This window comes from Paenibacillus sp. FSL R5-0766 (assembly GCF_037971845.1).
Lineage (GTDB): Bacteria > Bacillota > Bacilli > Paenibacillales > Paenibacillaceae > Paenibacillus.
This window is the reverse complement of sequence record NZ_CP150227.1, coordinates 1,960,479-2,075,821: the sequence shown is the minus strand read 5'-3', so window position 1 is coordinate 2,075,821 and position 115,343 is coordinate 1,960,479. Positions and strand designations below refer to the sequence as shown.

The window sequence follows — 115,343 nt, the reverse complement described above, 5'->3', positions numbered from 1 at the left end:
CAAACGCCAGAATACATCTTTCCTACGAATTCCCTGATGATTCACCGCCTGATTAACGGCGCTTCTCACACGATCTGTATTGACAGCAACGCCAACTGCGCGGGTATGACTGCTGCTTTCGAACAAGTTAGCCGACAGATGCTGGGCAATCCTCGAATTCGCAGGGCATTAATCATCGGCTCCGATTACGTGGCTCCTCACGCCAGTCCCGATGATCCCGTTTACTTCGCCAATTTCGGTGATGCAGCAGCAGCGGTTATTGTAGAGCGGGATGAACATGCTGTCGGTTTCATTGATTCCATCTATCAGACGGATACCTGCGTGTATGGTAATTCTCTTTTTCCTGCAGAAGGCTTGGCGAAGCTGGGCAAAACGGGTGTAGATGCGGGTGCCTTTCATGTGAAATTCATCCCATTTGATGATTCCATCTGTGTGGATGCCGCTTCCGAGTCCATTCGTACCTTGCTGACACGTAACGAGATTAGACCAGACGAGATCAGAGCTGCCTGCTTCTCCCAACTATCCATTAGTAACATTCGGGCTGTATCCGAGAATGTCGGCATTGGTGACGATATTGCCGTCTATATCGGAGATGAGTTCGGATATACCTCAACCAGCAGTCCATTCATCGCATTACATCGAGCGGTTACAACCGGTCAGATTCAGCGTGGTGACAAAGTTCTGTTCTGGACCGTTGGAGCCGGGTGGCAAAATGTTGCCATGGTGGTTGAATATTAGGCCTTACTTCGCCAAAATATAATAAACAGGACGGTTCTCTTTCTTCCAAAGAGGATCGTCTTTTTATTTGAAAGCAATCCACATTTCAGCACATACACTTCTTCTAGCTTCTACATTTCTTCAAAGCAAAAAGCAGCCCTCACCGGACTGCCAGACTTCTGCTTCTATACCAAATGTTCAGAAAATCTTCTTTGTCTCCCGATCGTCTTTCAGGATCTCTACAGCCTCCCGAAAACGCAAGGAATGCACAATCTCGCGTTCCCTTAGAAACTTCAGACTATCCTGCAGATCCACGTCATCGGTCAGGTCGATCAACCATTGATATGTAGCCCGGGCTTTCTCTTCTGCTGCAATGTCCTCGTACAGATCCGCAATTGGATCACCCTTGGCTTGAATATACGTAGCGGTAAACGGTACACCTGCTGCATTACTGTAAAAGAGGGCCTTATCGTGATTAACGTAGTGAGCATCCAAGCCAGCTTGCTCCAGCTGCTCCACTGTAGCATCTTTGGTGAGCTTATAGATCATCGTGGCAATCATCTCTAAATGAGCAAATTCTTCTGTTCCAATGTCGTTTAACAGGCCGATAATTTTGTCTGGAATCGTATAACGCTGGTTCAGATACCGCAGGGCAGCTGCCAATTCCCCGTCTGCTCCACCATACTGCTCCATCAGTAATTTGGCCATATGAGGGTCACATTTACTCACTCGAACGGGATATTGTAGCTTTTTCTCGTATACCCACATTGCAAGACTCCTCCTTTAACGTTTATACCTGCCAAGGCCATGGTGTCTGGGACCACTCCCACGGATATTTCGAGAAGGCATGACCAAAATTCATCAGCGGTCCATACAACTGTTGAAACTCATGAGCTACCCGCATTCGCTCCTGGCTGAACTTGTTGTACTGCTCAATGCTTTGGAAATCACCTGGATGGGTATCCAGGTATAGATTCAGTTCCACTAACACGAAGTCCAGCGCCTGAAGTTCTTCCAGCAACTCGTAGTATTTTGCATCACAGGCTTTCGGTGCTTCAGGTTCCATCTGCCTCCACCTTCCTCTCCTTTGATTTCTTGGATGTGTAAGGGCTATATAATGCAGGCCATAATGTTCCCAGTCTTAACGCTTCTGCCGGACTGTATTGCGGCCAACCCATGGGCTGGAAAGGTATAAACAACTGCGGTGGAACTAGATACGTGCGGATTTCCATCGGTTTGCAAGGATCAAACGGCCCCACAAAAGGAGCATAGGCTCGAAGCTGTGGATCCTTCACTCGAAACGCCTCCTTCAACGATGTTTACGTGCATTCCCCATACCATTCAAACCATTGCTTCCCGTCTCTATTATGTATATGTTTCAGTTCTACAGGTTAATCCCCATTTATCCAAACTTCATAAAGGAATTTCTCATGCCAACTTCACTCTCAATCAAAAAAGACCTTTGGAAGTACCTCTTACGGCACTTCCAAAGGTCTGTATTTCGTAAAATGAGTAACATGTTCACACTTGCTCATCTCACTCATCATCAGATTATTACAAAATCTATTCTACTGGTTTTTCTTCCGAATTCATGTCTTGAGGAACAGATTGCTTGTACACTCGAACCCGGGTAATTCGCAAACGAGTGGACTCCTCCACTTCAAAGACGTATCCATTCAGATCCCGAGTTTTGCCCTTGGCTGGACTACCTCCAAGTTCTTTAAACAACCATCCGCCGATGGTATCCACTTCTTCATCCTCAATGATGGCTCCGGTCCACTTATGAACTTCTTCAATAAGAGAACGGCCGTCAATCGAAAATGAATCTCCACTGCGTTCCATATGCGGACGCTCATCCTCGAACTCGTCATACAAGTCTCCAACGATCTCTTCCAGAATTTCTTCCGCAGTCAGCAATCCAGCTGTGCCGCCATATTCATCCACAACCAGCGTCATCTGAGAATGTTTCTTCTGCATCAGACGTAGCACATGGCTGATTTCCATGGATTCAGGCACGTTCAAGATTGGACGAACAAGTGAAGCCAGATCATGTTGTTGCTCCGGTTTAGCCAGCAACAGATCGGTGATGTGTATGAATCCGATAATCTCATCCTTGTCTTCTCCTGCCACAGGATACCTGGAATGTTTGGTTGCATTAATAATCTCCAGGTTCTCTTCCAAAGACATATGGGTATACAGACAATCCATGTCTGTACGTGGCAACATCACTTCACGTGCCAGCATATCAGAGAAATCAAAGATGTTATCCATCAGTTTGATCTCATCTTTATCAATTACACCACTCTTCGCACTCTGCTTCATCAGAATACGAAGTTCATCTTCCGAGTGAGCCTCCCCTTCACTGGCAGGTTCGATACCAGCCAGACGTAGCAAAGCATTCGCCGAAACATTCAATACCCAGATGAATGGGAAGAAGATTTTGTAGAACAACAGCAAGGGTGCAGATAAGAACAAAGCCACTCCGTCTGTTTTTTGAATCGCCAACGATTTAGGCGCAAGCTCACCCAGCACAATATGCAGAAACGTAATGATACAGAAACCGATAATGACGGACAAGGTCGATATCAGCCCTGTATCTCCTACACCGAGCTTAAACATGAGAGGCTCAACGAGCAATTCAGAGATGGCTGGCTCTCCCAGCCACCCAAGTCCAAGTGATGTCAATGTAATCCCGAACTGAGTTGCCGATAGATAGGAATCCAGTTTACTATTCACCTTCAGTGCATAACCAGCCAAACGGTTTCCTTCACTCTGCAATTGAGTTAAGCGTGTCTGCCTTACTTTTACAAGGGAAAATTCCGCTGCAACAAATACGCCATTCAAAAATACGAGCAAAAAGACACAGACCAGATTAAATACCAGCTGTCCAAGATGAAATTCAGTATGAATATCCAAGTTGAAACTCCCCTTTTCTATCTATTTCAGGAATACACCTGGAATATCAACGTGTGATTGCCTTTCTCGATTTGAAATCCACACCCTTGTAATACATATCTGCCACTAGCAGGTTTGGTCCGCAACAGGATGCAATATCGCAATGGCAATTGACCGTTTGATTCAACGGATGTTCAGCTGACCATTCATGGAACACATCATCCAGTTTACGATCACGAATGTTACCAAACGCCGGGATATCCGCAAAATCCGTCACATACACATTACCCGTGAACATGTTGACGTTAACGCGGTTACGTCCGTCCGGATCGTTACGTACCGTCACATTTGGTTCGCTGTATAAACGGTTGATCAGTTCCCGATCCTGCTCTGCTGCACTGCACGCGAAGAATGGCAGGGTCCCGAATAACATCCACATATCTTTGTCACGCACATCAAGCAAACGATGAATCGCTGCTCTCATATGATCCAGTGATAACACGGGCAGTGACGAAGCAAAGTTCGAATTATACATCGGATGCACTTCATGACGGACACAGCCCATCTCACGAATCAATTGGTGAATACCATCCAGCTTGTCGTGCGTACGGAAGTTAATCATTGATTCCGCAGAGATAAACATGCCTGCTTCACTCAGTTTGCGGGAATTTTCAATCATTTTCTCATACATTTTCACCGCGACTTCACGTTTCACAGGTCTGCCGCTATTCGCAAATCCAACTTGATGGAAATCGTCAGCATTCAGATAGTTGAATGAGATATGCATAACGTCCAGATAAGGTAAAAGTTGCTCATACCGGCTGATATCCAGCGTTAAATTCGAATTGATCTGGGAACGAATTCCACGTTCCTTGGCATATTTGAGCAGCGGGATGATCATCTCATCCACTGTTTTCTGGCTAAAGCTTGGCTCGCCACCCGTCAGACTAATCGTCTGTAGATGCTCCACTTCATCCAATCGTTTCAGCATCAGAGGGAGCGGAAGAGCCGGTGCCTCACGCATCGTAAGCATATCTCCCACGGCACAATGCTCACACCTCATATTGCACAGATGTGTCACGGTCATTTCTACACTGGTCAGCACATGGCGTCCATATGTACGCAGAGAGCCGATCGGATCCCACGGATCATTCGTTGGCGATAAAGGCATCGGTTGTACCGATCCTGAGTTTAGCATGGTCATTGTTCTTCACCTTATTCCTTTTATTAACCTAAAAAGTTTTATTTACATCATACCTTGTGTTTCTCTTTTTGGAGTTATCTTTTATCATAGCACAATTTTGAATGCTCCGGCATACGTAGACCCTGTCCATTACATGACAAAAAACGCTCAGGCAACTCTGGACCGAATTACGAAACGGCCCGGATATTACGACATGAGCGCTAATCATCTTTCAAGTAGTTCAGCTTTCCACCTGTTCACTTTGAGCCGCTGAAGGTGTATCCTCCACACCCTCTACACCTGTGATCATCACAGACAGAGCTGTCAGCAGGTTAATTTCATAAGGCGAAGATAAAGTCTGGCCGTCCGCATCTTTTAGAACACGGATAAGCGGACGTTGAGGAACACGTGAATGAATTGATGCAACTACTCCAACCTCTCCCGTACTGAGCTTGACTGAAATACCTACCGGGTATATCGCGACACAATCCCTGAACTTTTCCAACATCCGTTGTTCATAGAGGGTTCCTGAACCTGTATACAGCACCTCTACGGCCTGATGTGGCAGCAAGGCTTGCTTGTAGACTCGATTCGTTGTCATGGCATCATACGAATCAGCAAGCGCAATCCATTTGGCATATTCATGAATTTCCTTGTCTTTCAAACCAAAGGGATATCCACTTCCATCAATTCGTTCATGGTGCTGCAATGCACAATGCGCAGATAGAAGTGGTATACCTGGTTCATCTTTGAGAATACGGTGTCCATATGTAGTGTGCTGCTGAATGATTTTGAATTCCTCGTCACTTAATCTGGAGGGTTTATGCAAAATTTCTGGTGCAATCTGTGTTTTGCCGATATCATGCAGCAAAGCGCCCAGACCAATCTCCATTAACTGCTGGCGTGTGTAACCCGAAGCGACACCAAGAACCAGCGTGTACACACATACATTCAAAGAGTGGTTATACAGGTCAAAATCGCTGGAGTTCATGTCCATCAGCATAATCATGGCTTCCTTCTGACTGCCGATGTCTTCCAGAATCGCATTCATCACACCACTAAGCGCTTTTCCGAAATGAGGAATCCGACTTTTGGTTTTCAGTCCTGACATACTCTGAAATTGCTGTTTGATCTCGACCAGTGCCTTCCTTCGGGTCTCTTCCTGCAACATTTCGGGAACGATGATGTCCTCTGTCGCAGCATCTTTAATATACACATAACCGACCCCGAGATCCTTAAGGCGTCCAATCAATCGACTGCTTAGTTCTACATCCTCACTAAGTAATACAAGGCCTTCTTCACTATAAATACGTTTCCCCAGCTTCATGCCAGGCTGCAATAAGTTTATATGTACTAAACGCACAGCCTATCCTCTCCCGCTCCGTAGATGTAATTACCACTAGCCGCCGCTTCAGCAGAAGGCAAGTACTTTAATTTAGCTTTTATGCCAGCGGGCTCGCAGGCTGTCGTCCAGAGCCCCTGGTCGTTTTATTTCCATTTCCAGCAAATCGCGTATGAATTCCGGAAGATGATAGAGCGTATGGGTTCCATGAGCAAGAGGAGGATACCCCACATTGAACGTAAACATGTCCAGTGTCCCAACGATATACTCACATTGTTCGTCCATAGGCTCTCCATTGATGGATATGGTCTGGATCTTCTCATAGGCTGGCGCATGTGGATTGTATTGAACTTCCATTCCGTCCATACATAACGTGCCTAGAATATGACCACGAAAACCAAATCCCACAATGGGCTTACCTGAAAACTCGTCCAACAAGGACTGCTCAAGTGCTTCACGAATATGACTTCCACTCAAGCATATTGTACAAGCATTTATAGGAGATGGACATAGGGAATGCAACATTCCTTTTGTAATATTACCTTGTGGAAGATCTCCCAGAAGCTGACCTGCATTCACCAGAGACAGCTGTGCCCCCGTGAAATGACGAACCGCTTGTGCAAGCAAGGTAGCAAACGGGGATTCCCGGTCATACGTGATGGGCAGCACCCGATCCGTTATCACTGCCGTCTGATTGAGTGTCCTTTCGGCTTCCGTACGATTCGTAGCGATTGCCAGCGCGACCTGATCATCCAGTAATATACTCTTGGCAGCCATACAACCGCTACTTACCAGTTGAAGAGGTTCTCCCACACTTGTTCGTTCCAGAACCACTTTCCCAAGCCATTGGCCAAATTTTCCAGCTGCACCCAGCACGGTCTGACCAATGACTAATGGCTCTTCGAGAACATGATGGGTATGCCCACCGAGAATAACATCAATTCCAGTAATCTGCTCCGCCAGTCTACGATCTGTCGAAAGCCCCAGATGTGAAAGAATAACCACCACATCCACTTCATCACGTAATGCTCCCACTTGAGCTCTTAATGACTCCACAGGGTCCAGAACATCCCACCCGAGCAGTTCGTAAAACGTGGTAAAAGGGGCCGTTGCCCCCAGCAGACCAACGCGAAATGGACCTTTCTCCACAATCAGAGAAGGTTTCATCCACACTGGCGGAAGGCCAGTATCTTGCTCCACAACATTGCTGCATACCACAGGACACAGAAGTCCAGCGTAGGACTGCGAGAGCTGATCTGGCGTAAAGGTTAGTCCTTCGTTGTTACCGATTGTAATGGCATCGTAGCCCGTCAGGTTAATAACATCAACATTAGCCGTCCCCAGTGTTCCCTCTGTTTCAACGGCCATCCGGTCCATATGATCGCCGATATCCAATACAAGGAAGTTGCCACCCTGGTCACGTTCCTCATTGATCATAGCGGCGATGGTGCTCATGGAGCCGAAGTGGCTATGAATGTCATTGGTGTGCAGAATCGTTAACGTTTGCTTCTCCCTGGTGCTCATCACACCGCCTCCCCTGCTCTTCAATAAACGTTCATTCTTCTAATGGATAAGCATAACATTTTCCGCGTCGTTATGATATATTTATAGGGTTTAGAGATCAAAAAGAGGTGAGTCATATCTATGAAATTGACAATTCAACTATTTGCAGGCATTGCAGAACGTTTAAATACATCCCTTCTGGAGTTTGAGTACATTGGAGACATTCCAACCGCTGCCGATTTAAAAGAAAAACTGAGTCTGGCCTACCCAGAGGCAGCTTCTCAGATAAAGACATCCTTTTTGGCAGTTAACCAGCAGTACGCTCCTGCCGATACTATACTTAGCTCAGAAGATGAACTTGCGTTGATCCCTCCCGTCTCTGGCGGCGATGGTACGGATATATCCGATGAAAAGCAACGCTCTACCGTACCGGAGCATCGGACTGAAGATGGCTTATTTCTGATCACAGAGTCCACCTTGTCCGTGGAAGCAACAACGGCGCTAGTGATTACCCCGAATCACGGGGCAGCTCTTACTTTTGTAGGTACGACTCGTGAAATGACCGGTGAACAACGCACCGTTCATCTTGAATACGAGGCCTATGTGCCGATGGCTCTTTCTCAGATGGCTGCCATTGGTGTGGAAATCTCCGATCGCTGGCCTGGTGTGTTATGTGCAATCAGTCACCGAATCGGCAAAGTGGATGTGGCAGAGATTAGTGTAGTCATTGCCGTCTCCTCGCCTCATCGCAACGACTGTTATGATGCAAGCCGTTACGCCATAGAGAGACTCAAACAGACCGTTCCGATCTGGAAAAAGGAAATTTGGGAAGATGGATCTGAATGGAAGGGACATCAATTAGGACCATGGAACCCCATGGAGAACTAAATAATGAGCCTTTACACCTTTTAGATTGAGTGGGTTAATAGTAAATAAGTCGTTGTCAACCCATTTTTTTCTTGTTATTATAATTATATGTGTCGATATTAGTCGAGAAAAGGTGGTTTATACGTGAGAGTGCATGTTACTGATCTTAAACCGGGTGACCTGTTAAAAAATGATGTATACAACAGTTCGGGTCTCCACATGCTGATGAAAGGTTCCACCCTCAGTGAAGATGACCTATCCAAACTGTTGCAACATGGAATTGAGTACGCAGATGTAGAACACACAACATCCGACCTACACTCTGATGCACAAACCTTACCTTCCGATCAGACCCGTCTGTTAACTAACTTGTTTAACGATACGATCAAAGGTACTGAATCTCTATTTCAACAAGCGATGGAGAAGGGTTTTATTGATGAGACACAGGTCGATGAGATTTTGTTTACCCTAACAGAACAGTTGGAAAAACAAAAAGATGTTGTCTCCTTGCTTCTTATGCTGGACGGGGATAGCGATTATACGTACAACCATTCATTGCAAGTCGGAATGCTCGCTTTTTATATCGCCGGCTGGATGGGTTACAACCCCGAGGAATGTCTAACGGTAGCCAAAGCAGGATATCTTCATGATATCGGCAAGTCCAAGATTCCTTCTGAGATTTTACATAAACCTGGTAAATTGACCACGGAAGAATTTGACGAAATGAAGAAACACACATTCTATGGGTACGATATCATTAAAGAATCCACGCAGGATGAAATTCTGGCAATGGTTGCACTTCAACATCATGAGCGCGAGGATGGAAGTGGTTATCCTCATGGACTGCGAGGGGACGAGATCCACCCATATGCCCGTATAACTGCTGTAGCAGACGTTTACAGCGCCATGACGACCAATCGGGTATACCAGACCAAACAGGAACTGATCTCTGTTCTGTGTGAACTGTACAGCCTCAGCTTTGGTCAGTTAAATGCTGAAGCAACGCAGGAACTGATCAAGCACATGCTGCCTAATTTTATCGGTAAAAGGGTTCTGCTCACCACGGGTCAGACGGGACTCATTGTCATGAATAATCCTGCGGATTATTTCCGACCACTCGTTCAGACCTCTACAGCCTTTATCGATTTAGCGAAAGAAAGAGATATTGCTATCGTTGAAATTTATGTACAGTAATGGTGTAACAAGCCTATCTGTTCATTGTACACAGCACACAGGATGGATACGAAGCAATAAACAGGAAGTAGCTTGAATTACCAACTCATAGGTTGGCATATGACAAAAGGGAAGCCGTAATCGGCTTCCCTTTTGTCTATTCCGATTCAATCATGTTGGATTACACGCAGAATGCTTTTGTGATGATAACCAACAGAATGAACAGTACCAAGATTGCACCAGTGTTTGTGAACATATTGTATCCGCCAACGCCGCCTACATTGCCACCACAGCCATATCCTACTTCGCTCATGTGATTGCCTCCTCTTCATCAGGTATACCCTAACATATGACGTTTCGGGTGGATTGAACCGGGCGAACAGGCAACATTCGATAAATGGTTGTCTGTCTGCATCAACCTGAGTGGATCAACCTTCTGCTACTCCATGTTCTTTGCAGGAATCTATGTGTCGGAATCCGAATGAACCTGGATGCCTTTTTCCTTGCGGTACATGATAACAAGCAATCTCCAAAATTCATAACTGCCTTTGTCGTTCATAATAAACGGTCGATAATAATCAAATGCTTGCTGTGCCCATGCGGGACAATCCATATTGGAAAGTTGCTCCTGTTGCTGAATCCATCCCCCTTGAATCTCCAGCGTTTTCTGCATGGCTTTAAACATTTTCTTCTGCTCAGTGGTCATCGGCGGAGCCTCCTGTTCCTGAGATGCAGTTCCGTATTCGGCCTGTAGATACGCACCCGGTTCCGTCACACCATCTTCGCTGGCTGTGTACCCGTAAGATGGTGCACTTGTTTTACGAATCTCATAATGTACATGCGGACCAGTACTCTGACCTGTGCTCCCCTGATTACCGACAAGCTGGCCTCGCTTCACCTGCTGTCCAACGCTTACAGCAATACGTGAAAGGTGCGCATAACAATGCAAGTAGCCACGATGATCTTGAAGGGCAACTGTAAGCCCGTAACCGCCGAATCCGGAGCCTGTAACTCCTTCGGAAGCAAAACGTACCCTACCTTCCATAAAGGCATAGACAGGGCCATTCCAGGGCTCTGTCACGAGATCAATTCCACGGTGAAATGTCTGTCCACCATGAATAGGATGAATTCGATAGCCGAATGAACTTGTAATCCGATAGCCCTCGAAGGGGTTTACGCTCATACACTCACATCCTTTTCTATCATTAAATGCTTAAATCTATGAAATGGCTTGTGCTATTGGTCTTATTTTATTCCACAAAAATACCGCTCAGAATATCATTAGGGAAACCTTATGGTCTCCAACGTATATTCCAAGCGGCGCGCTATGCTATTATGAACACTCTATCAGTTAAATATACTATGTTTTTATTTCAACCACTATACACTCCTAATTCAGAGGTCTGTATATGACCCCTAGCTGATCCAATTCCTGTCCTGCTCTTCCATAAAATCCGGCTATATACCACCCTGCTGGTGCCTCAAGTTTAATTTGATCCGATGTCTTTTGTCCGCCCTCAATTTTATTTCCAAGATTGGTCGACAGCTCCACATAAAAGATCCGTTTATCACCATTTCGTGTCCCCTGACCAATTGTGGCCTGGGTTAAGTACTCTCCGTCTGCCAGGTTCAGTGTGACAATGTTGGATTGACCACCATGTGCCAGGTTCGTTCCATCCCTGTACAGCGTTGAGATGCCGTCTACACGGTTGCCCGAGTTAAGCACCACTGAGCTGGGTCTGGCATCCGGAATATGATTTAGGTCATTAAATCCAGTTCCTCCGGATCCTCCGATTGTTGAACTTAATTGGTACTGAGAAGATGTGCTGTACACAAATTCCGCTGTAATCGGATAATGATCGGAGAGTTGCTTCCCACTCGGGTCAACAAATGTTTGATTTTCTAACCGATAGCTCTGTGCATTCAGGGACAATGCTTTACTTCCACGATACAAAATTTTGTCTACGATCTCATAGTTGGGTCCATTTAAATTGCTTGCATCCATAAGGGCTTCTCCATCAGCGGGAATACTCCCACCACGAATCAAATCGATCCACGGATCTCTTAAACCATTCTCAGACATGAGCAACTCTATATTGTCAGCCGCACGAGTGTACCGTGTATTGGTATCCCCAAATACGATAACCGCATTCCCGTCCGAGTGCTCCTTTATGTAATTGGAGAGTTGTCTGATATTATCTCGTCTGGCCTCAAGCGATTTATCATCGCTACCTGCGTCCGCATGCAAGTTGTACACGTCCACTTTCACCTGAGGTGTGATCTCATATGTAGCTGCTGTAAATCCTTTTGGAGTCAATTCATCACTTCCATTGTCAAAAAGACCAGATCGCTTATCCCAGGTAATACGCTTCAAGTCACGGAATGGATATTTGGACAGACTGTTCAACCCACTACCAAAACCCGCAATTCCGCTTGTAGTCGTCAAATACGGCAGGGTGACTTGGGATATCAGTTCATTATGATAATTAAAATCCTCTTGCACATTAATGATGTCATAGTCATTTAATTTGGGGGAAATCTGAACGGTGTACTCCTTGGGGTTGGAACTGGATACCAGATCCGGAAGACCACCTACATTGTAACTAAGTACCTTGAATGAACCCGATACAGATCCACCTTCTGCAGCACTCGCCGTTGATAAAAATAACGGAGAGCTCGTAAAGGCAACAACAGCAGACAATACCAGGGCTGCTCCTTTTTTAACTATACTTCTTCGCATTATATACCTCCTCATATTAGAATCTATTCAAATATATGTAATATTCATTAATGGAAGAATAACGCTGATCTATTCATTTGTAAATATACAAATTAAACTAAAGAATGTTTTCACTTGCCACTCCGATGACAAAACAACCTTCTGAATGCTGTTATCCCCAGATTTTTTGAATAAAAATACCCCCTAAAGAGACTTTTTAAAGAGTCTGCTCTAGAGGGTATTCGATCACATGAAACTATATCTACCGCTTAACATCAGCAACTAGCTTCAGCTTTACGGATTCGAAAGGTGCTGCATTGGATTAACCAATGGAGCCCTCCATTTCGAATTTGATCAATCTATTCATCTCAACGGCGTATTCCATTGGCAATTCCTTCGTGAATGGCTCAATGAAGCCCATGATAATCATCTGTGTTGCTTCTGCATCAGTCAGACCACGGCTCATCAGGTAGAAGAGTTGATCCTCAGACACTTTGGATACTGTAGCTTCATGCTCCAGCATGATGTTATCATTCATGATTTCATTGTAAGGAATTGTATCCGATGTGGACTCATTATCGAGAATGAGTGTATCACACTTGATGTTGGATTTCGCGCCCTCAGCTTGACGTCCAAAGGAAGCCAAACCACGGTACGTTACTTTACCACCATGTTTACTGATGGACTTGGATACAATCGTAGATGTTGTATCCGGAGCCAAGTGGATCATTTTCGCACCTGCATCCTGATGCTGGTTTTTACCAGCTACAGCGATGGAGAGTACGGAACCTTTAGCTCCACGGCCTTTCAGTACAACCGCTGGATATTTCATTGTCAGTTTGGAACCGATGTTACCATCGACCCATTCCATCGTTGCATTTTCTTCTGCAACCGCACGTTTCGTAACGAGGTTGTAGATGTTTGGTGCCCAGTTTTGAATCGTTGTGTAACGAACACGGGCATTTTTCTTACAGATGATCTCAACGACCGCACTATGCAGTGAGTTCGTGCTGTAGATTGGAGCTGTACAGCCCTCTACATAGTGAACGAAGCTATCTTCGTCGGCAATGATGAGTGTACGCTCGAATTGTCCCATATTCTCGGAGTTGATCCGGAAGTAGGCTTGCAGAGGCACTTCACATTTAACGCCCTTAGGCACGTAGATGAAGCTTCCTCCGGACCATACCGCACTATTCAATGCAGCAAATTTGTTATCTGCTGGTGGAATAACTGTTGCAAAATATTCACGCAGGATTTCCGGATGCTCTCTGAGAGCCGTGTCCGTATCCATGAAGATTACACCTTGGTCTTCCAATTCCTTTTGCATGTTGTGGTATACAACCTCGGACTCATACTGAGCCGATACACCTGCAAGGAACTTTTGCTCTGCTTCAGGGATACCCAATTTATCAAAGGTTTCCTTGATTTCGGAAGGAACTTCCTCCCATGTTTTACCTTGTTTTTCAGAAGCACGCACATAATACTGAATTTCATTGAAATCCAATCCGTCGAGATCTCCGCCCCATTTCGGCATTGGCATCTTTTCGAATTGTTTCAAGGATTTCAAACGGAATTCCAACATCCAATCCGGTTCATTCTTAATCTTGGAAATCTCGGTAACCACTTCTGCAGTCAGACCTTTACCGGTTTGAAAGATGGATTTGTGCTCGTCGCGAAAACCATATTTGTACTCTTCCATTTCTGGTGCTTTTTTAGCCATCTTGCTCTACCTCCCTATCGTTATTGTACTTTGTTCTCTTCGTCAATCCCTTTGCGTAATGCATTCCAGGCCAGAGTGGCACATTTGATGCGTGCAGGGAACTTGTTCACACCGGATAGGGCTTCGAGATCTTCATAATCGTCGAAATCGACTTCTTCACCTTTCATCAGTGAGGAAAAACGGTTAGCGATATCGAGTGCCTGCTCCATCGTTTTGCCTTTGACAGCCTCTGTCATCATCGATGCAGAGGACATGCTGATGGAGCAGCCTTCGCCCGTATATTTGGCTTCCTGAACGATTCCGTCTTTCAGCAAAATTTGCAGTGAAATCCGGTCGCCGCACGTTGGATTGTTCAAATTCACCGTGACAGCGTCATTATCAAATGTTCCGCGGTTACGCGGGTTTTTGTAGTGGTCCATTATAACACGTCTGTACAGATCATCAAGTTGCATCGCCAAAATACTCCTTTGTCTGGATTAAGGCGCTGACAAGCCGATCTACATCTTGTTCGTTATTGTATAGATAGAAGCTGGCACGAGCTGTTGAGCTAACTTCAAGCCAGCGCATTAGCGGTTGACAGCAATGATGTCCGGCACGAATGGCTACGCCACTCGCATCCAGCACAGTTGCCACATCATGTGGATGAACATCCCCCAGATTAAAGGTAACGACACCCACATGCCGCTTGGCTGGGCCATAGATGGTTAACCCATCGATCTCGGCCAGTCGTTCTGTTGCATAAGCTGCCAGCACACTCTCATGATGTGCAATCTCATCCATACCAATCTGCTCCAGAAAATCAATTGCAGCTCCCAACCCTACCGCGCCTGCGATAATCGGGGTTCCGCCTTCGAACTTCCAGGGAAGCTCTTTCCAGTTGGATTCGTACAGACCCACATCATCAATCATTTCACCACCGAACTCAATGGGTTCCATGGACTCCAGCAGCGCCTTTTTGCCGTAGAGTGCACCGATTCCGGTTGGTCCGCACATTTTATGACCGGATAATGCATAGAAATCACAGTCCAGATCCTGAACGTCCACCTTCATGTGAGGTGTGCTTTGTGCGCCATCAACAACGATGACAGCACCATTGCGGTGTGCAATTTCAGCAATTTGTTTCACAGGATGGATCAGACCCATAACATTGGATACATAAGCGATTGCTACAATTTTAGTATTGTTCGTAATCGTCTTCTCAACATCAGCCAATTCAATATGACCGTCAGGCTGAAGCGGAATGTATTTCAATGTTGCACCTGTCTCCTTGGCAACTTGCTGCCAAGGAATCAGATTACTATGGTGCTCCATTTGCGTGATAACAATTTCATCGCCTTCTTTGCAATTGGCGCGGGCGTACGATGAAGCCACCAGATTGAGGGCTGTCGTTGTCCCGCGAGTAAAGATAATCTCCTGTGTACGGCGGGCATTGATAAACTTGGCTACCTTCTCACGTGCGCCTTCGTAAGCGTCAGTTGCACGGCTTCCAAGGGTATGAACACCGCGGTGTACGTTGGAGTTCTCATACTCATAATAATGTTTGACTGCTTCGATCACAGCATGAGGCTTCTGTGAAGTTGCAGCACTATCTAAATATACGAGCGGGTGTCCGTTAATTTCCTGGTGGAGGATCGGGAACTGCTCGCGAATGGACGGGTTCATTGTCCCAGCTTCTTCTCAATCAGGGACTGCAATTGGGTGCGCAGTGCTTCCAGAGGAATATCCGCCACCACCGGAGCCAGGAAGCCATAGATGATCAGGCGTTCGGCGTCCGTACGGTTAATTCCGCGCGACATCAAGTAATGAATCTGCTCGGCATTGACTTGACCAACAGAAGCCGCGTGACCTGCTGTTACATCATCCTCGTCAATAAGAAGGATTGGGTTGGCGTCTCCACGTGCTTTAGGGCTCAGCATCAACACTTTCTCTGTCTGCTGTCCATCAGCTTTGGTAGCGCCTTTCTCAATCTTCGTGATGCCGTTGATGATTGCAGAAGCTTCTTCACGCATAACTGCACGTGTAATCATCTGGCTTGGCGTATTCTTACCGAAGTGACGAGCTTCTGTGGTGTAGTTGATTTTCTGCGAACCGGAACCTACAGCGATGACTTTGGAATCAGAACTTGATCCATTGCCTTTCAGCACGGTCATCGTGTTGCTCGCTGTGTCGCCATTGTTCATTTCCCCTACAATCCACTCGATGGAAGCATCATTCTCCAACACTGCACGACGGAATGAAACATCAGTTACATTCACACTCAGTTGATGAACCGATGCGAAACGTACTTTAGCACCGGATTTTGCGAATACTTCCACAACACCATTATGGAAAACAGGTGCGGACAATTCGCCAGATACATAGTTATCAACATAAGTTACTGAACTGTTTGCTTCTGCAACTACAAGCACGTGAGGTGCAAACGTTGCAGATGCGTCGTCCGTAAGCAACACTGCTTGCAGTGGTACTTCGATTTCGACATTTTTCGGAACATACAGGAAGACCCCGCCATTCCAAAGTGCCGCATGCAATGCAGCGAGGGAATGCTCATCCGCTTTCACTGCTGTGTTCAGATATTGTTTTACCAGATCGCCATGTTCGCGAACCGCTGTAGCCAGATCCGTGAAGATAACTCCTTTTGCTGCCAGATCAGCAGACACCTTGGAGTATACCGTACCGGAATTGCGCTGGATAACCAGACTACCTTCAGCTTGATCCTGAACCAGATCTTTGATAGAAGCAGGTACTTCTGTCAAAGAAGAAATGGCTTCACTTGTTTTATATGTTCCGTACTCGCTGACATTCCAGCGTTCGATTTTTTGTTTTTCCAGTTTAGGAAGCGCAAGCCCGCTCGCAAGCTTTAAAGCTTCGAGCCGCTGTTCGGTCAACCAGCCGGGTTCATTGTTGCTTTCCGACAAGGCGCGAAGCGCTTCAGATTCAACCGGAAGAATTGTTTGTGTAGTCATTAATTAATCCTCCTCCGTTTTGTCTTTACGCTTCTTGGCCTACAGTTTCGTCTGTAATTCCCAGCTCTGCCTTTACCCAGTCATACCCTTCCGCTTCCAGACGGTGAGCCAATTCAGGTCCGCCGGATTTCACGATACGACCTTGCATCATTACGTGAACATAGTCAGGTGTAATGTAGTTCAACAGACGTTGGTAGTGAGTGATGATCAGGAAGCCACGATCATCGCTCTTCATAGCGTTCACACCGTCAGCCACGATTTTCAAAGCATCGATGTCCAGACCAGAGTCAATTTCATCAAGTACTACGATTTTCGGATCAAGCAGCATCATTTGCAGAATCTCGTTACGTTTTTTCTCACCACCGGAGAAACCTTCATTCAGGTAACGGTGAGCGAACTCAGGGTTCATGTCGAGTTCTTTCATTTTACCTTCCATTTGACGAATGAACTTGATCAGGGAGATCTCGTTACCTTCGCCACGACGTGCGTTAATTGCACTACGCAAGAAGTCGGAGTTCGTAACACCTGCAATTTCACTTGGGTATTGCATAGCCAGGAAAAGACCTGCACGTGCGCGCTCATCTACAGCCATGTCCAATACATCTTCACCATCAAGTGTAATTGTACCGTCTGTTACTTCATATTTAGGGTGGCCCATCAGTGCAGAAGCCAGAGTGGATTTACCTGTTCCGTTTGGTCCCATGATTGCGTGGATTTCTCCACCTTTCATTTCCAGGTTGATGCCTTTCAGGATTTCCTTACCTTCGATCGTCGCTTTCAGACCTTCAATGACGAAATTCGTAGCCATGTGTATTGTTTCCCTCCATTGATTAAATTGATGTTGTTGTCGAAAAAGAAAAAGCGCCTATTATATCTGAACAGGGCTTCCCCTGAATTTCTCCTGTACTTGAATCTTTCAAAGCAAGAACACTTTAGAATAATTCTAAACTGATTCTCAATGATAATCAAGTCATTTCCTAAGAACGTTTGTCCCTTGCAGGAAACATTATTCTTTCTGATTCTATATTAAAAGACAAATTGAATCAAATTAGAAAACATCTTACTCACAAATGTACAGTGAGAAAAATCACAGCAATTCAAGCTTTTATGTCATCTGCTGTACACTAATCTAAAAAAAAGGACTTATCCATATCATGGACAAGTCCCTCCGTTAAATAACGTTACTATTTACAATTTGAGCATCTCGTTAATCTTCTGTACCTGTTCGTCAAAATCCGCAACGTCCACCACCGGCGTCATTTCGCGCGGCACAGGACCATTCGGAATAGAAATCCATGAACGACACCCATTATATTCAGGCAGTATGGGGATTTCCATCGGTTTTTTCAAAAGGTACACACGTAAAATCAATACATGGAGCGGATCTTTCCGTTTCCATTTCAAACGGTCTTCGGCAAAATCCGCTGTCCACATATGAAAGTCAAGAAGTCGATCCAGCATCTCCTGATCTCGTATCTCCAGATCCTGCGTTACTTCGGCATATGCAGTAATACGGATTGTCGAAGCTTCGGGCACCCATTCGGCTAGTGATTCTTCAACATAGGATTGATCCGAGGACTTAATCAGTTCTTTACGCTGATGTTCATAAGTCGGATACAGGTAAAACGCCGGACTTTTCAGCTCAAAATGTCGGGTTTCCTCTACGATTCCACCTTTGCGCATCACCATAATTTGGCGACCCGTTTCCAGTGCTTTGATTGCAGAAGCCCATTCTTTTAAAGCCGGTATCGTTGGTTCTAACATAAGCGGTTCCCTCCCCTATCGTTCTTGTCAGCAGTATAGACGCTCAGGGCGTTTCTGACAACAAAGATCCGAGCTCAGAAAGCTTACGTAAGAGACCCACTTGTATTAGGCAAAATCTTGGCTATATTAACCCAGGAAAGAACGAAGCATCCACATGTGTTTCTCCAGGTCCGCCTTGAAACCTGTCAGCATATCGGATGTCGGTTGATCCTCAGCTGCATCTGCAACATCGATACCTTCCTGATATTCATTCGAAAGTGTAGCGAAGTCCTCGATCAGGTTTTGCACCATTGTTTTTGCGTCTTCTCCGCCTGCTGCTTCCTGGATAGAGGAAAGCTCCAAATACTCTTTCATTGTAGCCGCCGGGCTACCTTTCAGCGTAAGGATACGCTCTGCGATTTCATCCATTTGTACTGTAACTTCGTTGTAGAACTCTTCGAATTTCACATGCAACGTGAAGAAGTTAGGTCCTTTAACGTACCAGTGGTAGTTATGGATTTTAACATACAATACGTTCAGGTTAGCTACCTGACGATTAAGTACTTGTTCCACCGATTTTGCTTGATCTGTTTTGTTTTTTGTAGCCATATTAATCCCATCCTTTATTTAAAATTAGTCTGTCATGCCGTTATAAGCAGGTTGTCCCGCAATGCATAACAGAGAGTTAACAATGTGTCACCGCTTGGTAGCGGAGAGGCTTATGAACAGTGTTTCTCTCAACTGTCCGGCCTATTTGTTTTTACCCTTGAACAGGAAGTTCGAATCAGGATCAACTTGACTTGTCTCAAAAAAAAGTTCAAAAACCGCGTTATTTCCGATATACTGACATATACCAAGCAAAGAAGTGGGTTATCCTGTTTCTTCATATATATGGAGGTGGCACCTTTGTCCCAATATCGCCCGTTTACCCCCCAGGATGCAATTGAACTGGCCAAAACATTACCGGGTCCATTTGCGGCAGATGCAAATCTGGATTGTCACGAGATCGGCGATGGCAATCTGAATTTGGTATTCCACATCACGGATCAGAACTCCGATAAAAGTATCATTATCAAACAGGCGCTTCCTTATGCGAAAGTGGTTGGAGAATCATGGCCGCTCTCTCTGGTACGTGCCCGCATTGAACGTGAGATTCTGCAGGAAGAGTATCGTCTGTGCCCAGGAATGGTACCCGAAGTGTATCATTACGATGATGACCTCGCGTTAACGGTTATGGAAGATCTGAGTGATCATGTGATCATGCGCAAAGGACTGATCGAAGGTGTTACCTATCCTCTTTTTGCACAGCATATTGGGGAATTCATGGCAAGAACGCTGTTCTTCACATCCGACTTGGGCATGGATCAGCAATTGAAGAAGGAACAACAGGGCAGATTCATTAATCCGGACCAATGCAAAATAACGGAGGATCTGATCTTTGATGAACCCTACCGGATCGCTGAGAAAAATAATTATGACGCTTCCATTGAAGATGAAGCTGAAGCGCTTCGTTCCGATGGAGAGCTTCACCTTGAAGTGGCCTTGCTGCGGGAAAAATTCCTGACACATGGGCAGGCATTGCTTCATGGAGATCTGCATACAGGCAGTATTTTTGTTACACCTGAATCAACCAAGGTCATCGATCCCGAATTTGCATATTACGGACCCATGGGATTTGATGTCGGTGCAGTCCTTGCGAACCTGCTCTTGAATTACGCATCCCTGCCAGGATGGATTCAGGATGAGACTGCTTTGCGTGAGCGTGAAACGCTTTTGCTGAATATGGTTCGTGATGTATGGACTGAATTCGAATCTCGTTTCCGTGCCCTCTGGGTTAATGACCTCGTTGATCCGATGGCAAAAACGTCAGGGTATCAGGATCTATATGTGCAACAATTGTTCAGAGATTCGATCGGCTTTGCAGGTGCCAAAATGGTTCGTCGTATCGTTGGACTCGCTCACGTGGCGGATATTGATACCATTCCAAATGCGACTGAACGTGAACATGCTCAGCGTAAAGCATTGTCCATTGGTAAAGCATTAATCAAGAACAACCGTCGCTTGAATACCATCGGCGAAGTACTGGATATTGTATCCACAGCTGTTACTACTACTAAGTCTTAACATAAGGAACGGAGGAACCACCCATGACAACCCCTGAATATGAGCCTCTGTCCTCTCTCATCTGGAAAAAGGACAAGCTTGAAATGCTTGACCAGCGTCTACTGCCCGAAACGATCCTCATGTTGAAACTGTATACACCCGAGGAAGTATGGGAATCCATCCACTCCATGAAAGTACGCGGTGCTCCAGCGATTGGTATTGCTGCTGCATTTGGTGTTGTATTGGGTGCCAAATCATATGACGGAACAACCGTTCAAGGTTGGTTGGATCACGTAAAATCCATATGTGCTCATCTGGCTACTTCCCGACCAACAGCGGTGAACTTGTTCTGGGCACTGGATCGCATGATGCAAAGAGCAAATGAGGTCGTTGAATCCGGCTTGAACCTGGATGAGGGCAATGATGCTCTTGAAGTAGAAGCTCTGTTGATTCAGAAGGAAGACGAAGAAGTATGCCGCATGATCGGGGAGAATGCACTGCCTTTATTCGAAGATGGTATGGGTGTACTCACTCACTGCAACGCAGGTGGACTGGCTACTGCGAAATATGGTACGGCAACTGCTCCAATGTATCTCGCGCAGGAACGTGGCATTCACCTGAAGGTATTTGCAGACGAAACTCGTCCTGTACTTCAGGGTGCACGCCTGACTGCATTTGAGTTACAGCAAGCCGGCATTGACGTCACGCTGCTCTGTGATAACATGGCAGGTATGGTCATGTCCAAAGGCTGGATTCAAGCGGTTATCGTCGGAACAGATCGCGTTGCAGCGAACGGTGACGTAGCTAACAAAATCGGAACCTACAGCGTTGCCGTACTTGCCAAGGCTCACAATATTCCGTTTTATGTAGCAAGCCCGTTGTCAACCATCGACTTGTCCACTCCATCCGGGGACCTCATTCCAATTGAGGAACGTGCTGCGGAAGAAGTCACTGAAGGATTTGGGAAACGTACAGCACCGCAAGGTGTTAAAGTATACAATCCAGCATTTGACGTAACGCCTAACGAATATGTAACAGCTATTATCACGGAAAAAGGCGTTGTTCGCGCACCTTTCCAAGAAAACCTGGCTGCCTTGTTCGCCAAGGAAGAAGCTTAATTTAATGAAAAGTGTTCAAGAAAAAAGATCGTGTATAGAGCTAGTGTCTACTGATGTGCCCGGCTCTGTATTAGAACGCTAAGACGCTAAAGAAGGGCTTCCCACATGGGGAGCCCTTTTGTTAGTGATTAGATCATTTTCAACAAAGCCTCTACACCCGTCATGCCAACCGTAATGCCCATGGCCTCGGCTTCTGTTGTCACCGACTCCATAGGTGCATGCAGCAACTGCTCCAGTGTACGCACACCAACCGCCCGAGCTGCAATAATTTTGCGATCCCCAAGCTTCTCATTAAGTAATTCCACGTCGAGTGCTCCGCACATGATATATCCTTTGGATGTGTTAATGGTCAACAACGTTGTTTTGGGCAGCTTGACTTCTACCCCTACCAATACATGCTCTCCAACTACAATAGGCTCCATCGTCACCATAATTTCCCGATCCACCTCCTCTTCCACAGGTCACGATAATTGTATGCCTCATTCCGGATTGTCGTGTGGACACCTGCCGTGTTTGAGAAAATGTAGGTACTTACAGTTCAAATATATTGTTGGTAATTCTCCTCGCAGACTTAGATAGTAGAAATATGCTTAGTTGGAATATAAAAAGCCACCTCAGAAATGAGGCAGCTCAGATACAAGATTTTAATAATCCTAATCCGGTCATTTTCTACTATTATGATCTATACTCTAGGCACGCCAGTCTTTATCGTTTATGTATGTATCGACAGAACTTGAGTATTGCTTCTTAAGGCTAGACCTTTTTAACTCATACTCCTCTTCATTGATTATATTGGCTGAAAACATTTTATCTAACTTCTCTAATTCCATGGTTAGTACTCTCACATTACCTGATGCATGTTCTAATTTTTCTTGATTTTTTACTACTTTAAATCCCTTGTAGATGTTAATTATTAATAATACAAAACCAACAATGTACAAGAGATTCGTTAGTGGGTGATTGCTTCCTAATTGAGATGAGGATATAGCCCCTAAAATAAATAGAATCATCCATGAACTAAAATACAAATAGATTTTCTTCATATCACTCATATGTAAACCTCGTTTCCTAAATTATGGAATGATTATACCATGCCAAAAGGAGTGGGTCTATGAAATTCGATAGAAGGGATTAGAACGCAGGGGAATAAACACTAATAAAAGCCCCCCACCCAAGGTGAGTTGAACTGGGCCTACCTTAAAACGTATGCTCATCATTCTTTAATCGCCTTATCTCCGTTAACTCTCTTCTAATTCCCAGTACACGTCTATGAAGTACACTGCGGTCTATTGATTCAGCTACCGACTTTTTGAACTGGACATCCAATTCACTTAATGGATCCTGAGCTAGTTTATTTTTATGTATTGGCTTAACTTGAACTTTTGTAGTTTCAGGCTTGATAGGTTTCAATCTTTTCTGCTTCATAATCTGTTCAAATACACTGTCCCCTTGATGCATGGTCTTCATTCCTTAATGTGTGATGAGCATATTGTAACATAATAATGAGAAGGCGGTTGTTAAACGTCAGAGTACAAACAAATAAAGTGGGCATAAGATGAATGTTGTCTCATACGGGTTCATTATTTACATATACCAGCACTTTACGACTCTACTCCAAAATGAGGTGCGATAAGTTGCTCCGCACATGCCAATACGCTCTCTCCAACAATAATAGACTGCATCGGTCAACAAATTTCCCGATCCACCTCCTGTTCCACAGGTCACGAATGTTGTTTCCTCATTCTGGATTGTCTTGTGGACATCTTCGAAAAGACGTGAATAATAAGGTTTATTTGTGATATTTCCCCATTCTAATCGGCATATTTCTGCGTCTCTAGCACTATGATAATTTCCTTTTTAATGATATAGTGAATTGAAGCGTTTTTTTGAGCTGACATAATTTTTAACGGGGCTGGGATGAATGAAAGAAACCTTATCCAATCAAGAGGACATCGGCTTTTTATTTAATGTCGATATACTTATTAAGAGCCGCTCAAATGCATTGGCACTGCAGTCCCTGTTGGAGTTCATAAACAATGAAGAACAAATTGCGGACTTTCGGATTCAATCCGGCATAGAGCTAGGCAAAATTATTGAAGCGACACTCCAGTCCAAGAAGGACTCTTTCGTCACACTTCACAACGAACGCAAAAAAGCCAACGCAGCACAGAAGGCGTCCACTGCAGCTCAGACACCTGCCTCACCTGCTCCAGTCAAAACACAGAATCAACAAGAACAACCGGTTAGTGAGAAAAAGCCTGCCACCCAAACATCCAATGTATCCGATGGAAACTCGTTTGACGCGTGGATTGACACGCTCATTAAAGAGAATAAACTCACCCGTATTGTTGTCAATAACAAGAACGGTAAACATCAGAGCATTCCTTGCCGTATTCTGAATTTTGATCGTGATACCAGTATTGTGAGCATCTACCATGTCGATGAAAAACAGGTGTATACGTTCCGAACCAATGAAATCGATGAGTTTCTGTAACTAACTTCATCGGATTAAAACAAAAAGCAACTTGCGTTAGAATGACGGTACATTCTAACGCAAGTTGCTTTTTTAGTTCTATGGTTCATGTAGAATTGAACCCTCCGAGATTTGTTTGGACCGATCAGGAGCGATCCTTACCTCGCTGCCATACATCTAATGCCAATAACAACCATCCGGCAATGAAGGCTACCCCACCAATCGGTGTGATGGCACCCAGAATCTTGATGCCAGAAATACTAAGCACATACAAGCTGCCCGAGAACACGATAATTCCGATAAACAACAGACGCGCTGCCCACTTCAGTTTTGTAGATGCCCCAAGTTGACCAGCCGTCAAGCCAATAATGAGCAAAGCCAATGCATGAATCATGTGATATTGCACACCTGTCTCATATGTAGCTATGGCTGCCGGCCCAATCGTATCCTTGAGCATGTGAGCACCAAACGCACCAATCGCCACCGATAACATGGTCATTACAGCTCCAAGCATCATCCATCTTCGTTGCATATAAGTTCTCTCCCTTAATTTACTACAATTCACTCCTATTATTGTATCGAATCCCCTCCTCCTTTACCAGTCGTGACGGAGCTTCAAAGATCATATGTCTGTTTATACTTAACAATCCTATCCCTGCCTTATAAATTGTAGGAAACAAGCGTAAATCCTTGATTTTTATCGATATTTATGGAAAAGTAAATAGGTATGTAATCGTGTATTCTAAGAAAGAATCATTACTCATCGATTAGGTTAATAACACTCAGTACACTCAGTACGATGATTAAGGGAGGCAAGTCAACATTATGGATAATCGCGATTCCTATAATTCAGGTTATAACAACACGGATCAGAATCCTGGCCATGCAGATCCATACAATAACAATGGGTATGAAGCATACCCGCCAGATCATGAGAGGCAACCAATGGTACCACTGAAACATTCCGGACCTGGAATCGCCAGTTTTGTCATTGGGTTGGTTGCAATCTTGGGTTATATTCTGATATTCTTTATTGCCACCATGGCTGTAAACGAGTCCATCGGAGTTCTAACCCCGTTGCAGACAGAAGAGATCGCCTTGCATCCAGCAGTGGTTCTGGCTTCATTAGCCATTCTGGTCTGCCTGATTCTCAATCTGGCTGGAGGCATCGTCGGAATTATTGGTCTTGTCCTCAAGAATCGAAAGAAAGTTTTTGCCATTATCGGAACCCTATTAAATGGGATCATGATTCTGTTATTCGTTGGACTTATCTTGGTAGGCATGACGCTGATGTAACGCTTTGCATCAGCGTCATGTTTCCTTATAATTAAAATGAATGGGTTTACACATAAGAATAATCTATATTTTTTGCCAAAATCATTGTTTTCAAAGGAGATTGACATGTCACGAATCAAAATTTTTGCGGACAGCACAAGTGATCTGGCTCCAGAATGGATCCAGCAGCACGATATCGGTATCATTCCTTTATATGTCGTGTTCGGTGAAGAATCACTGAAAGACGGTGCTGAGATTAAGCCCGAACAGCTATATGAACGTGTCAGCCAAGATGGGCGTCTTCCCAAAACAGCTGCACCTTCCCCCGCTGATTTCATAACGGCATTTCAACCTTACATAGATCAAGGGGATGAGATTCTATATATCAGCTTATCTTCTGAACTTTCCTCTACCTATCAAAATGCACGACTAGCGAGTTCCGAGTTCCCGGAAGGTCGAATATCGGTCATTGACTCACAGAATCTCTCATCAGGAATTGCACTGATGGTGATGAAAGCTGTTCATGCTGCTGATAAAGGACAAAACCTGACTCAGATTACACACCTGATCGAGGCGATGAAATCAAATGTACGCACGGAGTTTGTCATCGATACACTGGAGTATCTGCATAAAGGCGGACGCTGTTCGGGCATGCAAAACCTGATTGGAAGCCTGTTGAAAATTCGTCCTGTCATCCGGGTAACAGATGGCAAGATGGCACCTGCCTATAAAGTGCGGGGCAAACGGGAGAAAGCTCTGGAACAAATGCTGAATAATACGCTCAGCCAGAAAGACCAGATCGATCCAGACCTGCTGATTGTTGTACACACCATGGCTGAAGAAGATGCGCTTGACTTGCAGAAATCTTTGCAGGAACAAACGGGTGCCCGTGTGGAATTAACCACTGCTGGTTGTGTAGTATGCAGTCACTGCGGCCCAAAAACAATTGGAATCATTTATAACACTGTTTTATAGTATTACACGCTACATCGTATCGTATTACCCAATCCTTTTTTCTAAATCTGTATGTGGTACATCCAATACTTGGACTGGCATATCGGTATAACTAAAAAGGGCATTCCGAGCTTAATCGCTCAGGATGCCCTTTAATATTTTGCTAAACTTTTGAATCACCTACATTTGGTTCATTGCTCATTATGATAATGGATCAATAACTTTTGGTCCGCAGATCATCCAGACTTTTGAATGCGTATCCTTGCTTGCGAGCCTCATCAATAATGGAACCCAGAGCTTCCGTGTTATCTTTGGATACCGAATGAAGCAAAATGACAGCGCCCGGATGGAGTTGTTTCAACACCTGTTGATGAGCATATTGTGCGCCACGCTGCACATTGGTATCCCAATCTTTATAAGCAACAGACCAGAACACATTCACATAACCCTGAGCATGACTCTCTGCAAGCGTACGATTGTTAAAAATTCCACGCGGTGGCCGTAAAAAGGTCGCTTGTTGACCGGTCAGCCGATTGACCTCCGTCTTGACCTTCTCAAGTTCCTCTCTAAGCTTTTCATTGGAGATGCGGGTCATATCCGGATGACTCCATGAATGATTACCGACAATATGACCTTCAGCCGCCATACGTTTGACCAACTCAGGCTGATCTTTCAGATAATGACCTGTCACAAAGAAAGCCGCTGGCACCTTCTTGGTACGCAAAACATCCAGTATGGCAGGCGTGAATCCATTCTCATACCCGTTATCAAACGTGAGATACAATTCCTTCTGTTTTGTATCCCCCAGGAAAATGGCATCGTTATGTTGTAAGATTGATTTAAAGCCTTCCTGATCAATGGAGGGCAGTTGACCGTTTTGACTTTTTTTGAAGCCAAAGTGATACGCTCCGGTAACCGGTGATGCTTCAGTCTGTGCCGGTACCATACTGATGGATAACAGTCCCAACAGTATATATAGAACCATTCGCTTCATTCTATCCGCTCCTGTTCCTGAAAAATTCGGTTAGTCGTTTGCACACACGAACACCTTCAGGTAATATGCCACAGGAACGGCTAATGTATGTAAATCATTAACGATCGAAACGTTTATTTTCAGGTTGTGGCGGAGATTGATGGAACAATTCAAGTAAGGTCTGAGGTTTGCCACTGGAAGCAAGCCATTCCCTCACGGTCTGTATGGCACGGGTCTGTCCATCTCCCCGATCACGCCATGTAAGCAACTCGATAACTTTGATAATCAAGGCCGACATATTGTGATTATCCAGTTCGGACCGCTCTGCCCTCAGCTTGTGATACAAAGCCTCCTGCTCCCAATCCAGTAGAATCTCATCACCGATGGTTGGCTTCAAAAGTGTATACGCTCTGTCACAACCTTTACAACGAACCGTGCTGACCTGTTCATCTATAAATTCCGCTCGGATATCCTGCTCGCAATCCGGGCATTTGAACCCAACTTGTATGTTTTGAATGTTTTTGTTCATGACATTGTTCCTCCTGCGATGTGAGCATTTTGCATCATTCGATTCAAAATACTCCTTGGATATATGCATAATGCTTATGTATGTACTACATCTATACCCGATATTTTGTCGATTCACGCTTATTTTGAAGAAATCTATAAGGTGCTATAATCTTGTAAATATGTTAAAATATTATACATATCATGGTAGGGAAAAGGCGGGATACTCATGTCGAAGGAAGAGCGCAACATAACTTGGCAATCATCCAGCATCAACAGGCAAGACCGGGAGAAGCATAATGGGCACCATAGTCGTGCCATATGGTTTACCGGGTTATCAGGTGCAGGAAAGTCATCCCTTGCATTTGCCCTGGAGCAGTATCTCTACGATCAAGGCGTAAGCTGTTATGTTCTGGACGGGGATAATGTACGTCATGGACTGAACCGCGATCTTGGTTTTACAGCTGAGGATCGTCAAGAAAATCTGCGCCGAATTGGGGAAGTATCGAAGTTAATGGTGGATGCCGGGTTGTTTGTACTTTCGGCCTTTATCTCTCCTCATGAACAGGATCGGGAGATGGTTAGACAGTTATTTGAACCAGATGATTTCATTGAAATCTATGTGCGCTGTTCAATTGAAGAATGTGAGCGTCGTGATCCCAAGGGTCTATACAAAAAAGCCCGCAACGGTGACATCCCGCATTTCACAGGCATTTCCGCCCCCTATGATGTACCCAAATCGCCTTCAGTCATCATTGATACAGAACAATGGTCCATTGAGGAAGCTGTACTAGAGATCCTACAGCATTTGGAGCAGATCGGTGCTCTACAGCTACCGCTTCCTACGAAAACAGCCGTTGTTCATTAATCCATGCTCAATATACGAACTACCTACATAAAAGGCGCGCCCATCGTGGCGCGCCTCTTTACATGTGTCGTGCCTGATTATTCAATAAATATACGAATGAACAGAGGCAGATACATATGTCCCATACTCGGCTTTTAGTTTTGGAATGGATTCTACTAACCACCCTCTTACTGTCCCACAACACCCGCTTGCATGTTCAAAAGCTTTCTGAACGTCCCTACCGGATCAGTAGATAACTGCTGGTACCCACCCTCTTGAATCACCCGACCTTCATCAAGCACAATTACACGATCTGCCGTCCGAATTGTGGACAATCGGTGTGCAATCACGATAATGGTCACATGTCCCTTTAACCGTTCTAACGCCTCATGAATGTACTGTTCATTCTCACTGTCCAGCGCACTTGTTGCTTCATCCAGTACCAATACAGATGGATTACGCAACATGGCCCGGGCAAGCACCAATCGCTGACGTTCGCCCCCGGATAACCGGATACCCCGATCACCAATGATCGTATCCAGACCCTGAGGCAACTTTCTCACAAAAGCCGCAGAAGAGGAAAACTGTAACGCTTGCCACATCTGTTCTTCACTTGCATTTGGATCAACCAGACGCAGATTCTCACGAATACTCGTATGAAACAGGAATGGGTCCTGGGAGACATATCCGATGGAACTTCGCCAGCTTAATAAGCGTTCTTCTGACAGAGGCACACCGTCAATCAGAATACGACCAGTTTCAGGTCTCACAAGGCCCATAATCAGATCTATCAGCGTGCTCTTGCCTGCTCCAGATTTACCTACAATTGCGGTCATCCCCCTTGCTGGAATCGAAGCGTGCACATTTCTCAATGAGTACGTATCACTTCCCTCATAGCGATAGCAGACATCCTCACACGTGATAGATTCCTTCAGTTCCATAGGTTGAATTCCATCAGTTCCAACGTCTCCTGCCGAAGCAATCTCTTCACTAATCTCACGACTCTTCGCCGTCTGCGCTTGCAGTTCTCTGACCACTCGAAACGCAGGCAGCATCGAGCTGATGTACTCCAGATTGGACTGAATTGCCGTAAACCTTGGCCATAAGCGGGAAAAGATAAGAATGATGAGCAGCAAACTTGCGGGAGGCACCGTCATTACACGGAGAGAAAGATAGATGAATGCCGCAATAATGATTGCCGCGGACATCCGGTGAATCAGCTGTGTTCCACTGTTCAATTGGCTAAACTGAATGACATTGCGTTCTATCTGTCTGCACATGCGCTCAAACCAGTTCATGTGGGAGCGCTCAAGCATGTTGCTCTTAATATCCTTAATGCCGTTGAAATGCTCGGTAATGCCGTTATAATAACTTTGCGAGAATTCAGAGGTCTGGTCCCCGATCTGCTTGGCCCGCTTGACGAATTTTCTCAAGACAAAAAATAATAACAATCCACAGACCAGCACAAGTGCCGTCAGCTTGGCGGATAACCAGAAAGCAAGACCGATCTGAATGCCCGTAAAGATCAGCGAGGCTGCCATTTGCAGCATAATGCTCGTTCCCTGGCTCACACGTGCAAGTTCAGTCGTTAATATATGGTTAAAATCGGATTTTCGTTTTTGGAGAAAAAATGACCATTGCGCCATAATAATAGCACCATAGGTTTCCATGCGCAGCGTTCGTACAAATTGCTGCTGGATTCGCGTATTACGGATCGTCTGGAGACGCTGCATCCAGGCCTGTCCGGAGACAATTAACACAAAGGTGAACAATACGAGTAACAATTGGCTATTTTCAGAAAAACGATTCAACACTTCGCCAATCCAGGGAATGTTTAAGCCTGTGGAGCCCATCTCAAATATGCCAATCAAACTCAGCATCGGAACAAGCATGTAGATACCGATCCCTTCCATGAGACTGATACAGATCATCCCTAGCAGATTCCAATATAAAATGGGCCCCGTGACATGATGCAACTTTCGCATGAAATACCTTAATTCCGAGATCATACTTTACCCCTTTCCGTCACCGTATACCTTTTAATTCGCCGCCAGAACCAGAGAAACGGACGTAACGGAAAGTACAGAAAAAACAAAGAACGCGGAAGCGGCAATTGATCTACATCCCATGTACTTGGATATAAACGTTCAATAAAGAAAAACCATTTCTGTTTGGTACTTCGAAGTTTAAACAGATACGATTGATAAGACTTCATATCAGCCGGACTTTCCAGCATGTCGTTCATGAACTTTGCGCCTTCGTTGGCTAATCGCTTGCCTGTACGGTCACTTAAGGACATCAAGGACCTGTACTCTACATCCAGCGGCGTGTTCAGCAGCTCCGAGGCCAGATAAAGAGCCTGTGAACCGATCGATAAACGTCCCTCCGCTTTCAGACGTCTTTCTACTTTCTTCACATCGAGTGGCATGCTGCGAATCATCTGGTCGATATCCAGTAACCAGCGCAGTCTGAACCAGCCGTGTCGTGCACCATGGGTTACGAGATAAGCCCATAGGTCTTCTTGTTCGAGCATACGGACAGGTGTCTGTGTGTATGAACTGAACCGGCTGCGTTTCCACAGCAATTCAAAATCGGTTTCTTTCCCCGAATCCGGGTTCAGACGCCAATGGATTTCCACTTGAGTCCTTTTGACCGGATGGGTGTAACAGATATGATGTTCCCGCCATTTCCAGCTGCGCACCGTAGGTGCCCGCTCCCCTTCCTTGGATACGTATCCAAGAGTAGCCAGAATGCTTTCAGCCGCTTCCACATCATCGAACGGAATCAGGATATCCAGGTCTTTGGAGGTTCGCATGGATACATCGCCATAGAGATCATGTGCGAGCGCCGGTCCCTTTAGTGTAATATTGCGGATACCGCGTTCACGAAAAGCTCCACACACCTGCTCCATCTCAGCTGTCAGATGTAACATGCGGAACGTATTGACCGTATATTGTTGTCTCAGACTCTCCATAACATCTGCAGGAATGATTGCAGAGTTGAATTCTTTCACTTTCAAATAAAGGACAGAGTATAGGCGGTGATGATAGACAAGCCGCAGAAACAGCTGCCAATCGGTTCCTTGCAAACCCGCCTTGAATTCTTCAGGGGATAGAGCCGTCAGATCACCTCTAATCATGCTCAAAATCAGCTTAAGCTCCTTCGGAAACCCTGATGAATAGAGTTCACTTTCATGTATCATAGACAATCTCCCCAGATCCCTTCTCCGGACACCGTTTGCCAAACACACCGACAACCGTATATTGGTCCATAGTATCAGCTCCGGTCACGATCAATTTACCACTTCGCAGCCAGGCATGAGCCATCATATGTCCTTGTTTATTCCGCGCTGTCCCCATATATAACGTACTCTCTATCTTGCGTCGCTCAAGCATCTTCATCCCGGCAATCGCCATTACAAGGCAGCGGCTTTCCCATAACGTATATTTGCTGGCGAGCGAAATCGCTTTGGAAATATTCCGTATAGTGATGACCTCGCTGCGATCAAGTCCTGTCATCGGTGTTTCAACCATGGGTGTACCCAGCCCTGGCGCGATTTTGGCAAATGGCATAGCCTTCTGTATGCGTGCCCAGCCAAGGAGCATATAGGCCTCCCATACCAGTCGACGCATCGACCGCGGGAGCGCGAGGTAAGCCTTTATTTTTCGCAACATCATTCTACACTCCGCGAGTAACGTCGATTAAACCTTCACGGGACAGATGTTCCAGAAATTGCACCACCTGCTCACGACATACATCTGGCTCAATCTCGTACTCCCCAGCAAGTACCTCAACAACTTCACCCAGCGTGCGTTCTTCTGCGATCAGATCCCAGATTCGTCCACCGGTACTCCCGAGATTATAGTATTTTCCAGAGCTAATGCTCATCATAACTTTCTCACTGCCCATATCACTGACCAGATTGCCTTCCTTCCGGGTTACCCGGTCTTCCACATTCATCGGCGTAGTCGCTGTCATTGTCCTGTATGCACTCCTTTGCGTATATGATCTGTGATTCGATCCACCATCTCAAATGCTGTAAACTCAGCACCCGTTCTGACCAACCTGCCAATCTCCACACCTGCTGAAAGTCTTGAAGCCGTCTCGAACAGCCACTGTGCCAGCCCCTGTCTTGCAACGAGTCCACCACGGAACGTATGCGAGCATAACAGATGCAGTCGTTCTAGCCCCGTCACTTCAACCAGTTGAACAGATGTATGGTTTTCCTCCGGTTGTGGAGCAAGTTCGAATATGCCACCTAGTGGTACGGCCATCTCATGAAAATAGTGCTGAACAGGTATCGCATACTTCGTAATCTCCGCATGAACCGTTGCGTAATCCTGCTCCTTCATACCGAAACCATCCAGACTGGGTTGCCATAACTTCTGTTGCGGGTAACCGGGTGATACGATAGCTCTTCCTCCGGCATCCCAGGTCAGTGCAACAACATCATCGGTGAGAAGCGGATATCCGCGTGATGCCAGTGCAGCCGACAGTGTCGATTTACCTGCTCCCGAATGTCCGACAAATGCGTAAGCCCAGCCATCAATAACCACTGCACTGCCATGCAATGGTAGAATGCCACGCTGCATCATAATGACCGCCATACATGTGCCCAGGATGAATAATCTGACCTTTTTCTCATCTGCACCCGGTATGGGAGATACAACAATGCGCTTTCCTTGTTCCATTAGAAACAGACCTGTATCTTCGATTTTGAAAAAAAGACTGCCCTCTCGTGCCACAAAGTTGTCGTTGCCTACATTCCAATCCTCCCACAATGGGGTCAGATCTGAAGACTCGATGTGCACATCCACGACATCAAAATCAGTCTCCGCATCCTTGGGTGCAACTTGTAGTTCAGGCATTCGAATTAGGCTCGACCAGCGCAGACCATACGCCACATAATGCACAGGCAACAATGAACGACGCCTCCTTCGTAATAAAATGTAAAAAAAGCCCTTATATTCATGTTGCTCAATATAAGGGAGGAGGCGAAAAGCTGGATTGGTTCCAATTCCGCCCTTTAAGTATGATGACACGTTTTGGAACTAAACAACTTAAGAAGTTGGATCGTACAGATCCGCATCGTGAACCGTGATCCAGTCAATTTGTCTGTAGCCAGTACCGGCCATAGTTTGATTGACTTCCAACACTTCAAGAGCTGGTGCTTGCCATTCCTTTTTTTCCATTTGCATCGTATTCACCTCCTTTCATGTGCGCTCATTCAGAATTTTCGAATGAACCGATAGACGATTAGACTATGCATCATCAATCGCAGATCTGGATGCGAAGCAAGTTCAGGTCGTGGACTGGGAAAATTGGCCAGGGCAGACTTGATACGCTCCGTGTTTAATATGCCAGCAACCTTGCTATCAGAACACAAGGCACGCAACTCGGCCGTAAAGGCATCCCAATTCGGAATGATGCGATGCAGCCAATCCGCCGGTTGTACACCCCGTACCCGTTGATTCAGTCTGACCTTGTCAGGCAACTCCGGTGAGGTAGCCCGGCGAATCAATGAACGATCCGTCCCTTGTTTCACATATTGTTCAATCGGCACGGACAGACAGAACCGGATGACTCTGGCATCACTTGTCGGATCACGTTCCCAAGCGCGGTAACGCAGAGAACATTTTGTAGCTACAGCACCGTTTTTGTTCGCAATGGCCAGGTTATTGAATTTCTCGGCACGTACTTTGAGTGCATCAGCCTGCGCACCGCCCTGCAGAACAATAATGGATTTGAGTCTTTCCAGTACACCTGTTCTTTGAGCAAAATCAGGATGGATCAACTGTACAGAAGCGGCCTGGTTTGCTCTTTTGGACTGAGCCTTGAACCATTCCGGATATGCCTTTTTCCCGGTGATCTTGGCTATACGGGAGAAGGGCATACCGGTCCGTTCACTATACTGCTGCATCTCACGGAACCAGCGATACCAGCGGCCGCTTTTCAGTAGACTGGCGTAATAATCCAGAGCCGGACCCCAGGAGATGGTGAAGTTACCCCGTGCTCCTGTGAGCAGGATGCCCGCATCTTGCTGGCTCGCTTTTTCATAGAATCCGCGAATCCAGAATGAATTTTCAAAGTATTTGTAGGGCATTTCCATAATATCGAGCCAGGTGTCTACTTCACTGAGCGGACTTCTGCCTTCAAAATCCAGATAGTTCTCTGTGATATTCCCAACGTGATTAATAGTCGAACGTATAAATGGTCTCTCGTCAGCAAGCAACGTTTTCGACGTGTAATCCGTGAAATCCGGCACGGGAACATAGCTATAAGCATGCAGCCGTTTGCCCTGACTTCTCAGTGTTCCGGAAGCAAAACCAACCACGGCTCCCGAGTCCAGTCCGCCACTTAAAGCAGCAGCTACCTGCCTGTGAGTTCGTAATCGCGATCCAACCGCCTGCCCAAAGACCTCCCGAAACGCTTCTACATACTCACCATCGGATTTCAGCCTTAGAGGTTCGACTTCATTCCAGCGATGATACTGCTTCAGCTCCAGTCTCCCATCCCGGAAAACAAGTGTATGAGCAGAAGGCAGTTGGCTTATTCCCCGATATACGGTTGAATTGATATCTGCTGAATCATGCATGTCAGGAATGGCAAGGAATTCGGACAACCAGGTCTCATCAAGTTCTTTATGTACCCCTTCAAGCCCAAGCAACGGATTCATGAGTGTGCAGAAAGCAAAACGTGAGCCATCATGTCGGTAATAAAAAGCTCTCATGCCTGTAATGTCTCTCGCTGCATACAGTTTTCGATTCCGCTCATCCCATATCGCGAATACAAAATCCCCCAGCAATCGGACAGCTACATCTTCTCCCCAGCGCTGATACGCACGCAAGATCAATTCACTATCCGATAACATCGCCAGTTCAGCTCTGGATATCTGTAATTGATCTGCCAGTTGTTCCCGGTTATCCAGAATGGCATCTGCCGTGATGGTCAGACCACTTTCCTCTTCATATAAAGGCAACTTCTCGCTAACCGATTCCGGTGTAATCCATTGGGCATGACAGCTGAGGAACGCCTCATTGCCTTTCCACACCCCTGTTGTATCCGAAGGGACATGCCCCAGGCTTGCGTACAGACGCCAGCTGTCTTCCCATAGCGCCTGCTGACCATCGTTGTGTACAATTCCTGCTATGGCGCTCATGACTTGCCTCCCCGTAAAATCTTGCGCTGTGAAGCCCAGGCGCTGATCTGGTGACCAAATGGTACCCATGATTTGATACGCTGTATTTTGCTTTGAGCAGAAGCCAGCTGAACTTTCAATCGTTCTCGTTCACTGTATCCCCGTTCCAGACGATGATCTGCCGCCCGTAGTGCGGCCTGCAGCTGCCTGATCGTTGCCAGTGCAGCCAGTGTGGGATCTATCTTTTCCGGTTCTTCGAGAACTGAACCATTCAGATTTTCATGGGAATCATGGACGAGAGAATCAGCTGGCTGCATCCGATAGTGCTGCTGCCAGTCGCAACCAGTCGCTGTCGTCAACTGATGTGTAATTCGCTCGATGACCTCTTGATCCGGACTTGCTTCATAACGAACACCCGTCCATTGTTCGGCTTCTGCCAGCTGTTCACTGTATCCCATCCGGTGGAACAGATCTGCCCCCATCACACGGCAATACAGTTCAACTTCATGCGGTTCTAATATGTTTTTCCAGTTGTTAACAGAACCCTGATGTGCCTCTTGATGCGAAGAGAGGAATGGATCACCCACGCCCATACTGTAGAACATGTCAGACTTGGCACTGTCCAGAAACTGTCCATACTGCTCCATACCCTGTTCATATCGAATTCCCAAGAATGAGCACAGTTTCTCAAGTTCTTCTTGAGGATTGGAAACCAATCGTTCATATTGCAATTCATGCGCATTGGAATGTGGTTCAGCAAAATAATCATTCAAGCGGAGCATACCCAGTGTGAGATCTACAGATTTCATATTTAATTTGGAGCTCTGCAAACTATGAGTCAGGTCGAATCCTTCACCTGTATGGCGGTTTACCTTTTTGAATGATGCTGCTATGGCCAGAGGATTACGCTGGAGATGAATGCGCTTGGACTGTGGGAACAGACGATCCAGCCATTCAAGCATGTAATAATAACGCGGAGATTTATCAACGATGAAGTCTGCTCCGCTCCCTTCCAGGAATCCATTGTAGATCTCAAGAGCAAAACTTCTGCACGCCTTTTCGAAGACATCCTCGGATACCATGGCATTGTAGAACTGACGCATGATGGAGCTGCCACCATAAGCACGTGAATCGGTTTTTGGCAGATCGACAAGACTCATCAGAAACCACATTTCCTGGGTGGCGAATATACGACTGTGATTTTGCAGCATGACTGTGGATAATGAACTACCACTGCGGGGAACACATAGTAAGAAAACAAGTCCGTTACCTTGAGCGTCGATCAATGGCAGCCTCTCCTCTGTTCAATAAAATAAGCATGCAGCCGGGATAGACCAGACTCTACTTTTGTGTTTGGCAAAACGAATACTACGCAAACTATTAGGTCAGTATTTTGCAACATTCCGTCGGAACCTTACCCGAGAGTGATGCAAATACATATATTCTTTCGACAACTCTCAGATACAATATGTATTTATAGTTTTACTCTATGATACAAAATGTATCATGTCAATCTTTTATTTTCACCTTTTCATAAATTCTTACTCTTTCACTGTATTCTGCTGTCTGTCGTTTAAGCACTTATTCATGATCAACTATGTTCTGATAGCACAAACGCGAATAAGCTCCAGACATGTTCTGTGAGGAACAATGCCTGAAGCCATGCGTAATCCGTTGAGAAGCTTACTATGAAAACCGTTGTACAATCATCAGGTGAACCTTACATTTGAACTCTTACCAGGAGCTCCGACACTCCTATTTTGCTCTTCTTCCTGATCTGCCTGTGTAGCATCCTGCATCCCCTTCTGTACCTTCACGGTTAAAAATACAACAATGCCCGCGACGAAAAAGAAGATCAGCGACAGAATGCCCCAACGCGTGGAACCCGTGATCTGTCCGACATAACCGAACACAAACGGACCGAAGATCGAAGAGAATTTGCCTGTAATATTCACAAAACCAAAATACTCGCCTGTTCTGCCTGCCGGCATCAGATTGCTAAACAAGGAACGCGCTGTGGATTGACTCACACCCTGCACAACACCAACCAGCCCGGCGAGCACATAGAAGTGGATCGCTTGGGTCATGAAATAACCGAGAATCACAATACATATGTAGACCGATAAGCTAACGATTAATACCTGCTTTGCTCCCCAACGCTGTGCCCATGCTCCCAATAACAATGTACACGGGAACCCGATGAACTGGGTTAACAGTAGCGCAAGCATCAGGTCGGTTGTGCCGATACCTATACTTGTCCCATAGATTGTAGCCATCAGAATGATGGTATTAATGCCGTCATTAAAAAACCAAAAAGCCACCAACATGCGGATTAACTGGGGAAAACGCCGCATCTGACGAAAGGTCTGCCGCAGTCTGCGTACGCCCACCGCAGCATACCCTGTCCACGTTCCGGGCAGATCCGGTGATGCAGGCCGTCTCGGAGCATGGCGAAAGATCGGTATCGAGAACAGCAACCACCACAACGAGACGGAGATAAACGCAAGTCTTGTGCCTGCCAGAGTACTGCTCATCCCGAACCAGCCTGGTTGCTGAATCATCAGCAGGTTCGCCGCAAGCAGCAAGCCTCCCCCAATATATCCATAAGCATAACCTTTGGAGGATATCATGTCTCTTCGTTCTACAGGTACCAGATCCGGCAGCATTGCATCGTAAAAGGTGTTACCACCCGCAAAACCGATTGTAGATATGACCAGCAAAGCGGAAGCAAGTAACCAGTCCCCTTCACCGATTGCGCTGAATCCCAATGTAGCAAGGACGCCTATGATTGCAAATACACGCAGGAAGTCGCCTTTCCGTCCTGACAAATCAGCCAATGTGCCAAGCAGCGGTGTTAGCAGAGCTACACACAACATGCCAATGGAATGTGTGTAGGCCAGGTAGGAGGCGGCTGTATCCGTATCCAGCGTTGCTGCAGCAACCGAAGCATAGAATACGGGCAGGACCGCTGCCAACACCGTTGTCGCGTAAGCCGAATTGGCCCAATCATACATAATCCAAGCCTTGATCGCCTTTTTATTCACATAAATCCTTCCTTTACATGCAACTATTATAATGATTAATGTCTTGCTCCTATTGTAAAGGAAGGATATCACACTTGTTCACTGTTTCTGTAAAAAATGGTGCAGTTCTGTGCTTGCGACTCACCTTACCTCTGAGGTGAACTTGCGTAATTGTATCATTTTATATCCACTCTCATCACATATCGTCCTCGCCCGTGAATATACTTAATTACCGACAGGCCAAACTGTGCCGCGTAATCAATGGGGGTGCCTACATGTCAAATTCACACCAGCCTTACTCGTTCGTTGTGTCGAAGGAAGATTGGTCGCTTCACCGCAAAGGGTACCAGGACCAACAGCGCCATCAGCAAAAGGTGAAAGATGTCATCAAGCAGAATCTGCCTGATCTGATTACGGAAGAAAACATCATCATGTCTGATGGAAAACAAATCATCAAGGTACCAATCCGCAGTTTGGATGAGTACCGTTTTGTGTATAACTACCAGAAGCAAAAACATGTCGGTCAAGGAGACGGTGACAGTCAGGTCGGAGACGTCATCGGTCGTGATCCCTCTGCTTCGCAGAAACCCGGCAAAGGGGAAAAAGCTGGCGATCAGCCTGGTCATGATATTGTGGAAGCCGAAGTTAGTATTGAGGAATTGGAAGATATGCTCTTCGCTGAGCTGGAATTACCCGATCTGAAGCAGAAAGACAAGGATCTGATTGAGACACATACGGTAGTTTTCAACGATATTCGCAAAAAAGGTATGCAGTCCAATATTGACAAGAAACGTACCATTCTGGAGAATCTGCGTCGCAATGCAACGACCGGTACGCCAGGCATCCATCACATCAGTCCGGACGACCTGCGCTACAAGACATGGGAAGACAAAATCATTCCACAATCCAATGCCGTTATCATTGCCATGATGGATACATCCGGGTCCATGGGTTCGTTTGAGAAATACTGCGCGCGCAGCTTTTTCTTCTGGATGACCCGTTTTTTACGCCGTCAGTATGAGAAAGTTGAGATTGTTTTCCTCGCCCATCATACGGAAGCCAAGGAAGTAACCGAAGAAGAGTTCTTTACCCGTGGGGAGAGTGGAGGCACCATCTGCTCCTCTGTATATATGAAGGCACTGGATATTATTGACAGCCGTTATCCACCTTCAAGTTACAACATCTACCCTTTCCACTTCTCTGACGGGGATAATCTGACCTCGGATAACGAACGGTGTGTGAAGCTGATCGGCGAGTTAATGAAGCGTAGCAATATGTTTGGATACGGCGAAGTGAATCAGTACAACCGCAGCAGCACACTGATGTCGGCTTACCGTCATATCAAGATGGATCAGTTCATGTATTATGTGATCAAAGAAAAAGGCGAAGTATACAAAGCTTTGCGCAGCTTTTTCCAGAAACGGGAAGGAGGCAGCGTTAGATGACAGATGAGATCCGCGACCTAGAATACGCTATTGCCGAGATTATGGAGATTGCCAATGGTTTTGGTCTGGACTATTACCCCATGCGGTACGAAATCTGCCCATCGGATATTATTTATACATTTGGAGCCTACGGCATGCCGACCAGATTCAGCCACTGGAGCTTTGGCAAAACATTTCATAAGATGAAAATGCAATACGATTTTGGACTCAGCAAAATTTATGAGCTTGTCATCAACTCCAACCCTTGTTATGCCTTCCTGCTGGATGGCAATTCCCTGATTCAGAACAAATTGATCGTAGCCCACGTATTGGCACACTGCGATTTTTTCAAAAACAATGCCCGCTTCTCCAAATCCAACCGTAATATGGTCGAAAGCATGGCCGCTACGGCGGATCGAATCAGTAATTATGAGATGGAGTACGGAACGGAAGCGGTTGAAGCATTTATCGATGCCGTAATCGCGATTCAGGAACATGTGGACCCACAGCTGATTAAGCCCCGCCATTTGGACAAACAACGTTACATGGAGATGAAAATGCGGGAGCAGCGCGGTGAGAAAAAACCACGGCCGGAAGGTCGCTATGATGATCTATGGTCGCTTGATGATGTGAAGACCGAAGAAACACCCGCCGAAGGTATTCAGGTCCATCACTTTCCGCCTGAACCAGAGAAGGATGTCATGTGGTTTATTCAGGAATTCTCGGAAGTGTTGACCGACTGGCAGCGGGATATCATGAGTATGATGCGTGAAGAGATGTTATATTTCTGGCCACAGATGGAAACCAAAATCATGAACGAGGGCTGGGCATCCTACTGGCATCAACGCATTATCCGTGAGCTCGATCTCAACAGTGAGGATACGATTGAATTCGCGAAGCTCAATTCCTCCGTGGTGCAGCCATCCAAACAAAGTCTGAATCCGTATTATTTGGGACTGAAGATTTTCGAGGATATTGAACGGCGCTGGGATAACCCAACCCGGGAAGAACAGGATCGTTGGGGCCGTAAACCAGGCCAGGGTCGTGCGAAAATGTTCGAGGTGCGTGAATTTGATTCCGATACCTCCTTTATCCGGAATTACATGACCAAGCAATTAACCGAGGATCTTGACCTTTACGTCTTTGAAAAAAAAGGCCCGGACTGGAAAATTACCGACAAGTCCTGGGAAAACATACGGGATCAGCTCGTATTTTCACGTGTCAACGGAGGCTCCCCTTATCTGGTCGTGCAAGATGCCGACTATATGCGGACCGGGGAACTCGTACTGAAACATCAATATGAAGGCATCGAGTTGGACCTGAAATATATGGAGCGCACCATGCCTTATCTGTATCGCCTCTGGGGGCGTACGGTACATGTGGAGACACGTGTCGAGGATAAACCGATCTGGTTTACGTATGACGGCAAGAAGCACCACCGCAAATTTATGTAAGGTTTTCGATTATCATTATTGGAAACGAAAATATAAATGCTCTTATCATGGATGAGTTTAATGATTAATAATAAATAAGGACATAAAAAAGCGGCAAGTGCCCGACATACACGGGGACTTGCCGCTTGGCATTTCATAATTAATATTTAAAATTACGTTTCATTGCACCATGCTTAAATGAAGTGTTCACATATCGCTCACCGTTGTTCAACACTTTTAATAAAATTCCTTGTTTATCCTGATACAAACTCATCAGCTGCATTCTTAATAATCCTTGAGCGTACTTCTTTTATATATTTGATTGACATTATTTCCTCTCGTGAAGTTTGAATTACATCCCCAACTCGAGGATAATGTGGGTAAATTTTCGTTTTTAAATGTGCTTCAATCGGTAACTTGTGTATTGATTCATCTAATAAGCTGCTTATAATTGATGTATTTTCAACTTTCCTTCCACACTCAGAACAAAATTTAGCATTCGGAGGCAAATCCCTATTACAACCATTGCATTTATCAGATAGATCCTTCAGTTCCTGTAGATAACCCTCGATCGTTGAATCGTTGGAACTAAATTCTCTATAGTCGGTCAAGCTTATATTCCCCAGTGACTCGCTAATATTATTTGAAGAGAAGGCTTTTTCTGTAGTAAGTAAAGCTAAGTGGACCATATATCTGAGTCCGGTTTTTCTGTCAGCTATTTTCACAGTACCTTTATTAGTTAAAACTCCTGAGTAACACAGGATATCTAATGCCAACTTTAAATTAGGAGAAATATCCCTAGGAAACGTGAAAAAAGCCGACTGATATGTATTCTTCCTTTCACGTAAATTTTTCTCTCTAATTTCAGGTATTACATAAGATCTCAGTAAATCTAAACCTACTTTGATATGGTTTGAATATTTAGGTAATCTTTTCGTGAGGTTATTATGATAAGGCAATAACTCCTGATCAATATACTCCTGTGTTGATAATGATAAAGCTCTCTCAGAAAAACCTTTATCAAGACTTCTAACTAACAAATGCAAAAATGCCCTAGGATTTCCTGTAGAGAGATCAATACAATGATCTAAAATTTCTCCTCTTTGAAATATTTTTTTTCTCAGAGGACTTTGTTGATGTAGACGCTTTTCTAGAAGATCTCTGAATAACTTCCTATTTGCTTTTCGACCCGACTCACCAGTTTCGTACCTGTCCATCTGTAAAATGTATGCATCGTGTCCTACTTCAAAATTTCTACCGTACGAAGTCACACTTGGATAAACAGCCGCTTTAACTGCAATAGGTCCACCATGTAGTAGTTTAAAAATCTCAAAAAATATCTCTTGTTGAGCAGGAATAAATGTATGAGCAGCTTCGTCGAATAGAAAAACTAATTTTCTAATATCGAACTCACCCAGCACATCCCTTATTATCTCGTTTATGAAACTAACATCGTTTACTTTATCTAAAAAGTTACTACCAATATCGTTTAGAATTTTTTCTTTATCCGATGCGATCGCCAGTTTTTGAAGTTGATGAATTTTATCTTGTAACATTGTTTTTGTTCCTTGAGCTGATTTTATACCAAAAATTCTAAAATAAGGGTCCGTACTACCTTCATGACCAATTAAGTTTAACTGTGTGAGTTTGTCATGAAGAGCTTGAAGAATTTTAGCACCTACCCAAACCTGAAATGCATCTCTCTCCTCAGCTCTAACGCCCTCCAAGATAGTACTTGTCTTGAAAGTAACGTATACAGCTAATTTCCTACTAGATGTAAAATCCTCATCAAGTTCAATTTCTGCTTGTTTTATTAACATTGACTTTCCAACACCTCGTGCGCCCATTAATAGATGAGCACCGCTTTGTTTCAACGTGTCAACGATCTTTCTTTCAAATACCCCGAGAACTGTTAAATCACTAATTTGTTCGTTAACTAAATCTTCCATTCGTGCAGCTTGAAGTAAATCATTATCTTGTACAGTACTAGTTGTCATTTATTCACCTTCCATTCAAAATTTTGATTGCTGGTAATTGAGAGTATAGCTCTGGGAAATATTTATTAAGTCTCTTTTCCCATAAACCAAGAACTAAATCTTCCACTTCTTCTGCCAATTGCAGGAAAGAACGCCAATCCTCAACTTGATGAGAATACCTTTTTGGTAAATTAGACTCAAAAGTAGTTATCTTACCATGGACTGTATTACTCAAAATTCTGTAAAGTCTCCTAGCATCCTTAAATTTTACAATTTCATCATAATTATAATCTTTGTTAATTGACTTAATATAAGATTTATAACCCTCCTTCGAAAAATGCTCCAACATATCATTAAAATTCAAATCGTTATCATGACTTTTCCAGCCCCAGAAGACATGTGGCATATCCCAAAGAAATACTATGGCTATCCCTAATTCTAAAACCCTTCTGAGTTGAATTTTTGCAGGGTTTTCCAATGAACACGCTGCAAAATAAATTCCTATTGATACGTCAGAAAAAAGTTCATCAAATACTGAAATTATCTCTTTTTGATGAATTCCAAGAGAATTATCTTCTCTAATAATTTGTCCTATGATCGCAAATGATCTAGATTTTAATTCCACACGAGTGAGAAGATCCGTCTCAGCGGCCAATGATTCTGTGAAATTTTCTTTAAATTTCTTATGTAACTCTTGATACATTTTCAAGCTCTTTTTAGAGTCCAGTTTTCTCACCTCTTGCTCTATTATAAGTCTTAATTATAACCGAAATATAATATTTATGTTATAAAAATTCCCAACTTTAGATGTAAGGATATTGCAGCCATTCAAATATTCGTGCCAAAATGTTCAAGGTGCGTGAATTCGATTCCGATACCTCCTTTATCCGCAAATACATGACCAAGCAATTAACGGAGGATCTTGACCTCTACGTATTTGAGAAAAAAGGCCCGGACTGGAAAATCACCGACAAGTCCTGGGAGAACATACGGGATCAGCTCGTATTTTCACGTGTCAACGGGGGCTCCCCTTACTTGGTCGTGCAAGATGCCGATTATCTGCGGACAGGGGAACTCGTGCTGAAACATCAATATGAAGGCATTGAGTTGGATCTGAAATATATGGAACGCACCCTGCCCTATCTGTATCGACTCTGGGGACGTACCGTACATGTGGAGACACGTGTCGAGGATAAACCGATCTGGTTTACGTATGATGGCAAGAAACACCACCGCAAGTTTATGTAAGGTTTTCGAACATCGTTGTAGGAAACTGAAATATAAATGCTCTTATCATGAGTGAGATTAATGATTAATAAAAGATAAGACATAAAAAAGCGGCAAGTTCCCGACATAAACGGGGACTTGCCGCTTGGCATTTCATAATTAATATTTAAAATTACGTTTCATTGCACCATGCTTAAATGAAGTGATTACACCAGTTCAATCAAGTCATCTGTTGAATACAGCTTGCCTTGTTTAATGTCTTTCTCGGAAGCTTCAATCATTTGCCGTATCTCCGGATCGGAGTCTAGCTCATCCACCGGGTTATAGACTTCATATTCCAGACCGGCAATACGAATGAATTCCTTATGATCCTTCTCATAGGATTCAATGACAGTGCCATCAGGAGCCTTAAGACTAAAGTTCATCCTTCGCAACCTCCTTCAATGATATTGCTAAATTTGGTGAATCATACTTTTACCTGAATTATAGCATACAACCAGGTGGCATCTCAGCCCAGCCATGAAACCATTACTTTTTGTCGATTTACATTTGCGGAACAGGATTCAGCGCCATAACACGTTCACTCTTGGTCTCCAAATGTTCCAACCATAACTCCACCAACTGTTACTTCTGGTATGGATCTTCTACAATTTTTTTATGTTTTTAGATTGACGAGGTCATCTTGGTTTCTCGATTGTATTTTACACTTTCTTTTGAGGAAAAATAGACTGAGTAACGGAGTTCTCACATAGAATATACAAAACTTATCGAGGTGAAATATATGTTTGTTCAACTATCAAAAACTGAAATCAAGAATCTTGAAACTCAAAGGCTTGCTCAACAGATATCAAGATGGGAATCTTTCGAGAAAGCAAGAGCATATTATTCAAATGACGAAGGAATTTTCACAGCGTACAAAATGAACTTGTATGATATGAAAACAGCATACTCTACTCCTATTGTTGTGTTTAAGTTAAAAAAACTGCCGACACAATAGTCGGCAGTAACATTATTCCTCAAGCGCTCTAGAAATTCTAAAATACCGCTTATCTAAAGCATCTTTTCCTCCTTCCATGACTTCGCAAACTGCCTCACGTACATCCGTTTTCTGTAACGCTCCACTTATTAGCTTTTGAATCTGTCCTCCAGCAAAATTCATTTGAATTATATTTTCAGAAGCACCATTTACCGGTATGTTCGGATTATGAGTTATCACTATAACTTGTTGCTTCTTTTTGAATTCTCTTAGACTAGTGACAACTAAATCAGTAATCCTCTTGGTATCCAGATCTTCCTCAGGTTGATCAATAATTATTGGTGAGTCATCAAGTAGTAGCATCAGAGATAACATAGCCGCTGTCCTTTGTCCAGCAGAACCAGTTTCTATATCTTCTTCTTTACGATTTGATACCAATTTCAGATCAATTTTATCTTCAGGAAACCATAAATACATTCTATCGTTGTCCTCAGGTGTCTTTAAGTGTAGGGAATTAAGATGTTTTGCGAAAGGTTTACCAAATCCATTGGATTCTTGTTCTGTAACAGTAACAACTTTTTTTATTACGTCAGCACGTTCTTTCCAAGGATTTTCAGAACTCAAAATGTCAAAAATAAGTCCATTTTTGGGAATCCCATCATCGTCACGTTCCAAAATATCTTTTGAAAATTCGCTTCCTGATTTTCTTATTAAACTTCTAAAGCTCTCTTCAGCATTGTTAATATCACCCATAACTTTCAGATGAATTCTAATATGAGGGTTTGAACCTTGCCATTTTTTAATTGCATTTTCTCGCTCGGTTCTTAGTTTCTTCTCATGCCGATGTATTTCTACATATAATAGCCTTGACTCCTCACTTTGTTTTGTATATTCCCCTTCTATTTTTTCAATTTCATTAATTTTTTCTTCGAGTTCTCTCTTCCTCAATACATGTTGTCCATACGCATTCGGGTTCTTTTCCCCATTTTCCTCTAATCGTTTAACGAGTTCATTGTATTTTTCTTGATGCTCTATACGACTCTCATGCCAAGGAATCTTAGATGCAGTTTCAACAAATCGGTTTTCAAGTGTTTTTAATGACAAGATCATTTCCTTTATTCGCGAAGTAATCTCATTATATTCAGTCGCTTTCTCCTTTAATTGATCTAAAGATTCAGTATCTAAGCCTAAACAACTGTCTGAATCAATGGTCAGATCCGGAAAACCGATAATATCCAATTCCTTGTTAAGTTTGGATATTTTCCCGATCTCATAATTGATTTTTTCGTTTAGTGCTTGGGATTTTTGATAACGTTCAAGTAAGTCTTTATGTCCGGAATCCTCAAAAATCCTCATTTTTGCAACTACATCATCTAACTCAGATTTTAAATTTCCTTTAGTATTAATTTTTAGTATAAGGTCTCGCTGCTTATTTCTTGAGTGTAAGAATTTTTGTGTGAGCTCTTCTTTTCTCTCCAACCACTCATTTTTATCTAATTGCTGATCAATTATATTCAAGATATGGTTTGGATCCTCTGTTAGTGAATACAGATGTTTTTGACTGAATATTCTTATCGGAAACCTTGAGTCAATATTACTACTTTCTTCTTTTTGTTCCCATTCTCCTTGTTCATTTTTATGTTCTTCTATTATTTTATTATTTGACCACGATAGTGCAATATTTCTCCCATCTTTCTGCATCTCCACTCTTACATTTGTGGTAGAAGTCAGCATACCAGGTCTTCCTCTTTCTTTCGGAACCTGATTAAATTCTTTAAATTCGTCACTTACTTTTTGTGGAAGACCTGTCGTTTTACTCAAAGGGAGTCTCATATACTCTATTAGACTGGATTTACCAGACCCTCTGCCACCAATTACTGTATTTAACCAAGGGCTAAACTCAACTTTAAGCGGCGTACGTCTTCCTGCTTTTGCTCCATGGGTTATCTCAATCGAATTAATAAAAAATCGGTCATGTGTATCATTTGGATTGTCAACATTTGCATCACTTCGAATAATTCCATCATCACCATCGTGTAAAGCAAGCCTCAACGCCTCTAAATTAGGAACTTCCATTTTCACCCACGTGAAACTTGAGGCAACATTTTCGGGACGATGGCTATCAGATCCTGCGACTTCAGTCAGTTTTAATTTCATATCCTTATATATTTGAGGTACTTCAAACTTAAGATCACACAGTTGCATCGCAAGCAGCCCATTAGCACTTAAGCATTTTCTTAAAGAATTCCCTTCTTCCTCCACAAACAAACCTCTATCGATATCAACATGTGCAGGTATAGCCAATCCTTTCATTCCATGAATGATATCGACAACATCATTAAATGATTTACTTGTACAACTATCAGAATCACCATATGTACCCTCGTACTTAGATTCACTTAAAAGCTTAGTTATACGCGTAGAATCTTCAGAGGGGTCAAATATTGCTAAAAGATGTATATTCCCATGAACTGTTATTTCAACTCCAGGAAAAATGGTTAATTCTCTATACCCACCCACTTGCTCTTCTCTCATAAGATTTAGTTCATTCTTTAGAGTATCAATCCATTCCCCTGAATTATGATCTGTTATAGCTACACAATCAACTTCTTTTGCCATATAATCCATTAACCACTGACGTGGTTCACGTGCTTTTAGTGTCTCTTGGTCTGGACCCTTTCCGTAATCGCTTGATACAGGAGTATGAGTGTGAAAATCAAATTTCCACCATTTTGAACCATGAAATTTCACTATAGTGCCCACCTTTGCATTTTATTAAAGCTGGAAGATGCTATAAGTTACATATTTCTACACAATAGGACTTTTTTCCTGCATTGCTTATGTACAAAAAATCAGCACCTTAGCTCAACGAGAGCTGGGCATCCTACTGGCATCAACGCATTATCCGTGAACTCGATCTGAACAGTGAGGATACGATCGAATTCGCCAAGCTCAACTCCTCCGTGGTGCAGCCATCCAAACAAAGTCTGAATCCATATTATTTGGGATTGAAGATTTTCGAGGATATTGAACGGCGCTGGGATAACCCAACCCGTGAAGAACAGGAACGTTGGGGCCGCAAACCAGGGCAAGGTCGTGCCAAAATGTTCGAAGTGCGTGAATTCGATTCCGATACCTCTTTTATCCGCAATTACATGACCAAACAATTAACCGAGGATCTCGACCATTACCGACAAGTCCTGGGAGAACATACGGGATCAGCTCGTATTTTCACGTGTCAACGGAGGCTCCCCTTATCTGGTTGTGCAAGATGCTGACTATCTGCGGACCGGTGAACTCGTACTAAAACATCAATATGAGGGCATCGAGCTGGATCTGAAATATATGGAACGCACCCTGCCTTATCTGTATCGCCTCTGGGGACGTACCGTACATGTGGAGACACGTGTCGAGGATAAGCCGATCTGGTTTACGTATGATGGTAAGAAACACCACCGCAAGTTTATGTGAGGTTCCAACAGCCCTTTCCCTTTTAAAAAAGAGAACCTTCGTATCACGTATGAAGGATGGCGACATACCATAAAAAAACAAAAAAAGCGGCAAGTTCCCGACATACACGGGAACTTGCCGCTTGGCATACATAAAATTAGGATGGTACCGGCGGTGTACCATTACCCTGCAATCGCAGCGGCACAAAGAAATCATGCTCCACTTCACTTGCTGGCAGTGGACGACTGAAATAATATCCCTGAATCTCCCGGCAGTCATTCTGCATCAGAATATCCAGTTGGCCTTTCGTCTCAATGCCTTCCGCAATGACTTCCATCTTGAGATTCTGTGCCATTGATATAATGGTCGCCACAATGGCTTGATCGCTGTGACTCTCTGTAATGTCCGTCACAAACGAACGATCAATCTTGAGCTTGTTAATCGGGAAATGTTTCAGATAACTGAGTGAGCTGTATCCCGTACCAAAATCATCCAGGCTGATCTTGACACCCAGTGCTGTCAATTCATTAAGGATCGCCGTGGAAACTGCTGCATCCATCATCATGCTCTCTGTTATTTCCAGTTCAAGATATTGAGCATCCAGCCCTGTCTCCAAGAGTGCATTCTTGACCTGTTCTACCAAGTTGGATTGGTGAAACTGCTGGCTGGACAAGTTAACCGATACCGGAATGAGGGGTCCGCCACTGGCGTGCCAGAGCTTCATCTGTCTGCACGCTTCCCTCAGCGTCCAGTTGCCAATCTCATAGATCATGCCTGTCTCTTCTGCAAGCGGAATGAACACATTGGGTGCGAGCAGACCTTTGAGTGGATGATTCCAACGAATAAGAGCCTCCACACCAATCATGCGGCTATCCTCGGTACGAATCTGTGGTTGATAGTACAGGACCATCTCATCGCGTTCCAACGCTTTACGAAGATAACCCTCCAGCTCAATGCGTTCATATAGTTCTGAATCCAGTTGGGCCGTGTAGAATTGGAAACCGTTTTTGCCGTTTTTCTTCACTTCATACATGGCGGAATCCGCATGTTTCAGCAAAGCATCCACGCCCACTCCATGATCCGGGTACATCGCGATTCCAATGCTGGCGGTTACGTAAAAGTCATTCTCCTTCAGTCGATAAGGTAACTGAATGGCTTCAACAATCTGTTTTGCAAGTTCTGCCACTCGAACCTCAGTCGCTTGATCATCGGTTACAACTACTGTGAACTCGTCTCCGCCCATTCGGGCCAGCATGACATTCTCCACCGCCATCGGATCAGAAGCTTCGATCGCTTTCATGATCCGGCTGCTGACTTCTCTTAGAAATATATCCCCAACGGAATGTCCCAGCGAGTCATTAATCATCTTGAAACGGTCTATATCCATCACCATAACTGCAAAAGAATTCCCTTTTTCTTCCGAAACTTGAATCGTGAGAGCCAGTACATCATCCAACTTGCGCCGATTGGGCAGCCCCGTGAGCGGATCATGCAAAGCCTGGTGACGAATGTTCTCCTGAGCCTGCTTCTCCTCCGTAATGTCTTTGATCAAAATGTGACTTCCCACATGTCTGCCATCAATGACAACAGGAACTACAACAATACTAAGGTCCAGAAGTTCACCCTGTACGTCTCTCATTTTGGCCATGTAGTGCGCCTGCTCCAGCCCATGATCATCCCAATCGATGGAATCAAATTCACTTATCCACTCTATATCGATTTGCTGAGCGATCTCATCAATGGAACGATCCATGACCCCTTTTTCAGGATATCCGGTGATTGTTGTTACAGCAGCATTAATGCCTTTGACAATACCTTCCTTGTTCACTGAAATAATGGCATCCGAATGGTTATGATACAGGGCCTGATACCATTGCTCATTCTCATGAATCCGTCGATCTTTCTGTGTCATTCGCTGATTGATAAATATGCCAAACAACGTCAAACCCAAAGCAATAAATGTGCCCGATGCGATCAAGTAGGCGAGAATGCCTGGCTCAATCTGCATACCTGAACTTACCATCGAGCCATGTGAATGATGGAAATGTGCGGCTGACATCCCGGTATAATGCATGCCAGAGATTCCAATCCCCATAATGAGACCGCTGCCCATCTTGTAAACCCAGGTATGTCTTGATTGATGATAACGGAAGAAAAACATGAGCCACAATGCCGCAAAGGAAGCAAGCGCTGCAATCAGAATGGATAACACTACTCTGCCTGGTTCATACGTAACCGGAGTTGACATCGCTGCCATTCCCACATAATGCATCGAGCTGATCCCCGCTGTCATCAGCACTCCAGCAATTATGAGCTGGCTTATCCTGCCCGATTGTCTACCCGCAATGTTCAAGGCCACCCCTGATGCGACAATAGCAAGTAGAACAGATAAAACAACCTTACCGGTGGAATAGGAGACTTGCGTAGGCAGAACAAAAGCCAGCATACCTACGAAATGCATGGACCAGATTCCCAGCCCCATCGAGACTGCACCGCAGGTAAGCCATACATTCCGCGCCATCCCGCTAGCCTGACTTACACGGCCTGCAAGGTCAAGGGCAGCGTATGAAGCTAACGATGCAATAATATAGGATAAAATAACAAGTTCTAAGTTGTACGTACCATGTAGGTGCTCCACTCACTCTGTCCTTTCGACCGGGAAATGCCTTGTATGTATGCAAAAATGTAAAAAAGAAGCGAGTGCGCTGTCTGGATGACAGGCACTCCCTCCGCATCATTTGACTCGTGACCACAGGCTTGGTTGAAGCCGTTGTCATACATTGGAACCCGTTTATTTGAATGTATATAGTCTAAACGTCCCAGCCCTTAAAATCAACACTTATTTCCAGATATACGATGTTGATTAGCTAACATTTTCATATTCTAATTCACAACAAAATATTCTATTTGCGAGTCAATAACAGACTGCCAAAACCGGAAGTATCTTGATAAGAATTACCTGATGAATCACTCCAGATGGACACACTGCTTCGCTTGCCATCCCCCGCGCCATCATCATTAACTTGCAGATCAAATCCAATCCATCTTTGCCCTTCAGCACGAACGCTATCTAGTGGGATTGCCACTTCCACTGTATACCCTCCGCTTGTTAATCGGGTAGCTGATTTGAAACTTTCTTTCCGTGCATTTCCTCCAAAAGAAGCCTCATTATCAAAATTGACCCGGTACTGGGCGTCATCCTCCTGATAGAATGTTGTCTGATCTTTGCTCGGGTCGATAAAAATCTCGATTGAATCCTGCTCATGTGCATTAGAACTTAATTTGCTTCGCAAAGGATCTTTCACATCTGCCAATACGTACAGGTATTTCTCATCCCATAACAGCTGTGCAGTCGCCGTTGCACCGGAGTTTCCGACCACCCAGACATCCGTTTTAACAGATGCAGCCTTTTTCCAGACGTTATCCTTTTTCGCATCAATTACAGGTTTGCCATAAGTGACCTTGGTTTGTTTCAAAACAGAACCGAGCTTCAGTTTGCCCCGGTTGGCTGGTTTGTCGGGCTGCTGATTGGAAATATCATTCCAAACGATGGTCGCTGTCTTTCCAGCAGCGTGTTCATCCGTAATCCGAAAATCCAGAGACAAGACCTGGCCTTCGGTAAGTAGAGCAGCTGACATAGGCAGTGATGCGTATACAACATAACCGGTTTTTGTCTCCTGTACGTTGTAAGTATTTTTATCTTTGCCTTTACCGCCATCCCGTTTAAATGTATATTGACCATTTGCAGACGGCGGATTTTTCTTCTTGGCAGACAGATCAGCTTCAGAAGTTGCAGCACCTGTCCCCTTGACTTCTTCCGCGAGGAAAACCTGCACCTGATCCCCTTTGCGACGTGTGGTATCCTTCACTTCCACTCGTAAATTCACCTTTTTGGCATCCCACATCATACGAGCCTCACCCGTAACCGCAGATGTACCATCTGCCAGATGATTAATTTCGAGTCCTTTCACAGCACCCCAAAGAATATCTTCCTGTCCTTTGTGATTCGGGAAAGAAGGGCTGGCCTTCAATCCTGTCCATTCATTACGATAGATCGGAAGAGTGGTAGCATCCACCAGTGCCCAATAGGCCGGTTTCGCTTTTAATTTACGATCAAATAACAATGGTGCATCTTTGCGTCCTTTGACTGGATGATTGTCAAGCCATGTACCATCATCCGCAAGTCCCCATACTGTAACGCTGTCCATTACGCCGCGTTTTCCCAACTCGTCGAACAGGTCGAACAGTTCACGATAACGATAAGCTTGTTGCAGCATTAATTCATCTGTGACAGGCATCTCCAGTTCAGAATTACTTGAATAGATCGAAACGTCCAGCTCTGTAACCTGTACATTCACACCAAGAGCGATCACTTTCTCAAAAGCCTCACGAATGAGCTTTACATCCGGTCCGTACATCGACACATGCATCTGGAATCCAACCGCATCAATCGGTGTTCCTTTGGCAAGCAGCTTCTCTACAAGCTTCACCATATCATTTACCTTGTTTCCATTGCCCTCCATTCCATAATCGTTAATCACCAGTACAGCATCGGGGTCAGCCTCACGCGCATAACGGAAAGCCAGCTCAATGTAATCACTGTCATCTCCGTCGCCATCTACATCCCCAATAATATCTCTCCACTTGGAATTACTGGCCTCATTCCGCAAGCCGCCTCCATCCGAGATGACTTCATTGACGACATCCCATGTATGAACCTTTCCTTTGTAGCGGGTCACGATGGTTTGAATATGGGTTTTCATCCGTGCAAGCAACTGTTCCCGCGTGGCAGGTTTCGAAGCATCGTTTGGATCTGTAAAGAACCACTCTGGCACCTGACTATGCCATAACAGCGTATGACCTCTGATTTCCATGTCATTTGCTTCGGCAAACTCCACCAGGCGATCTGTCTCTGACCAGACAAACTGTCCTTCCTGAGGCTGCATCGCATCCATTTTCATAAAGTTTCCAGCTGTAATACTATTAAAATGTTTCGTCAACAGCTGGGAATGCGGATCTTCCGCATCCAGTGCAGACTGGTCGATTGCCGCTCCCATTGCATAGTGTTGACCCACAACATCCACTAGATTCGGAATGTTCGACTCTATTTCAATTTTTTCGGCTTCCGTAATCAGTACATCATCCACGTAAAAAGTAATCGTATCCGCCGGCGTCACTTCCGCTGACGTCTTCCAAGGTGTCTCTGCATACATCCGGAATCCGGTGATGCCGCTATTTTCTCCAGGGATCACCACATCCGCCTCGATTTTTTTCCACTGTCCCTTGTTCAGAGTTGCAGAGGCAAACGTAGCATATTCTCGACTTGAAGCGTCGTTATTGTACTCTTTCTCCAGTGAACCGTTAATGACCTGACTGTCCGGCCCTTCATCATACATGGCCCAAAAAGAAATATGAACCGTGCTGCCCTTCTGTACATGGTCTATTACTTCAATTAAGGGTCCATGGAACGTTTCGGTACGTGAAGAGGTTCTCAGACTGCGTGTACTGTCGTGACCTACTTGCGCTACGATATCAAGCTTTTCACTCGCACGTGGACGCCATTGTCCCAACACACCATCTTCAAAATTAGCCTCAAACAGTACTTCATCATCACCAGTCTTAACGTCCGCAGCCGCAGCACGTGTCCCTCCTGTTCCCACACTTGGGAACAAACTGAAGATCAATACAGCCGACAAGCACAAGCTCCACCATTTTCTCAAATGCATCCGATCTCCTCCTTGGTTGGTTGTTTGTTTGTGAATAGTAACCTTTGTTCTGTCATGCGCCAGCCCTTTACAAGATCGTTGTTCAGGATTGGAAAGACGTTATTCCAACAGAAATTGTAAGCACTTTCATTATACGATTGCCAACGGACTTTGTTTACCCGTTAAACTATAGGACTTATTCTAAAATCTTCACAATAATATAAAACGACAAAAAGCACAGCTTGTTAGCTGTGCTCCGTGTCAACGTCTTTAGGTTTTTAAAGGTGCTGTCGTCTGACGGACAACCAGATTGGAAGGTTCCGTCACCACGGGAGGAGAATAAGACGGATTCTCGATCATGGCAATCAGATATTCGATGGACTTAATGCCAATGGAATAGATATTCTGATTCACCGTGGTCAACCCCGGTTTGAATACCTCAGCATAATACGTGTTATCGAACCCGACAACCGAGATATCTTCTGGTACACTCAGTCCATGCTTTTCAATTTCATGAATCGCACCAAAAGCAGACATGTCTGATGCACAGACAATCCCCGTTGGTTGATCCTGAAGTGCCAGCAATCGCCGAGCAGCCTTGCTTCCTCCGTCGAAGGAATAATCGCAGACTTCCAGATATACCGTAGAATACGGGATGCCGCATTCTCGCAGCCCTTCCCGATATCCTTCCAATCGCAGATTGGCTACGGCAGGTCCAAGTGTCCCTGAGATATAGGCAATTTTGCGGTGCCCAAGCTCATGCAGATGTTTGACTCCCATCGAGATCCCGTTTGCGTTATCCGTAGTAATATAACCGGCACGCTTGCCCAACATATCCGTATCGATAAACATCGTTGGAATCTCTGCATCCACCAGTTCCTGAATACTCGCGTTTTCTCTGCCTTCCCCGAATACCACAACGCCATCCACATTACGACTGCGGCAATGTTTGATGAACGAGTACGCCGGATCATCGAATCGAGTAGACAACCGAACCAGATCATATCCACTGTTCTCCAGCGCTGTCTTGATCCCTTCCAGCAACTCCGACACAAAAGGGTTCGTAAACGGGACCGTTAACAGTACTCCCACCGTCCATGAACGGCGTTTGACAAGTCCACGTGCGACCACATTGGGTTGATATTTCAATAATTCGATGGCTATATTGACTTTTTTGCGTGTTTTTTCACTTACATCAGGATAATCGTTTATCACTTTGGAAACGGTTGCAACAGATACTCCCGCTTCCTTGGCTACATCATGGATAGAAGCCATCTGATCACCTCAACCTCTTCAAATCCCCTGTCTCCGGCTGCATTTTCTATAACATCGGCAGGTTTGTCTACCCATTATAGCCTAAAACAGCCTGAAACGGTATGGAAGGTTCCTAATGCTTTTAAGCTCTATTCCTGCTGTTCCAGATTCTTCAAATCCAGAGACAGTTTCTCCATTGTTGTTGCAAATACAGCGAGTTCAGCCGAGCGTGAAGCTTGGCTACGTGCTCCGCGTGACGTATGATCCGACTCCTGCTGCACACTGCTCAGTTTCTTCATGATCTGCTCCAGATTGGACTGAATTTTACCTTGGGCATCCCGAGAACTGGCTGCAAGCTTGCGCACCTCACTGGCAACTACTTCGAAACCACGTCCGAACTCTCCTGCATGAGCAGCTTCAATCGCTGCATTCAGGCCGACAAGATGACTCTGATCCGATATCTCGCGAATCAATTCACCCATTTTTCCTATCTGCTGGATCTCCCCTGTCAATTCCGTGAGCAGAACTTGAGCCTGATCCTGAGAAGCCGCTGTTTCTTTGGCTACACTCGATATAGCCATTGCACTTTCATTTAATTCACTAATCATGCCTGTAAGCTCTTGGGTAATCTGCGTAATAGCCTGCAAAGTATGTTGTTGGTCATCGGCAAGCTGATGTAACTTTTCTTTTTCTTTCTTCTCATAGGCTTCAAGGACAAGCTGTGAATCCAGATTAAACATTTTGCTGAGCGCCTGAATGACAGGATGCCAGGAATCAGGGATCACCTGCTGGAATATGCTCGTTGCAATATCAAGGTATACCATATAGGTACCCAGATAATAATCTTCGGACAGACCAATCCGTGAATGTACAAGCCCAATTGCAATCCGTTGCTCAATGTATGCGTCGTCCACGATTCCATCCGTCATCGATAACCAGTACATCTTCTGCGTCTCTTTTAAACGTTCAATGGAAGAGAATCTTGCGATCAGATCTACCAGATCAGGATAATTCCCCACATGATTGTAGAAATGATCCACCACTTCATTAACGACTTTTTTAAAAACAGGCCGATGATCGGCAAGCAGTTTTAAATCCCCTGCGGTTAATCCCATGTAATCAAGTTGCTTCTGTCTTGTTGCGGAAATACTGCTCATATCTGGTTCAGTCAGCTCCTTAATAAACACCATTACTTTAAATTGTAAATATATGTATCATATTATAGACTAAAATACCTAAACATACATATACCATTAGAACTAATTCTCTTTAAAATTAACCTTATTTGTCAGCTTTTTAGACTAATATGATCTTCATGTAATTAAAAAGGCCCTGACTCTGCTGTGAAGGAGCCTCACAGCAGACATCAGAAGCCTGATCCGGAATGGTTCGTTGCCGATTAGCGATTAAGCAGACTTCCAACATAACGGAGCAGTTCATTGGCGCTGGCTGCGGTATATCCATGCTCTTCAATTAAGCGTTTAATGACTTCATTCATTCGTTTCAATTGTGTTGCATCTGGTGTTTTGGTTGAGGTTGTAATCTTGACGATGTCTTTCAGATCGGTAAACAACTTCTTCTCAATCGCTTCACGCAGACGGTCATGGCTGCTGTACTCGAATTTGCGCTCCTTACGAGAGTAAGCCGAGATTCGGATTAGAATCTCTTCCCTGAACGCTTTCTTTGCATTCTCGGAGATGCCGATCTGCTCCTCGATGGAACGCATCAAACGCTCATCCGGGTCCATTTCTTCATCTGTGAGCGGATCACGAATTTTGGACCAGTTGCAGAATGCTTCAATGTTATCCAGGTAATTCTCGAATAGCGTTCTTGCCGACTCCTCGAATGAGTACACAAATGCTTTCTGCACTTCCTTCTTGGCCAGTTCGTCATACTCCTTGCGTGCAAGAGCAATGAAGTTCAGATAACGCTCACGCTCTTCTTTCGTAATCGAAGCATGTTGGTCCAGACCGTCCTTAATGGCACGCAGAATGTCCAGCGCGTTAATGCACTGAAGATTTTGCTTGATCAAAGCACTGGAGATCCGGTTAATGACATACCGTGGATCAATGCCGGACATCCCTTCATCCAAATACTCATTTTGCATCTCGCGCAGATCGGCTTCTTTGTATCCTTCCACTTCTTCACCATCATACATGCGCATCTTTTTAACAAGATCCATGCCTTGTTTTTTCGTTTCCTTCAAACGGGTAAGTATCGAAAAAATGGCTGCAGTCCGCAGGGCATGCGGTGCAATATGAACATGCTTCATGTCACTTTGCTGAATGAGCTTGGCATAGATTTTCTCTTCCTCGGACACTTTCAGATTGTACGGAATCGGCATGACAATCATCCGGGATTGCAGTGCCTCATTCTTCTTGTTGGAGATAAATGACTTATACTCCGATTCATTCGTATGCGCCACAATCATCTCATCCGCACTGATTAAGGCAAAGCGTCCTGCTTTGAAGTTCCCTTCCTGCGTAAGCGACAGAAGATTCCACAGGAATTTCTCATCACATTTCAACATCTCCTGGAACTCCATTAACCCACGGTTTGCCTTGTTCAACTCCCCATCAAAACGATAGGCACGTGGATCGGATTCGGAACCAAACTCCGTAATGGTGGAGAAGTCAATACTACCCGTCAGATCGGCAATATCCTGCGATTTCGGATCCGATGGGCTGAACGTTCCTATTCCCACGCGATTATCTTCGGAAACAATGACCCGTTCCACCGGCACCTTGCTGATATCACCACCATATTCGGTACGGAGTCTCATCTGGCAGGATGGGCAAAGGTTCCCCTCAATACGGACTCCAATTTCCTTTTCCACTTCAGGACGAAGCTCCAGTGGGATCAGATGCAGCGGTTCCTCATGCATCGGGCATCCATCAATGGCGTATATGGCACCTTTCTCTGTCCGTGAGAACTGTTCAAGCCCCCGCTTCAGCAGCGTGACCAGTGTCGATTTTCCTCCACTTACGGGACCCATCAGGAGCAAGATCCGTTTACGTACATCCAGACGACGTGCTGCCGAGTGAAAGTATTCTTCAACCAGCTTTTCAATCGAACGGTCCAGCCCAAAAATTTCCTGTTCAAAAAACTTGTACCGCTTATGCCCGCCTACTTCTTCAACCCCAAACGATTCAATCATCTCATACACTCTGGCGTGAGCCGTCATTGCCGGAGTCGGGTCCTCTCTCAGCAGTGCAATATAATCTTCAAATGTTCCGTTCCATGTCAAACGGTCACTCTCTGCCCGATGTTCCGCAACGCGTTCAAAAATATTCATGCTTGGTACCTCCCATGGCTCCTTTAGTGTGATTGTCAACCATTCCGAATGGTATGAAGAAATCAATAGAATTGCGGCTCCTGCTTGAATACCAATCTTGCGGTACTGTGTAGTCCCGCCACCCTCTGTCCAAACGTCTTGTTTTGTTGTGAAAAGTGTATTACATACCTATGCGGCAATTCGGATAAGTTGACCTCTTTTTTTCAATCAACCGCTTCGAATTTTGGCTTTTCCCTGTTCTATCAGACATCTTGTGCCTTCAGAAAAAAAAGAACGAATATGATATAATGAGGGTTCTAAATTTAGGAAACCGGACAACACATGGTCAGAGACAGGCCACTTCTGGAAAGGAGCACGGACGATGGCAGTGAAATACGAAACCGAATTATATTCGCCTGTGAAGGCTTTCTTCGAGCAGCGTGGCTTCGACGTCAAGGCGGAAGTCAGACATTGTGACCTCGTCGGAGTCAGATCGGACCAGGACGAACCACTCATTGTGGAGATGAAAAAAACATTTAACCTCTCCTTGTTGCTACAGGGCATGCAGCGCTTGAAACTTAGCCCGTTCGTGTATCTGGCCGTCGAGCGCAATCGCAGTAAACGCGGAGCCGCAAACCAACGCTGGAGCGAACTGACTGCATTATGCAGACAGCTCGGTCTGGGGCTGCTAACGGTCACATTTTACAAAACCAAACCTCCCCTGATTGATGTATTGTGCGAACCTTCCACCCAGACGCCCCTTACTAGCGCCAATCAAGTTGCCCGCAAAAGCGGTGTTCGGCGGAAACGATTGCTCAAGGAATTTGACGAACGCAGCGGAGACTACAATACGGGAGGCAGCACACGAAGACAGCTGGTCACAGCATATCGTGAGAAGGCTTTACGTGTCGCATCCGCTCTACGGACGAACGGAGAAGCCTCTCCGGCCAACCTTGCCAGACAGACAGGTGTAGGTTCTGCCGCAGCGATTCTGCAAAAAAATTATTATGGCTGGTTTGAACGCCTCTCCCGCGGAAAGTATATTCTGACAATTAAGGGAGTACAGGCGTTAACCGAGCATGCACACATGCTTGAGGATAATGATATGATTGAACGAACCATTAATGAACTCGATGTAACGTATTCTGTATCTGGTGAACATAAGGACGACCTTGCACACATCGCTGAAGCAGCGGAGTTTTACTTGAAAAATACAGACAAGATCTGAACCGAATCATCTGAAGTAACGGATGTGAAAAAAATGAGAATGCAAAAAAACACCTGTAATCTCCACTGGAGACTACAGGTGTTTTGATGTGTTCTATATAGAAGAGTGTTATTAGAATTTTACTGCTACTTCGGAAGCCAATTTCAGACCTGCTGTAACGATTTCTTCAGCACGATCTGCAGAAGCGTTATGTCCTTCAACGATAACCACTTCTGGGTTTTGAATGCCCCACAAGCCGAGAACTGTTTTCAGGAAGTTCAGGGACATTTCAGCAGCTGCCATTGGACCTTCGGAATATACGCCACCACGTGCGTTAAGCAAAGCTACTTTTTTGTCGCCAGCAAGTCCTACAGGACCTTCAGCAGTGTATTTGAATGTTTTACCAGCTTGGCTCAGGTAAGCAATGTAGTTTACCAATGGAGCTGGAACAGTGAAGTTCCACAGTGGGAATGCAAATACAACTTTGTCAGCTGCCAGGAATTGATCTTGCAATTGTGCTGCAAGTGAAGCTGCTTTTTGCTCGTCAGCTGTCAGTTCAAAACCGTTAGCTGCTTTGTAAGTACCTGTGATAGCAGTGTTACCATAGAATGGGAATTCTGTATTGTAGAGATCCAACTCAGTAACTGTGTCACCTGGGTGGGACTCTTTGTATGCGCTCAAGAATGCATCGTACAATTTAACGCTGACTGCTTGATCTGCAGGACGGTCATTTGCTTTAACAAATAAAATATTAGACATGTTGAATTTTCCCCCGTTAGATAAAATATATGAGTGCTTTTCCTGAACTGGCCACCATTGTAGCTTATATAAAGAAACCAACAACTCATTAATTCATATTATATATAAAAATGTTAGTGGATGCAATAACGTAATCACTTTGGTCATGAACCCATTTTAATTTTTGCTACAAAATCTATTTTTGATCTGACTTAGCTACGAGCCGTAAATTCGGCAATGGTTTCACTGATCAGGTTCATGCCAAGCAGCAATTCATCCCGGCCCGGATGGCTAAAGTTCAATCGAATATAACGTTGATCCTGTACACCTGTCGAACATAGTGATCCAGGAAGAAAGGATACACCTTTGGGCAAAGCCGCTTTAAGCAGAGCGCCACTATCCAATCCTTCAGGCAACTGTACCCACAGATACATTCCGCCCTCAGGGATGTTGTACTGACACCCTTTCCAGCCAGGTCTTTTCAACAGTTCAAGCATCAGTTTGAGTCTTGTCTTATACTCCCGATTCAACATGGATAGGTGATCACTCCAACGAAAAGGGGAATGGGCAAGCAATTGATACAACAGACGCTGATTCATCGGACTGGACTGACCATCTGCAATTCGTTTAACCGAGGCCATGGCCTGAATCAGCGCAGGATGTCCAGCAGCCCATCCGGTTCGAAGAGCGGGTGCTACCGTTTTGCTGAACGAACCAATGTAGAGAACATGTCCACCCTGATCGGCAGTATCCAGTGCAAAAAGTGAAGGATATTTACGATAGAATTCCGTTGGCTCAAGGCCATCGAAATGGAGCTCCCCGTATGAATCGTCTTCCACAAGCAGTACACCATAGCGCGAACACAGTTCAAGGACAGCCTCCCGCCGCTCCATACTCCACAAAGCACCGGTCGGATTTGAGAAACTGGGTGCAGCAAAAAGCAGCTTCGGTCTAACCTGCTGCATGTGATGCTCCAAAAGGTCTGGCAGTATGCCGTCCCGATCACCCATTACAGGCACAATCTTGGCTCCTTGCATCTCCAGAACCTCAAGACAGCCTGGAGATGTGGGATGTTCAACCAGTACAGAATCTCCTGGCTCAAGCAATAGACGCATCACCAGATCGATGGCCTGCTGGGTACCAGTGGTCAACAGAATCTGCTCGGGTACCGTTCGTATGCCTTTGCGTGCATTCCAGTCTTTGTTCAACCACTCTCTTAGGGGTGTGTAGCCTGCTGGCTCTCCATATTGCAATGCGGAGGGGCCTGAACTAAAGACAGATACCGCTGCTTCTTCCAACAATTTGAAAGGAAACAACTCCTCCGCAGGCAATTCTTCTGCCAGAGAAATGAAATAATCCCTGCCAGACATCTCACGTATATCCCTCAGTGGTGATGACAAAAGCCTGTTGGTACGGGAAGCAAAGAAATATTTCATCGATCCGTTCCCCTTTCATCCCTATTCCGAAACTGTACTCGCAGTCCGCAGCCCTACAACCTATTCCTGCTCGCCATCGAATATGACCGGATGCATACAGAACTGTTGTGATCATGGGAAGAACAAACCTGTTTCGTCAGGATCCCGTCTTCACTTGTCTTGCATGCAAGGCATAACGTTCAATGGCCTGTGCTCTACTGCTTACTTCCAGCTTCACGTATATTTTACGCAGGTAATTATCAATGGAACGTCTGCTAACGTTGATCTCATTCGCTATTTTATCATAGGTTACACCCTGAACAATTCTTTCCATGATAAAAGTTTCGGTTTCTGTTAATTCAATGACACGTGCTTCTGTCGGAGACTCCACAGGTTGCGCCCACTCCGCACTGTTTAACCACGACAATGGAATGGACACATGGCCCTCACGCAACCCAGAGATCAGATGAATCAGCTGGCTAGGGGAAGCCTGTTTGGATAACATGCCGCTTGCACCAAGGCTCATCAGATGACGAAACAGCTTCACATTGTCTTCATCCGTCAAAATAATGATGTGACTGTGAGCTGACAGATTCTTCATCTGGGCAATATATTGATCTGCCTGACCCTCCGGAAGACGATAATCCATCAGAATCAGATCAGGCTGGTGAATATTCACCAGATCGAGCCCTTCTGTTCCGGTCGAAGTCATGCCACGTACCGTCAGATCTTGCTGCTCTTCCAAAATCAATTTTGTACCGAGCATGCTGGTGGGGTGGATATCTATGATGACCACCTGCCATACTTTTTTCATTGTTGTTCCCCCTGTTATGTATTGGACAAATAACTTTTAAATTCTGTCATGATGATTTCATCGTCTATGCGACAATCCGAGTATAGAAGAAGCATAGGTCGGATTATGTCGAAAAACAGAAAAATACAGGAGGAAGCCGATAAAAAAGCTCTATTTTCACTGTATTTTGTTATAAAAACACCATGACGTCCATCTTCCCATTCCCGGAAAGGTCAAAATATAGTATAAATTTCCTGCATTTCTATCTAAAAAAGTCGAAAAACCTGCCCAAAGTTCCTACTTATTGCATCTATAAGAAATTGTATCCTAGGACTTCCTTCCGATGCAATCTCTTTTTACTCTATTAAGTAAAGAATTTCATTTTTGCGTAATCAATAGGGGCATGATAGAATGAGGACTGGAAATTTTTTTGTACCTATTAATGACCAGGAGTGATGATATGAAACCATCTGCCCCGTCCTCTGACATCCATCACACCCGGAGCGCCAAAGGCAAGGCTGGATCTTCAATCAAGCTGTTTCTGGTAATGTGGATTGTTCTCATTGCACTAGGAGTCGTTGGAACCTACTATTATAGTAACCATCTCCAGCAACAGATGATTAACCAGCTTCAAGCCCATAATCAGCAGCAGATTGCAGCGCTAAAAACCGACTACGAAAATCAGCTAACAACGATATCAAAGGAAGTAGAAGACCTGCAGGGACAGGTTCAATCCTTCAATGAATTGCTGACTTTCACCAAGGATAATGCAAGTGACAAAACGGATAACAGCAACAAACTGTATACCCAGCTGAGCGAAGTCAAAAAACAACTGGAGACACTCCAGAAAAAGATGGACCTGCTCAAATGATTACACCCGTCAAACAGGTTAATCGTTTTTTTATGCTTGCACTCGCTCCTTTTGTTGGATTGATATTATGCCTGATCCTGCTTCGTCCTCCACTTGAACCCGGAGGTTTGATGCCTACCGAACTGTCAGAGGATACGATTACACCCCGGACCCAAGCAATTAGCCAAGAGCTTGCGGGGGCAAAAGATGCTGCTGTCCAGACTTCTTCTTCTATTAAAAGAACGACACAGCTCTATAATAAAACAACAAGTACGATGTCTACACTTGTGCAGAAGGCTTCCACCCAAGCGGATCGTCCGGAAAAGATTTACAACAACCGGATTTCATCCAAGCTTGGCGTTCCATTTGAACGGGTAGACAGTGACCGGTTAACGATTGAAATGTACAGAGTGAATCCTGGCAGCTATAAGGGCTATGCCATGAAGATCAAGCTAAAAGACCCGACGGCCATGCAGATGGCTCTAGACAGTGAACCAGGGCGTTCTGAGACGACCATGCATGCTGTGAAGCGTAACGGCGCAATTGCCGGGATCAACGCAGGTGGATTTGCTGACAGTGGCGGCAAACGTTATCCACTTAGCACAACCGTCATGGACGGGAAATACGTGAACGGGTTCCAAGCCAGTTTCAAAGATCTGTTTTTTGTAGGACTTAACGATGCCGGCAAACTGGTCGGAGGCAAGTTCTTCGACAAAAACTCACTGGATCGCCTACAACCACAATTTGGGGCTACGTTTGTACCCGTGCTGCTACAGAATGGACGTAAAACTGCAATTCCCGACAAGTGGAAGGTATCACCCAAACGAGCACCACGTACAGTCATTGGCAATTATAAGGATGATCAGTTATTGATTATTGTAGTTGACGGTTATAATGAGGGCGGAAGTTCCGGTGCTACCCTTGAAGAGTTGCAAGGGCGGTTGTACAAGCTTGGGGTGATCGACGCCTATAATCTGGATGGCGGTGGATCATCCTCGCTTATTCTGAATAATCGGGTCGTGAATAACCCTTCAGATGGCAGCCTCAGACCGGTGCCCACACACTTTTTATTTTACAAATAATAGGGTGAAGCATTTCTTTTCTACCTATAATGGTTATAATAGAAGAAAATGAGCTTGTGCAGGAGGTGCGAAGGGCATGTCATTTTCACTGACATTCTGGATTATTGCAATCGTATTGACTCTCTTCATTACAGGCATTCTCACTTCATCCTACAACAATGACAAAACAAAAGGCTTGTAAAGGCCAAGCCTCTCTCCGGAGAGGCTTTTTCTATTACTTCATCCTCGAAATAGCAAGAGACAAGGCTTAAAAGAATGATTCGATTCTTCTAAGCCTTGTCTCTTGCTGTATTCGGGATCAATAGCTAACCGCCTGGTCATTCCGCATAGATATAACCGAATCAGACGGACTAGGCCCACTCACCGACCCACCCTCAACTAATGTCACATAAATTCGTTCATGATCAACGGGTTCTCCAGCAATAATTTTGATCAATTGTTCAGCAGCGAGCGATCCCCACTTGCGCTTGGAATAATCAATGCTTGCCAATCTCGGCTGGACGTACTTGCTCAATTCAATATTGTCGAATCCGATGACATCGATCTCCTGACCAACGCCAAGTGCGCTGTCTGCCAGACGATCACACAAGCCAATAGCCATCTCATCATTGAGGCAGAATACCGCTGCGGGTCCATCATACACCTGCACAATCTGATCTGCGGCTTGTTCTCCACCACTCTTCTCAAAATCTCCCGTGATCTCAACCCATTCCACACCGGCTTCACGTTCTGCAACCTGTCTCACAGCCTTTAACCGCTGCACAGAGTCAAACGAACCTTCCGGTCCTGTCACCACGTAGATTTTCTTATGTCCCTGTTCAATCAGATGTTCCATCGCAAGTGTCGCCCCGGCTTTGTTATCCAGCAGAACCTGATTAATGTTGGGGTGATCCATCTCACGGTCCAATACAACGATTTTGTGCCCACGATCGGCATACTGCATTAGTTCCTCACTTGCAAACGTATGATCCAGAATGATCGCACCATCAATCATCCTTTCTGGAAGCATGCGATGGGATTGTTTACCACTGCACACGATCAGGTCATAGCCTTGAGCATTACATACAGCTTTCATGCCACTCAGCAAGTCTCCATACACATCTCCTCTAAAATCGGTCAAGAATACACCTAGAATTTTGGATTCCCTCTTCTTCAGTGTTCTTGCTGCGGCATTTGGAACATAGTTCAGTTCTTTGGCAATGGCCAAAATTTTGGAACTCGTCTCATCGGTCACTTTGTTGCTGCCATTCAGCGCATATGACACAGTAGAGATGGAAACTCCCGCCTGTTTGGCGATATCCTTGATACTGACCACATTCTTCGCTCCCCTGTTATGTTCATCAGGCCTTTCATAACAAAAGGCCTGACACATTACTCTTTCCATTCACCGGATTAAACAAGTCTGAATGATTTCTTCTGAGTATCCCGACTGTTTGCACCCACAAGAATATGGAACTCGCCTCGATCACTGCGGTGGCTTAAGTCGGAATGGTGATAACGAAGCTGTTCTTCATTTAACGTAAACGTGGCTGTACCACTCTCGCCTGGCGCCAGTGCAAGCTTCACATATCCTTTCAGCTCACGCATAGGACGAACGACTTCACCCGTTACATCACGAACGTACAACTGAACGGTCTCCACGCCTGCGCGCTCACCAGTGTTTGTTACACGTACTTGAATGCGCAGGGACTCTTCGGTAGTCATCTCATTACTTGACACTTCAAGATCACCATAAGAGAACGAAGTGTATGAGAGACCATAACCGAACGGAAGCAAAGGTTCATTCGGGCTGTCAATGTATTTGGAGACATAACGTTCTTCCGTCTTCTCCGGGTTCAGTGGACGACCTGTATTGAAATGGTTGTAATAGACCGGAATCTGACCTACGGACTGCGGGAAGGACATCGTCAGACGTGCGGATGGATTCACTACACCTGTCAGAACATCTGCAATCGCGGCTCCGCCTTCACTACCCGGGAACCAGGCTTCAAGAACGGCATCCGATTCATCGATTACACCATGCAGATCCAATGGACGGCCGTTAAAAATAACGCTGGCAATCGGTTTTCCCGTTGCTTTGAGCTGTTTAACCAATTCCAATTGGGCTGCTGGCAGACGAATATCCGTGCGCGAGCCACCTTCTCCACTCATCTCGGAGTCTTCACCAAGAGCAAGGACAATCAGGTCTGCTTTGCTTGCCACTTCCAGGGCTTCGGCAATCTGCTCAGCTGTAATCGTATGAACATTACTGCCTTGAGCAAATTGAACTTTCCCACCCGTCAGGCGTTCTTGCAGAGCTGTTCCCAACTTAACTGCATCTTCCTTAACTCCTTCGCAGGACCACCAGCCCAAAATATCAGGACTCTGTGCAAAAGGACCAATAAGGGCAACATTAGCGTCAGGTTGAAGTGGAAGCACGCTCTCATCATTCTTCAACAGGACAGCTGATTTCGTTGCCAGTTCATACGATACCTGACGGTGCTCTTTGGAGAATACAATCTCACGTTCACGTTCAGGATCAGCTGCACGAAGTGGGTTATCGAACAATCCCAGCTTTTCTTTCAGTTGCAGAATTCGCAGAACGGCTTCATCAATGAGCTTCTCATCCACTTCACCACTCTCAATCAGTTCAGGCAAATGATGCACATAACAAGGTGTCATCATCTCCATATCTACTCCTGCGCGAATGGCACGATATGCCGCTTCACGATCATCTTCTGCAGCACCATGCGCAATCATCTCGCGAATGGAAGCCCAATCCGAGATTAACACACCATCAAAGCCCCACTCGTCACGCAAAATACCGCGCATTAACTTCTCATTGCCACTTGCCGGAATACCGTCAACCGTATTGAACGAAGTCATGACCATTTCCACGCCCGCATCCAACGCTGCTTTGTACGCTGGCAAATAGTACTCACGCAGGTTACGCTCAGACATGTCCACCGTATTGTAATCCCGACCACCCTCAGCCGCTCCATAAGCCGCAAAGTGTTTAACACAGGCTGCAAGACGATCTGGCTCATCCTTCAAGCTGTCGCCCTGATATCCACGTACAAACGCAGCAGCGAACAAACTGTTCAGATAAGGATCTTCTCCTGTCGTTTCCATCACACGACCCCAGCGCGGGTCACGAACCAGATCCACCATAGGTGCAAAGGTAACATGCAAACCGGATACAGCTGATTCACGTGCTGCAATTTCAGCACTTTTCTCAGCCAGTTCTGTGTCCCATGAACAACCGATCGCCAGTGGAATCGGGAAAATGGTTTTGAATCCATGAACTACGTCAGCCATGAACAAAAGCGGAATGCCCAAACGGCTTTTTTGCATATAAGCTTGCTGTACATCAATGATGGCCTGCGCACCGGACAACCCCAGAATGGACCCACTGGCATCTACGGACTGCTCCGTAATTCCCATCTCTTCCATCGGCCCTGTGATCTGACCTTCCACATTTGTTCCTTCATAAAAGTTGGCAGTCAACTGAAGAAGCTGAGCTGTTTTTTCCTCCAACGTCATCTGTCTTACCAGATCTAGCAACTGCTCGTTATTCATCTGATCGTATCCTCCACTATAAGTTGTTGAAATAAAGAACCCGGCTGCGTTCGGGGAGAGACCGCGCACCGGGTTCAAAATTAATTACTGAATGATTACTAGAATTTATCGTTTAGCTCATCCAGATAAGGTTGAACCAGGGACATTTTACTGTTCACCCATTCTTTCCAGTTAGCCTCCAGATCTCCGCTTTTCAGGATCAGGTTGGCATATTCGTTCTGGTAATCGAATGAAGCTTGACTCTTAGCTTTGGAATCGTACAGGTTGACATCCCAATCGTATGGTGCAAGCGATTTGCCTTCTGTACCAAGTTTTGCTTTTTCTTCGAACAATTTCACGGCTCTATCACGGTAATCTTTTTTGATTGCAGGGTTTACAACACTGAAGTCGTCACCGAGCAGATACAGACCTTCGAAACGTGCTGGATATTTATCTTCCAATACCGTTCCTTCTGGCAACAAGCTAACGAGTTCGTTGTTTTCATCATACTTCCAATCTTTTCCTTCAAAGCCCATGTTGATGAGCAACTGTCCTTCTTTTGTTGCGGAGTAATCGATCAGATCCATGATCCGTTCGAATTTCTCGTCACTAATGTCTGGATTGAAGATCAATGCCGACCAGAAGTTGGCTTGCTCCATGTTACGGTATTTACCGTCATCACCTACTACGATTGCTGTGTGTACCAGTTCATCACTATCTACACCCAGATTTTTTTTCATATCGGAATCCAGACCTTGTCTGTACGAAGCCAGTCCGCCCAGACTTGTTACAGCAGCTGTACCTGTTACTTTGAAATTGTTCTGACCTTCATTGTTTTTCCATGTGTAGAACTCAGGATTGAGCAGTCCATCTTTGTAGGCTTTTTGCATCAATTTAAGTCCTGTCAGCGTTTCAGGATCTGCTGGTCCCCAGTGGAACTTACCATCTTCACCTTTGTAGAACGGAGAGTCAGTCATGGCATGCACACTGTTTGGCATAATCATGTTTGTCATGGCATCTGCCGCATTGTAGGACAGAGGTACAAGTTTGTTACCCACTTTGCCTGGATCTTTTTCTTTCACTAGCGCAGCATATTCGTTCAATTCGGTCGTTGTATAAGCATCTTTCAGTTCAAAACCAACCGCTTCAGCCCAGTCTTTACGAAGCGCAATGACACCAATTTGGTTCGTGAGTGGGTCAGCTGGTTTGTTCTCGAAATAGATTGGTCTAGGCAGGACATATGTTCCACCCGTCAATTCTTCCAACTTGTCTCCAAGACCCGTCAAATTGTAAGCTGCTGCCACGTTAGGCCAGCGTTCTTTCCAGTCATCCGGGAATTTGTAGAACAAACCTTGTTCAATGCTGTTAATGGCATCGCCATGTACGTAGTTCCATACCGCTACATCCGGTAAGTCACCAGAGTTGATCCACAGACGAAGCTTCTCGCCCCATGAATCCCAATCGATATAGTTGTAGTCCCAAGTTACATTGAATTTGTCTGTCCAGAACTTGTGGAAGTCATTATCCAGGTTCCCGTTTTTGATTTCTGTCAGGTTAGCTACAGAGATGGTCAGGTTGTCTTTGTAATTTCCCTCTGCATCTTTTTCGTTACCACCTGAAGCTCCTTGGCTGGAACAAGCGGTCACCATCAGCATAACTACACTAAGCGTGATGGCAAAGAGAGCTCTTACTGACAACTTTTTGTTCGTTTTCATGTTTTACCCCCATGTTTTTTAGTAGAATTTTATTGCAAAATCCTATACGTATATCAGGTCTTGATTGCCCCTGTTAATACCCCTTTGGCAAAGTGTTTTTGCAGCATTGGGAAGAAACACATAATTGGTACCATGGTGACAAATACAGCCGCCATCTTCATGCCCATTGAGAAGTTGCTTGCCTGGGCAGCATCCACACTGGATGCATTGGATGCATTCGTCGTAGATGTCACGATAATATTTCGGAGTACATTCTGGAGCGGTAACTGATCCGCTTTTCGAAGGAATATCATCGCATCATACCAACTGTTCCAGTAAGCCACACCGTAGAACAACGTGATTGTAGCCATAATTGGTGTAGCCAGCGGAAGAACAACAGAGAACAAAATTCTCCACTCTCCGGCTCCATCCAGTCTCGCCGATTCCATGAGCGATTCAGGCAAGGTGTAGAAGTAGTTCATCATCAGAATCATGTTAAACGCACTGAAGCTTCCCGCCAGGATAACGGACCACAGCGTACCTGTAAGATGAAGTGATTTCATGATCAGGTACAGCGGTACGATACCACCATTAAAGATCATGGTGAACAATACCAGGAAAAAGAGAAATTTCTTAAACGGAAATTTGTTACGACTAAGGCCATATGCCATGCTTGTTGTCAGGAACAAGCTGAGTGGCAAGCCGATAACTAGCAATATAATTGTATTTTTGTACCCCGACAGAATCGTTCCGTCAGCGAACAATGCCTTGTAGGAATCCAATGTCCATTCTTTCGGGAACATCAAAAATGGATTGTCAGCATATTCTTTCTGTGTTGCAAACGAGATCATGATGACATTCCAGAACGGAATCAGGATCATCAGGGCAAGCACTAGTAATACGGCAAAAATAATGTAATCGAGAAGTGTCATTTTTTCTGTACCAATTCTCGGTTTTTTGTTAGCTTTCTTGCTCATCTCATTTTTCCTCCTCTCTTATCGGAACAAACCGTCTCCGCCAAGCCACTTGGCAAATCTGTCAGCAAGAAGCAGCAAGGCCATATTCACCAGGGAACGGAACAAGCTGACCGCTGTCGAGAATGAGAAATCGGTAGATGACTGGAACGTAATCCGATAGATATATACATCGAGTACTTCCGATACATTTTTGGTAGCGGCATTTGCCAAGTTGAAGATCTGGTCAAATCCGGAAGACATCAATCCACCAACCGAGAGAATAAACATGATTGTGATGGTTGGAAGGATGTTCGGTAAAGTAATTTTGAACATCTGTTGCATACGGGAAGCCCCGTCAATCTGTGCTGATTCATACTGATCCTGGTCAATACCGGAAATGGCAGCCAGGAATATAATCGCGCCCCATCCACTTGATTTCCAAATATCAGTCAACAGCAACATGGGTACAAAGTTGGATTCAGACCCCAGGAAGTTAATCGTTGGCAATCCGAGTAATCCGAGCGCGCTGTTTACCAGTCCGTCATATGCCAGCACATTGATGACTACCCCGGATACGATGATCCAGGACAGGAAGTGCGGGAACGTAAGAACGGTTTGGAACAATTTTTTTCCTCTGCGCATCCGCAATTCATTCAACAACAGCGCCAGAATGATCGGGAACGGGAACTGAATAATCAGTTTCAGAATATTGATGTACAGCGTACGCCATACTGCGTCGATAAAGGTTGGATCACGGAAAACATATTTGAAATTCTCGAATCCGCTCCATGGACTTCCCCAGATGCCCAGGTTGGCCTTGTAATCTTTGAATGCCAGAGACAGGCCACCCATCGGCATGTAGGCAAACAGAATTAGCCAGACAAGCCCCGGAATAAGCAGGGTGTATGTCATTCGGTGCTTCCAGATTTCAGTCCAGAGCGAATTGCCCTTCACGTTTCCCTTCAGCTTTTTGCTAGGTCCTTCGGCTGCAGGTTTCACATTGCATCTCCTCACTCTACTATGGTCTTGTCGTTGTACAGAAAATCAAACATCGTTCTCAGGTGGTGCTCCCAAAATCTCCATTCATGAGCCCCCGGCGTCTCCACATACCGAAAATCAAAGGCAGTCCCCTGCATGTATTTCGCATATTCGCGATTCATCTCTACGAAGGGGTCACTATCGCCACAGCAACTGAGGATATCCGGTAAAGGAACACCCTGTTCGAGCAGCTTGGCCGACAGTGCGTAAATATCCTGATCGGCTTTCACCTGTAAACGTTCTCCAAAAACCGCTTTCATTTCCTTGATCATGGTCGCTGGCATATGGGGATCACGAAGTCGTGTCTGGATATCCGTTACGCCGGATAGGGACACTACTTTGCGATATCGCTCTGGATAAGTTAGTCCACATTTCAGTGCACCATATCCACCCATGGATAAACCGGCGACGTATGTTTTCTCCGGATCAGGATTCAGATTGAGCAGACGCTTGCATATTTCAGGTAACTCCTGAGTGATGTAGTGGAAGTAATTCAGGCCGTATTCCATATCGGTGTAATAGCTTCGATTCGCTTCCGGCATAATGATCGTACAGCCATATTGCGCTGCATACATCTCAATTGTGGTTAACCGCTGCCAGGTACTCGCATTATCGCCTGCCCCGTGCAACAGATATAGTGTACCGCCTGAAGTCTCTCCGGAGTCACTGGACACAACATGTATGCTGGTATTCATGCATAAGGTTGGTGATCCAGTTTCGATCGTTATATGTGCCATAATATAACCCCTCTCATCATCGCCTGCTGTCTTTACTCATTCGTTTCTCTGGCGTTGGATTGCAGGCTGTTGTAGATTCCCTTGTATTACGATGGGTTATCGAAACGATTTTCTCGAATCGTTTCAAAATATAGCCAACGTTGATTCACATGGACTTCATTACAACAATTTTAATCTGGAAGCGATTTCTTCGAATCGTTTCGAATAAATCATAAGCCCGATGAGTAAATCCTGTCAATAACCTTTTTACAAATTTCGCGTTTTTTTCTCGAAAAAATGCCTTTTCAAGTCTAAATTTGCGTCGAAAGACACTATTATTACGAAAAAATGAAAATTTAGTAAGTGCGATTACAACTTTAATTGACACCAAACCAGGTTTATACTAACATGGGTTCTGATTTTGCATTCGAATTACGGAAACGTTTCACCAACCGATTTTACTCAGGTTTCACCTGATATTAGGGAGGTTAATATGTCTGAGCAACTTAAAGGTTTCATTCATACGATTACAGAGCAAAAATTGAATGTTTTTTCCATTCGCATATTACAAAAAGGGCATCTGCTTGCCCATTGGGACCGGGATAAGGATCAGCGCAGGGTACAACATTCCATCAGTAAATCCTTCACCTGTATGGCCGTTGGTCTTGCTCTTGAAGAAGGTCTGATACATCTGGATGCGACACTTGGTGATTATTTCTCTTATCATCATGCACCCGTTGCACAACGCAATCTCCCATCGCCGCAAGAATTGAAACTGCGTGATCTTCTCCGAATGTCTTCGGGCCATGACTCTCCCCCTCTTTGGGCCGATGAACGAGCTTCATTGACCGAAAAGGACTGGGTGAAATATTATATGTCGCTGCCTCTGGACCGGGTACCTGGAGAACAATTTACATATAGCAGCGGGGATACATTTATGATCTCAGCCTTGCTACAGGCTGCTACCGGCCAAACCGTGAAAGATTACCTGACTCCACGGTTATTTGATCCGCTTGGCATCCATGAAGTAGAGTGGGAAACCTCTCCATTGGGGGTAACACTTGGCTGTGCAGGTCTTTGGATAAGTAATGAGGAACTGAGTCGATTTGGACAGTTACTGCTGCAGGAGGGCCATTGGGAAGGCACACAGCTTGTACCTGTAGATTGGATTCGACAGGCTACGTCCCCGCAGATCGAAACGACTGGAGAAGGAGATTGGGGAAAAGGTTACGGGTATCAGTTCTGGATGTGTTCTCATGACGCTTACCGCGCCGATGGTGCCTATGGTCAGTTGTGTATCATAATTCCCTCAAAGGAAGCTGTCATATGTATTAATAGTGAGGAAGAAAATATGCAAGGCATCCTGAATGCCGTGTGGAATGAGGTTTTACCCCTTTACACCCAGCGTTAGTATACGTATTTTATCTTTTTTTCAAATTGCAATTATGCCATTCAATTGAGAATAAAACAAAAAAAACGCCACGGGGTCAATGGACCCCATGACGTTATTTCTTATCCGTGTTGTGGAAGCTGAGTCATTTCATCTAAACATTGTGCGCATATGTAACGCTCTTTGAACTCGTTGACTTCCTCGATGGATCCGCAGAAAATACATTTTGGACGATATCTCTCCAAGATAATATGGTCCCCTTGTACTAAGATTTCTACAGGATCTCCCTCATTCATTTGATACCTTTTACGCAAAGATTTAGGCAATACGATCCTACCTAATTGGTCAACTTTGCGAACTACTCCAGCTGGCTTCATAGCTACGGCACACCTCTCCTATCTTACTCTAAATTTCTAGGTACATTTGTACTATGTTTATAGATTCGCCAAGATTTTGTCGAATCCTGCTGGAAATAAACATTTTTTGTCCTTTTTTTTGAAAAATGTTTTTTTTCCGAATTCTAGCCGTCATTTATAACCAAAATTTATCCTTCTAACCCCGGGAAATTGAGCTGGCGCAACGCTTCATATACAATAATTGCTGCCGAATTGGACAGATTTAATGATCTAACGTCACCAGTCATTGGCATTTTCATACATGTATCGGGATTCGCAGCAATTAATTCAGGTGGCAGGCCTTTAGTCTCTTTACCAAAAACGAGGAAATCCCCATCCTGAAAATTAAAATCACTATATCGGTTCTTGGCCTTCGTAGTTGCGTAGAAGAAACGACCTTCCGGAAATTTTTCCTGAACCTCAGCAAATGAGTCATGGTATTCAATATGAACAGCATGCCAGTAGTCCAGGCCTGCACGTTTCAATGTAGCATCATCTGTTCGAAATCCAAGTGGACGTACGAGATGCAGATGGGTACCGGTCGCCGCACAAGTACGCGAAATATTGCCTGTGTTCGCCGGAATTTCTGGTTCAACCAGAACGATGTGTAAAGCCATATGTGTTCAATCTCCTTTTCATTTCATGTTGACGACAACCCTCTAATCTTAAAGAAAAGCCCTCCACACGTCAATGTGGAAGGCTCTGGTAAGGCACAGGATTAGACACAAAGGTCCATTACACCGTACCTATACTTAATTATCCATTTGTCTTCTGGAAGTGGCTCATGAAGTCTGTCAGTGCCTTAACGCTCTCATAAGGAGCAGCATTATAAATGGAGGCACGGAGACCACCCACACTGCGATGTCCTTTCAGACCTACAAATCCTTCTTCCTCCGAAGCCTTGATGAACTTTTTCTCCAGTTCCTCAGAAGCAAGACGGAAGGTTACATTCATGAGGGAACGATCCTCTGTTTCCACACAACCACGGTAGAAATCACCGGAAGCATCAATTGTGTTATAGAGCAATTCCGCTTTTTTCGTATTTTTTTGCTCAATCCCAGCCAATCCGCCCTGTTCTTCAATCCATTTCAATACTTCATTCACCATATATACCGAGAAGGATGGCGGCGTATTGTACAGGGAATTGTTATCTACATGTGTGCTGTAACGAAGCATGGTTGGAATCGTTTTAGGCGATTCGCTCACCAGTTCCTCACGGGCAATTACAACCGTAATTCCGGATGGACCCAGGTTCTTCTGCGCACCCGCGTAGATCATGCCGAACTGATTAAGATCAAATGGTTTACAGAAAATATCACTCGACATGTCCGCAATCAGAGGTACTGAACCGGTATCCGGGAACGATTTGAATTGCGTACCTTCGATCGTTTCGTTGGAAGTCAGATGTACATAAGCCGTACGTTCTGGCAAACTCAGATTCGAAACATCCGGCAATTTCATGAACTTCTCTGCTTCTGAAGATGCAGCAACATGCGTCTCGCCGATCAACTTCGCCTCAGACAGAGCCTTTTTGGCCCAGCTGCCAGTCATCACGTAACTTGCAGTCTGCCCTGCACCGAGCAGGTTCATTGGTAACATCGCAAACTGAGTGCTTGCACCGCCCTGCAGAAAGAGAACCTTGTATCCTTTTGGATTGCCTAGAAGCGACAACAACCGCTCCTGAGCTTCATTATGTACAGACTCATACACCGCTCCACGGTGAGACATCTCCATAATCGACATGCCTGTATTACGAAAATCTACAAATTCCGCCTGTGCACGCTCCAGTACCTCAAGTGGTAACGCCGCAGGTCCTGCATTAAAGTTATACGCTCTTTTTGTCACAAAATCCCCCGCCCTTTCCATCCGTAACTCTGACATACAAAGTGAATATTATCGCTATGATATCAGTATTCTCTATCTGCTTCAAGGGCAATATGCACTGAAGTGTTGAATTCAGGTCATCAAATTCCTTTATCACCCTGCAAAGTTAAAGCACTACATTGTTTAATTCAAGGAAAAGCCTCCGAGAACGTGTCCCGGAGGCTTTAAGTTGGAACAAGATCTGTTCCGAACCCCGACCGATTAGCAGTCGAAGTAAAGGCTGTACTCGTGCGGATGAATGCGGATCGCTACTGCTTTCGCTTCATCACGTTTGAGGTTGATGTAATTTTCAATGAATTCTTTTGTGAATACGCCGCCTTCAGTCAAGAACTCGTTATCAGCTGCCAATGCATCAAGTGCTTCTTCGAGGGAAGCTGGCACACTGCGGATGTTTTCTTTATCTGCATCAGACAGGTCATAGATGTTTTTATCGAGCGGACCATATCCAAGCTCAGTTGGGTTGATTTTGCGTTTGATTCCATCCAGACCAGCCATCAACATCGCGGAGAATGCCAAGTATGGGTTAGCTGTGGAGTCTGGTGTACGGAACTCGATACGACAACCTTTTGGTGTCACAGCTGCAACCGGAATACGAACTGCTGCGGAACGGTTACCTTTGGAGTAAACCAGGTTTACTGGTGCTTCGTAACCAGGCACAAGACGTTTGAATGAGTTTGTACTAGGGTTAGTCAAAGCGATCAGTGCCGGAGCATGGTACAGGATACCTCCGATGTAGTGCAGAGCCATTTCACTCAGGTTAGCATATCCCGCTTTGTCATAGAACAATGGGGAATCGCCATCAAAGATGGATTGGTGAACGTGCATTCCGCTACCATTATCACCGAACAATGGTTTAGGCATGAATGTTGCTACTTTACCATATTGACGTGCAGTGTTGTGCACGATGTATTTGTATGCAAGCAGATTATCTGCTGTTTTCTTCAGTGTATCAAAACGGAAGTTGATTTCGGCTTGACCCGCTGTCGCCACTTCATGGTGATGACGCTCGATCGACAGGCCCGCTTCTTCCAAAAGGCGACACATTTCGCTACGAATATCTTGTTGTGTATCCACTGGCGCTACTGGAACGTATCCACCTTTAGTGCGAACTTTGAAGCCCAGGTTTCCGCCTTCTTCTTTGCGGTTGGTGTTCCATGAGGCTTCTTCGGAATCTACATAGTAGGAAGAGCTGTTCGTGCCGCTCTCATAACGTACATCGTCGAAGATGAAGAACTCGGATTCAGGTGCGAAGAATGCCGTTGTACCTACACCGCTCTCTTGCAAATAAGCTTCTGCTTTAACAGCGATGCTACGTGGGTCACGCTCATAACGCTCGCCATCCGGAGTGAAGATATCACACATAACATTCAATGTAGGGTGTGCAGTGAACGGATCGACATAAGTCGCTTCAGGGTCTGGCATCATAACCATATCGGACTCTTCAATTCCGCGGAAACCTTGGATCGAAGAACCGTCAAAAGCTACTCCATTTACGAACGTGTCTGCATCAACAGCCGAAGCTGGCAACGAGATGTGATGTGCACGACCAGCTAAATCTACAAAACGAAAATCTACCCACTCGATGTTGTTCTCTTGAATTGATTTCAATACGTTTTCAACCGACATGTATTCGTCCTCCCAAATATTCCGAACATTAAACAACCCCACTAAGAAAATGTCTAAATTCGAATTTTTTTCTGTCGTCATTATAAATTTTAAAACATGACATCGTCAATACTTATGTAAGGTATTTTTTGAAGGTATGTTAGATATACTCACATTTTATAAATAACCTAAATTCATATAACAACTATATTTATATACATTTAACTGGTTTAATGCGGTAAAGCGACCCCTTTTTTATCCTAAATCATGGGAAAAACTTCACATCATAAATGTTTCTTATCACCATTGATTAATAAATACGTTCAAAACTGCAAAATATGCAAAAAACCGAGCATCTATCTGATTCCGTCGCAATGAACGAGACCAGATGAGATGCCCGGATGATGATCCAGACCTTGATTATGAAATTCTTATTACACGCCTACACGTGCCGGGAAAAATTCTGCCGGTTGTTTTGCTGTGCTGAATGATTTACCCACGATTGGTGCCAATTTCTCCAAATCCTGCAACAGGTTAGCGAATTGATCAGGGAACAGGGATTGCACACCATCTCCTGTCATGGAGTTATCCGGATCGGTATGCATTTCAATGATCAAGCCATTGGCACCCGCAGCAACGGAAGCTTTTGTCATCGGTTCCACCAGTTCACGTCGTCCAGTACCATGGCTCGGGTCAGAAATAACCGGCAAATGGCTCAGAGACTGTAGAACAGGGATCGCTGACAGATCCAGCGTATTCCGTGTGTAGGATTCAAACGTACGAATACCACGCTCACACAGCATAACATTTGGGTTACCACCCGCAAGAATGTATTCAGCCGCATTCAACAACTCATCGTATGTCGCACTGAAGCCACGTTTCAACAATACCGGTTTGCCACACTCACCCAATTTGCGAAGCAGGTCAAAGTTCTGCATGTTTCGTGTACCTACTTGCAGAATATCTGCGTACTCGGCGCAAATATCCACATACTCAGGTGTCATGACTTCTGTAATGGTCAGCAGATCATGTTTCTTGCCTGCTTCCGCCATCATGATCAATCCTTCTACACCCGTTCCCTGGAAGCTGTAAGGACCCGTACGAGGCTTAAATGCACCACCACGTAACACTTGCCCACCAGCAGCTTTCACAAGCCCTGCAATCTCATCAATCTGTGCAGCGGATTCAACCGCACATGGTCCGCCCATGACAACAAGTTCTTTTCCGCCGATATCTACACCTTTGATGGAGATCACCGTATCTTCCGGATGGAAGTCGCGGCTTGCCAATTTGTAGGACTTCGAGATTTTCACGACATTCTCGACACCTTTCATTTGGCGAAGATGCTCTTGCATTTTAGGTTCAACTTTACCAATCAAACCAATGATAGTACGATCCTCTCCGCGAGAGATATGCACCTGAAGCCCTTCTTTTTCAATAACTGCAACGATATCCTGAATCTGTTCCTCCGGTGTAGCCTTGCCTGCAATAACGATCATATTAATTCCCATCCTTCCTTGTATGAGAGCACAATCATTTCTTAACGTGCGTCTGATTAAATATAAAAACTCTGTCACGCTTAAACGCTTGTTCGCTTTTAAGCTTTTATCCGTTAAAGTGAATATACCATAGTTCTCTTATTGCGTCAAGGTACACATTCCTTATCCATATACAAAAAGAACCCTGCTCCACAGGCTCCGACATTCGGATCTGCGTAACAGGATTCTTCTCATTCACATCTCGTTTTTAATTCACATACACTTAGACTTATTTTTACATTAGTTGCGCCTAAGGTGTACGTGTTTTTTCTCTAACTGGAGGCAGCAGTTTGCTCATGTTCACGGTACGTTTAATTTCCCACGTCTCCGGCTTGTCATGTTCATACTGCTCCAGGTAAAGGATGACTTCCTTCGTGATCGGTGTTGGTGTTGATGCACCCGAAGTAACCGCCACCTTATTTACACCTTTCAGCCATTCTTGCTGAATCTCGGAAACATCGGATACACGGTAGGCCGTAACACCCGCAATCTCCTCCGACACTTGTGCCAGACGGTTAGAGTTATTGCTGCGAGGATCACCCACCACGATAACCAGGTCCGCTTGACCTGCCTGTTCAGCAACAGCTTCCTGACGAACCTGAGTTGCGAGGCAAATTTCATTATGAATCTCAGCTCCCGGAAACTTCTCCAGCAGACGGCTCATAATGTGTTTGATATCCCACTGGCTCATCGTTGTCTGATTCGTAATAAGGATTTTGCCTGAAGGTACGTTCAGTTCTTCGATCTCTTCTTCCTTCTCGATCAGATGAACGAGGTCTGGCGCAACGCCAACAGCACCTTCTGGTTCAGGATGATTCCTTTTACCAATATAGATAATCTGATAACCTTCTGCTGTCTTTTCGCGAATGAGATCATGTGTCTTGGTCACATCAGGGCATGTTGCATCCACTGTTGTCAATCCTTTGTCCCGTGCCAGCTTACGCACTTCAGGAGATACACCATGAGCTGTAAAAATAATCGTGCCACTCTCCACTTGGCTCAAAATATCCATCCGGTTCGGACCATCCAATGTAATAATACCTTCATCTTCAAAGGAATCAGTCACATGTTGGTTATGCACAATCATACCCAATATATAAATAGGTCGTGGTAAATCCAGATTGCGTGCCGCTTGACGCGCGAGCACCATCGCATCCACAACGCCGTAACAATATCCCCGCGGCGAAATTCGTAGTACTTCCACTTGGTTGCCACCCGCTTTCTTTCTCGGCAACGTTGCCGATGTAATTGCAGTCCTGTCTATTATACCTTTATTCGATAGGCGGAGCAAAGACAACCGGCAACCAGATAATAAAGGTGGTTCCTTCTCCACGTCTGGTCACAACCTCAACCGATCCATGGTGTTCCTCAATAATCCACTTCGCAATCGAAAGTCCCAGACCTATGCCCGGTGTAGCCCCGCGGGATTCATCTGCCCGATAGAAGCGATCAAAGATGAACGGCACTTCGTCCCGATCCATCCCAATACCGGTGTCGCTGATGCGTAGTCCCACCTGGCCCTTGTATAATACAGCATCCAGCGTCACAGAGCCTTCAGGTGTGTATTTAAACGCATTTTCGATGAAAATAAACAGCATCTGTTGCAGATAGTCCTTGCTACCGTTCACATAAATGCCGTTAAGGATGGAAAAATCTCCTGGAAGCCAGTCTGCCTGACGATCCAGAAATTGTGCTCTGCGTGCCACTTCCTGTACGAGAATCTGCAGCGGGATCGGATTCAGTTCAATTTTCTGACCCGTATCCGCTCTCGCCAGCGATAACATGTCGCTGATCAGCCTGCTCATACGTTTTCCCTCGTCCGCCATATCTTCAATGGCTTCCAGCGACATTTGTTTGACAGTCTCCTCATCCAGATTCGGTCGGTCTCTTCCTTCCTGATCCCACAGCTTCTTCAAGAAGTCTACGTTCCCGCGAATGGTGGTCAGCGGCGTACGCAGTTCATGCGATGCATCGGATACAAAGCGGCGCTGGGCAGCATTCGTCTCCTCCAAACCACGGAATGACAATTCTGTACGTTCAAGCATATTATTGACCGTTTCAATCAGACGCCCGATCTCATCCTTCGGCCCAGCATATTGAATACGTACACTTAAGTCATCTCCCGATTGAATCTGATTGGCGGCATCAATGACAGTCACGAGCGGACGCATCGACTTGCGAGCCAAGACGAGACCTGAGGTAATAGCCAATGCCATCGCTACCAGCCAGCCAAAAACCAAAATATTAAGCAACGCTTCCAGCAAGCGCTCCTGTGAACTTACATTCGCACCAACCTGAAGAATCCCACGTACTTCATTGGTTCCCTGAAGAGAAAGGGGAAGCTGATTCACCAGAAACGGTGTACCATCCACATAGATCTTGGATATGCCACGCTCTTTAAGTATCTCATTGGCTTTTAATACCGGAAACTGAATCTGCAATTTCTCCATATTACCGGAAATTCTGCCTGAGCGACTCTGGTAATCCCAGAGTTGAATATAGATTTGTGCCTCCTGAAGCTGACTCTCTGTAAATGGGTCCAGATCCAGCGACTGTGAAAGAGGATTAACACCAATCTGCTCCGTAATCCGGGTACTCTTCACCTTCAATTGCTGTTCGACTTCCTGATAGGAGTTAAAATAAACAAAGGCATAGATTACAACGCCCCAAAAGATAAGAACAGCCGCCAAAATGCCAGAATACCATGCGGTTAGTCTTAACCGGATGGACATATCAGGAGTCACCTCTCAGAATATAGCCGGCTCCCCGGATGGTCTGGATTAGACGCTTGCCACCGTATTCTTCGGTCTTCTGTCTGAGCATGGCAATGTACACTTCAAGCACGTTAGACTCACCGCTGTAATCATAACCCCAGATTTTATCCATAATCAGATCGCGGGACAGTACCCGTCTTGGATTTTGCATGAACAGATTCAACAGTTCGAATTCTTTGGCAGTCAGTTCCAGACGCTGCCCATCTCGCAATACTTCACGTGAGTCATTGTCCAAAATGATATCTTCATACATTAAGCGGTTGTCCGGCGTACCCCCATTATCAGACTTGCGGCGCAGCAATGCGCGGACACGTGCCAATAATTCTTCCAGCGCAAAAGGTTTTACAAGGTAGTCATCGGCTCCCGTGTCCAATCCGGTCACCCGGCTCTGTACTTCATCCTTGGCCGTCAGCATCAGCACAGGCACTTTGCTGCCTGCTTCTCTCAATCTGCGACATACCTCAAATCCATCAATCTGCGGCATCATCACATCCAGCACAACGATGTCAGGCTCCTTGTCCATCAGTTTGCTGAGGCCTTCAGCTCCATTGGAAGCCGTCTGTACCTCATATCCTTCAAAAGCCAGCCCCCGGCGGAGCATGGATACAATTTTTTCGTCATCATCCACAATCAAAATAGTTGAGCGCATGGTGGTCTTTCTCCTTTATCCTAACGTTTTATCCCATTGTAACAGGCAGAAGCACAATCTGCATCTTCAAGTAGGGGGTCTCCAATCCGTCCTGGTCCATTGTAACCTTGCTCCATCAGGGCAAAAAAAACGGAAGGGCCTTCAAACCCTTCCGTTCTGTAAATCCTTGCCCAATATTTATGGTTGCTGCTGTTGTGTACCTGTTGTTTGTGAAGTATCAAAATCATTTTTGTTGCCGATTTTGATTTTCAGATCCATTTTCTTACCGTCACGCACCACGTTTAATGTCACTTCACTGCCGATTTCCTGTTTCTTGATAAAATCAATCAGATCTTGACTTGTCGCGTACGGCGTACCATTGGCACCTGTGATGATGTCATATGCACGAAGATCTGCTTGGTAAGCCGGTGATTGGAAGATCGTGCTGGCTACAACTGAACCTTCGGTAACGTCTGTTCCCATTTGTTTAGCAACTTCAGGCGTGAGAGCCATCAGAGATGCACCGATAAAGGGTACTGGCTCTTTGGGAACTTCTTTGTTCTCTTTAAGATATTTAACAGCTTCAGAGATGACGCTCGACGGGATTGCAAAACCAATCCCCTGTGCATCTGCACTTACTGCAACGTTCATTCCGATAACTTCCCCATTCAGGTTAAGCAACGGACCACCGGAGTTACCCGGGTTAATCGAAGCATCTGTTTGCAGCAAATGGCTGTACTCACGTGTTTTTCCTGTTTCTTCATCTGGAATGCTGATCGTACGTTCTTTGGCACTCAGTACACCTGCTGTAACGGTGTGTTCGAATCCTTCAGGGTTACCAATAGCTACAAGCCATTCACCGACTTGAGTACTGTTGGAATCACCCAGTGGAGCTACAGGGAACGCATCGTCACCACTGTTTTTCTCAATTTTCAATACAGCCAAATCCAGATCAAAGCTGCTTCCCAGCAATTTAGCTTCATAAGGTTTGCTGTTGTTCTCCAGAGTTACCTGGATTACGTCTGCACCCTGAACAACGTGTTGATTCGTCAGGATATATCCTTCTTTGTCAAAAATGAACCCGGAACCAATGCCCATAGGCACAAGCTGATTACCGCTTTGTGGTTGCTGGCTTTGGCCTTGATTGCCTTCCGTTCCGCCGCCATTACCAAAGAAGTATTGGTACAGCGGATCACTTGTATTTGATCCACCCTGACCCAATCCTGTACGTGAGGACTGCTTGGCGAGTGTTTCGATTTTGACGACAGCCGGACTTGTGCTTGTTACTACGGAAGACACATCTTCTTTGCCTGTTGGCAGTAACGACGCTGTGACATTGTTGCCTCCGCCTGTGTTTGTGGATGCTTCCTGTCCTGAACTTTGATTGTCCGTGTTCGTAAGTGCCGTCTCCGGTGTGAACATATTTGTTCTGTCAGCGGTGTACATGAGAACAGTGATGACCAGCATGCCGGCAATAAAGGAAAATAGAAGTGATCTTACGGAAGAACGTGGCTTGCGGTTATTATAGTTCCAGTTGCCTTTGCCGCCATTCCCTTGATCACCACCGTTACCTGAGCCGTTTCCGCCGCCTGCTGATGATCTTTTCGCTTGTTCAGATGATTCACTATTATAGTAAGTAGGCACGGGTCTCACCGGATCAGGTTTTGTGATCTCTACATTTCCTTCTTCACGTTGATTATTGCTTCCCATGTGATTTGCTGTATCTTCCTGATTCACGGACTGAAAAGGTCCATAAGAATAATAATAGGAGGATTCGTCCGTTCCGGAAGAATTGCGGTTCTCCGTTTGTTTGGTTTCGTTTTCCTCGTCTTGACGGTTCGATCTATAGTTGCGTTCGTCCATGCCTCTCTACCTCCCAATCTCTTATTCCCAAGAGATATTCTTTAACTGTCCTTATTTTGTACTTTAAACCTTAACCGTACCTTAAAAACAATTAAAAAGGAGATAAAAGCACGTAAGAATAGACTCTTTTCCCCGTCATGACAGCATTTTACCCTTTCGTTTTCACCCAACCCTGACGATGCGCATAGATGGCCAATTGTGTACGATCGTCCATCTCACATTTCATCAGCAGGTTGCTCACATGTGTTTTGACGGTTTTGATACTGATATGTAATTCTTCTCCAATGTCTTTGTTGGTCTTCCCCTCTGCAATAAGCAGCAGCACTTCCTTCTCCCGTTCAGTCAGACCTGATTCACTCTCTCTCGCTGTACGTTGTCTGATTCCCCGGGTTAATGCCTGCGACACATCACCTGTCATAACAGGCATGCCTCTATAGGCCCCTTGCAGAGCATAGATCAGTTCTTCGGCAGAGACTGTCTTCAGTACATAACTTACCGCACCCGCTTCAATCGCTTGCACAACCAGATCATCCTCCAGGAAACTGGTGAGCATCACAATCTTCATCCCTGGAAATTCTTTCATGATGGCTTTTGTTGCTTCAGCGCCATTCATTACCGGCATCATCAGATCCATCAGGATCAGGTCCGGCATTTCACTATCATTTAACTTACGCAACTGATCAAGTGCATCCTGCCCATGGCCCGCTTCTCCCATCACATGAAAAGTAGTTTCCAGCATCAGATACGTTTTCAACCCCATTCGTACCATGTCATGATCATCCACAATCATTACGTTTACTTTCCCACTCATTCCGTCTCCCCCTCTAGTTCATTCAGATACATTAGGAAATTTCGGGATCAGTACCCGTACCGTCGTTCCCGCTCCCGGCTTTGATATAATCTGAACTTGCCCCCCAAGCTTCTCCGCCCGTTCACGCATAGTAGATAACCCGTATGAACCCGGACGTTCCGCTTGCTGCAAAAATCCCTGACCATCATCGCTGATGCTCATGCTGATCTGATGTTCACTCTCCCGTATGGACAGACTAACCACTCCCGCCTCTGCATGCTTCACAACATTGGCAACTGCCTCCTGAATAACAAGAAACAGCTGGTGCTCAATGGCATCCGAGATTCCGCCATCCAGTTCCAGCTCTTTCACACCTTTAAGACCATTCTGCCTGCAATAATCAGGAAACCAACTATCCAGTGCTGCGGAGAGGTCACGCCCTTCCAGCTCCACTGGTCGAAGTTGGGCAATAAGTCCTCGCATCTGACGCTGTGCAATATGTGACATCTGGATTAACTGGTCCAGTACTTTACCGCCATGTTCAGGATTCATCTCCAGCAGACGAGGTAAGGATGAAGCCGACATATGCATGGCAAACAGCTGCTGGCTAACCGTGTCATGGAGGTCCCTTGCCATTCGTTTACGCTCTTCAAGCACAGCCCGCTCCGAGGCTTGCTCCTTCTCAATGACTTCCTGCTCACCGAGGCGCTGAAGCAGTCTCATCTTTTTCTCAATCGAATCCATCATAACATTGAACTCCTGATAGACACGACCAAACGAAGCATCATCCGCTTCAGGCATGCGCACCGCCAGATTACCCTTGGACACTTTCAACATGTTGAGATCAAGCAGGTCAATCTTGCGTTGAAGTCGTAAAGCAGCGATATATCCGGTGATAACGGTGGCCAGCACAACAACGGCAACATAGGTCCATGCCCGCTGACGACCAGCCCCCATCAACACCTCTCCATACAATAGATAGAATCCGCCCAGCGTAATCAGACCAGTTAGCGCAAAATACATCATCAGTTCCCATTTATTGGCCTTGAGAATTGTTCGAATCATGCGTTAACCCACCTTATTCACTTTGACGTCTCCGATAAACACACTTACAATAATCCGTACCTTTTTGCTCGCTTCATGGTAATGGGCAGTTTCAGCCTGGGCACTACTCAGGAATCCGCCGCGTTTCTGGTTCAACAGTGACATATCTCCAATGAAGGAATTTGTCGTCACCGTCACACCCAGATCCATATCTTCCGGTACAAATACTTTCACATCCCCAATAAATGAAGAAATGACAATCTTCGTCTCCCCATAAGGAATCTGTGCTTTGGTCAAATCAATTACGGTATCTCCGATAAAAGCCGAGATGTTCATGGGTTTCAACGAGAATACTTCCTGCCCCATGTACAGATCACCGATGAACGCCGATTTATTAATGGTATTGCCACTGCCATAATCCCCATAACCATTTCCGTAGCCATCATCATAATGTTCTCCATATCCGGTATCGTTAGAGTTATACGATTGATGTTTCTTCTTATACTGTTGCCCTTGTGATGATGAATCCGTTGATCCTGTGAAATGAGGGCCATGTGCATCGTTCTTCTGTTCCTGTTTTGGTTTGCCAAATGTTTTCTCGAACTGTTCGTCAAACGACGATGGCATCTCCAGATCCTCCGGAGCTAACGGTTTATAAGGTTGCTCAGGTGCTGGAGGTGGCTGCATCTTGTCATGATGTTTCCGATCACGACGTCGTGGCCCAATCAGTACAAACAATCCTCCGCCAATCAGCATAACCGGGATCAGATAACGGATGAACTCACCCATGGAGTAATCAATCCATCCCAGGTTACGGGCAAGAAAGTAACCACCAATCGCCAGTACAATTACCGGTCCAATAAAGGCGTAACCCCCGTTGCGACGAATCTCGGAGATTCCTTTGACCCCCCACCAGATTAGAAATAACGGCCAATATGTTCTGAAAATATATCCTACATCAATGTCATATCCCAATTGTCTGAACAAGATCATCGCACCAATAGCAATAAGAGGTATGCCAACCCACCAGCGGTCACGCGTCGATCGTTTCATCGCTCATGTCTCCTTTGTCTGTATTATGTATCCAGTGTAACTCAGACAAGACAATGAGAACAGCGGCGGCAGATGGAATTCATCTCGGTCTCGAGACTGAGATGGGAGGATATTAATGTAAAAAACTTCGCATATGTAAAACACCCCGGAGCTGCTGCTCCAGGGTGCTGAATCATCATTTGATTAATGAATCTTCAATTATTTTTTGTATTTTGATGCTTTGCCTTGACCTTGGCCAGTTTGGCCTGTGTTTTCTACACCGAACTCGGCATTGTATTTTTCATCAGGTGTTTGGAAATTATCTTGTACTTTGTTTTGAGCGGATTGCTTCACTTTTGCTGCTGCATTCTCTTCTCCAAACTCTGCATTGTACTTCTCGTTTGGCGTTTGGTACCCTTGTCCTTGTGATTTCTTAGCCACAACGAATCACCTCTCTCTTCATATTTACGATACATTGCTGCACCGCGGGGTTCGTCCCCAGTCAGTATTATGTGGAGAGAGCACTTCTGTTATTCATGTTCACATGTGAAATTAAATGGCCTTGTCCAGCCAGGAGTCCGGTACGGATTTGTACACGTCGATTGCATCGGCCAACTCGCTGAGCATCTTCTCTGTACACTTTCCGGCGCCTTGTCTGATCACCTGTACTTCCACATCCTTTTTGCCCCACTCTTTGTACACTTGCTTGGTTGTCGGGAAATACAGATCGATTTTATTGCCTTTGATCGCTGAACCGGTATCTGCAACAATTCCGTATCCATAGCCCGGAATATACAGAATGGAACCCATCGGGAACAATTTTGGATCAGCTGCAATCGTGGAGACCGTTTCTTTATCACGGCGTACTTTGACACCAGAATACGTAATTCCGTATTGCGGGTGTTTGGGTCCTTTTCCTGTAGACTCCACTCCTGCCGTATATCCCGTTGCTGTAACCTTTTGTGTACCCAGGATTTGTTCTGAACGCGGAGCAAGCACCGGCATAGACGGGTCCGCCACTTGTTTTTCTGTAAGTTCAGGTCTTGGAAGGACCATTGGTTGTGGTGACCATAATAAAGCCATATACACCATGGTCGTCAGGTGGGCTTCATCACTGTATTGATGGCTGACCTGTTCTGGAAATTCCTGAATAGGCTTGCTCGAAGCTTCAATAATTGGACCTTCAATGCCGCTGCTCTGACTCTCGACATGCAGTACCGTACTTTCCTCTTCAAATGTATAGGCATCCGCCTGATTCAGGTTAATCATCATCCCGGCGAATATCACACAGCCAACCAATAAACCCCGTATATGTTTCTTTTGAATTGAGAATTGCTTTTTCATTGTATAACCTCCCCCTCACTGCAAAGGTTTTCCAAAAAGCAATTAATCTATACTTTTTACTGCAAACACTACGAAAAAACGCCTGAATAACATAGGTCAACCCCATGTTATCCAGGCGTTATGCAGAGTGATCAGCGCAACTTATGCACTGGTTATCTGATAGATCATTTGATCATTTATACTAAACGTGTTGCAATTTCTTCTTTTAATTGAGCGATAATTTCATCGACCGGTTTCATGCCCAGATCGCCTTCTCCACGCTTCCGCACAGATACTGCTTCTGCATTACGCTCATTCTCACCAACTACAAACATATAAGGCATTTTCTCAAGCTGCGCCTCACGGATTTTATATCCAAGCTTCTCATTCCGCAGATCGGCTTCAGCAGAGATTCCCGCACGTTTCAGCTTCGCTTCGACTTCACGCGCATAATCGTCGAAGTTTCCGGATACCGGGATCACTTTTGCCTGAACCGGAGACAACCACAGCGGGAAAGCTCCTGCAAAGTTCTCCAGCAAGAATGCTGTGAAACGTTCCATTGTACTAATTACACCGCGGTGAATAACGACCGGACGATGTTTCTGTCCGTCATCTCCCACATATTCAAGTTCAAAGCGCTCAGGCAACAGGAAGTCCAGTTGAACTGTAGACAATGTCTCTTCTTTGCCCAGGGCTGTTTTGATCTGCACATCCAGCTTCGGACCGTAGAATGCCGCTTCACCTTCAGCTTCATAGAAAGGAAGATCAAGTTCTTCCACAACTTCACGCAGCATGCGTTGGGACATTTCCCACATCTCGTCGTTCTGGAAGTATTTCTCGGTATCCTTCGGATCGCGATAGGAGAGACGGAAACGGTATTCGTTGATACCAAAATCCTTGTACACTGTTTGAATCAACTCGATAACACGAGCAAACTCTTCTTTGATCTGATCCGGGCGTGCAAAAATGTGTGAGTCGTTCAGTGTCATGGCACGTACACGATGCAGACCTGTTAATGCCCCCGACATTTCATAACGGTGCATCATGCCAAGCTCTGCAATACGGATTGGCAGATCACGGTAGCTGTGCATGCTGGACTTGTACACCATCATATGGTGAGGACAGTTCATTGGACGGAGAACGAGTTCCTCGTTATCCATAACCATTTTCGGGAACATATCTTCCTGGTAGTGCTCCCAGTGTCCAGATGTTTTGTACAATTCCACGTTACCCAGAACCGGTGTGTATACATGCTGGTATCCCAGGCTTTCTTCCAGATCCACAATATAACGCTCCAGAGTACGGCGCAGCTTCGCACCGTTAGGCAACCAGATTGGCAGGCCTTGACCGACCAGTTGGGAGAATGTGAACATTTCCAGCTCTTTACCCAACTTACGGTGATCCCGTTTTTTAGCTTCTTCGAGGAAGTGCAAATGCTCGTCCAGCTGTGCTTTTTTCACAAAAGCCGTACCATAGATACGTTGAAGCATTTTGTTTTTGCTATCTCCACGCCAGTAAGCACCCGCGACATTCATCAGTTTGAACACTTTGATTTTGCTTGTCGATGGTACGTGAGGACCACGACACAAGTCGAAGAATTCACCTTGCTCATAAATCGTGATCACGCTGTCCGCTGGCAAATCACGAATCAACTCAAGTTTGTAAGGATCGCCCACTTCTTCAAACGTTTTGATCGCGTCCTCGCGGCTAACTTCCTTACGTACAATTGGCAAGTTCTCGTTCACAATACGTTCCATTTCCTTCTCGATCTTTTGCAGATCTTCAGGATTGAGCGCATGTTCGAGATCCATATCATAGTAGAAACCATCTTCAATGACAGGGCCGATACCGAGTCGTACCTCTTTGTTACCATATAAACGTTTCACTGCTTGAGCCATCAAGTGAGCTGTACTATGACGCATCACTTCAAGTCCTTCTGGTGAATCCAGCGTTACGATCTCCACCAATGCTCCCTCATGAAGTGTTGTGGACAAGTCCACTACGATACCATCCAGCTTGCCGGCTACGGCATTTTTGCGCAATCCGCTGCTAATTGAAGCGGCTACGTCCTCAATGCTGCTACCATCCGCGTACTCACGTACCGAACCATCCGGTAATTTAATGTTCACTGCCATTTGTCTCATTCCTCCTGTTAATGTACCTTCGTGTCCAGATATTTATGGACTGATTATCTATTGCTATTCCAGTCATTTTGCAAAGGAACGCAAAAAACACCCGTCCCGGCAAAGGGACGAGTGATATATACTCGTGGTTCCACCCTAATTCAGCTGATTCATCCATATTCGGAAATACAGCCCTCATTGGCATGACGATAACGGGCATGACCCGGCAGATCCTTACTCGCGGACGGATAATCCCCAATAAAGGCGATACTCTAACTCCACTTTCAAAATTGCAGCTACAAAGGGGTAAACCATACGTGATATCCGGAGGAAATTCCAGCCTAGGTTCCTCTCTCTGCACCGATCTTGCGTGTGGTTGTTGTCTTTGTCAACGCTTTTGGTTCAATGGTTCACATGAAAAATTCATGGATCAACAGTTATTATAATTGCCGAGATCACTTGCGTCAAGACCTGTCAACAATCCTGAGCGCAGCACTTCGCATTCTGGGCAATGATGACATATTTGCACTTTGTCTTCAAAGATCTGGCATATGGTCGAGATGATTGGCAGATCCGGGGTGCGTGTATGGAGCATGACCTTCTCAGGAGAGATCGAGATGAGTGTACTTACAATCATATCTTCAATATCCATCTCCAGTTCCAGACCCGGCATTTCTACAACAACCTGTTCATCCTTTTGCACGGGTAACAGATTAAGTCCAGCATCCAGGACCTGAAATTCATGCATTCCCTTGTGTACAAGATGAATTAGTGGTACTTTGGCTTCTTGAAAAAACACAAAATATTTTAACAGCCCCATAAACTCTTCATATTGCCGATCCATCCAGAACTCATCGAGCGCATACTCCACTAATTCCTGAAGTTCCTGCTTATATGGCCGTATACGGAAATTGATAATACCTTCAAGGTGAAAAAAGTGAACATCCTCCAGATCCTGCCGTAGTCCACTGGCTAACGTAGTACGGCGGCGCTCCCGAAGTCCGGGCTGATCCAAATCACCATTTAATAGAAGTGGCATGCAGATTCGATTAACCTTCTCCACCTCATGCTCATCCATGACAGAACATGCCTTGGTGATCATATCCTCCACCATGCTTCGTTCTTGTGTCTCCATAATGAAGTCGGCGAGTCCAAGGGAGAGCAGATCACTGATCCGGGGAAGCCATTGCTGGAAGTCTTCGTGATTCTCATTCCCTCTGCACACCCAGGTTGCTCTTCCATCATTATGTTTGAAGGTGAGCCGAAATCCTCTTTTACTTATATGTAAACCTTTGGTCTTTTCCTTAACACAACGATAAAATTGATCCGCTTCCTCTTGCCCCGATACATCGGTCCATACAGCAAACAGTTCCACAAGAATCACTCCTTTCCTTCCTGTTCAAAGTATATGGCAAGGCTGATGGGGATATACGAAGCGGATTGATGGAAAGCGTGTCATGATTTCTCAGTATATTATGAAGAGGTTTGGAGTTAAGACAAAAATGTGTTATTATTTTAATAACAGTATGTTTCACGGAAAAGGAGGGAAGCCAAAATGAGACAACAACCTAGAATACTCCACTACACGATCATTATCATTTTGTGCGTTTTCCAAGCCTTGTGCTTCCCTATACCAATGCAGACCGAATCTGCCGTTGGGGTATCTGTAGAAGCAACTTCCAACAAGGAAGTGCTGTTGCAAATATCCGAATCCCAGCAGAAACCTGTCATTCGCAAATATCCACAAGTCATGTCCAAGCTGATTGCGGTTACGCATAATAAGCCTGTCTTTCTTGTCCTCGCATTGGTATTGATGCTGCGAATCCCTACAACGGGTCTGTCCTTTAAACCGTGGTATTGTCTGTTTAAACGCAGATTATTTCTGCTACCTATTAAGTTTACCAGCATGTATGTATCCCTCACCCCTATAGCACCAAAATACGTGAACGCTCTTCACTAGCCGTTACGACGTATTACAGGTTGCTTTTGCATGGAGACACCTCTGTATTTATAAGACGGTGTGCTTGTGCATAACTTATAACCCTTTTGGCACACGTTAGATAAACCAATGTTATGACAGTACCTATTTTTGTTGTACCCACACCGACAAATTCAAATCATATGGCTGTGTCAGGAATTTCTGGCTCTGTTTACCCGCATCTTTTGATGTTCCTTTGAGCAGCAGATTAATCATTTTCGGGAAATAAGCCTGTCTTCTGTGGCCAGCCCCTAATTATAAGGAGGCAACAATCCATGGATGTACGCGAAACAGACTTGCCGGGAATTGGCAAAAAATTTCAAATTGAAACTAGCAGCGGTGATAAAATTGTCATTATTATTCACGATGACGGTCGCCGGGAAATGTACCACTTCGAGTATGATGATCCCGATCAAAGCATCTCGATGATCACACTTGACGATTACGAAGCACGACAGATTGCTGCTATTGTTGGCGGATTAACTTACAAACCAAAGCAGCTTGAAAATATTGAAGTAACGTTTGACGACCTGATTATCGAGTGGTACAAAATCGAGCCATCCTTTGCAAGTATCGGCAAATCCATCGGTGAATTGGACGTACGTCAGAACTCTGGGGCAACGGTTATCGCCGTTGTAGAGAAAAATCACAAAAAACATATCAGCCCAGGTCCGGAGGTAGTTATCAGTGCAGAATCTACGGTAGTAGCCGTTGGCGAACGCAATCAACAGAAACTGTTTAAATCCCTCCTCCTGACTGGAAGGGGGTAAATAGATGGATCATTTGATATTCGAAGTAGGTCTGGCCCTTGTGCTCATTGCGGCAGCCGGCCTTTTATCGGCAAAACTAAGATTTTCGGTTGTTCCGTTTTATATTCTGATTGGAATGGCCGTTGGGCCACATGCCATGCACATATGGCATCTGGACTTCCGCTTTATTGAAAGTCAGCCTTTTATTGAATTTATGGGTCGGATCGGTATTCTGTTCCTTCTCTTCTACCTTGGACTTGAATTCTCGGTAGGTCGTTTAATTAAATCGGGTCGCTCTATTGCAGTTGGCGGCTCGATCTACATCGGCATTAACTTTACGCTGGGATTAATATTCGGTTTTATGTCCGATTTCCCAGTTGCAGAAGCACTTATTATCGCAGGTATAACTACCATCTCTTCCAGTGCCATCGTGGCCAAGGTACTCGTCGATTTGAAACGAACGGCCAACCCGGAAACAGAGATGATATTGGGTATTATTATGTTCGAAGATGTGTTCCTCGCTGTATATATTTCGATCTTGTCCGGACTTGTGCTTAGTGATTCATCCTCCATCGGAGGCGTCATCATGTCCGCACTTATTGCCCTCGGATTCATGCTTATCGTGATTATCCTTGGACGCAAAGCAACACCGCTACTAAACAAATTGCTTAAAATTCGATCGAATGAACTCTTCTCTCTCGTTGTATTTGGAGCCTTGTTCCTGGTAGCTGGTTTCTCTGAAACCATTCATGTTGCCGAAGCGATTGGTGCGTTACTAGTTGGTCTGGTGCTTGCTGAAACAGAACACGCGAAGCGGATTGAACACTTGATTCTACCGTTCCGTGACTTCTTCGGAGCCATCTTCTTCTTCAGCTTTGGATTGTCCATTGATCCTTTGTCCCTGGGTGGCGAAGCCGTATGGTTAGCTCTGATTGCAGTTGTTATTACATTGTTTGGTAACTTCCTGGCCGGTATGTTGGCCGGACGCAGTGCAGGACTATCGCCCAAAGCATCGGCGAATATTGGATTAACCATTGTGTCACGGGGTGAATTTTCCATCATCTTGGCCAACATGGGTAAAGCCGGTGGACTGTTGCCAATGATTCAACCATTTGCCGCGCTGTATGTCCTAATTCTGGCCATTCTGGGTCCTTTATTAACCAAAGAGTCCAAACATGTATTCCGTTTATTGGATAAAATATTCAAGTTCAAAGATCCTCGGAAAAAGAAAGAAGAGCCAAAGGTTCTGCAGAAAGAAGGATAATCCCTATGTCTGTACAGAACAGACATACTAACGTACTTCGCGGCTCTTACGCCGATCTTTCTGTGACTAACCCAGGGAGAATGGCTCGAAAGCCGTACTAAGGAGGCTGACCTATGAAAGCACCTCTGATATCGGCTAATCCGGTGCCAAACACCGCCAAGACTAGGATATCGTCTATCCGCCGCTGGTTAAACCTGTTTCTCGTTATTGCGGGCGGAATTCTGGCCTCCGTAGGACTTGAATTGTTTTTACACCCCAATAAGATTATTATTGGAGGCATTACAGGCATTTCCTCACTCTTCGCCCACTGGACCGAAATGAGGATTGGATTGTTCCTATTTTTATTCAATGTTCCGTTTATATTTCTGTCTTACAAGATCGTGCAGAAGAAATTTGTACTGGTTACTGTTCTGGGTCTGGTTGTCTTTTCGATCGGTGCCATTGTGCTTCATCCCATGCCGCCACTTGTAGAGCATCCGCTGGTTGCCGCCATGTTTGGCGGATTATGCCTCGGACTCGGAATTGGGCTCGTCGTACGGTATGGCGGGACACTGGATACGCTGGAAATCGGTGATCCGTCTTCCCGCCCACCTGAACGTGTATTTAGCGGAAAACGGATGCTTATCGAAAAAATAATCATGCTGCTTAACTTGTTGATACTGACAGCCGCTGGTGTTGTCTTTGGCTGGGACCAAGCGATGTATTCCGTAATCGCTTATCTTATTGCTTACGAAATGGTGTACATTGCGTTCAGGGGCTTCTCTTCCAAACGCAAAGTATGCATTTTGACCACACAAAGCTCTCAAGTTGAAAAAGCTGTACGCAAACGGCTACGCCGTGAACCTGGAACGCTGGAAGCCATTTCTGACTCAACACAACTTGCTATGGCTGAAGGATGGATCAGGCAGATCCCGGGTGCACTTTATTATGAGGTACATGTGCTGGAGATGATCTGGTTGAAGTCCATTGTGCGTCACATTGATCCACATGCGGGCATTGTAACAAATCCGGAAAAATAATAGCCCATGTAAGTTGGACTAAAGATATTTACACTGACACTACGATGACAGAACAACCTTCCAATCGCTGTTATCCCCAGATTTTTTCTATTCCCTTTTCACAAGGGAAAAATCCGGGGATAAAGGCGAACGCTTCGCTTTTTCAGGTTTTTTCTGTCCTCTTCGTTATCGTGTAATTTTAATTCAACTTACAAAAAACGCTCTCTTCCCCTATGGATGGACAGTATTGTCCACCAAGGTCAGAGAGCGTTTTTTTCTGTTATTATAATTAATTGTTACTATAGTTCAACGATGGCTTTGACTACATGTGAATCTGGCAAAAGCCATTGGTCTATTGCCGTAGGTAGCTCATTAAATTCCACTCGGTGTGTGATATACCCATCCATGCTTAATTTCTTTTGGCGCAAGGTCGACAGGACTTGTTCAAAATCTTCACGGGTTGCGTTTCGACTGCCCAAGATGCTCATCTCCCGCTTGTGAAACTCAGGATCATGAAAAGTAATATCTGCTTTCACTAGTCCTACAAAAATAAGTTGTCCACTATGCGCCACATATTGAATGGCCTCATTCATGGAATTCACATTACCGGTTGCGTCAAAAACAGCCGTAGCATAGTCGCCTCCCGTTATTTCAGCCACATGCTGCACAGAATTTTCATTCGCCTGAACCAAGTCATCCGCTCCAGCCCAAATCCGGCTAAGCTCCAACCTGTCCAGATTACGATCAACGGCAATAACACGCGCTCCCGCTTGTTTGGCAAATGCCATCACACCCAATCCAATGGGGCCAGCTCCAATCACAACCACATGCTCACCAGGCTTGATTCCTGCTCTTCTGACGGCATGGGCTCCAATGCTTAATGGTTCTACCATTGCTGTCTCATCCAGCGTCAAACCTTCTGCTGAGAGCAGATGTGAGACAGGCACACTGATTCTTTCTCTCATGCCTCCGTCTACGTGCACACCCATGACTTGCATGGACGCACAACAATTGGTTTTTCCATTGCGACATGCAATACAGTGACCGCAGTGCAGATACGGAATAATACTTACCTGATCCCCAGGCTGTAACCCAGCCTCGTTCGGACCGATTTCTTCAATAACAGCCGCCAGTTCATGACCCAGAACACGAGGATAGGTAAAGAATGGCTGGTTGCCTTTGTATGCATGCAGATCCGTTCCACAGATTCCAATCCGCCGAATGGCAACCAACGCCTCTCCTTCTGCTCGTTCCGGTTGAGGCAGGTCCTGGAGCTTCAATTGATCTATCCCTTCACATACAATGGCTCTCATCGTTGTTCCCCCTTGGATGCTTCTGCTGCCGTGTTGCTTGGCTTCGTATTATATTCAGGTCGTCCGCTTGACCATGTCTCGTTATGCAATGGAGCCAGAATGCGCAGCACTTCATCCAGCAGGCTCTGATCTATCGGTTCCTCTATCCAGGATGCATTATTGAGGATATTGCGCTGGCTGGCACTGCTCACCAGTGTTGTCGGAATTCGTTCATTCGACGTGGAGAATTGCACGGCCAGCTTGGCAATGTCCCTTCCTTGTTCTGCACAGAAGCGGGCAGCCTTCAGGCAGAGCTGTTTCACACGATCATCTGCCGGATGCCAGGCAGGAGCCCCTCGGGTACTCAACAAGCCCATAGAAAGAGGCGATGCATTGACGAGGCCAATTTCTTTTTTTTCCAACAGGGGCAATAACGATAATAATGAGGTATCATTCAATGAATAATGACAATACGAGATGATCGCATCCGCATCGATCTGTGGCAGAACCTTCTCGAACAACGGCAAGGGTAATCCACAAATGCCCGCATGTCGTATAACTCCCTGCTCTTTCAGACGCAGCAACGTTGGAAAAGCTTCTTCGATAATAATCTCTGCTGGCACAAATTCAATATCATGCAGGAACAGAATGTCGATATAGTCTGTATGCAGTCGATCCAGGCTCTCTTGCACACTATCCAGAATCCGCTGACGTGAAAAATCAAACTCATTTTCCCCATACCGTCCGGCTTTGGTTGATAACATATATGAATTGCGCGGCAAGCTGCGGATGGCTTCACCCAACACGGACTCCGCTTTTGTCTGCCCGTAGTAAGGCGAAACGTCTATGTAATTCATCCCCGCATCTACGGCCGCATGTACAGTGCGAATCCCTTCGTCCCGGTCAATGTCACGAAATACAGAACCGAGTGAGGATGCTCCAAAGCTCAATACAGGTACGTCCAGTTCCGTCTTGCCAAGTATTCTTCTCTTCATCGGTTTACCCCTTCCAGCGTGTCTGACTACACAAGTTCCCTTTCATTGTAACAGTTCAATTTCAATATAAAATATCGCCAATTGCCTAACATGTACTGTTTGATGACCTCGAACCGCAGAAAGAAATCAAAAAAAGCCCGCCGTCTCTCCAAACGGAGTAGTCAGCGGGCTTGGCTTCATCAATACTAATCTACCGATCAGCATTTATGGGAATAGTATTCAAATAAACAGGATTAGTTCTGCATTACGAAATCTTCATGCACGGCATTCTCTTCGTCGAACATGCGTACAATCTCGTATCGGGTGTTACGTTGTGCCGGAATATAACCGGACTCTCGAATCAAACGCAGAATGGATTCAATGTTAACTTTGTAAGTTGCACCAGCAGCAGATACAACGTTCTCTTCGATCATCGTGCTACCGAAGTCATTACAGCCAAATTCAAGGGACTTCTTACCGATGTCGGGACCCATCGTTACCCAAGAGGATTGAATGTTCTTGATATTATCCAGCACCAGGCGGCTGATGGCAACAGTCTTTAAGTACTCTTCCGGAGTCTGACGCTCCAGTTTGAGATTTGTATTATCCGGTTGGAACGTCCACGGAATGAACGCCAGGAAACCTTCGGAATCATACTTGTTCGCAATACATTCATCCTGTGCTTCACGTACACGGAGCAAGTGCAGTGCACGCTCTTCCATCGATTCACCAAGGCCGATAACCATTGTTGCCGTGGTGTTCATACCGATGCGGTGTGCAGTTTGCATAACGTCCATCCAGTCACGCCATGAACCTTTCAAGCGGCTGATTTTCCGACGTGTGCGATCATCCAGAATTTCGGCACCGCCACCAGGCAAGGAATCCAGTCCAGCTTCGTGAATGGCACGAACAACCTCTTCCAATGTAAGGCCATCGGATACTTCAACCATTTTCATAATCTCCGCTGGGGAGAAAGAGTGCATTGTGATGTTTGGGAAACGCTCTTTGATGGCTTTCAACAGGTCTGTATAATAGCTGAAAGGCAAGTTTGGATTCGTTCCACCTTGCATCAAAATCTCGGTACCATTCACATCTTCCGTTTCCTGAATCTTCTGGAAAATAACTTCGTCCGGAAGCACATAACCTTCATCCGAACCAGGTCTGCGATAGAAAGCACAAAAACGGCAGTACACATCACACACGTTTGTGTAGTTGACGTTACGCCCAATTACAAATGTTCTGTATGGTTCAGGGTGCATGCGTTTCATAATGACATTAGCAGCTGCCCCGATTTTGTCCACTTCATTGGATTCAAATAGCTGAATCGTGTCTTCCAAGTCCAAACGTTCGCCCCGAAGGGCTTTATCTAAGATACGGTCTACCGTACTCATCGTAAAAAAGCCTCCCTCATGAAGAGAAATTATATAACGATCCGTCCCAACTTGTTCAAGAGAAGCAAGTTCTGGTGGCAACATCGTATTTCTGTACTCCACATATCGTAACACAGGTTACATGTGAAAAAAAGCACCTTATGTACAGGTGCTTTAAAAATAAGTAAAAATTTTTACATATGGAAAAGAATTAGTTCGAACTTAAGTGATACGCATCGGCGTATTCGATCATCCACTTTTGCTAGGATTCCTGAAGTGCTTGCTCCAAATCTACAATCAGATCTTCGATATCTTCCAGACCTACAGAGAAGCGCAGCAACCCATCTGTAATGCCACGGTCACGGCGGACCTCAGCCGGCATTGCCGCATGAGACATCATCGCTGGGTAGGACAGAATACTCTCCACAGCTCCCAAGCTTACAGCAACAATGGGGAGCTTCACGCGGTTAAGAACTGCTTTTGCGCGATCACCTGAACCGACGTCAAATGAAACGACAGCTCCATATCCTGTGGACTGGCTCTCATGTGCCTCACGGCCCGGATGATCCTCAAGTCCAGGATAAAAGACAGCGGTAATATCACTGCGCTCATTAAGCCATGCCGCCAGTTTGGCTGTACTCCGTTCACTATGAGCCATGCGAGCTCCCAAGGTTTTCATCCCGCGCATCAGAAGCCAGGATTCTTGTGCCCCGAGAACAGTTCCAAGTCCATTTTGCAACTGTTTCAATTGTACGCCAAGTGATTCCGTGCGAGCAACGGCTAACCCTGCCAGTACATCACTGTGACCTCCGAGAAACTTCGTAGCACTATGTACGACGATGTCCACACCAAGCTCAATTGGACGCTGATAGTAAGGTGTCATAAAGGTGTTATCCAGAATCGTGATCAGGTCATGTTCCTTCGACCAGTCAGTTACAGCAGCGATATCCGTAATTCGCAGTGTGGGATTGGAAGGTGTTTCCATATAAACTGCCTTGGTGTTTGGCTTGAGTGCCGCTTTTACTTCATCTATATTGGTCATGTCTACAAAGGTTGTCTCAATCTGCATACGGCTTAATATGGAAGTAAGTAAACGATAGGTACCTCCATATACGTCTTCCGTTACAATCATGTGATCCCCTGCGGAGAACATCATGAATACGCTTGAGATCGCAGCCATCCCCGAAGAATAGGCAAAGCCTCGTGCTCCGCCCTCCAGCAATGTGATGTAATCTTCCAAAGCCTGACGTGTCGGATTACCCGAACGACTGTAGTCATGCTGAGGCGGATTGAAGATATCAAAATGGTGGAAGGTTGATGCTTGATAGATCGGTACACTGGAGGCTCCAGTCGTTTTGTCAATTTCATCTCCAAAATGGAGCAACTTGGTATCAAATTTCAACTCGGAATTGGGCTTGTTGTTGGACTCACTCATGAGTGCACGCCTCCTTCCACTTCTTGTTGTGCAGCTGTCAGAGCATTGCCGAGATCTGCAATCAGATCATCTGCATGTTCAATGCCTACGGAGAACCGGAGCAGACGGTCATCCACACCTACGGCTTCACGAATTTCAAGCGGAATATCCGCATGAGTCTGTACTGCCGGATAAGTCATAAGTGATTCAACTCCGCCGAGACTTTCGGCAAAAGCAATGAGTTTGATATGACGCAGCAACGGTTCAACATAACGTGCATCCTTCACTTTGAAAGAGAAGATACCTGTGTTACCCGTGGATTGTTTGTTCTGTATCTCATACCCCGGATGATCGGATAAACCTGGATGATACACTTCAACCACCGCTGGGTGCTCAAGCAAGTATTTAGCAGTAGTAAGTGCATTGTGCTCATGACGCTCCATGCGAAGAGCCAGCGTTTTCATACCTTTCATCAACTGGTAGGAATCACTTGGAGACAATACCGCTCCAATGGAATTATGCAGGAACGCCATCTCTGCAGATAACGCCTCACCTTTGGTAATGATTAGACCGGCCAACACATCATTGTGTCCGCCCAGATATTTGGTAGCGCTATGAATGATGATATCGGCACCCAGTTCAATCGGACGTTGGAAAAATGGAGTCAGCAACGTGTTGTCAACAATGGTCAACAGGTTGTAACTTTTCGCCCAGGAAGCTACGGCTTGCACATCGGTGATCATCATCAGCGGATTGGTTGGTGTCTCAATAAATACAGCTTTTGTATTCGGCTGACGAACCTTCTCCAGTGCTGCAAGGTCATTCGTGTCCACATAACTAGCAGTTACGCCGAAACGGGAAAGAATACGTTCCAGCAGACGATAGGTTCCACCATACAGATCCAGCGATACAATTAGATGATCCCCTTGACCAAACATGGCAAAGATCGTTTGCAGCGCGGCCATTCCCGAGCTACAGGCAAACCCTGCATCACCGGACTCCAGCGCTGCGGCGGCTTCTTCCAATACTTTACGGGTTGGATTAGTCGTACGAATATAATCAAACCCCGTGCTTTGTCCAAGCTTCGGGTGGCGAAACGCAGTGGATTGATAGATCGGAAAGTTAATGGCGCCTGTTACCGGTTCATTGATGGACCCAATTTGTGCTAAGCGGCTTTCGATTTTCAACTTGTTGTTGTCTTCCATTGCTGCATCCTCCTGTAATCTCGATTAGATTTGCGGGCCAATATCGTAAGGTGTTTCTTGATACACATAGTAATTGAGCCAGTTAGAGAATAATAAGTTGGCATGAGCGCGCCAAGTAGCCGGTGGCACACGGGAAGGGTCGTCATTCGGATAATAATGTCTAGGCAATGCGATATCCAACCCTTTGGCTGTATCCCGGTCATACTCCCACTTTAATGAGAACGGGTCATACTCGGCATGTCCTGTGGCAAAAATCTGTTTGCCGTCTTTGGTAGCAACCAGGAAGATCCCCGCTTCCTCGGATTCAGCCAAAATCTCTAAATTCTCATTCTTTTCAATATCTTCGCGTCTCACTTCCGTATGACGGGAATGTGGAACGTTGAATACTTCATCGAATCCACGCAGCAACGGAACATGTGGTTTATTGATGGTATGTGGGAAAACGCCAAAACACTTTTCATCAAGTGCAACCTTGGGTACGTCGAAATGATGGTATAAACCTGCCTGGGAAGCCCAACATATGTGGAGGGTTGAAGTCACATTGGTTTTGGTCCATTCGAAGATCTCCTGGATTTCATTCCAATAGTTCACGTCTTCGAAATCCATCTGTTCCACCGGGGCACCTGTAATGATCATTCCATCGAAACGGCGGTGCTCAATCTCATCGAAGGTTTTATAGAACAGATCCAAATACTCTTGAGACGTATTCTTCGACGTATGGGATTTGGGATGTACGAGAACGACATCCACCTGAATAGGCGTGTTTCCCACCAGACGAAGCAATTGTGTTTCGGTCGTTTCCTTTGTGGGCATCAGGTTTAATATAGCGATACGGAGTGGACGAATATCCTGCTGATATGCAGAAGTTTCATCCATGACGAAGATATTCTCTCCTTCAAGTACTTCTTTTGCTGGCAGAGTATCGGGTATTTTGATTGGCATAGTAAGTCTAACTCCTCCTTGTGCATAGATAGATGCAGCCACCCCTGGCTTGATGTCTTCACATCAATACAGTTATAGACTGCCTTGAGCTTGTAAAAACATTGAATTTCTCTTTCATCCAACGTTAAAAACAACCTCAAGTTCCTTAGCGAAAATCACTGCTGAGAAGTCGGGGCATATAACAAAGACCTTCCTCGGATTTCGAGAAAGGTCATATGTAAAAAAGATATGCGCCTCTCTCATCTCTCAGTTACAACAGTGCCACTTGACACTTAGTCGCTGCAAGAATTAGCACCGTGCGGTATACCGCCGGTTGCCGGGTTTCATCGGGCCAGTCCCTCCACCTACTCTTGATAAGATTTCGCTGTATTAGATTGTAATTTAATATGGTTCACCGTCTACTTTATTACATTAATGCCCTCACGTCAAGATGCAGTTCGATGTCTGCTTCCCAGATCGGAACCGTTCATCATCCGTTGTCATACACTGCCTCAGGGCGCGAAATAGACACATTTTTGCGCTTGAAAGCACCTTGTACCAGCGGTATACTAAACAAGGTGTTATAAACCCTTATGTGAGAGGTGACATATTAAATGGATGGCGACCCGAGGCCTGACTGGCAGCCGAATTCCGACAAACTGCATAGAGAATTGACATCAGCATGCCGGCAGCGGGACGTGACTTCCGTTTGATTATATAGTGAACGCAGCCCTGATCTCCAGGCTCCGCTGCCGACCGGCTGATTTGTTCTTTTTGCGCCCATAATGATAATATCCGCCAAGTTGGCGGGTGCAGAAGGAGTAGATTAACGATGAAAATCCGGTTGGTAAACAACGGTGTATTTATTCCGGTGGACGACATTCAGCAGGCGCTGACTCCACCAGCGGAAGGCTTTTACTGGATTGATGCAGACGTAGACGATTTGGCGGTACTTCAGCCGCTGTTCTTGATGCATGATCTGGCTGTGGAAGACTGTCTTAGTGACGAAGAACAACGTCCGAAGATTGAAATTTATGAGAACCATTATTTTATTGTGATTAATAGCATCCGTTTCGATGATGAAGAGATATTTCTACGTGCGGTCAACCTGTTTCTCGGCAGACATTTCATTATTAGTGTTACCAAGCAAAAGGTCAGCGAATTGCGTACACTGAAACCCATCCTGTGGGAACAGGAAATCAGTACACCGGATCGTCTGCTGTATTTGCTGGTTGACTTGATTGTTGATAATTATTTCACCGTAGGTGACCGAATTGAAGCACGGATCGAGAAGCTTGAGGAAGACATTCTGATGCACACCAAAAAGTCACATCTGAATGAAATTATCGGGCTGCGCAGTGAGATTCTGTGGCTGAAAAAAGTCCTTGGACCTCAGAAAGAGGTCATTAACACCCTGAACAAAAAAGATCTGCGTCTCATCGATGATCAACTGCAAAAGTATTTCAGTGACATCTATGAGAATGCTGTAAAAATATCTGAAACCTTTGAGACTTATCGCGACCTGATGGGCAACTTGCGAGAAGCCTACCAATCCAGTATTGCGAACCGGGCGAATGAGATCATGCGTGTATTTACCGCCATTACCACGGTCTTCATGCCGCTGACGGTCATTACCGGTATATACGGCATGAACTTTACGAACATGCCAGAGCTTAACTGGAAATACAGCTATTTTGTTGTGATTGGCCTGATGGTTACTCTGGGCCTGAGCATGTTCTTCATTTTCCGCAAGAAAGACTGGGTATGAACTCGTACGAAATAAAAAAGACGAAGCGTTCCTCCTGGAGAAACGCTTTGTCTTTTTTCATTTCTGATTATTAACCAACATTCTTCTCTGTCTCTGCGTGCCGACGGAAGCGGATTCGAATCATGCGCAGTCTTTCATAGACCTGCTCCAGACTTCCTCCATCCGGTTTCTCTCCTCCATACACCTTATGTAATACTGGCTTCAGGAACGTATCTCCCAGCTCCTCATACGCACTCCATACGGCCTCTTGTTCGTTCTCTGGCATCACTGCCAGCTCCACATCAAGAAGACAATCGGTGTCATAACCTTCATGATCCAGTGCCTCTAACAGCTCAACCAACTCGCGTCGGGATAATCCGGATCGATTAACAATCTCCTCTAACGTATACCCTTCCTTCATGCCTTCAAGCACCTGCTTACGCGTGGTGAACTTATCAAGTTCCTGCTTGTACTTCTGCTCTTTCTGCTTGTATAACCAACTCTCATACTCTTCTTCCTTCAGCGCCGTAAATACCCAGTCCAGCGGGAATGTCGTTGAACGCTCCAATCCGCTTGTAATCTCCATCCATTCCGTACCATACTCAGTCGCTTTGCTCTCTCCTACGCCCGGCAGTTGCATCAGTTCATCCAGCGATTGCGGAACAAAGGCACTGATCAAACGCAGCAGACGATTCGTTGCAACAAAATACGGTGCCTTCCGGTCAGACACAGCTCTCTTCCTGCGCCATGTGCACAGATCCGTATATAATTGCTCATTGCCGTATAACTCACTGTAACAATGGAGGCGCTGTCCACCATAACTGCGTGATTTCAGATCATCATTCTCATGAAATAACCCCTGCAACTGCGGTCGGTACCCCTCACTCATCTGTATGGCAAGCTGAAGACGGTAAATATGAAGCAGCTCCTCCCAAGAAGTCCCTTCATACCATATGCTATCCTCACGCTCTCCTTCCTCGTAGCGACTCCATCCCAGCTGCCAACTATCTTCCTCTTCCCCAATCCATAACTGTGCATACTCTGCATTCTGATCTGACATTTTGGACAATCTGTTCATGAAAATGACTTCCATTTTCTGTTCCCTCCCTTTAACATTTCAGCCTATACGGGTTAGTTACGCTACCTACAGGCAGCACAAAAAAAACACCCCTCCTGCAAAATCCATGCAAGAGAGGTGCTTCCTCATTAACCGTACTATGCTGTTGCCCATATCATACCACAATGGTAAAATTCGTCAATCCCTTAATGACCTATTTATTCAATGCCAACTTGGCAAGCGCCAGCGAACCACACAGACCCGCATTGTCTCCAAGTCCTGGTGACACAACATACTGGTCAATGTCGGATTGAAGCGCCGGATGCTGAACGTACCCTGCCAGCAACTCCTGCAGTTTGCTACGCACCATCGGGAACAGGTGCTCCTGCTTCATTACTCCGCCACCCATGACGATTTTCTGCGGAGAGAGAATCAGGATATAGTTCATCAGTGCATGCGCCAGGTAATGCGCTTCGATCTCCCAAGCTTTATGATCTGCAGGCAGTTCATAAGCCGGTTGCTCCCAACGTTTGTTAATGGCCGGGCCTGCTGCAAGGCCTTCGAGGCAGTCACCATGATACGGACAGAAACCTTCGTATGTATCCTCCGGATGTCTGCGTACAATGATATGTCCCATCTCAGGATGTGACAATCCATGGACCATTTTACCGCCAACCACAGCACCTGCACCAATACCTGTACCCACAGTGATATACAGACAGCTCTCAAGACCTTGTGCAGCGCCCCAGGTTGCTTCTCCAAGTGCCGCACCATTCACATCCGTATCAAATGTCATCGGCACATCAAAATGCTCCTTGAGCTTGCCAATCACGTTATACTGTCCCCAATGTGGTTTTGGTGTTGTTGTGATATAGCCATATGTTGGGCTTCCTTCAATCGGATCAATCGGACCGAATGAACCTACACCCAGAGCTTCAATGCCTTTGCCTTCAAAAAATGAAATCACTTGAGCCATTGTCTCTTCCGGTGTCGTCGTGGGAAAACTTACGCGTTCCAGAACTTCTCCGTTCTCTGTGCCAATACCACATACAAATTTGGTTCCGCCTGCTTCAATTGCGCCTAAGATCGTCATGTTAGTCACACTCCCAAGTTAGTTTAAAAAAGGAATTCGAGTTGCTTTACTTGATGACACTATAATTACCCTGCTACTTGTTCTCCAACTTGGACAATCGTTTCATTAACGTCTGCCTCCAGCTGTCTGACAGCGCAGGTATGGCCAGTAACGCCTGAATACCTTCCATATCTTCTTTCCCCTGATGCATAATTCGATTGGCTTCAAGAACCGTCATTGATGCAGGATCAGTGCTGATCCTTCGAAATATCGATGAAGGCCCTACCTCACCTTCTTGCAGTACACGAAAGTAAAATCCGGTATGTCCACTCTCCTGAAAATAAACAGGCAACTCCTTATAGTCATACCTCGCACCCAGCTTGAAGCAAGGTTGTCTGGGCTGACTAACCTGTACTGTGGCTTCGCCCAACTCGTACACATCACCAATCCGGACGTCTTCTTCGGCACAGCCTTCAACCGTCAGATTTTCTCCACAAGCTCCCCAGTCCAGCTTGCGATCCATCAGCTGTTCCAGCACCGGATAACGACTGTAATCGTATACACAAACGGCTTTGTCAGGGCCGCCATGATGCACCAGATCCGCCTGCGCGTCCCCTGTCATTCCAGTGAATGACAGGAAAACCGCGTCGGATACAGGATGTTTCACAATGCCGCTCAGCACTTCACGCTTCTGCCCAGGGAGCGGCTGCGGCAACCCTACATTAATGGCCAGAACAGCTGTATTACCCTCCCCTGGCTTTCGATCAGATGTGAGTGTCATTTGCGTCATACCTCCCATAATCACTTTCTTTTAACGCACAGAGCCGCCAAATACGAGTGTATTACTCAATAGCCGACCTGGAGAAGTCAGCATTTTGCCCCCGGCATACATACCCGAGGAAGCACCGCCATCCAGATTCATGGCCTGTTTGGCACCAAGCTTCTGCATCACTGCTGCCCACTCCTTGATTGTTGCTCCGGAAACGGTAGCCAGCATAACAGAACCGTCCGCCATGATCGCAATACCACTTCTGGCTCCGGAAGCATTAAGAATCTTGGCATCCTTGAAACCTTCGCTCGTCGGATTGACAGCTACCTTGCCGTCTTTCACCAGACGGGGTCCTGCCCCAACAGCAGTCACTACATCTTGCCAAGGGATCTCTTTGCCTGCTGCGTTCGTATACTTATAATTCATTTCTACGGTCGAACCAACGGTGAAACGATCCGAAGAAGACTTCTGGTTACCTGTGAAGACCAGTACCGAGCCATTCTTAGGAATCGCTACATTGGTATTGGGCACTTTTTTGGTCACAATACCTTTCTCCATAACAACCGCAGTGCCACCTTTGAACCCAACTGTGGCACCTCGTTCAGGCGTATACAGCATCGTAATGCTTGCGTTCGCTGAAGGTGTTCGATTAATAAAGGTTGCATACCAACTCCGTGATTTACCTTTTGTATCCGTTACTTTACCTGTCAAACTCACCTGAAGTGAATCCATGATCGCCGAGCCGTCTTCCTTAAATCCGATGGATGTTCCGTATCTTCCAATATGTATGACCTTACCATTTGCTATTAACATACCGTATGGATCTGGTGCTCCGTTATATGCTTCAAAAAATGCTCCGTTAATGGCTGCTTGCGCACCATAGGCTTTCACAATCGATGGCAATGTTGCCGTCTGGCCAACTTGCTTCTTCGCGAGTCCCACGGTAACCGGTGTTCCCTTTGGAATCGAAACGGTCTGTACGGTAAAATTACGTCCTGCTGCTTTTACTTTCTGTACTTTGGTGTTAATTGCTGCTTTGGCATCCACTGTCTGTGGTGCACTTACTGCTCCCGAAAGAATTACGGGCAAGGCCAGGACGAGGGCCATAGCCCCTGTCCACCACTTTTTGCCTGTTCGTACGTTCTTCATGTTGCTCACCCTATTGCCACTCCCATCCAAGAGCCAAGGCTCTTCATCTCAAGTTGTTCAAACTTGTCCATCACCATATCCGGATCAAGACGCAATTCACAGATATCCAGCGCACAGGCAACCGGAACAGCACAATGAATCTCTGCCAGTTTGCGGGACAGATGAAGCATGTCCAGATCATTCTCAATCTTGTTACGCACCGAAGGGGTCAGTTTATCCATGTTGCTCAGAATCCCTTCAATGGAGCCGTATTCCTGTACAAGCTTCAACGCTGTTTTCTCACCAATTCCCCGTACTCCGGGATAATTGTCGCTGGCATCTCCCATCAGACCCTTCATGTCAATCACTTGACGAGGTGTCAGTTGTTTCTCTGCCATGAGCGTTTCAGGGTTGTACACCATGTAGTTGCCATGGCCTTTTTTCATAATAATGATACTTGTGCGGTCATTGATCAGTTGCAACATGTCGTGGTCACCCGTCAGCACCATAACATTCATATCGGTCTCTTCGGTATAATACTTCGCAAGCGTCCCGATACAATCGTCGGCTTCGAATCCTTGTGCACCTATATTTGGAATACCCAGGCTATCCATGACTTCACGAATCAGAGCAAACTGGGGAATCAGGTCATCCGGAGCTTCAGCCCGGTTGCCTTTGTAGGCTGCATATTCTTCACCGCGGAACGTCTTACCGCCCATATCCCAACAACATACGACATGACTTGGCCCAAAAGTCTGAACCGCATCCCAGAAATAACGGATAAATCCGTAGACTGCGTTGGTAGGCAATCCTGCCTTTGTACGTCTGATATATCCGCTTGCAGATGTCGCATAAAAAGCACGAAACAACACCGCCATACCGTCTACCAGCAACAAAGTAGGTTCATTACGTTGATTCACTTGAATTTGTTCTCTCCTGTCCTGATTCTATAGAAATTAAACTAAAGTATATTTACACTTACCATTCCGATGACAGAACATCCTTCTGATCGCTGTTATCCCCAGATTTTTTTGATTCCTTTTCAAAAAGGGAAAATCCGGGGATAGCATATGCTTCCGAAGTAGCTTTCTTTCAGAAAGCTTTTAGGCGAACGCTCCGCTTCTTCAGGTTATTTCTGTCCTCTCCATTTTCGTGTAAATGTTTAGTTCAATTTCTATAGCAAATAAAATATCGAAACTAATTCTATCATTATAGCATAGTTCCGCCAACCATCGTTCAGCCAAAAAAGCCCTGAATTTTGAACAATTCAAGGCTGATATTCAGCGCGTTTATGCGTTATTCCATTCCTGCTCGTACGTTTCTTCCTTGAATCCAACCGTCACCTTTTCTCCATCCGTAACGATCGGACGTTTGATGAGACGACCATTGGAAGCCAACAAACGAATCTGTTCATCAGCGGAAATTCCGGGAAGCTTGTCCTTCAGTTGTTGTTCTTTGTACACTTCTCCGCTCGTATTAAAGAACTTTTTCACTTCAAGCCCGCTCTTTTGGATGAGTTCTGTTAGTTCAGATTCGGATGGCGGTGAGTCAAAAATAGGGATTAGCTCCAGCTCATGTCCTTGAGCTTCAAGCCATTTTACAGCTTTGCGGCATGTGCCGCATTTGGCATATTGATATACTTTTAAGTTACTCATGTATGTGTTCCTCCAAATGCTCCGGTATCGACTTCTCGCTTCCCTTGGTTTGCTTCGCAAATCCAAAAGTCGCTCCAAATCGATACCATCGCCATGTAATTTTACTGACTTTTGCGAATGAGATCAAAACACACATTCGCTATATTTTTTGGGTCAAAATCTTACAGCTTTTATATCCTTAAAAGCTTTTGAGTTTTGAATTCTTGAAATATTTAACATCAAATTGGTAAACATCAATACATTAACCATAGAACCATAAAGATTAGCCTACGGCATGCTGTTCGGGTGCATTAAGCATCCCTCACAAGGGTAAGACAAACAGCGTTGAACTCCAAACAGGACAGGCCGTGCAGGAAACTGCGATACGAGGTGAAAAACTAAGAGCCCCGTCGCAGCTTCCTACAGTTCTTCTCTGGGAGCTCCCTCATCATTCAAACGCTGCTCCAACGCGGCCATATCTGCTGGTAAAGGAGCCTGGAACGTTATGCGTTCCTGTAGAATTGGGTGTTCAAACGTCAGCTCACAAGCGTGTAATGCTTGGCGTTCGATCCAGCTGTCCCGTTCTTCCCGGACAACAATGGTCTGCTCATCGATCTCGTGCACAGGTAGTGTCTTGTACATTCGATCACCAATTAATGGACAGCCGATGGACGTCATATGTACCCTGATCTGATGGGTTCTGCCACTTTCCAGCTTGAGACTTATCGCACTGGCGCTGCCCCCTGACCAACGTGTTACGGTTGTATACAACGTTCTTGCAGCGTAACCATCAGGTGTTACGATTCGGCGGTGTGGCTCTTCAGGATCGCGATCAATCGGGCCATCTACTGACCCCTGTTCCGGGACAGGGCTTCCGTGCACAAGTGCAATATATTTCTTGTCCACTGTTCCAGCAATCATCTGTTCAGAGACATGTTGATGGACATAAGGGTTCTTGGCTATAGCAAGAACACCTGACGTTTCCTGATCAAGTCGATGAATCGGTCTGAACCGAAAGCGCTCGCCCTTGGTTTTCCAGTAATGAACAACGCCATTTGCCAAAGTACCTGTGTAATGTCCATGTGTCGGATGAACGATGATGCCCGCATCCTTGTTGACAATAAGCAAGTGCTCGTCTTCATACAGAACGGTAAAGGGAATAGGCTCAGGCAAAATATCATCCGATTCCTCTTGCTCCATCCGAACTTCAACGACATCACCCGCAGCCACCTTGACGCTAATGTATACGCGCTCCCCATTTAACATGATGCCTTGTTCAGTCAGCTTGATTTTGGACAAAAGCTTACGCGACACCAGCAGCCGCCGCTGAAGCACGGTCTTCAGCAGCCAGCCATCTTCTTGTTCGGTCACCGTGTAGACAATCGGCGAATAATATTGGCTCATTCTTTGCGGCGGAATACTTTTTTGCTCCGCACATATTCAATATCCGCCACCTGTTGTCTCGCGTTGGCCGTCCGTGCAACCACGAAGAAATAATCAGACAGTCGGTTTAGATACCGTCGTACAGACGGATTAATATCTGTATGTTGTCCAAGTGTTACCGTGCGACGCTCTGCGCGACGACATACAGTACGGCACACATGAAGAGCAGAAGACAGCTGACTGCCACCAGGAATAATGAACCGTTCCACTTTTGGATTCTCTGCATCATACTGGTCAATCCATTGTTCCAGACGTGTGACCATCTCATCTCTCACCTTATATTTGGTTTCACTAATCTTCACAAAGGCTAGATCCGACCCGCAATCAAACAGTTCCTGCTGAACTTCCAGCAGATGTTCACGCAGATCTTCAAATTCCCCTTGAGCAGAGTCAATAAGGCTGATCGCCTGGCCTACAAAACAGTTTAATTCATCAATCGTGCCATAAGCCTCAACCCGGTCATCATCCTTGATGACGCGTCCACCGATGACCGAAGTCTGTCCTTCGTCACCTGTTCGTGTATATATGCCCATCGTTATCCCTCCAATTGGTAATATAATAATGAATACGAGAATGCCATTTTTTCAGAAACCCGTCTATCGCTTTACACGTATATAAGAATTGGTGTGCTCTGCCGAGTATACGACAAATCAAAGGAAACCAAAAGTAAAGGAGACGATTATGCAAAACTGGATAACCGATTTCATGGAACAATACGGCTACATAGGCATTGCACTCATTATTGCTCTTGAGAACGTATTTCCCCCGATTCCATCCGAAATCATCTTGCCGTTTGGCGGATTCATGACCACCTATACCAGTCTCACTCTTCCAGGAGTTATTATCGCCGCAACTATTGGCTCTGTCCTTGGTGCTGTGATCCTGTATGGTATTGGTCTACTCATTGACGTCGAACGCCTTGAGAAAATTGTGGAACGCTGGGGACATGTTCTGCGCATCAAAAAAGAGGATATTCACCGTGTCGATGCATGGTTTGACAAATATGGCATGTGGACCGTATTATTCTGCCGAATGGTTCCCCTCGTCCGTAGTCTTATCTCCATTCCCGCAGGCATGTCCAATATGAAATTTGGTTTATTCCTTCTCTTTACAACCATTGGTACATTGATCTGGAATGTCATTCTGGTCTGCGTTGGTGCTGCGCTTGGCGCATCATGGGAGAGTATTTTGCACTTTATGGACGTCTATTCCATTGTAGTGTACGTCATTCTGGCCATCATTGTCATCGGATGTATCATCTGGTGGATCAGACGTAGCAAAAAGCAGAAATAAAAAGGACAGATTAATAAATAAAGCCTCCTCGCCACCAATTCGTGGTTAAGGAGGCTTCTTTATGTCACCCGTTTATGTCATCTCGCTATCGTTCATCTTCATTTCGCATGCCCTGACTCTTAAGATCGATAGCCAGACCAGATACCAGCATGTACATCTTTTCAGCATGTATCTGCAGCATCCGGTTCACCGAAGCCATTCTCGCTGTAAATATTCGTTCTTCTTCGGTAGGATGCAATGTACCATGCATTTCATTGGTAATCACAAGCAACTTCCCCTGATAAGACAATAAAGCATCAAGCAAAAGCTGTGTCTCTGAACGCTGATGATCCAGATCCTCTGTTGCCCTGAAACCGGCAGCCATCCAGGAGGTCAGACTGTCTACAATTACAATTCGCTGATCCGCCAAAAACAGATTGGATTCCCGATTAATCTGGGTGATCACCTCTGTCAGATGCTGACCGTTCCCGGCATGAATGGCACGATAATGAGCGGATGGCAATTCGGGAATAACGGGATCATGATCACCAGTGGATAAATATACACCCTCCCGGCTAATTCCGGCTGCATACTTGAGGGCAAACCGGGTTTTACCACTACCTATGCCGCCTGTGACCGTAATCAGCAATCCGCTTCCCTCCTTCCATAGCCATTCTGAATTTTCT

Annotated in this window: 102 protein-coding genes, 2 pseudogenes and 1 riboswitch (1 of these 105 only partly in view); of the genes and pseudogenes, 23 read left to right on the top strand and 81 right to left on the bottom strand. The window is 45.4% G+C overall.

Annotated features, from left to right (window positions below; translation table 11 throughout):
* On the top strand, positions 1 to 738 hold the 3' portion of the coding sequence (locus tag MKY66_RS09465; protein ID WP_076209121.1) for a 3-oxoacyl-[acyl-carrier-protein] synthase III C-terminal domain-containing protein. It extends 255 nt beyond the left edge of the window; only the last 738 of its 993 coding nucleotides appear in the window; its start codon lies off the left edge, out of view; the stop codon is at positions 736 to 738.
* A 177-nt stretch (positions 739 to 915) separates the two neighbouring features.
* Here MKY66_RS09465 and MKY66_RS09460 read toward each other — a convergent pair whose 3' ends face one another.
* From MKY66_RS09460 to MKY66_RS09430, 7 genes are all read right to left on the bottom strand, one after another.
* Positions 916 to 1,485 (bottom strand): manganese catalase family protein, encoded by a 570-nt coding sequence (locus MKY66_RS09460; protein WP_076209122.1) that lies wholly within the window; start codon positions 1,483 to 1,485, stop codon positions 916 to 918.
* A gap of 22 nt (positions 1,486 to 1,507) precedes the next feature.
* A complete protein-coding gene (locus MKY66_RS09455; RefSeq protein WP_076209123.1) occupies positions 1,508 to 1,783 on the bottom strand; it encodes a spore coat protein CotJB in 276 nt (91 codons plus the stop codon).
* The gene (locus MKY66_RS09450) at positions 1,773 to 2,012 is read right to left on the bottom strand and encodes a spore coat associated protein CotJA (protein WP_179088483.1); all 240 of its coding nucleotides are present in this window, start codon (positions 2,010 to 2,012) and stop codon (positions 1,773 to 1,775) included. Before MKY66_RS09450 ends, MKY66_RS09455 begins: the two co-directional genes overlap by 11 nt.
* Before the next feature lie 268 nt (positions 2,013 to 2,280).
* A complete protein-coding gene (locus MKY66_RS09445; RefSeq protein WP_076209124.1) occupies positions 2,281 to 3,633 on the bottom strand; it encodes a hemolysin family protein in 1,353 nt (450 codons plus the stop codon).
* A gap of 46 nt (positions 3,634 to 3,679) precedes the next feature.
* Positions 3,680 to 4,816: a radical SAM/CxCxxxxC motif protein YfkAB gene (yfkAB, locus tag MKY66_RS09440; RefSeq protein ID WP_091032604.1), complete on the bottom strand. Its 1,137-nt coding sequence runs from the start codon at positions 4,814 to 4,816 to the stop codon at positions 3,680 to 3,682.
* Between the two features lie 220 nt (positions 4,817 to 5,036).
* Positions 5,037 to 6,122 (bottom strand): HD-GYP domain-containing protein, encoded by a 1,086-nt coding sequence (locus MKY66_RS09435; RefSeq protein WP_339807123.1) that lies wholly within the window; start codon positions 6,120 to 6,122, stop codon positions 5,037 to 5,039.
* Between the two features lie 108 nt (positions 6,123 to 6,230).
* Positions 6,231 to 7,661 (bottom strand): 5'-nucleotidase C-terminal domain-containing protein, encoded by a 1,431-nt coding sequence (locus MKY66_RS09430; protein WP_076209126.1) that lies wholly within the window; start codon positions 7,659 to 7,661, stop codon positions 6,231 to 6,233.
* Between the two features lie 120 nt (positions 7,662 to 7,781).
* On the opposite strand from MKY66_RS09430, the gene MKY66_RS09425 reads away from it, so the two are divergent.
* Positions 7,782 to 8,528 (top strand): molybdenum cofactor biosynthesis protein MoaE, encoded by a 747-nt coding sequence (locus MKY66_RS09425; RefSeq protein ID WP_076209127.1) that lies wholly within the window; start codon positions 7,782 to 7,784, stop codon positions 8,526 to 8,528.
* 123 nt (positions 8,529 to 8,651) lie between these two features.
* Positions 8,652 to 9,701 carry an HD-GYP domain-containing protein gene (locus MKY66_RS09420; protein ID WP_076209128.1) on the top strand — a complete coding sequence of 350 codons (1,050 nt, stop codon included), beginning with the start codon at positions 8,652 to 8,654 and terminating at the stop codon, positions 9,699 to 9,701.
* Positions 9,702 to 9,861: 160 nt separating this feature from the next.
* Here MKY66_RS09420 and MKY66_RS09415 read toward each other — a convergent pair whose 3' ends face one another.
* The 10 genes from MKY66_RS09415 to MKY66_RS09370 form a co-directional block, all read right to left on the bottom strand.
* Positions 9,862 to 9,993: a YjcZ family sporulation protein gene (locus MKY66_RS09415; RefSeq protein WP_208642727.1), complete on the bottom strand. Its 132-nt coding sequence runs from the start codon at positions 9,991 to 9,993 to the stop codon at positions 9,862 to 9,864.
* Positions 9,994 to 10,143: 150 nt separating this feature from the next.
* A complete protein-coding gene (locus MKY66_RS09410) occupies positions 10,144 to 10,863 on the bottom strand; it encodes a M23 family metallopeptidase (protein ID WP_076209129.1) in 720 nt (239 codons plus the stop codon).
* 207 nt (positions 10,864 to 11,070) lie between these two features.
* Positions 11,071 to 12,420 carry a jacalin-like lectin gene (locus tag MKY66_RS09405; RefSeq protein ID WP_179088484.1) on the bottom strand — a complete coding sequence of 450 codons (1,350 nt, stop codon included), beginning with the start codon at positions 12,418 to 12,420 and terminating at the stop codon, positions 11,071 to 11,073.
* A 301-nt stretch (positions 12,421 to 12,721) separates the two neighbouring features.
* On the bottom strand, positions 12,722 to 14,119 hold the full coding sequence (gene sufB, locus MKY66_RS09400; protein WP_076209130.1) for a Fe-S cluster assembly protein SufB: 1,398 nt from the start codon (positions 14,117 to 14,119) through the stop codon (positions 12,722 to 12,724).
* Between the two features lie 20 nt (positions 14,120 to 14,139).
* Positions 14,140 to 14,571, bottom strand: coding sequence for a Fe-S cluster assembly sulfur transfer protein SufU (gene sufU / locus MKY66_RS09395; protein WP_017689537.1), 432 nt, complete (start codon positions 14,569 to 14,571; stop codon positions 14,140 to 14,142).
* Positions 14,561 to 15,781, bottom strand: coding sequence for a cysteine desulfurase (locus MKY66_RS09390; RefSeq protein WP_017689538.1), 1,221 nt, complete (start codon positions 15,779 to 15,781; stop codon positions 14,561 to 14,563). The genes sufU and MKY66_RS09390 overlap by 11 nt, the downstream gene beginning before the upstream one ends.
* On the bottom strand, positions 15,778 to 17,082 hold the full coding sequence (gene sufD / locus MKY66_RS09385) for a Fe-S cluster assembly protein SufD (protein WP_036609929.1): 1,305 nt from the start codon (positions 17,080 to 17,082) through the stop codon (positions 15,778 to 15,780). The genes MKY66_RS09390 and sufD overlap by 4 nt, the downstream gene beginning before the upstream one ends.
* 25 nt (positions 17,083 to 17,107) lie before the next feature.
* Entirely contained in the window at positions 17,108 to 17,890 is a 783-nt protein-coding gene (sufC, locus tag MKY66_RS09380; protein WP_076209131.1) for a Fe-S cluster assembly ATPase SufC, read from the bottom strand.
* 380 nt (positions 17,891 to 18,270) lie between these two features.
* A complete protein-coding gene (locus MKY66_RS09375; RefSeq protein ID WP_076209132.1) occupies positions 18,271 to 18,846 on the bottom strand; it encodes a DUF1802 family protein in 576 nt (191 codons plus the stop codon).
* A gap of 126 nt (positions 18,847 to 18,972) precedes the next feature.
* Positions 18,973 to 19,434, bottom strand: a complete 462-nt coding sequence (locus MKY66_RS09370) for a Dps family protein (RefSeq protein ID WP_076209133.1) — start codon at positions 19,432 to 19,434, stop codon at positions 18,973 to 18,975.
* A gap of 297 nt (positions 19,435 to 19,731) precedes the next feature.
* Here MKY66_RS09370 and mtnK point away from each other — a divergent pair, with 297 nt between their 5' ends.
* Together mtnK and mtnA are read left to right on the top strand one after the other, a co-directional pair.
* Positions 19,732 to 20,949 carry an S-methyl-5-thioribose kinase gene (gene mtnK / locus MKY66_RS09365; protein ID WP_076209134.1) on the top strand — a complete coding sequence of 406 codons (1,218 nt, stop codon included), beginning with the start codon at positions 19,732 to 19,734 and terminating at the stop codon, positions 20,947 to 20,949.
* Positions 20,950 to 20,972: 23 nt separating this feature from the next.
* Entirely contained in the window at positions 20,973 to 22,046 is a 1,074-nt protein-coding gene (gene mtnA / locus MKY66_RS09360) for an S-methyl-5-thioribose-1-phosphate isomerase (protein WP_076209135.1), read from the top strand.
* 128 nt (positions 22,047 to 22,174) lie between these two features.
* Here the strand turns inward: mtnA and MKY66_RS09355 are convergent, their stop codons facing one another.
* From MKY66_RS09355 to MKY66_RS09345, 3 genes are all read right to left on the bottom strand, one after another.
* Positions 22,175 to 22,477 (bottom strand): DUF1805 domain-containing protein, encoded by a 303-nt coding sequence (locus MKY66_RS09355; protein ID WP_076209136.1) that lies wholly within the window; start codon positions 22,475 to 22,477, stop codon positions 22,175 to 22,177.
* A gap of 258 nt (positions 22,478 to 22,735) precedes the next feature.
* Positions 22,736 to 23,098 carry an SHOCT domain-containing protein gene (locus MKY66_RS09350; RefSeq protein WP_076209137.1) on the bottom strand — a complete coding sequence of 121 codons (363 nt, stop codon included), beginning with the start codon at positions 23,096 to 23,098 and terminating at the stop codon, positions 22,736 to 22,738.
* A gap of 145 nt (positions 23,099 to 23,243) precedes the next feature.
* Positions 23,244 to 23,471 (bottom strand): hypothetical protein, encoded by a 228-nt coding sequence (locus MKY66_RS09345; protein ID WP_339807122.1) that lies wholly within the window; start codon positions 23,469 to 23,471, stop codon positions 23,244 to 23,246.
* A gap of 496 nt (positions 23,472 to 23,967) precedes the next feature.
* On the opposite strand from MKY66_RS09345, the gene MKY66_RS09340 reads away from it, so the two are divergent.
* Entirely contained in the window at positions 23,968 to 24,540 is a 573-nt protein-coding gene (locus MKY66_RS09340) for a hypothetical protein (RefSeq protein ID WP_036609959.1), read from the top strand.
* A gap of 124 nt (positions 24,541 to 24,664) precedes the next feature.
* Here MKY66_RS09340 and MKY66_RS09335 read toward each other — a convergent pair whose 3' ends face one another.
* Positions 24,665 to 25,051, bottom strand: coding sequence for a DUF423 domain-containing protein (locus tag MKY66_RS09335; RefSeq protein WP_017689551.1), 387 nt, complete (start codon positions 25,049 to 25,051; stop codon positions 24,665 to 24,667).
* Positions 25,052 to 25,344: 293 nt separating this feature from the next.
* Here MKY66_RS09335 and MKY66_RS09330 point away from each other — a divergent pair, with 293 nt between their 5' ends.
* Entirely contained in the window at positions 25,345 to 25,815 is a 471-nt protein-coding gene (locus MKY66_RS09330) for a hypothetical protein (RefSeq protein WP_083656923.1), read from the top strand.
* A 105-nt stretch (positions 25,816 to 25,920) separates the two neighbouring features.
* Positions 25,921 to 26,769 (top strand): DegV family protein, encoded by an 849-nt coding sequence (locus MKY66_RS09325; RefSeq protein WP_036609970.1) that lies wholly within the window; start codon positions 25,921 to 25,923, stop codon positions 26,767 to 26,769.
* Between the two features lie 193 nt (positions 26,770 to 26,962).
* On the opposite strand, the gene pdaA is transcribed toward MKY66_RS09325, so the two are convergent.
* Together pdaA and MKY66_RS09315 are read right to left on the bottom strand one after the other, a co-directional pair.
* Positions 26,963 to 27,742, bottom strand: a complete 780-nt coding sequence (pdaA, locus tag MKY66_RS09320) for a delta-lactam-biosynthetic de-N-acetylase (RefSeq protein WP_036669871.1) — start codon at positions 27,740 to 27,742, stop codon at positions 26,963 to 26,965.
* Positions 27,743 to 27,839: 97 nt separating this feature from the next.
* Positions 27,840 to 28,250, bottom strand: a complete 411-nt coding sequence (locus MKY66_RS09315; RefSeq protein ID WP_076209139.1) for a hypothetical protein — start codon at positions 28,248 to 28,250, stop codon at positions 27,840 to 27,842.
* A gap of 207 nt (positions 28,251 to 28,457) precedes the next feature.
* Between MKY66_RS09315 and cysC the strand changes: the two genes are divergently transcribed.
* Entirely contained in the window at positions 28,458 to 29,096 is a 639-nt protein-coding gene (cysC, locus tag MKY66_RS09310) for an adenylyl-sulfate kinase (RefSeq protein ID WP_076209140.1), read from the top strand.
* A gap of 167 nt (positions 29,097 to 29,263) precedes the next feature.
* Here the strand turns inward: cysC and MKY66_RS09305 are convergent, their stop codons facing one another.
* The 9 genes from MKY66_RS09305 to MKY66_RS09265 form a co-directional block, all read right to left on the bottom strand.
* Positions 29,264 to 31,081, bottom strand: a complete 1,818-nt coding sequence (locus tag MKY66_RS09305; RefSeq protein WP_179088494.1) for an ABC transporter ATP-binding protein — start codon at positions 31,079 to 31,081, stop codon at positions 29,264 to 29,266.
* A complete protein-coding gene (locus tag MKY66_RS09300; RefSeq protein ID WP_256704142.1) occupies positions 31,081 to 32,214 on the bottom strand; it encodes a nucleotidyltransferase family protein in 1,134 nt (377 codons plus the stop codon). The genes MKY66_RS09305 and MKY66_RS09300 overlap by 1 nt, the downstream gene beginning before the upstream one ends.
* A gap of 52 nt (positions 32,215 to 32,266) precedes the next feature.
* Positions 32,267 to 32,749: a lasso peptide biosynthesis B2 protein gene (locus MKY66_RS09295; protein ID WP_076209512.1), complete on the bottom strand. Its 483-nt coding sequence runs from the start codon at positions 32,747 to 32,749 to the stop codon at positions 32,267 to 32,269.
* 4 nt (positions 32,750 to 32,753) lie between these two features.
* On the bottom strand, positions 32,754 to 33,053 hold the full coding sequence (locus MKY66_RS09290) for a lasso peptide biosynthesis PqqD family chaperone (protein ID WP_076209143.1): 300 nt from the start codon (positions 33,051 to 33,053) through the stop codon (positions 32,754 to 32,756).
* Positions 33,050 to 33,997 carry a hypothetical protein gene (locus MKY66_RS09285; RefSeq protein WP_076209144.1) on the bottom strand — a complete coding sequence of 316 codons (948 nt, stop codon included), beginning with the start codon at positions 33,995 to 33,997 and terminating at the stop codon, positions 33,050 to 33,052. The genes MKY66_RS09290 and MKY66_RS09285 overlap by 4 nt, the downstream gene beginning before the upstream one ends.
* Before the next feature lie 138 nt (positions 33,998 to 34,135).
* On the bottom strand, positions 34,136 to 34,273 hold the full coding sequence (locus tag MKY66_RS09280) for a paeninodin family lasso peptide (RefSeq protein ID WP_174806426.1): 138 nt from the start codon (positions 34,271 to 34,273) through the stop codon (positions 34,136 to 34,138).
* Positions 34,274 to 34,302: 29 nt separating this feature from the next.
* On the bottom strand, positions 34,303 to 36,234 hold the full coding sequence (locus tag MKY66_RS09275; RefSeq protein ID WP_076209145.1) for an asparagine synthase-related protein: 1,932 nt from the start codon (positions 36,232 to 36,234) through the stop codon (positions 34,303 to 34,305).
* Positions 36,231 to 37,499 carry a sulfotransferase gene (locus MKY66_RS09270; protein WP_076209146.1) on the bottom strand — a complete coding sequence of 423 codons (1,269 nt, stop codon included), beginning with the start codon at positions 37,497 to 37,499 and terminating at the stop codon, positions 36,231 to 36,233. Before MKY66_RS09270 ends, MKY66_RS09275 begins: the two co-directional genes overlap by 4 nt.
* Positions 37,500 to 37,922: 423 nt before the next feature.
* Positions 37,923 to 39,257 carry an MFS transporter gene (locus tag MKY66_RS09265; RefSeq protein WP_076209147.1) on the bottom strand — a complete coding sequence of 445 codons (1,335 nt, stop codon included), beginning with the start codon at positions 39,255 to 39,257 and terminating at the stop codon, positions 37,923 to 37,925.
* Between the two features lie 254 nt (positions 39,258 to 39,511).
* Between MKY66_RS09265 and yhbH the strand changes: the two genes are divergently transcribed.
* Entirely contained in the window at positions 39,512 to 40,681 is a 1,170-nt protein-coding gene (gene yhbH, locus MKY66_RS09260) for a sporulation protein YhbH (RefSeq protein WP_036609998.1), read from the top strand.
* Entirely contained in the window at positions 40,678 to 42,114 is a 1,437-nt protein-coding gene (locus MKY66_RS09255) for a SpoVR family protein (RefSeq protein ID WP_076209148.1), read from the top strand. The genes yhbH and MKY66_RS09255 overlap by 4 nt, the downstream gene beginning before the upstream one ends.
* Positions 42,115 to 42,347: 233 nt before the next feature.
* Here the strand turns inward: MKY66_RS09255 and MKY66_RS09250 are convergent, their stop codons facing one another.
* On the bottom strand, positions 42,348 to 44,090 hold the full coding sequence (locus MKY66_RS09250) for a zinc ribbon domain-containing protein (RefSeq protein WP_076209149.1): 1,743 nt from the start codon (positions 44,088 to 44,090) through the stop codon (positions 42,348 to 42,350).
* A 4-nt stretch (positions 44,091 to 44,094) separates the two neighbouring features.
* On the bottom strand, positions 44,095 to 44,772 hold the full coding sequence (locus MKY66_RS09245) for a hypothetical protein (RefSeq protein WP_076209150.1): 678 nt from the start codon (positions 44,770 to 44,772) through the stop codon (positions 44,095 to 44,097).
* Between the two features lie 134 nt (positions 44,773 to 44,906).
* Between MKY66_RS09245 and MKY66_RS09240 the strand changes: the two are divergent.
* Positions 44,907 to 45,317, top strand: a pseudogene (locus MKY66_RS09240) (SpoVR family protein); the annotation flags it as partial.
* Positions 45,318 to 45,502: 185 nt separating this feature from the next.
* On the opposite strand, the gene MKY66_RS09235 reads toward MKY66_RS09240, so the two are convergent.
* The gene (locus MKY66_RS09235) at positions 45,503 to 45,721 is read right to left on the bottom strand and encodes a hypothetical protein (RefSeq protein WP_076209151.1); all 219 of its coding nucleotides are present in this window, start codon (positions 45,719 to 45,721) and stop codon (positions 45,503 to 45,505) included.
* 584 nt (positions 45,722 to 46,305) lie between these two features.
* Entirely contained in the window at positions 46,306 to 49,023 is a 2,718-nt protein-coding gene (locus tag MKY66_RS09230; RefSeq protein WP_076209153.1) for a TrlF family AAA-like ATPase, read from the bottom strand.
* Positions 49,024 to 49,136: 113 nt separating this feature from the next.
* Between MKY66_RS09230 and MKY66_RS09225 the strand changes: the two are divergent.
* Positions 49,137 to 49,743 (top strand): annotated as a pseudogene (locus MKY66_RS09225) (SpoVR family protein); the annotation flags it as partial.
* Positions 49,744 to 49,879: 136 nt separating this feature from the next.
* On the opposite strand, the gene MKY66_RS09220 reads toward MKY66_RS09225, so the two are convergent.
* From MKY66_RS09220 to MKY66_RS09200, 5 genes are all read right to left on the bottom strand, one after another.
* The gene (locus MKY66_RS09220) at positions 49,880 to 52,360 is read right to left on the bottom strand and encodes an EAL domain-containing protein (protein ID WP_076209154.1); all 2,481 of its coding nucleotides are present in this window, start codon (positions 52,358 to 52,360) and stop codon (positions 49,880 to 49,882) included.
* Positions 52,361 to 52,625: 265 nt separating this feature from the next.
* Entirely contained in the window at positions 52,626 to 55,448 is a 2,823-nt protein-coding gene (locus MKY66_RS09215) for an endo-1,4-beta-xylanase (RefSeq protein WP_076209155.1), read from the bottom strand.
* 249 nt (positions 55,449 to 55,697) lie between these two features.
* Positions 55,698 to 56,702 carry a LacI family DNA-binding transcriptional regulator gene (locus tag MKY66_RS09210; protein ID WP_076209156.1) on the bottom strand — a complete coding sequence of 335 codons (1,005 nt, stop codon included), beginning with the start codon at positions 56,700 to 56,702 and terminating at the stop codon, positions 55,698 to 55,700.
* Positions 56,703 to 56,830: 128 nt separating this feature from the next.
* Positions 56,831 to 57,838, bottom strand: coding sequence for a globin-coupled sensor protein (locus tag MKY66_RS09205; protein WP_076209157.1), 1,008 nt, complete (start codon positions 57,836 to 57,838; stop codon positions 56,831 to 56,833).
* A 242-nt stretch (positions 57,839 to 58,080) separates the two neighbouring features.
* On the bottom strand, positions 58,081 to 59,976 hold the full coding sequence (locus MKY66_RS09200; RefSeq protein WP_036610009.1) for a PrkA family serine protein kinase: 1,896 nt from the start codon (positions 59,974 to 59,976) through the stop codon (positions 58,081 to 58,083).
* Positions 59,977 to 60,337: 361 nt separating this feature from the next.
* On the opposite strand from MKY66_RS09200, the gene MKY66_RS09195 reads away from it, so the two are divergent.
* Positions 60,338 to 61,183 (top strand): DUF2161 family putative PD-(D/E)XK-type phosphodiesterase, encoded by an 846-nt coding sequence (locus tag MKY66_RS09195; protein WP_076209158.1) that lies wholly within the window; start codon positions 60,338 to 60,340, stop codon positions 61,181 to 61,183.
* 111 nt (positions 61,184 to 61,294) lie between these two features.
* Here MKY66_RS09195 and MKY66_RS09190 read toward each other — a convergent pair whose 3' ends face one another.
* The 3 genes from MKY66_RS09190 to MKY66_RS09180 all read right to left on the bottom strand — a co-directional run bounded on the left by MKY66_RS09190 (position 61,295) and on the right by MKY66_RS09180 (position 64,129).
* The gene (locus MKY66_RS09190) at positions 61,295 to 61,921 is read right to left on the bottom strand and encodes an FMN-dependent NADH-azoreductase (protein ID WP_036610012.1); all 627 of its coding nucleotides are present in this window, start codon (positions 61,919 to 61,921) and stop codon (positions 61,295 to 61,297) included.
* A 191-nt stretch (positions 61,922 to 62,112) separates the two neighbouring features.
* Positions 62,113 to 63,336, bottom strand: coding sequence for a PLP-dependent aminotransferase family protein (locus tag MKY66_RS09185; protein ID WP_076209159.1), 1,224 nt, complete (start codon positions 63,334 to 63,336; stop codon positions 62,113 to 62,115).
* 136 nt (positions 63,337 to 63,472) lie between these two features.
* Positions 63,473 to 64,129, bottom strand: a complete 657-nt coding sequence (locus MKY66_RS09180; RefSeq protein ID WP_017689577.1) for a response regulator transcription factor — start codon at positions 64,127 to 64,129, stop codon at positions 63,473 to 63,475.
* Positions 64,130 to 64,568: 439 nt separating this feature from the next.
* Between MKY66_RS09180 and MKY66_RS09175 the strand changes: the two genes are divergently transcribed.
* Both MKY66_RS09175 and MKY66_RS09170 read left to right on the top strand, forming a co-directional pair.
* Positions 64,569 to 64,979 carry a uroporphyrinogen-III C-methyltransferase gene (locus MKY66_RS09175; RefSeq protein ID WP_017689578.1) on the top strand — a complete coding sequence of 137 codons (411 nt, stop codon included), beginning with the start codon at positions 64,569 to 64,571 and terminating at the stop codon, positions 64,977 to 64,979.
* Positions 64,976 to 66,040 carry a phosphodiester glycosidase family protein gene (locus tag MKY66_RS09170; protein ID WP_076209160.1) on the top strand — a complete coding sequence of 355 codons (1,065 nt, stop codon included), beginning with the start codon at positions 64,976 to 64,978 and terminating at the stop codon, positions 66,038 to 66,040. The genes MKY66_RS09175 and MKY66_RS09170 overlap by 4 nt, the downstream gene beginning before the upstream one ends.
* A gap of 298 nt (positions 66,041 to 66,338) precedes the next feature.
* Here MKY66_RS09170 and MKY66_RS09165 read toward each other — a convergent pair whose 3' ends face one another.
* From MKY66_RS09165 to MKY66_RS09140, 6 genes are all read right to left on the bottom strand, one after another.
* The gene (locus MKY66_RS09165) at positions 66,339 to 67,355 is read right to left on the bottom strand and encodes a LacI family DNA-binding transcriptional regulator (protein ID WP_076209161.1); all 1,017 of its coding nucleotides are present in this window, start codon (positions 67,353 to 67,355) and stop codon (positions 66,339 to 66,341) included.
* A gap of 77 nt (positions 67,356 to 67,432) precedes the next feature.
* Positions 67,433 to 69,598 (bottom strand): beta-glucosidase BglX, encoded by a 2,166-nt coding sequence (gene bglX, locus MKY66_RS09160; RefSeq protein ID WP_076209162.1) that lies wholly within the window; start codon positions 69,596 to 69,598, stop codon positions 67,433 to 67,435.
* Between the two features lie 98 nt (positions 69,599 to 69,696).
* Positions 69,697 to 71,292 carry an ABC transporter substrate-binding protein gene (locus MKY66_RS09155; protein ID WP_076209163.1) on the bottom strand — a complete coding sequence of 532 codons (1,596 nt, stop codon included), beginning with the start codon at positions 71,290 to 71,292 and terminating at the stop codon, positions 69,697 to 69,699.
* A gap of 53 nt (positions 71,293 to 71,345) precedes the next feature.
* Positions 71,346 to 72,248, bottom strand: coding sequence for a carbohydrate ABC transporter permease (locus tag MKY66_RS09150; RefSeq protein WP_076209164.1), 903 nt, complete (start codon positions 72,246 to 72,248; stop codon positions 71,346 to 71,348).
* An 18-nt stretch (positions 72,249 to 72,266) separates the two neighbouring features.
* A complete protein-coding gene (locus MKY66_RS09145; protein ID WP_017689585.1) occupies positions 72,267 to 73,226 on the bottom strand; it encodes an ABC transporter permease subunit in 960 nt (319 codons plus the stop codon).
* An 11-nt stretch (positions 73,227 to 73,237) separates the two neighbouring features.
* Positions 73,238 to 74,002 carry an alpha/beta hydrolase family protein gene (locus tag MKY66_RS09140; RefSeq protein WP_076209165.1) on the bottom strand — a complete coding sequence of 255 codons (765 nt, stop codon included), beginning with the start codon at positions 74,000 to 74,002 and terminating at the stop codon, positions 73,238 to 73,240.
* 472 nt (positions 74,003 to 74,474) lie between these two features.
* Here MKY66_RS09140 and MKY66_RS09135 point away from each other — a divergent pair, with 472 nt between their 5' ends.
* Complete coding sequence (locus MKY66_RS09135; RefSeq protein ID WP_076209166.1) at positions 74,475 to 75,392, top strand: serine hydrolase; 918 nt, start codon at positions 74,475 to 74,477, stop codon at positions 75,390 to 75,392.
* A 101-nt stretch (positions 75,393 to 75,493) separates the two neighbouring features.
* Here the strand turns inward: MKY66_RS09135 and MKY66_RS09130 are convergent, their stop codons facing one another.
* From MKY66_RS09130 to MKY66_RS09055, 16 genes are all read right to left on the bottom strand, one after another.
* Complete coding sequence (locus tag MKY66_RS09130; protein ID WP_036610032.1) at positions 75,494 to 75,748, bottom strand: AbrB/MazE/SpoVT family DNA-binding domain-containing protein; 255 nt, start codon at positions 75,746 to 75,748, stop codon at positions 75,494 to 75,496.
* A gap of 167 nt (positions 75,749 to 75,915) precedes the next feature.
* The gene (gene trmL, locus MKY66_RS09125; RefSeq protein WP_076209167.1) at positions 75,916 to 76,383 is read right to left on the bottom strand and encodes a tRNA (uridine(34)/cytosine(34)/5-carboxymethylaminomethyluridine(34)-2'-O)-methyltransferase TrmL; all 468 of its coding nucleotides are present in this window, start codon (positions 76,381 to 76,383) and stop codon (positions 75,916 to 75,918) included.
* Between the two features lie 139 nt (positions 76,384 to 76,522).
* Positions 76,523 to 77,611, bottom strand: coding sequence for a 3-phosphoserine/phosphohydroxythreonine transaminase (serC, locus tag MKY66_RS09120; protein WP_076209168.1), 1,089 nt, complete (start codon positions 77,609 to 77,611; stop codon positions 76,523 to 76,525).
* A gap of 240 nt (positions 77,612 to 77,851) precedes the next feature.
* Positions 77,852 to 79,276: a type I glutamate--ammonia ligase gene (glnA, locus tag MKY66_RS09115; protein WP_076209169.1), complete on the bottom strand. Its 1,425-nt coding sequence runs from the start codon at positions 79,274 to 79,276 to the stop codon at positions 77,852 to 77,854.
* Positions 79,277 to 79,689: 413 nt separating this feature from the next.
* Positions 79,690 to 80,754, bottom strand: a complete 1,065-nt coding sequence (gene aroF, locus MKY66_RS09110; RefSeq protein ID WP_036610039.1) for a 3-deoxy-7-phosphoheptulonate synthase — start codon at positions 80,752 to 80,754, stop codon at positions 79,690 to 79,692.
* A gap of 289 nt (positions 80,755 to 81,043) precedes the next feature.
* Positions 81,044 to 81,997, bottom strand: coding sequence for a 4-hydroxy-3-methylbut-2-enyl diphosphate reductase (locus MKY66_RS09105; RefSeq protein ID WP_076209170.1), 954 nt, complete (start codon positions 81,995 to 81,997; stop codon positions 81,044 to 81,046).
* A 67-nt stretch (positions 81,998 to 82,064) separates the two neighbouring features.
* Positions 82,065 to 83,525, bottom strand: coding sequence for a HAMP domain-containing sensor histidine kinase (locus MKY66_RS09100; RefSeq protein ID WP_076209171.1), 1,461 nt, complete (start codon positions 83,523 to 83,525; stop codon positions 82,065 to 82,067).
* 1 nt (position 83,526) lies between these two features.
* The gene (locus tag MKY66_RS09095) at positions 83,527 to 84,216 is read right to left on the bottom strand and encodes a response regulator transcription factor (RefSeq protein WP_076209172.1); all 690 of its coding nucleotides are present in this window, start codon (positions 84,214 to 84,216) and stop codon (positions 83,527 to 83,529) included.
* A gap of 177 nt (positions 84,217 to 84,393) precedes the next feature.
* Complete coding sequence (locus MKY66_RS09090; protein WP_076209173.1) at positions 84,394 to 86,058, bottom strand: trypsin-like peptidase domain-containing protein; 1,665 nt, start codon at positions 86,056 to 86,058, stop codon at positions 84,394 to 84,396.
* Positions 86,059 to 86,206: 148 nt separating this feature from the next.
* Complete coding sequence (locus MKY66_RS09085; protein WP_076209174.1) at positions 86,207 to 86,869, bottom strand: response regulator transcription factor; 663 nt, start codon at positions 86,867 to 86,869, stop codon at positions 86,207 to 86,209.
* Between the two features lie 18 nt (positions 86,870 to 86,887).
* Positions 86,888 to 87,913 carry a sensor histidine kinase gene (locus MKY66_RS09080; RefSeq protein ID WP_076209175.1) on the bottom strand — a complete coding sequence of 342 codons (1,026 nt, stop codon included), beginning with the start codon at positions 87,911 to 87,913 and terminating at the stop codon, positions 86,888 to 86,890.
* 3 nt (positions 87,914 to 87,916) lie between these two features.
* Positions 87,917 to 88,945, bottom strand: a complete 1,029-nt coding sequence (gene liaF / locus MKY66_RS09075) for a cell wall-active antibiotics response protein LiaF (protein ID WP_076209176.1) — start codon at positions 88,943 to 88,945, stop codon at positions 87,917 to 87,919.
* Between the two features lie 198 nt (positions 88,946 to 89,143).
* A complete protein-coding gene (locus MKY66_RS09070; RefSeq protein ID WP_076209177.1) occupies positions 89,144 to 89,365 on the bottom strand; it encodes a hypothetical protein in 222 nt (73 codons plus the stop codon).
* Between the two features lie 111 nt (positions 89,366 to 89,476).
* Positions 89,477 to 90,268 carry a 3D domain-containing protein gene (locus MKY66_RS09065; protein ID WP_305956033.1) on the bottom strand — a complete coding sequence of 264 codons (792 nt, stop codon included), beginning with the start codon at positions 90,266 to 90,268 and terminating at the stop codon, positions 89,477 to 89,479.
* Positions 90,269 to 90,444: 176 nt separating this feature from the next.
* Positions 90,445 to 92,382, bottom strand: a complete 1,938-nt coding sequence (gene thrS / locus MKY66_RS09060; RefSeq protein ID WP_076209178.1) for a threonine--tRNA ligase — start codon at positions 92,380 to 92,382, stop codon at positions 90,445 to 90,447.
* Positions 92,383 to 92,800: 418 nt separating this feature from the next.
* Entirely contained in the window at positions 92,801 to 93,754 is a 954-nt protein-coding gene (locus tag MKY66_RS09055; RefSeq protein ID WP_076209180.1) for a putative sporulation protein YtxC, read from the bottom strand.
* Between the two features lie 171 nt (positions 93,755 to 93,925).
* Here MKY66_RS09055 and MKY66_RS09050 point away from each other — a divergent pair, with 171 nt between their 5' ends.
* The 4 genes from MKY66_RS09050 (at position 93,926) to MKY66_RS09035 (ending at position 97,380) form a co-directional block, all read left to right on the top strand.
* Positions 93,926 to 94,330, top strand: coding sequence for a hypothetical protein (locus MKY66_RS09050; protein WP_076209181.1), 405 nt, complete (start codon positions 93,926 to 93,928; stop codon positions 94,328 to 94,330).
* A 293-nt stretch (positions 94,331 to 94,623) separates the two neighbouring features.
* A complete protein-coding gene (locus MKY66_RS09045; RefSeq protein ID WP_076209182.1) occupies positions 94,624 to 95,118 on the top strand; it encodes a cation:proton antiporter regulatory subunit in 495 nt (164 codons plus the stop codon).
* A gap of 4 nt (positions 95,119 to 95,122) precedes the next feature.
* On the top strand, positions 95,123 to 96,361 hold the full coding sequence (locus MKY66_RS09040; protein ID WP_076209183.1) for a cation:proton antiporter: 1,239 nt from the start codon (positions 95,123 to 95,125) through the stop codon (positions 96,359 to 96,361).
* A 113-nt stretch (positions 96,362 to 96,474) separates the two neighbouring features.
* Entirely contained in the window at positions 96,475 to 97,380 is a 906-nt protein-coding gene (locus MKY66_RS09035) for a YitT family protein (RefSeq protein ID WP_076209184.1), read from the top strand.
* Between the two features lie 278 nt (positions 97,381 to 97,658).
* On the opposite strand, the gene MKY66_RS09030 is transcribed toward MKY66_RS09035, so the two are convergent.
* The 6 genes from MKY66_RS09030 to metA form a co-directional block, all read right to left on the bottom strand.
* Positions 97,659 to 98,672, bottom strand: a complete 1,014-nt coding sequence (locus MKY66_RS09030) for a zinc-binding alcohol dehydrogenase family protein (protein ID WP_076209185.1) — start codon at positions 98,670 to 98,672, stop codon at positions 97,659 to 97,661.
* The gene (locus MKY66_RS09025; RefSeq protein WP_076209186.1) at positions 98,669 to 99,646 is read right to left on the bottom strand and encodes an aldo/keto reductase; all 978 of its coding nucleotides are present in this window, start codon (positions 99,644 to 99,646) and stop codon (positions 98,669 to 98,671) included. The genes MKY66_RS09030 and MKY66_RS09025 overlap by 4 nt, the downstream gene beginning before the upstream one ends.
* Before the next feature lie 233 nt (positions 99,647 to 99,879).
* Positions 99,880 to 101,016 carry a cyclic dehypoxanthinyl futalosine synthase gene (gene mqnC, locus MKY66_RS09020; RefSeq protein ID WP_076209514.1) on the bottom strand — a complete coding sequence of 379 codons (1,137 nt, stop codon included), beginning with the start codon at positions 101,014 to 101,016 and terminating at the stop codon, positions 99,880 to 99,882.
* Positions 101,017 to 101,257: 241 nt separating this feature from the next.
* Positions 101,258 to 102,430 (bottom strand): aminotransferase class I/II-fold pyridoxal phosphate-dependent enzyme, encoded by a 1,173-nt coding sequence (locus tag MKY66_RS09015; RefSeq protein ID WP_076209187.1) that lies wholly within the window; start codon positions 102,428 to 102,430, stop codon positions 101,258 to 101,260.
* Positions 102,427 to 103,614, bottom strand: a complete 1,188-nt coding sequence (locus tag MKY66_RS09010; protein ID WP_076209188.1) for a PLP-dependent transferase — start codon at positions 103,612 to 103,614, stop codon at positions 102,427 to 102,429. Before MKY66_RS09010 ends, MKY66_RS09015 begins: the two co-directional genes overlap by 4 nt.
* A gap of 24 nt (positions 103,615 to 103,638) precedes the next feature.
* Positions 103,639 to 104,556 carry a homoserine O-succinyltransferase gene (gene metA, locus MKY66_RS09005; protein WP_076209189.1) on the bottom strand — a complete coding sequence of 306 codons (918 nt, stop codon included), beginning with the start codon at positions 104,554 to 104,556 and terminating at the stop codon, positions 103,639 to 103,641.
* Between the two features lie 236 nt (positions 104,557 to 104,792).
* A riboswitch (SAM riboswitch) is annotated at positions 104,793 to 104,916 on the bottom strand.
* Positions 104,917 to 105,367: 451 nt separating this feature from the next.
* On the opposite strand from metA, the gene corA reads away from it, so the two are divergent.
* Positions 105,368 to 106,303, top strand: coding sequence for a magnesium/cobalt transporter CorA (gene corA / locus MKY66_RS09000; RefSeq protein WP_062833460.1), 936 nt, complete (start codon positions 105,368 to 105,370; stop codon positions 106,301 to 106,303).
* 70 nt (positions 106,304 to 106,373) lie between these two features.
* Here corA and MKY66_RS08995 read toward each other — a convergent pair whose 3' ends face one another.
* From MKY66_RS08995 to MKY66_RS08960, 8 genes are all read right to left on the bottom strand, one after another.
* Positions 106,374 to 107,375, bottom strand: a complete 1,002-nt coding sequence (locus tag MKY66_RS08995; RefSeq protein ID WP_076209190.1) for an HRDC domain-containing protein — start codon at positions 107,373 to 107,375, stop codon at positions 106,374 to 106,376.
* A 178-nt stretch (positions 107,376 to 107,553) separates the two neighbouring features.
* A complete protein-coding gene (locus tag MKY66_RS08990) occupies positions 107,554 to 108,432 on the bottom strand; it encodes an ROK family protein (RefSeq protein WP_076209191.1) in 879 nt (292 codons plus the stop codon).
* A 73-nt stretch (positions 108,433 to 108,505) separates the two neighbouring features.
* Complete coding sequence (locus MKY66_RS08985; protein ID WP_076209192.1) at positions 108,506 to 109,192, bottom strand: MOSC domain-containing protein; 687 nt, start codon at positions 109,190 to 109,192, stop codon at positions 108,506 to 108,508.
* Between the two features lie 30 nt (positions 109,193 to 109,222).
* Positions 109,223 to 110,329, bottom strand: a complete 1,107-nt coding sequence (locus tag MKY66_RS08980) for a phosphodiester glycosidase family protein (RefSeq protein WP_305956034.1) — start codon at positions 110,327 to 110,329, stop codon at positions 109,223 to 109,225.
* Between the two features lie 5 nt (positions 110,330 to 110,334).
* Positions 110,335 to 111,228 (bottom strand): 5'-3' exonuclease H3TH domain-containing protein, encoded by an 894-nt coding sequence (locus MKY66_RS08975; protein WP_017689620.1) that lies wholly within the window; start codon positions 111,226 to 111,228, stop codon positions 110,335 to 110,337.
* A gap of 369 nt (positions 111,229 to 111,597) precedes the next feature.
* Positions 111,598 to 111,963: an arsenate reductase family protein gene (locus tag MKY66_RS08970; RefSeq protein WP_076209194.1), complete on the bottom strand. Its 366-nt coding sequence runs from the start codon at positions 111,961 to 111,963 to the stop codon at positions 111,598 to 111,600.
* Positions 111,964 to 112,362: 399 nt separating this feature from the next.
* A complete protein-coding gene (locus MKY66_RS08965; protein ID WP_076209195.1) occupies positions 112,363 to 113,346 on the bottom strand; it encodes an RluA family pseudouridine synthase in 984 nt (327 codons plus the stop codon).
* A complete protein-coding gene (locus MKY66_RS08960) occupies positions 113,343 to 113,918 on the bottom strand; it encodes a cob(I)yrinic acid a,c-diamide adenosyltransferase (protein WP_036610088.1) in 576 nt (191 codons plus the stop codon). The genes MKY66_RS08965 and MKY66_RS08960 overlap by 4 nt, the downstream gene beginning before the upstream one ends.
* 148 nt (positions 113,919 to 114,066) lie before the next feature.
* On the opposite strand from MKY66_RS08960, the gene MKY66_RS08955 reads away from it, so the two are divergent.
* Positions 114,067 to 114,678, top strand: a complete 612-nt coding sequence (locus MKY66_RS08955) for a DedA family protein (RefSeq protein ID WP_017689624.1) — start codon at positions 114,067 to 114,069, stop codon at positions 114,676 to 114,678.
* Positions 114,679 to 114,763: 85 nt separating this feature from the next.
* Here the strand turns inward: MKY66_RS08955 and MKY66_RS08950 are convergent, their stop codons facing one another.
* Positions 114,764 to 115,306, bottom strand: coding sequence for a bifunctional adenosylcobinamide kinase/adenosylcobinamide-phosphate guanylyltransferase (locus tag MKY66_RS08950; protein ID WP_076209196.1), 543 nt, complete (start codon positions 115,304 to 115,306; stop codon positions 114,764 to 114,766).
* Positions 115,307 to 115,343: the final 37 nt, after the last annotated feature.

Coding starts and splice junctions, on each gene's coding strand:
- MKY66_RS09185 (WP_076209159.1), bottom strand. CDS start 63,336: ATGAAATATTTCTTTGCTTCCCGTACCAACAGGCTTTTGTCATCACCA.
- MKY66_RS09150 (WP_076209164.1), bottom strand. CDS start 72,248: ATGAGCAAGAAAGCTAACAAAAAACCGAGAATTGGTACAGAAAAAATG.
- MKY66_RS09050 (WP_076209181.1), top strand. CDS start 93,926: ATGAGACAACAACCTAGAATACTCCACTACACGATCATTATCATTTTG.
- MKY66_RS09290 (WP_076209143.1), bottom strand. CDS start 33,053: ATGACAGCGACTACGCCGATGAATGTGGAAGACCGGGTAACCCGGAAG.
- MKY66_RS09085 (WP_076209174.1), bottom strand. CDS start 86,869: ATGAGTGGGAAAGTAAACGTAATGATTGTGGATGATCATGACATGGTA.
- MKY66_RS09235 (WP_076209151.1), bottom strand. CDS start 45,721: ATGAACTTTAGTCTTAAGGCTCCTGATGGCACTGTCATTGAATCCTAT.
- MKY66_RS09205 (WP_076209157.1), bottom strand. CDS start 57,838: ATGAGCAGTATTTCCGCAACAAGACAGAAGCAACTTGATTACATGGGA.
- sufB (WP_076209130.1), bottom strand. CDS start 14,119: ATGGCTAAAAAAGCACCAGAAATGGAAGAGTACAAATATGGTTTTCGC.
- MKY66_RS09390 (WP_017689538.1), bottom strand. CDS start 15,781: ATGAACCCGTCCATTCGCGAGCAGTTCCCGATCCTCCACCAGGAAATT.
- MKY66_RS09170 (WP_076209160.1), top strand. CDS start 64,976: ATGATTACACCCGTCAAACAGGTTAATCGTTTTTTTATGCTTGCACTC.
- MKY66_RS09255 (WP_076209148.1), top strand. CDS start 40,678: ATGACAGATGAGATCCGCGACCTAGAATACGCTATTGCCGAGATTATG.
- MKY66_RS09430 (WP_076209126.1), bottom strand. CDS start 7,661: ATGAGCACCAGGGAGAAGCAAACGTTAACGATTCTGCACACCAATGAC.
- MKY66_RS09015 (WP_076209187.1), bottom strand. CDS start 102,430: ATGAGTGAGTCCAACAACAAGCCCAATTCCGAGTTGAAATTTGATACC.
- MKY66_RS09100 (WP_076209171.1), bottom strand. CDS start 83,525: ATGTCCATCCGGTTAAGACTAACCGCATGGTATTCTGGCATTTTGGCG.
- MKY66_RS09275 (WP_076209145.1), bottom strand. CDS start 36,234: ATGAGCGCCATAGCAGGAATTGTACACAACGATGGTCAGCAGGCGCTA.
- MKY66_RS09200 (WP_036610009.1), bottom strand. CDS start 59,976: ATGAATATTTTTGAACGCGTTGCGGAACATCGGGCAGAGAGTGACCGT.
- MKY66_RS09210 (WP_076209156.1), bottom strand. CDS start 56,702: ATGGCTTCTATCCATGATGTAGCCAAGGAAGCGGGAGTATCTGTTGCA.
- MKY66_RS09350 (WP_076209137.1), bottom strand. CDS start 23,098: ATGAGTGATATGAAGAAAATCTATTTGTATTTTAGTTCATGGATGATT.
- MKY66_RS09095 (WP_076209172.1), bottom strand. CDS start 84,216: ATGCGCTCAACTATTTTGATTGTGGATGATGACGAAAAAATTGTATCC.
- aroF (WP_036610039.1), bottom strand. CDS start 80,754: ATGATCGTTATTGCAGGCAAGGCTACACCGGAGGAACAGATTCAGGAT.
- liaF (WP_076209176.1), bottom strand. CDS start 88,945: ATGAAACGATCGACGCGTGACCGCTGGTGGGTTGGCATACCTCTTATT.
- corA (WP_062833460.1), top strand. CDS start 105,368: ATGAAAATCCGGTTGGTAAACAACGGTGTATTTATTCCGGTGGACGAC.
- MKY66_RS09175 (WP_017689578.1), top strand. CDS start 64,569: ATGAAACCATCTGCCCCGTCCTCTGACATCCATCACACCCGGAGCGCC.
- MKY66_RS09135 (WP_076209166.1), top strand. CDS start 74,475: ATGTCTGAGCAACTTAAAGGTTTCATTCATACGATTACAGAGCAAAAA.
- MKY66_RS09065 (WP_305956033.1), bottom strand. CDS start 90,268: ATGAAAAAGCAATTCTCAATTCAAAAGAAACATATACGGGGTTTATTG.
- MKY66_RS09340 (WP_036609959.1), top strand. CDS start 23,968: ATGAAAGAAACCTTATCCAATCAAGAGGACATCGGCTTTTTATTTAAT.
- MKY66_RS09325 (WP_036609970.1), top strand. CDS start 25,921: ATGTCACGAATCAAAATTTTTGCGGACAGCACAAGTGATCTGGCTCCA.
- yhbH (WP_036609998.1), top strand. CDS start 39,512: ATGTCAAATTCACACCAGCCTTACTCGTTCGTTGTGTCGAAGGAAGAT.
- MKY66_RS08980 (WP_305956034.1), bottom strand. CDS start 110,329: ATGAAGAACGTACGAACAGGCAAAAAGTGGTGGACAGGGGCTATGGCC.
- MKY66_RS09035 (WP_076209184.1), top strand. CDS start 96,475: ATGAAAGCACCTCTGATATCGGCTAATCCGGTGCCAAACACCGCCAAG.
- MKY66_RS08955 (WP_017689624.1), top strand. CDS start 114,067: ATGCAAAACTGGATAACCGATTTCATGGAACAATACGGCTACATAGGC.
- mtnA (WP_076209135.1), top strand. CDS start 20,973: ATGACAACCCCTGAATATGAGCCTCTGTCCTCTCTCATCTGGAAAAAG.
- MKY66_RS09250 (WP_076209149.1), bottom strand. CDS start 44,090: ATGACAACTAGTACTGTACAAGATAATGATTTACTTCAAGCTGCACGA.
- mqnC (WP_076209514.1), bottom strand. CDS start 101,016: ATGAGTACGGTAGACCGTATCTTAGATAAAGCCCTTCGGGGCGAACGT.
- MKY66_RS09190 (WP_036610012.1), bottom strand. CDS start 61,921: ATGTCTAATATTTTATTTGTTAAAGCAAATGACCGTCCTGCAGATCAA.
- sufU (WP_017689537.1), bottom strand. CDS start 14,571: ATGCAACTTGATGATCTGTACAGACGTGTTATAATGGACCACTACAAA.
- MKY66_RS09330 (WP_083656923.1), top strand. CDS start 25,345: ATGGATAATCGCGATTCCTATAATTCAGGTTATAACAACACGGATCAG.
- MKY66_RS09090 (WP_076209173.1), bottom strand. CDS start 86,058: ATGGACGAACGCAACTATAGATCGAACCGTCAAGACGAGGAAAACGAA.
- MKY66_RS09280 (WP_174806426.1), bottom strand. CDS start 34,273: ATGCAAATGGAAAAAAAGGAATGGCAAGCACCAGCTCTTGAAGTGTTG.
- MKY66_RS09315 (WP_076209139.1), bottom strand. CDS start 28,250: ATGAACAAAAACATTCAAAACATACAAGTTGGGTTCAAATGCCCGGAT.
- MKY66_RS09195 (WP_076209158.1), top strand. CDS start 60,338: ATGGCAGTGAAATACGAAACCGAATTATATTCGCCTGTGAAGGCTTTC.
- MKY66_RS09460 (WP_076209122.1), bottom strand. CDS start 1,485: ATGTGGGTATACGAGAAAAAGCTACAATATCCCGTTCGAGTGAGTAAA.
- yfkAB (WP_091032604.1), bottom strand. CDS start 4,816: ATGACCATGCTAAACTCAGGATCGGTACAACCGATGCCTTTATCGCCA.
- MKY66_RS09040 (WP_076209183.1), top strand. CDS start 95,123: ATGGATCATTTGATATTCGAAGTAGGTCTGGCCCTTGTGCTCATTGCG.
- MKY66_RS09375 (WP_076209132.1), bottom strand. CDS start 18,846: ATGTTAGAACCAACGATACCGGCTTTAAAAGAATGGGCTTCTGCAATC.
- MKY66_RS09030 (WP_076209185.1), bottom strand. CDS start 98,672: ATGAGAGCCATTGTATGTGAAGGGATAGATCAATTGAAGCTCCAGGAC.
- cysC (WP_076209140.1), top strand. CDS start 28,458: ATGTCGAAGGAAGAGCGCAACATAACTTGGCAATCATCCAGCATCAAC.
- MKY66_RS09435 (WP_339807123.1), bottom strand. CDS start 6,122: ATGAAGCTGGGGAAACGTATTTATAGTGAAGAAGGCCTTGTATTACTT.
- MKY66_RS09415 (WP_208642727.1), bottom strand. CDS start 9,993: ATGAGCGAAGTAGGATATGGCTGTGGTGGCAATGTAGGCGGCGTTGGC.
- MKY66_RS09455 (WP_076209123.1), bottom strand. CDS start 1,783: ATGGAACCTGAAGCACCGAAAGCCTGTGATGCAAAATACTACGAGTTG.
- MKY66_RS09300 (WP_256704142.1), bottom strand. CDS start 32,214: ATGATTAGAGGTGATCTGACGGCTCTATCCCCTGAAGAATTCAAGGCG.
- MKY66_RS09080 (WP_076209175.1), bottom strand. CDS start 87,913: ATGATTCGAACAATTCTCAAGGCCAATAAATGGGAACTGATGATGTAT.
- MKY66_RS08965 (WP_076209195.1), bottom strand. CDS start 113,346: ATGAGCCAATATTATTCGCCGATTGTCTACACGGTGACCGAACAAGAA.
- MKY66_RS09155 (WP_076209163.1), bottom strand. CDS start 71,292: ATGAAAACGAACAAAAAGTTGTCAGTAAGAGCTCTCTTTGCCATCACG.
- sufD (WP_036609929.1), bottom strand. CDS start 17,082: ATGACTACACAAACAATTCTTCCGGTTGAATCTGAAGCGCTTCGCGCC.
- pdaA (WP_036669871.1), bottom strand. CDS start 27,742: ATGAAGCGAATGGTTCTATATATACTGTTGGGACTGTTATCCATCAGT.
- MKY66_RS08960 (WP_036610088.1), bottom strand. CDS start 113,918: ATGGGCATATATACACGAACAGGTGACGAAGGACAGACTTCGGTCATC.
- MKY66_RS09025 (WP_076209186.1), bottom strand. CDS start 99,646: ATGAAGAGAAGAATACTTGGCAAGACGGAACTGGACGTACCTGTATTG.
- MKY66_RS09010 (WP_076209188.1), bottom strand. CDS start 103,614: ATGGAAGACAACAACAAGTTGAAAATCGAAAGCCGCTTAGCACAAATT.
- thrS (WP_076209178.1), bottom strand. CDS start 92,382: ATGGCAGTGAACATTAAATTACCGGATGGTTCGGTACGTGAGTACGCG.
- MKY66_RS09355 (WP_076209136.1), bottom strand. CDS start 22,477: ATGGTGACGATGGAGCCTATTGTAGTTGGAGAGCATGTATTGGTAGGG.
- sufC (WP_076209131.1), bottom strand. CDS start 17,890: ATGGCTACGAATTTCGTCATTGAAGGTCTGAAAGCGACGATCGAAGGT.
- MKY66_RS08970 (WP_076209194.1), bottom strand. CDS start 111,963: ATGAGTAACTTAAAAGTATATCAATATGCCAAATGCGGCACATGCCGC.
- MKY66_RS09410 (WP_076209129.1), bottom strand. CDS start 10,863: ATGAGCGTAAACCCCTTCGAGGGCTATCGGATTACAAGTTCATTCGGC.
- MKY66_RS09140 (WP_076209165.1), bottom strand. CDS start 74,002: ATGGCACATATAACGATCGAAACTGGATCACCAACCTTATGCATGAAT.
- MKY66_RS09405 (WP_179088484.1), bottom strand. CDS start 12,420: ATGCGAAGAAGTATAGTTAAAAAAGGAGCAGCCCTGGTATTGTCTGCT.
- MKY66_RS09295 (WP_076209512.1), bottom strand. CDS start 32,749: ATGTTGCGAAAAATAAAGGCTTACCTCGCGCTCCCGCGGTCGATGCGT.
- glnA (WP_076209169.1), bottom strand. CDS start 79,276: ATGTCGGTTGAAAACGTATTGAAATCAATTCAAGAGAACAACATCGAG.
- MKY66_RS09215 (WP_076209155.1), bottom strand. CDS start 55,448: ATGCATTTGAGAAAATGGTGGAGCTTGTGCTTGTCGGCTGTATTGATC.
- MKY66_RS08990 (WP_076209191.1), bottom strand. CDS start 108,432: ATGACGATCTTAGGCGCAATTGAAGCAGGCGGAACCAAATTTGTATGT.
- MKY66_RS09180 (WP_017689577.1), bottom strand. CDS start 64,129: ATGAAAAAAGTATGGCAGGTGGTCATCATAGATATCCACCCCACCAGC.
- metA (WP_076209189.1), bottom strand. CDS start 104,556: ATGCCAATCAAAATACCCGATACTCTGCCAGCAAAAGAAGTACTTGAA.
- trmL (WP_076209167.1), bottom strand. CDS start 76,383: ATGGCTTTACACATCGTTCTGGTTGAACCAGAAATTCCGGCGAACACA.
- MKY66_RS09045 (WP_076209182.1), top strand. CDS start 94,624: ATGGATGTACGCGAAACAGACTTGCCGGGAATTGGCAAAAAATTTCAA.
- MKY66_RS09345 (WP_339807122.1), bottom strand. CDS start 23,471: ATGAAGCAGAAAAGATTGAAACCTATCAAGCCTGAAACTACAAAAGTT.
- MKY66_RS08985 (WP_076209192.1), bottom strand. CDS start 109,192: ATGACACTCACATCTGATCGAAAGCCAGGGGAGGGTAATACAGCTGTT.
- MKY66_RS09425 (WP_076209127.1), top strand. CDS start 7,782: ATGAAATTGACAATTCAACTATTTGCAGGCATTGCAGAACGTTTAAAT.
- MKY66_RS09335 (WP_017689551.1), bottom strand. CDS start 25,051: ATGCAACGAAGATGGATGATGCTTGGAGCTGTAATGACCATGTTATCG.
- MKY66_RS08995 (WP_076209190.1), bottom strand. CDS start 107,375: ATGGAAGTCATTTTCATGAACAGATTGTCCAAAATGTCAGATCAGAAT.
- bglX (WP_076209162.1), bottom strand. CDS start 69,598: ATGAATAACGAGCAGTTGCTAGATCTGGTAAGACAGATGACGTTGGAG.
- MKY66_RS09245 (WP_076209150.1), bottom strand. CDS start 44,772: ATGTATCAAGAGTTACATAAGAAATTTAAAGAAAATTTCACAGAATCA.
- MKY66_RS09370 (WP_076209133.1), bottom strand. CDS start 19,434: ATGGCTACAAAAAACAAAACAGATCAAGCAAAATCGGTGGAACAAGTA.
- MKY66_RS09130 (WP_036610032.1), bottom strand. CDS start 75,748: ATGAAGCCAGCTGGAGTAGTTCGCAAAGTTGACCAATTAGGTAGGATC.